The 115,343-nt window shown below is 37.7% G+C and carries 106 protein-coding genes, 9 tRNA genes and 3 rRNA genes (2 of these 118 running past the window's edge); 89 read left to right on the top strand and 29 right to left on the bottom strand.

Annotated features, from left to right (window positions below):
* From menC to AC6BKE_RS05545, 7 genes are all read left to right on the top strand, one after another.
* A protein-coding gene (gene menC / locus AC6BKE_RS05515) for an o-succinylbenzoate synthase (protein WP_089934442.1) crosses the window boundary here: on the top strand, positions 1 to 412 show its end. Its footprint begins 695 nt before the window's first position; only the last 412 of its 1,107 coding nucleotides appear in the window; its start codon lies off the left edge, out of view; its stop codon occupies positions 410 to 412.
* A gap of 42 nt (positions 413 to 454) precedes the next feature.
* Entirely contained in the window at positions 455 to 1,507 is a 1,053-nt protein-coding gene (locus tag AC6BKE_RS05520) for a YkvI family membrane protein (RefSeq protein ID WP_036128403.1), read from the top strand.
* 285 nt (positions 1,508 to 1,792) lie between these two features.
* Positions 1,793 to 2,743, top strand: coding sequence for an ABC transporter permease (locus tag AC6BKE_RS05525; RefSeq protein WP_036128401.1), 951 nt, complete (start codon positions 1,793 to 1,795; stop codon positions 2,741 to 2,743).
* Positions 2,736 to 3,689 (top strand): iron chelate uptake ABC transporter family permease subunit, encoded by a 954-nt coding sequence (locus tag AC6BKE_RS05530; protein ID WP_036128399.1) that lies wholly within the window; start codon positions 2,736 to 2,738, stop codon positions 3,687 to 3,689. Before AC6BKE_RS05525 ends, AC6BKE_RS05530 begins: the two co-directional genes overlap by 8 nt.
* Complete coding sequence (locus tag AC6BKE_RS05535) at positions 3,686 to 4,447, top strand: iron ABC transporter ATP-binding protein (protein WP_036128397.1); 762 nt, start codon at positions 3,686 to 3,688, stop codon at positions 4,445 to 4,447. The genes AC6BKE_RS05530 and AC6BKE_RS05535 overlap by 4 nt, the downstream gene beginning before the upstream one ends.
* A 66-nt stretch (positions 4,448 to 4,513) precedes the next feature.
* A complete protein-coding gene (locus AC6BKE_RS05540; RefSeq protein ID WP_036128395.1) occupies positions 4,514 to 5,539 on the top strand; it encodes a siderophore ABC transporter substrate-binding protein in 1,026 nt (341 codons plus the stop codon).
* Between the two features lies 1 nt (position 5,540).
* The gene (locus AC6BKE_RS05545) at positions 5,541 to 5,855 is read left to right on the top strand and encodes an antibiotic biosynthesis monooxygenase family protein (RefSeq protein WP_036128393.1); all 315 of its coding nucleotides are present in this window, start codon (positions 5,541 to 5,543) and stop codon (positions 5,853 to 5,855) included.
* Positions 5,856 to 5,946: 91 nt separating this feature from the next.
* Here AC6BKE_RS05545 and AC6BKE_RS05550 read toward each other — a convergent pair whose 3' ends face one another.
* Entirely contained in the window at positions 5,947 to 6,486 is a 540-nt protein-coding gene (locus AC6BKE_RS05550) for a hypothetical protein (protein WP_036128391.1), read from the bottom strand.
* Between the two features lie 587 nt (positions 6,487 to 7,073).
* Here AC6BKE_RS05550 and AC6BKE_RS05555 point away from each other — a divergent pair.
* The 8 genes from AC6BKE_RS05555 (at position 7,074) to zupT (ending at position 14,407) form a co-directional block, all read left to right on the top strand.
* On the top strand, positions 7,074 to 7,976 hold the full coding sequence (locus tag AC6BKE_RS05555; RefSeq protein WP_036128377.1) for a polyprenyl synthetase family protein: 903 nt from the start codon (positions 7,074 to 7,076) through the stop codon (positions 7,974 to 7,976).
* A gap of 12 nt (positions 7,977 to 7,988) precedes the next feature.
* Positions 7,989 to 8,147, top strand: coding sequence for a competence pheromone ComX (gene comX / locus AC6BKE_RS05560; RefSeq protein WP_036128375.1), 159 nt, complete (start codon positions 7,989 to 7,991; stop codon positions 8,145 to 8,147).
* Between the two features lie 47 nt (positions 8,148 to 8,194).
* Complete coding sequence (locus AC6BKE_RS05565) at positions 8,195 to 10,441, top strand: sensor histidine kinase (RefSeq protein ID WP_051891772.1); 2,247 nt, start codon at positions 8,195 to 8,197, stop codon at positions 10,439 to 10,441.
* Positions 10,425 to 11,036, top strand: coding sequence for a response regulator transcription factor (locus AC6BKE_RS05570; protein ID WP_244504882.1), 612 nt, complete (start codon positions 10,425 to 10,427; stop codon positions 11,034 to 11,036). The genes AC6BKE_RS05565 and AC6BKE_RS05570 overlap by 17 nt, the downstream gene beginning before the upstream one ends.
* Before the next feature lie 422 nt (positions 11,037 to 11,458).
* A complete protein-coding gene (locus tag AC6BKE_RS05575) occupies positions 11,459 to 12,358 on the top strand; it encodes a hypothetical protein (RefSeq protein WP_036128369.1) in 900 nt (299 codons plus the stop codon).
* A 37-nt stretch (positions 12,359 to 12,395) separates the two neighbouring features.
* Positions 12,396 to 12,527, top strand: coding sequence for a hypothetical protein (locus AC6BKE_RS05580; protein ID WP_255358824.1), 132 nt, complete (start codon positions 12,396 to 12,398; stop codon positions 12,525 to 12,527).
* Between the two features lie 84 nt (positions 12,528 to 12,611).
* Positions 12,612 to 13,220 carry a phosphatase PAP2 family protein gene (locus tag AC6BKE_RS05585; RefSeq protein ID WP_036128368.1) on the top strand — a complete coding sequence of 203 codons (609 nt, stop codon included), beginning with the start codon at positions 12,612 to 12,614 and terminating at the stop codon, positions 13,218 to 13,220.
* Between the two features lie 377 nt (positions 13,221 to 13,597).
* A complete protein-coding gene (zupT, locus tag AC6BKE_RS05590; protein WP_036128366.1) occupies positions 13,598 to 14,407 on the top strand; it encodes a zinc transporter ZupT in 810 nt (269 codons plus the stop codon).
* 48 nt (positions 14,408 to 14,455) lie between these two features.
* Here the strand turns inward: zupT and AC6BKE_RS05595 are convergent, their stop codons facing one another.
* From AC6BKE_RS05595 to thrC, 3 genes are all read right to left on the bottom strand, one after another.
* Positions 14,456 to 15,142: an MtnX-like HAD-IB family phosphatase gene (locus AC6BKE_RS05595; protein WP_499856132.1), complete on the bottom strand. Its 687-nt coding sequence runs from the start codon at positions 15,140 to 15,142 to the stop codon at positions 14,456 to 14,458.
* Between the two features lie 119 nt (positions 15,143 to 15,261).
* Complete coding sequence (gene thrB, locus AC6BKE_RS05600; RefSeq protein WP_499856133.1) at positions 15,262 to 16,161, bottom strand: homoserine kinase; 900 nt, start codon at positions 16,159 to 16,161, stop codon at positions 15,262 to 15,264.
* Positions 16,158 to 17,210 (bottom strand): threonine synthase, encoded by a 1,053-nt coding sequence (gene thrC, locus AC6BKE_RS05605; protein ID WP_036128358.1) that lies wholly within the window; start codon positions 17,208 to 17,210, stop codon positions 16,158 to 16,160. The genes thrB and thrC overlap by 4 nt, the downstream gene beginning before the upstream one ends.
* Positions 17,211 to 17,414: 204 nt before the next feature.
* Between thrC and AC6BKE_RS05610 the strand changes: the two genes are divergently transcribed.
* Complete coding sequence (locus AC6BKE_RS05610) at positions 17,415 to 18,644, top strand: MFS transporter (RefSeq protein WP_051891771.1); 1,230 nt, start codon at positions 17,415 to 17,417, stop codon at positions 18,642 to 18,644.
* A 305-nt stretch (positions 18,645 to 18,949) separates the two neighbouring features.
* The gene (locus tag AC6BKE_RS05615; protein ID WP_036128356.1) at positions 18,950 to 19,816 is read left to right on the top strand and encodes a MurR/RpiR family transcriptional regulator; all 867 of its coding nucleotides are present in this window, start codon (positions 18,950 to 18,952) and stop codon (positions 19,814 to 19,816) included.
* A gap of 112 nt (positions 19,817 to 19,928) precedes the next feature.
* On the opposite strand, the gene AC6BKE_RS05620 is transcribed toward AC6BKE_RS05615, so the two are convergent.
* Entirely contained in the window at positions 19,929 to 20,732 is an 804-nt protein-coding gene (locus tag AC6BKE_RS05620; protein WP_499856135.1) for a GNAT family N-acetyltransferase, read from the bottom strand.
* 454 nt (positions 20,733 to 21,186) lie between these two features.
* On the opposite strand from AC6BKE_RS05620, the gene AC6BKE_RS05625 reads away from it, so the two are divergent.
* Complete coding sequence (locus tag AC6BKE_RS05625; RefSeq protein ID WP_141904283.1) at positions 21,187 to 22,113, top strand: manganese-dependent inorganic pyrophosphatase; 927 nt, start codon at positions 21,187 to 21,189, stop codon at positions 22,111 to 22,113.
* 133 nt (positions 22,114 to 22,246) lie between these two features.
* On the opposite strand, the gene AC6BKE_RS05630 is transcribed toward AC6BKE_RS05625, so the two are convergent.
* Positions 22,247 to 23,626, bottom strand: coding sequence for an FAD-dependent oxidoreductase (locus AC6BKE_RS05630; protein WP_340835333.1), 1,380 nt, complete (start codon positions 23,624 to 23,626; stop codon positions 22,247 to 22,249).
* Positions 23,627 to 23,749: 123 nt separating this feature from the next.
* Between AC6BKE_RS05630 and AC6BKE_RS05635 the strand changes: the two genes are divergently transcribed.
* From AC6BKE_RS05635 to AC6BKE_RS05645, 3 genes are all read left to right on the top strand, one after another.
* Positions 23,750 to 24,457: a DsbA family oxidoreductase gene (locus AC6BKE_RS05635; RefSeq protein ID WP_036119248.1), complete on the top strand. Its 708-nt coding sequence runs from the start codon at positions 23,750 to 23,752 to the stop codon at positions 24,455 to 24,457.
* A gap of 184 nt (positions 24,458 to 24,641) precedes the next feature.
* Positions 24,642 to 25,268: an FMN-dependent NADH-azoreductase gene (locus AC6BKE_RS05640; RefSeq protein WP_036119245.1), complete on the top strand. Its 627-nt coding sequence runs from the start codon at positions 24,642 to 24,644 to the stop codon at positions 25,266 to 25,268.
* Between the two features lie 304 nt (positions 25,269 to 25,572).
* The gene (locus AC6BKE_RS05645) at positions 25,573 to 27,933 is read left to right on the top strand and encodes a bifunctional 2',3'-cyclic-nucleotide 2'-phosphodiesterase/3'-nucleotidase (protein ID WP_499856138.1); all 2,361 of its coding nucleotides are present in this window, start codon (positions 25,573 to 25,575) and stop codon (positions 27,931 to 27,933) included.
* A gap of 25 nt (positions 27,934 to 27,958) precedes the next feature.
* Here AC6BKE_RS05645 and AC6BKE_RS05650 read toward each other — a convergent pair whose 3' ends face one another.
* Positions 27,959 to 28,330 carry a DUF2500 domain-containing protein gene (locus tag AC6BKE_RS05650; protein ID WP_499856139.1) on the bottom strand — a complete coding sequence of 124 codons (372 nt, stop codon included), beginning with the start codon at positions 28,328 to 28,330 and terminating at the stop codon, positions 27,959 to 27,961.
* A gap of 36 nt (positions 28,331 to 28,366) precedes the next feature.
* The gene (locus tag AC6BKE_RS05655) at positions 28,367 to 28,894 is read right to left on the bottom strand and encodes a YceI family protein (RefSeq protein WP_036119238.1); all 528 of its coding nucleotides are present in this window, start codon (positions 28,892 to 28,894) and stop codon (positions 28,367 to 28,369) included.
* 326 nt (positions 28,895 to 29,220) lie between these two features.
* On the opposite strand from AC6BKE_RS05655, the gene AC6BKE_RS05660 reads away from it, so the two are divergent.
* The 12 genes from AC6BKE_RS05660 (at position 29,221) to AC6BKE_RS05715 (ending at position 41,078) form a co-directional block, all read left to right on the top strand.
* The gene (locus AC6BKE_RS05660; RefSeq protein ID WP_036119224.1) at positions 29,221 to 29,526 is read left to right on the top strand and encodes a winged helix-turn-helix transcriptional regulator; all 306 of its coding nucleotides are present in this window, start codon (positions 29,221 to 29,223) and stop codon (positions 29,524 to 29,526) included.
* A gap of 223 nt (positions 29,527 to 29,749) precedes the next feature.
* Entirely contained in the window at positions 29,750 to 30,664 is a 915-nt protein-coding gene (murB, locus tag AC6BKE_RS05665) for a UDP-N-acetylmuramate dehydrogenase (protein WP_058844735.1), read from the top strand.
* Positions 30,665 to 30,716: 52 nt separating this feature from the next.
* The gene (locus AC6BKE_RS05670) at positions 30,717 to 31,472 is read left to right on the top strand and encodes an exodeoxyribonuclease III (protein ID WP_036119219.1); all 756 of its coding nucleotides are present in this window, start codon (positions 30,717 to 30,719) and stop codon (positions 31,470 to 31,472) included.
* Between the two features lie 416 nt (positions 31,473 to 31,888).
* Complete coding sequence (locus AC6BKE_RS05675) at positions 31,889 to 34,258, top strand: penicillin acylase family protein (RefSeq protein WP_499856143.1); 2,370 nt, start codon at positions 31,889 to 31,891, stop codon at positions 34,256 to 34,258.
* A 152-nt stretch (positions 34,259 to 34,410) separates the two neighbouring features.
* The gene (locus tag AC6BKE_RS05680) at positions 34,411 to 34,782 is read left to right on the top strand and encodes an ArsR/SmtB family transcription factor (protein ID WP_036119214.1); all 372 of its coding nucleotides are present in this window, start codon (positions 34,411 to 34,413) and stop codon (positions 34,780 to 34,782) included.
* Positions 34,763 to 36,886, top strand: a complete 2,124-nt coding sequence (locus tag AC6BKE_RS05685; RefSeq protein WP_271911138.1) for a heavy metal translocating P-type ATPase — start codon at positions 34,763 to 34,765, stop codon at positions 36,884 to 36,886. Before AC6BKE_RS05680 ends, AC6BKE_RS05685 begins: the two co-directional genes overlap by 20 nt.
* Positions 36,887 to 37,056: 170 nt before the next feature.
* A complete protein-coding gene (locus tag AC6BKE_RS05690) occupies positions 37,057 to 37,353 on the top strand; it encodes a late competence development ComFB family protein (protein ID WP_369802788.1) in 297 nt (98 codons plus the stop codon).
* A 122-nt stretch (positions 37,354 to 37,475) separates the two neighbouring features.
* On the top strand, positions 37,476 to 37,895 hold the full coding sequence (mntR, locus tag AC6BKE_RS05695; RefSeq protein ID WP_036119205.1) for a transcriptional regulator MntR: 420 nt from the start codon (positions 37,476 to 37,478) through the stop codon (positions 37,893 to 37,895).
* 29 nt (positions 37,896 to 37,924) lie between these two features.
* Positions 37,925 to 38,782, top strand: coding sequence for a CvfB family protein (locus tag AC6BKE_RS05700; protein ID WP_036119203.1), 858 nt, complete (start codon positions 37,925 to 37,927; stop codon positions 38,780 to 38,782).
* Between the two features lie 148 nt (positions 38,783 to 38,930).
* A complete protein-coding gene (locus AC6BKE_RS05705) occupies positions 38,931 to 39,845 on the top strand; it encodes a DUF1002 domain-containing protein (protein WP_036119200.1) in 915 nt (304 codons plus the stop codon).
* 145 nt (positions 39,846 to 39,990) lie between these two features.
* The gene (locus AC6BKE_RS05710; protein ID WP_036119196.1) at positions 39,991 to 40,272 is read left to right on the top strand and encodes a GNAT family N-acetyltransferase; all 282 of its coding nucleotides are present in this window, start codon (positions 39,991 to 39,993) and stop codon (positions 40,270 to 40,272) included.
* Between the two features lie 497 nt (positions 40,273 to 40,769).
* Entirely contained in the window at positions 40,770 to 41,078 is a 309-nt protein-coding gene (locus AC6BKE_RS05715) for a YbyB family protein (RefSeq protein WP_036119194.1), read from the top strand.
* Between the two features lie 17 nt (positions 41,079 to 41,095).
* Here the strand turns inward: AC6BKE_RS05715 and AC6BKE_RS05720 are convergent, their stop codons facing one another.
* From AC6BKE_RS05720 to AC6BKE_RS05730, 3 genes are all read right to left on the bottom strand, one after another.
* Positions 41,096 to 42,238 (bottom strand): MFS transporter, encoded by a 1,143-nt coding sequence (locus tag AC6BKE_RS05720; protein ID WP_036119191.1) that lies wholly within the window; start codon positions 42,236 to 42,238, stop codon positions 41,096 to 41,098.
* Positions 42,239 to 42,357: 119 nt separating this feature from the next.
* Positions 42,358 to 43,878, bottom strand: coding sequence for a succinyl-CoA:acetate CoA-transferase ScpC (scpC, locus tag AC6BKE_RS05725; protein WP_036119187.1), 1,521 nt, complete (start codon positions 43,876 to 43,878; stop codon positions 42,358 to 42,360).
* 352 nt (positions 43,879 to 44,230) lie between these two features.
* Positions 44,231 to 44,881 carry a LytTR family DNA-binding domain-containing protein gene (locus AC6BKE_RS05730; protein WP_036119184.1) on the bottom strand — a complete coding sequence of 217 codons (651 nt, stop codon included), beginning with the start codon at positions 44,879 to 44,881 and terminating at the stop codon, positions 44,231 to 44,233.
* Between the two features lie 505 nt (positions 44,882 to 45,386).
* On the opposite strand from AC6BKE_RS05730, the gene AC6BKE_RS05735 reads away from it, so the two are divergent.
* From AC6BKE_RS05735 to AC6BKE_RS05750, 4 genes are all read left to right on the top strand, one after another.
* On the top strand, positions 45,387 to 46,181 hold the full coding sequence (locus AC6BKE_RS05735; protein WP_036119181.1) for a helix-turn-helix transcriptional regulator: 795 nt from the start codon (positions 45,387 to 45,389) through the stop codon (positions 46,179 to 46,181).
* A gap of 164 nt (positions 46,182 to 46,345) precedes the next feature.
* On the top strand, positions 46,346 to 47,107 hold the full coding sequence (gene yidC / locus AC6BKE_RS05740; protein ID WP_036119178.1) for a membrane protein insertase YidC: 762 nt from the start codon (positions 46,346 to 46,348) through the stop codon (positions 47,105 to 47,107).
* A 55-nt stretch (positions 47,108 to 47,162) separates the two neighbouring features.
* The gene (locus AC6BKE_RS05745) at positions 47,163 to 47,411 is read left to right on the top strand and encodes a hypothetical protein (RefSeq protein WP_058844729.1); all 249 of its coding nucleotides are present in this window, start codon (positions 47,163 to 47,165) and stop codon (positions 47,409 to 47,411) included.
* Between the two features lie 153 nt (positions 47,412 to 47,564).
* The gene (locus tag AC6BKE_RS05750; protein ID WP_036119172.1) at positions 47,565 to 48,347 is read left to right on the top strand and encodes a M15 family metallopeptidase; all 783 of its coding nucleotides are present in this window, start codon (positions 47,565 to 47,567) and stop codon (positions 48,345 to 48,347) included.
* A gap of 50 nt (positions 48,348 to 48,397) precedes the next feature.
* Here the strand turns inward: AC6BKE_RS05750 and cls are convergent, their stop codons facing one another.
* From cls to AC6BKE_RS05765, 3 genes are all read right to left on the bottom strand, one after another.
* Positions 48,398 to 49,855 (bottom strand): cardiolipin synthase, encoded by a 1,458-nt coding sequence (cls, locus tag AC6BKE_RS05755; RefSeq protein WP_036119229.1) that lies wholly within the window; start codon positions 49,853 to 49,855, stop codon positions 48,398 to 48,400.
* Positions 49,856 to 49,992: 137 nt separating this feature from the next.
* Positions 49,993 to 50,787 (bottom strand): YwqG family protein, encoded by a 795-nt coding sequence (locus tag AC6BKE_RS05760; protein WP_342504374.1) that lies wholly within the window; start codon positions 50,785 to 50,787, stop codon positions 49,993 to 49,995.
* 62 nt (positions 50,788 to 50,849) lie between these two features.
* Entirely contained in the window at positions 50,850 to 52,010 is a 1,161-nt protein-coding gene (locus tag AC6BKE_RS05765) for an MFS transporter (RefSeq protein WP_058844749.1), read from the bottom strand.
* A gap of 309 nt (positions 52,011 to 52,319) precedes the next feature.
* Between AC6BKE_RS05765 and AC6BKE_RS05770 the strand changes: the two genes are divergently transcribed.
* Positions 52,320 to 52,457: an Lmo0850 family protein gene (locus AC6BKE_RS05770; protein WP_164908744.1), complete on the top strand. Its 138-nt coding sequence runs from the start codon at positions 52,320 to 52,322 to the stop codon at positions 52,455 to 52,457.
* 57 nt (positions 52,458 to 52,514) lie between these two features.
* On the opposite strand, the gene AC6BKE_RS05775 is transcribed toward AC6BKE_RS05770, so the two are convergent.
* A complete protein-coding gene (locus AC6BKE_RS05775; protein WP_036119166.1) occupies positions 52,515 to 53,702 on the bottom strand; it encodes an FtsW/RodA/SpoVE family cell cycle protein in 1,188 nt (395 codons plus the stop codon).
* Between the two features lie 346 nt (positions 53,703 to 54,048).
* Between AC6BKE_RS05775 and AC6BKE_RS05780 the strand changes: the two genes are divergently transcribed.
* The 8 genes from AC6BKE_RS05780 (at position 54,049) to AC6BKE_RS05815 (ending at position 63,373) form a co-directional block, all read left to right on the top strand.
* A complete protein-coding gene (locus AC6BKE_RS05780; RefSeq protein WP_036119163.1) occupies positions 54,049 to 54,801 on the top strand; it encodes a hypothetical protein in 753 nt (250 codons plus the stop codon).
* 237 nt (positions 54,802 to 55,038) lie between these two features.
* A complete protein-coding gene (locus AC6BKE_RS05785) occupies positions 55,039 to 56,118 on the top strand; it encodes a D-alanine--D-alanine ligase (RefSeq protein ID WP_499856147.1) in 1,080 nt (359 codons plus the stop codon).
* 11 nt (positions 56,119 to 56,129) lie between these two features.
* Entirely contained in the window at positions 56,130 to 57,500 is a 1,371-nt protein-coding gene (locus tag AC6BKE_RS05790; RefSeq protein ID WP_036119153.1) for a UDP-N-acetylmuramoyl-tripeptide--D-alanyl-D-alanine ligase, read from the top strand.
* 59 nt (positions 57,501 to 57,559) lie between these two features.
* Complete coding sequence (locus tag AC6BKE_RS05795) at positions 57,560 to 58,252, top strand: alpha/beta hydrolase (RefSeq protein ID WP_499856150.1); 693 nt, start codon at positions 57,560 to 57,562, stop codon at positions 58,250 to 58,252.
* A 352-nt stretch (positions 58,253 to 58,604) separates the two neighbouring features.
* A complete protein-coding gene (gene cshA, locus AC6BKE_RS05800) occupies positions 58,605 to 60,137 on the top strand; it encodes a degradosome RNA helicase CshA (protein ID WP_249646076.1) in 1,533 nt (510 codons plus the stop codon).
* Positions 60,138 to 60,272: 135 nt separating this feature from the next.
* Positions 60,273 to 60,752, top strand: coding sequence for a PH domain-containing protein (locus AC6BKE_RS05805; protein ID WP_499856151.1), 480 nt, complete (start codon positions 60,273 to 60,275; stop codon positions 60,750 to 60,752).
* Positions 60,745 to 62,217, top strand: a complete 1,473-nt coding sequence (locus AC6BKE_RS05810; protein WP_499856438.1) for a PH domain-containing protein — start codon at positions 60,745 to 60,747, stop codon at positions 62,215 to 62,217. The genes AC6BKE_RS05805 and AC6BKE_RS05810 overlap by 8 nt, the downstream gene beginning before the upstream one ends.
* Positions 62,218 to 62,797: 580 nt before the next feature.
* Complete coding sequence (locus AC6BKE_RS05815) at positions 62,798 to 63,373, top strand: GNAT family N-acetyltransferase (RefSeq protein ID WP_036119132.1); 576 nt, start codon at positions 62,798 to 62,800, stop codon at positions 63,371 to 63,373.
* Positions 63,374 to 63,434: 61 nt separating this feature from the next.
* On the opposite strand, the gene AC6BKE_RS05820 is transcribed toward AC6BKE_RS05815, so the two are convergent.
* Positions 63,435 to 64,058, bottom strand: a complete 624-nt coding sequence (locus AC6BKE_RS05820; RefSeq protein ID WP_036119129.1) for a rhomboid family intramembrane serine protease — start codon at positions 64,056 to 64,058, stop codon at positions 63,435 to 63,437.
* 64 nt (positions 64,059 to 64,122) lie between these two features.
* Between AC6BKE_RS05820 and acpS the strand changes: the two genes are divergently transcribed.
* From acpS to rrf, 23 genes are all read left to right on the top strand, one after another.
* On the top strand, positions 64,123 to 64,476 hold the full coding sequence (gene acpS / locus AC6BKE_RS05825) for a holo-ACP synthase (RefSeq protein WP_036119125.1): 354 nt from the start codon (positions 64,123 to 64,125) through the stop codon (positions 64,474 to 64,476).
* A 124-nt stretch (positions 64,477 to 64,600) separates the two neighbouring features.
* A complete protein-coding gene (locus tag AC6BKE_RS05830) occupies positions 64,601 to 65,659 on the top strand; it encodes a LolA family protein (RefSeq protein WP_036119122.1) in 1,059 nt (352 codons plus the stop codon).
* 213 nt (positions 65,660 to 65,872) lie between these two features.
* Positions 65,873 to 66,994: an alanine racemase gene (gene alr / locus AC6BKE_RS05835; RefSeq protein WP_036119117.1), complete on the top strand. Its 1,122-nt coding sequence runs from the start codon at positions 65,873 to 65,875 to the stop codon at positions 66,992 to 66,994.
* A 337-nt stretch (positions 66,995 to 67,331) separates the two neighbouring features.
* Complete coding sequence (locus AC6BKE_RS05840) at positions 67,332 to 67,595, top strand: hypothetical protein (RefSeq protein WP_036119113.1); 264 nt, start codon at positions 67,332 to 67,334, stop codon at positions 67,593 to 67,595.
* A gap of 4 nt (positions 67,596 to 67,599) precedes the next feature.
* Positions 67,600 to 67,950, top strand: coding sequence for a type II toxin-antitoxin system PemK/MazF family toxin (locus tag AC6BKE_RS05845; protein ID WP_004232054.1), 351 nt, complete (start codon positions 67,600 to 67,602; stop codon positions 67,948 to 67,950).
* Positions 67,951 to 68,363: 413 nt separating this feature from the next.
* A complete protein-coding gene (locus AC6BKE_RS05850) occupies positions 68,364 to 68,765 on the top strand; it encodes an anti-sigma regulatory factor (RefSeq protein WP_036119108.1) in 402 nt (133 codons plus the stop codon).
* A gap of 57 nt (positions 68,766 to 68,822) precedes the next feature.
* Complete coding sequence (locus AC6BKE_RS05855; protein WP_371327986.1) at positions 68,823 to 69,773, top strand: PP2C family protein-serine/threonine phosphatase; 951 nt, start codon at positions 68,823 to 68,825, stop codon at positions 69,771 to 69,773.
* A gap of 63 nt (positions 69,774 to 69,836) precedes the next feature.
* Positions 69,837 to 70,169, top strand: a complete 333-nt coding sequence (locus AC6BKE_RS05860; RefSeq protein ID WP_036119101.1) for an STAS domain-containing protein — start codon at positions 69,837 to 69,839, stop codon at positions 70,167 to 70,169.
* A complete protein-coding gene (rsbW, locus tag AC6BKE_RS05865; protein ID WP_036119099.1) occupies positions 70,169 to 70,639 on the top strand; it encodes an anti-sigma B factor RsbW in 471 nt (156 codons plus the stop codon). The genes AC6BKE_RS05860 and rsbW overlap by 1 nt, the downstream gene beginning before the upstream one ends.
* Positions 70,617 to 71,402: an RNA polymerase sigma factor SigB gene (sigB, locus tag AC6BKE_RS05870; protein WP_036119097.1), complete on the top strand. Its 786-nt coding sequence runs from the start codon at positions 70,617 to 70,619 to the stop codon at positions 71,400 to 71,402. The genes rsbW and sigB overlap by 23 nt, the downstream gene beginning before the upstream one ends.
* 137 nt (positions 71,403 to 71,539) lie before the next feature.
* Positions 71,540 to 73,708: a Tex family protein gene (locus AC6BKE_RS05875; RefSeq protein WP_036119089.1), complete on the top strand. Its 2,169-nt coding sequence runs from the start codon at positions 71,540 to 71,542 to the stop codon at positions 73,706 to 73,708.
* 74 nt (positions 73,709 to 73,782) lie between these two features.
* Positions 73,783 to 74,241, top strand: a complete 459-nt coding sequence (locus AC6BKE_RS05880) for a SprT family protein (protein WP_499856155.1) — start codon at positions 73,783 to 73,785, stop codon at positions 74,239 to 74,241.
* Positions 74,242 to 74,329: 88 nt separating this feature from the next.
* Positions 74,330 to 74,406 (top strand) — tRNA-Asn (locus AC6BKE_RS05885).
* Between the two features lies 1 nt (position 74,407).
* Positions 74,408 to 74,479: transfer RNA gene (locus tag AC6BKE_RS05890), tRNA-Glu, on the top strand.
* Between the two features lie 31 nt (positions 74,480 to 74,510).
* Positions 74,511 to 74,586 (top strand) — tRNA-Asp (locus AC6BKE_RS05895).
* A 5-nt stretch (positions 74,587 to 74,591) separates the two neighbouring features.
* A tRNA-Gln gene (locus AC6BKE_RS05900) sits at positions 74,592 to 74,666 on the top strand.
* Between the two features lie 15 nt (positions 74,667 to 74,681).
* Positions 74,682 to 74,754, top strand: a tRNA-Lys gene (locus AC6BKE_RS05905).
* 66 nt (positions 74,755 to 74,820) lie between these two features.
* Positions 74,821 to 74,906: transfer RNA gene (locus AC6BKE_RS05910), tRNA-Leu, on the top strand.
* A gap of 26 nt (positions 74,907 to 74,932) precedes the next feature.
* Positions 74,933 to 75,009 (top strand) — tRNA-Arg (locus tag AC6BKE_RS05915).
* A gap of 18 nt (positions 75,010 to 75,027) precedes the next feature.
* Positions 75,028 to 75,101: transfer RNA gene (locus AC6BKE_RS05920), tRNA-Gly, on the top strand.
* Positions 75,102 to 75,298: 197 nt separating this feature from the next.
* Positions 75,299 to 76,850, top strand: a 16S ribosomal RNA gene (locus AC6BKE_RS05925).
* A 308-nt stretch (positions 76,851 to 77,158) separates the two neighbouring features.
* A 23S ribosomal RNA gene (locus AC6BKE_RS05930) occupies positions 77,159 to 80,086 on the top strand.
* A gap of 187 nt (positions 80,087 to 80,273) precedes the next feature.
* Positions 80,274 to 80,389 (top strand): 5S ribosomal RNA (gene rrf, locus AC6BKE_RS05935).
* Together the 16S, 23S and 5S rRNA genes with 8 tRNA genes alongside form the textbook arrangement of a ribosomal RNA operon.
* 34 nt (positions 80,390 to 80,423) lie before the next feature.
* Here rrf and AC6BKE_RS05940 read toward each other — a convergent pair.
* The 5 genes from AC6BKE_RS05940 to AC6BKE_RS05960 form a co-directional block, all read right to left on the bottom strand.
* Entirely contained in the window at positions 80,424 to 81,875 is a 1,452-nt protein-coding gene (locus AC6BKE_RS05940; RefSeq protein ID WP_499856158.1) for an alanine/glycine:cation symporter family protein, read from the bottom strand.
* Between the two features lie 262 nt (positions 81,876 to 82,137).
* Entirely contained in the window at positions 82,138 to 83,358 is a 1,221-nt protein-coding gene (locus AC6BKE_RS05945) for an NAD(P)/FAD-dependent oxidoreductase (protein ID WP_089934205.1), read from the bottom strand.
* Positions 83,351 to 83,689, bottom strand: a complete 339-nt coding sequence (locus AC6BKE_RS05950) for a (2Fe-2S)-binding protein (protein WP_036119074.1) — start codon at positions 83,687 to 83,689, stop codon at positions 83,351 to 83,353. The genes AC6BKE_RS05945 and AC6BKE_RS05950 overlap by 8 nt, the downstream gene beginning before the upstream one ends.
* Complete coding sequence (locus tag AC6BKE_RS05955) at positions 83,686 to 83,955, bottom strand: (2Fe-2S)-binding protein (protein WP_058843564.1); 270 nt, start codon at positions 83,953 to 83,955, stop codon at positions 83,686 to 83,688. The genes AC6BKE_RS05950 and AC6BKE_RS05955 overlap by 4 nt, the downstream gene beginning before the upstream one ends.
* Before the next feature lie 141 nt (positions 83,956 to 84,096).
* On the bottom strand, positions 84,097 to 85,803 hold the full coding sequence (locus tag AC6BKE_RS05960) for a sigma-54 interaction domain-containing protein (protein ID WP_499856162.1): 1,707 nt from the start codon (positions 85,801 to 85,803) through the stop codon (positions 84,097 to 84,099).
* A gap of 153 nt (positions 85,804 to 85,956) precedes the next feature.
* On the opposite strand from AC6BKE_RS05960, the gene AC6BKE_RS05965 reads away from it, so the two are divergent.
* From AC6BKE_RS05965 to AC6BKE_RS05985, 5 genes are read left to right on the top strand one after another with little or no spacing between them, the layout of a single operon-like run.
* The gene (locus tag AC6BKE_RS05965; protein WP_499856163.1) at positions 85,957 to 87,138 is read left to right on the top strand and encodes an NAD(P)/FAD-dependent oxidoreductase; all 1,182 of its coding nucleotides are present in this window, start codon (positions 85,957 to 85,959) and stop codon (positions 87,136 to 87,138) included.
* Positions 87,135 to 88,154, top strand: a complete 1,020-nt coding sequence (locus tag AC6BKE_RS05970; protein ID WP_058843565.1) for a proline racemase family protein — start codon at positions 87,135 to 87,137, stop codon at positions 88,152 to 88,154. Before AC6BKE_RS05965 ends, AC6BKE_RS05970 begins: the two co-directional genes overlap by 4 nt.
* A 12-nt stretch (positions 88,155 to 88,166) precedes the next feature.
* Positions 88,167 to 89,039: a proline racemase family protein gene (locus AC6BKE_RS05975; RefSeq protein ID WP_342504383.1), complete on the top strand. Its 873-nt coding sequence runs from the start codon at positions 88,167 to 88,169 to the stop codon at positions 89,037 to 89,039.
* Positions 89,040 to 89,066: 27 nt separating this feature from the next.
* Positions 89,067 to 89,969: a 4-hydroxy-tetrahydrodipicolinate synthase gene (gene dapA, locus AC6BKE_RS05980; protein WP_058843566.1), complete on the top strand. Its 903-nt coding sequence runs from the start codon at positions 89,067 to 89,069 to the stop codon at positions 89,967 to 89,969.
* A gap of 18 nt (positions 89,970 to 89,987) precedes the next feature.
* A complete protein-coding gene (locus AC6BKE_RS05985) occupies positions 89,988 to 91,469 on the top strand; it encodes an aldehyde dehydrogenase family protein (protein ID WP_089934210.1) in 1,482 nt (493 codons plus the stop codon).
* A 68-nt stretch (positions 91,470 to 91,537) separates the two neighbouring features.
* On the opposite strand, the gene rpoN is transcribed toward AC6BKE_RS05985, so the two are convergent.
* Positions 91,538 to 92,824, bottom strand: a complete 1,287-nt coding sequence (gene rpoN, locus AC6BKE_RS05990) for an RNA polymerase factor sigma-54 (protein WP_058843568.1) — start codon at positions 92,822 to 92,824, stop codon at positions 91,538 to 91,540.
* A 176-nt stretch (positions 92,825 to 93,000) separates the two neighbouring features.
* On the bottom strand, positions 93,001 to 94,065 hold the full coding sequence (locus tag AC6BKE_RS05995) for a M24 family metallopeptidase (protein ID WP_036119051.1): 1,065 nt from the start codon (positions 94,063 to 94,065) through the stop codon (positions 93,001 to 93,003).
* Positions 94,066 to 94,201: 136 nt separating this feature from the next.
* On the opposite strand from AC6BKE_RS05995, the gene AC6BKE_RS06000 reads away from it, so the two are divergent.
* Positions 94,202 to 95,884, top strand: coding sequence for a peptide ABC transporter substrate-binding protein (locus AC6BKE_RS06000; protein ID WP_271911090.1), 1,683 nt, complete (start codon positions 94,202 to 94,204; stop codon positions 95,882 to 95,884).
* A gap of 423 nt (positions 95,885 to 96,307) precedes the next feature.
* On the opposite strand, the gene AC6BKE_RS06005 is transcribed toward AC6BKE_RS06000, so the two are convergent.
* From AC6BKE_RS06005 to opp3b, 4 genes are read right to left on the bottom strand one after another with little or no spacing between them, the layout of a single operon-like run.
* On the bottom strand, positions 96,308 to 96,673 hold the full coding sequence (locus AC6BKE_RS06005; RefSeq protein ID WP_340812215.1) for a DUF3899 domain-containing protein: 366 nt from the start codon (positions 96,671 to 96,673) through the stop codon (positions 96,308 to 96,310).
* Positions 96,670 to 98,661, bottom strand: a complete 1,992-nt coding sequence (locus AC6BKE_RS06010; protein WP_089934215.1) for an ABC transporter ATP-binding protein — start codon at positions 98,659 to 98,661, stop codon at positions 96,670 to 96,672. The genes AC6BKE_RS06005 and AC6BKE_RS06010 overlap by 4 nt, the downstream gene beginning before the upstream one ends.
* Before the next feature lie 13 nt (positions 98,662 to 98,674).
* Complete coding sequence (gene opp3C, locus AC6BKE_RS06015) at positions 98,675 to 99,706, bottom strand: oligopeptide ABC transporter permease (RefSeq protein WP_036119022.1); 1,032 nt, start codon at positions 99,704 to 99,706, stop codon at positions 98,675 to 98,677.
* Positions 99,703 to 100,632, bottom strand: coding sequence for an oligopeptide ABC transporter permease (gene opp3b, locus AC6BKE_RS06020; RefSeq protein ID WP_499856164.1), 930 nt, complete (start codon positions 100,630 to 100,632; stop codon positions 99,703 to 99,705). The genes opp3C and opp3b overlap by 4 nt, the downstream gene beginning before the upstream one ends.
* Positions 100,633 to 100,782: 150 nt before the next feature.
* Here opp3b and AC6BKE_RS06025 point away from each other — a divergent pair.
* From AC6BKE_RS06025 to tsaD, 6 genes are all read left to right on the top strand, one after another.
* A tRNA-Asp gene (locus tag AC6BKE_RS06025) sits at positions 100,783 to 100,858 on the top strand.
* A 470-nt stretch (positions 100,859 to 101,328) separates the two neighbouring features.
* Positions 101,329 to 101,667: a hypothetical protein gene (locus tag AC6BKE_RS06030; protein ID WP_036119013.1), complete on the top strand. Its 339-nt coding sequence runs from the start codon at positions 101,329 to 101,331 to the stop codon at positions 101,665 to 101,667.
* Between the two features lie 185 nt (positions 101,668 to 101,852).
* Complete coding sequence (gene tsaE, locus AC6BKE_RS06035) at positions 101,853 to 102,302, top strand: tRNA (adenosine(37)-N6)-threonylcarbamoyltransferase complex ATPase subunit type 1 TsaE (RefSeq protein WP_036119017.1); 450 nt, start codon at positions 101,853 to 101,855, stop codon at positions 102,300 to 102,302.
* Positions 102,299 to 103,006: a tRNA (adenosine(37)-N6)-threonylcarbamoyltransferase complex dimerization subunit type 1 TsaB gene (gene tsaB / locus AC6BKE_RS06040; RefSeq protein WP_499856166.1), complete on the top strand. Its 708-nt coding sequence runs from the start codon at positions 102,299 to 102,301 to the stop codon at positions 103,004 to 103,006. Before tsaE ends, tsaB begins: the two co-directional genes overlap by 4 nt.
* Positions 102,999 to 103,451 (top strand): ribosomal protein S18-alanine N-acetyltransferase, encoded by a 453-nt coding sequence (gene rimI, locus AC6BKE_RS06045; protein ID WP_058843572.1) that lies wholly within the window; start codon positions 102,999 to 103,001, stop codon positions 103,449 to 103,451. The genes tsaB and rimI overlap by 8 nt, the downstream gene beginning before the upstream one ends.
* Positions 103,451 to 104,467: a tRNA (adenosine(37)-N6)-threonylcarbamoyltransferase complex transferase subunit TsaD gene (gene tsaD, locus AC6BKE_RS06050; protein WP_058843573.1), complete on the top strand. Its 1,017-nt coding sequence runs from the start codon at positions 103,451 to 103,453 to the stop codon at positions 104,465 to 104,467. Before rimI ends, tsaD begins: the two co-directional genes overlap by 1 nt.
* A 441-nt stretch (positions 104,468 to 104,908) precedes the next feature.
* Here the strand turns inward: tsaD and AC6BKE_RS06055 are convergent, their stop codons facing one another.
* Positions 104,909 to 106,852, bottom strand: coding sequence for an ABC transporter ATP-binding protein (locus AC6BKE_RS06055; RefSeq protein WP_499856169.1), 1,944 nt, complete (start codon positions 106,850 to 106,852; stop codon positions 104,909 to 104,911).
* Between the two features lie 253 nt (positions 106,853 to 107,105).
* On the opposite strand from AC6BKE_RS06055, the gene AC6BKE_RS06060 reads away from it, so the two are divergent.
* From AC6BKE_RS06060 to tatC, 3 genes are all read left to right on the top strand, one after another.
* The gene (locus tag AC6BKE_RS06060) at positions 107,106 to 107,741 is read left to right on the top strand and encodes a redox-sensing transcriptional repressor Rex (protein WP_036119002.1); all 636 of its coding nucleotides are present in this window, start codon (positions 107,106 to 107,108) and stop codon (positions 107,739 to 107,741) included.
* A 165-nt stretch (positions 107,742 to 107,906) separates the two neighbouring features.
* Entirely contained in the window at positions 107,907 to 108,092 is a 186-nt protein-coding gene (locus AC6BKE_RS06065; protein WP_010857065.1) for a twin-arginine translocase TatA/TatE family subunit, read from the top strand.
* A 17-nt stretch (positions 108,093 to 108,109) separates the two neighbouring features.
* Complete coding sequence (tatC, locus tag AC6BKE_RS06070) at positions 108,110 to 108,934, top strand: twin-arginine translocase subunit TatC (protein WP_036119000.1); 825 nt, start codon at positions 108,110 to 108,112, stop codon at positions 108,932 to 108,934.
* Between the two features lie 77 nt (positions 108,935 to 109,011).
* On the opposite strand, the gene AC6BKE_RS06075 is transcribed toward tatC, so the two are convergent.
* Entirely contained in the window at positions 109,012 to 109,776 is a 765-nt protein-coding gene (locus AC6BKE_RS06075) for a CPBP family intramembrane glutamic endopeptidase (protein WP_499856172.1), read from the bottom strand.
* A gap of 171 nt (positions 109,777 to 109,947) precedes the next feature.
* On the opposite strand from AC6BKE_RS06075, the gene groES reads away from it, so the two are divergent.
* The 5 genes from groES to AC6BKE_RS06100 all read left to right on the top strand — a co-directional run.
* Positions 109,948 to 110,232: a co-chaperone GroES gene (gene groES / locus AC6BKE_RS06080; protein WP_004224358.1), complete on the top strand. Its 285-nt coding sequence runs from the start codon at positions 109,948 to 109,950 to the stop codon at positions 110,230 to 110,232.
* 130 nt (positions 110,233 to 110,362) lie between these two features.
* A complete protein-coding gene (groL, locus tag AC6BKE_RS06085; RefSeq protein ID WP_058843576.1) occupies positions 110,363 to 111,994 on the top strand; it encodes a chaperonin GroEL in 1,632 nt (543 codons plus the stop codon).
* Positions 111,995 to 112,665: 671 nt separating this feature from the next.
* Complete coding sequence (locus tag AC6BKE_RS06090) at positions 112,666 to 113,745, top strand: FecCD family ABC transporter permease (protein WP_036118993.1); 1,080 nt, start codon at positions 112,666 to 112,668, stop codon at positions 113,743 to 113,745.
* 4 nt (positions 113,746 to 113,749) lie between these two features.
* Positions 113,750 to 114,511 carry an ABC transporter ATP-binding protein gene (locus AC6BKE_RS06095; RefSeq protein WP_036118991.1) on the top strand — a complete coding sequence of 254 codons (762 nt, stop codon included), beginning with the start codon at positions 113,750 to 113,752 and terminating at the stop codon, positions 114,509 to 114,511.
* A gap of 10 nt (positions 114,512 to 114,521) precedes the next feature.
* On the top strand, positions 114,522 to 115,343 hold the 5' portion of the coding sequence (locus AC6BKE_RS06100; RefSeq protein WP_036118989.1) for an ABC transporter substrate-binding protein. It continues 189 nt past the right edge of the window; 822 of the gene's 1,011 nt are visible here — the first part of the coding sequence; the start codon lies at positions 114,522 to 114,524; the stop codon falls past the right edge of the window.

Raw genomic sequence — 115,343 nt, forward strand, 5'->3', positions numbered from 1 at the left:
AAAAACGCCTATTTGTTTAGATGAAAGTATCACATCTTTTGAGGATGCCAGACGAGCGATTGAGCTTGGGAGCTGTGGTGTCATTAACATCAAGATTGGACGAGTAGGTGGTTTAACAGAAGCGAAACGAATCCATGATTTATGTAAAGCGAAACGAATTCCAGTTTGGTGTGGTGGTATGTTAGAAGCAGGGATCGGACGAGCACATAATATTGCCTTAACATCGCTTAGTCATTTTATTTTACCTGGTGATACTGCAGGTTCTAGTCATTATTGGTATGAAGATATAATTGATCCTGAAGTAGTAGTGAAAGATGGTTATATTGAGGTGTCGCAGTCAGTTGGTATTGGGTATGCGCCTAATATGACTATTATTGATAAGTTAACGATTAGTACAGAGGTCTATCAATAAAGCATTAGTAAGTCAATAAAGGAAAAACGAGGAGAGAACTGATTGAAAAAAAGCTTGCAAGTCGGTGGGGCCTATGTAGGAATCATCGTTGGAGCTGGATTTGCATCAGGACAGGAAATTGTCCTCTATTTTACAAGCTATGGCTTTCAAGGCGTATATGGTGCGCTGTTAGCCATGGTTGGCTTCTCTATTGTTGGCATGTGTATTGCTCAAGTGAGCTCAAGACTCCGCACAGCCTCACATAAGGATTTGATTTATCAAATTTCAGGGAATACGATTGGCTTTGTGTTGGATTTTGTATTATCTCTCTTTTTATTTGGTGTAGCCGTAATTATGTTTGCTGGTGCGGGTGCAACATTTCAGCAAATGTTTGGACTACCTATTTGGCTAGGGAGTATTTGTATGATCTTACTTACAGTAGCTACGGTCATGATGGATGTCAAAAGCATTATTAATATCATTGCCCTTGCCACACCCTATCTACTAACAATTGTCTCTATTATCGCAATCTATGCTATAGCAACGATGGACCTTACCTTTGTAGAGCAGGCAGTTATTGCCCAACAGGTTCAAGTAAGTGCAAACAGTTGGTGGGTGACGGCCTTACTGTATATGTCATTCAATGTAGGGGTTAGCTTTTCTTTACTAACGGTTATGTGTGGTTCTATACGCAATGCCAAAGTTGCTGGCATGGGTGGCATAATTGGTGGCATTTTGTTAGGTGCTTTAATTTTACTTGTTAATTTTTCCCTTCTAGCAAAAATGAATATCATTGTTGGATTAGATATTCCAATGCTAGCCTTAGCAAATGAAATTCATCCTATAGTGGGCCTTTTAATGGCAATTTCCCTTTTGGGGATGATTTATAATACGGCCGTAGGAATGCTCTATTCTTTCATGGTAAGGTTTTTCGAGCCTAGTAAAGCTAGCTTTAGAGTAGCAGTTATTTTTATAGGTGGTCTCGGATTTCTAGCGAGTCTTGTAGGATTCACGACACTAGTGGCAAAGCTGTATGCAGTAATGGGCTATGTAGGTTTGGTGTTAATTATATTTATTGTTTCTGCGTGGTTAAGGGGTACGAGGAAGATTATTTAATATAAAAATGGTAATTGAGAGATAGCTTTTGTTCTCAATTACCTTTTTGTTTGGATAAAAAATTTGTAGAAATAGTGAATTATTTCAGTTGTAGAGTTTAGCGAACTTACTGATATTTTGTTTATTAGACACGTTTTTTAGTTAATACTCAATAAAACGAGAATAATTCTCAATTGTTGGTTGACTGACAATAAAATCATGCTTATAATGGGAAACGTGAGTAATGATAATCATTTTCACTAGAAAGTGAATTACACACAAAAATGAAATCTACCGGGGATTACTATGAAAATAAGATATCTTTTAACAGCAACGATTGTGCTGTCTATTGTGTCGCTATTTATCGGAGTAATAGATATTAAGCCTAGCGACCTATTAGACTTTCAATCAGAAGAAGCTAGACTATTTTTAATTAGTCGTGTACCTAGACTTGTTGCTATTTTGCTAGCAGGTGCAGGTATGAGTATTGCTGGTTTAATTATGCAAAGCTTAAGTAGGAATAAGTTCGTATCGCCAACAACAGCTGGTACATTAGATGCCACGCGGTTGGGTGTATTGATTTCCATGATGTTCTTTACGAATGTCACGTATTTTCAAAAAATTTCCTTCGCTTTCATATTTGCTTTAGCCGGCACATTACTATTTATGCAAATATTAAACCGAATTAAGTTTAAAGATGCGATTTTTATACCGCTTATTGGCTTAATGTATGGAAATATTTTGTCCTCCGTTACAACATTCTTTGCGTACAAGGCGAATATTATCCAGAACATTTCTGCATGGTTACAAGGAGATTTCTCATTAATCATGAAAGGCCGTTATGAACTGTTATACATAAGTGTGCCAGTACTTATTTTAGCTTACATTTACGCAAATCGTTTTACTGTAGCTGGGATGGGAGAGGATTTTGCAAAAAACCTTGGTCTATCCTATAAATTTGTGGTGAATTTAGGCTTAGTGTTGGTAGCCCTTATCTCCACAACAGTGGTGTTAACAGTCGGTGTCATTCCTTTCCTTGGTTTGATTATTCCAAACATAATTTCACTGTTTAAAGGTGATAATTTGGCAAAAACCTTGCCACATACAGCATTACTTGGTATGTCATTTTTATTATTCTGCGATATCTTGGGACGTGTACTGATTTTCCCTTATGAAATACCAATTAGTATGACTGTTGGTGTAATTGGAAGTGCCATCTTCCTATTCATGTTGTTTAGGGGGAGAGCATATGCGTAATCGTACAAAAATGTTCATTTTACTAGGTCTTGCCGTAATAGCCATTTTATTGTATTTATTTTGGGCACTAAATGGTAACTATCATTATGCTTTTCCACGTCGTGTCATAAAGGTAGTAGCGATGTCGTTAACAGGTATAGCTATTGCCTATTCAACAGTAGTTTTCCAGACAATTACCCATAATCGTATTTTAACGCCAAGTGTCATGGGATTAGATGCTTTATATATGTTGATTCAAACATTCATCTACTTTTTCTTTGGCTCTACATCTATATTAGTCATTAATATTTACTATAATTTCACGCTTGCTATTGTAGTGATGATTATATTCGCTTTAATTTTTTACCGAGTATTATTTAAAGAAGGAAAGCGACCGATTTATTTTTTACTGCTTGTCGGAATGATTGTTGGTACGTTTTTAGGAAGTATTACGACGTTCTTCCAAGTATTAATCGATCCTAATGAGTTTTTAGGTTTACAAAGTAAAATGTTTGCAAGCTTTAATAATGTCAATTCAGATTTAGTTTGGCTAGCAGGTGTTATCATTTTAATAACGTTTGCATATGGTGCTCGCCACATGAATCAATTAGACGTGATGTCCTTGGGACGAGATACAGCGATTAATTTAGGTGTACCTTACGATAAGTTGGTACAACGTATGTTGATTTTAGCTTCGATCTTGATTGCCGTTTCGACGGCGCTCGTTGGGCCGATCACATTCTTTGGTTTAATTGTTGCAAATTTATCGTATCAGTATTTCAAAACATACAAGCATTCTATTTTGATTACTGGCTCCTGTGTCATGAGTATTATTGCTTTAATCGGTGGACAGTGGATGGTTGAACGTGTATTTGGTTTCAGTACTACACTTAGTGTCATTATTAATTTTGTGGGTGGGGTTTACTTCATCTACTTATTATTAAGAGAAAGTAGGTCAGCAGGATGATTCAAGTCAAAGAAATTACGAAGTTTTTTGGGAAAAAGCCTGTCGTTCAAGATGTAAGTGTTGACATTGTTTCAGGAAAAATCACATCTTTTATTGGACCGAATGGTGCAGGGAAGTCCACGCTACTTTCAATGGTAAGCCGTTTACTGAATGCAGATACTGGCGAAGTACTACTCGATAAAGCAGATGTACGTCGTTGGAAATCAGATGATTTTGCCAAGCGTGTCTCGATATTAAAGCAATCAAACTTTATGAATGTCCGTCTAACCATTCGTGAGCTTGTATCCTTTGGTCGTTTCCCTTATTCAAAAGGAAACCTAAAGCCTGAAGATGAAGAAAAAGTGGACGAAGCTATTCGCTACATGAATTTAGAAGATATGCAACAAAGTTATTTAGATGAACTATCAGGCGGTCAACGTCAGCGTGCTTTTATTGCAATGGTTATTGCGCAGGATACAGAGTATATCTTACTGGACGAGCCATTGAATAATTTAGATATGAAGCATTCTGTCCAGATTATGAAGATTTTACGTAAACTTGTTGATGAGTTAGGGAAAACAGTGGTCATCGTATTACATGATATTAATTTTGCCTCTGTTTATTCTGATAATATCGTGGCATTGAAAGATGGCCGTGTAGTTAAAAACGGTCCTACAAATGACATTATTAACTCAGATGCATTGAAGGAAATCTATGATATGGATATCCCTGTTCAAGAACAGGATGGCTGTCGAATTTGTGTTTATTTTAATTCGTAAAAATAGTTATCGATGGATCAACCATCAATTGACTATCAAATAAATTATTTAAAGGAGAATTTTACAATGAAAAAATGGAAATTACTTACGGTATTAATGGCAATGATGCTATTAGTATTAGCTGCTTGCGGTTCAAAAGACGAAGCAAAAGAAGAAGATAAAGGGACTTCAACTGACAAACCGGCTGAAGAACAAAATGAAGAATCATCAGTATACCCACTAACAATTCCTGGAAGCACAGTTGAAGGTCGTGATAGCACTACTACATTTGAAGAAGTAAAACTTGATAAAATGCCAGAAAAAGTTGTCGTTTTTGATAATGGTTTCCTAGATACATTAGATGCTTTAGGTGTTAATCCTACTGCTGTAGTACAAGATTCATTACCAGCTTACTTAAGCAAATATAAAGATAGCACTTATGTAAATGCAGGTACATTATTCGAGCCTGATTATGAAAAACTATCTGAAATCAACCCTGATATTATTTTCATCTCTGGTCGTGCATCAGCAGCTTATGCTGAATTATCTAAAATTGCACCTACTGTATATGTTGGTGTAGATAACAATAACTTCTTAGAGTCATTCAAAGCTAATACAGAATTAGCAGGTAAAATCTTTGGTAAAGAAAAAGAAGCAGCAGATGCAATTGCTGCCTATGAAGCAAAAGTAGAAGAAGTAAAAGCAAAAGCAACTGCAACAGAAGAAAAAGCATTAATCGTTTTAGGTAGTGAAGGTTCATTATCTGTATTTGGTCCTGGTTCACGTTTCGGTGTGATTCATGATGTATATGGTGTAAAAGCTGTAGCTGAAGCTGGCGGATTTAAAATTGAGTCTCATGGTGATAATGCAAGCTTTGAGTTCGTACGTGAGAAAAACCCAGATATTTTATTCGTTATTGACCGTGACGCTGTTGTAAATGAAAACGGTGAGTCAGGTACAAAAGCAGCAATTGAAAACGAAATCGTAAGTGCAACAAATGCTGTGAAAAACAGTAAAGTATTCTACTTGGATCCGGAAGTTTGGTACCTTTCAGGTGGCGGTTTACAATCAGAAACACAAAAAGCTGAAGATGTGTTAAAGGCGTTTAACTAATATGTTTGTACAAATTAAACGTATCGTTGTGACGGAAGGTAATTCGGATAAGGTTGTGGAACGCTTTGGTGCTAAGCCAAACAGTCCATCATTACTTGAACAACAACCTGGTTATATTGATAAACAGGTTCTTGTAAAGAAAGTTCGCCGCGGTGATGAGGAAGTGCTAGTGATGGTTCGCTGGGAATCAGAAGAAGCATGGAAAAATTGGGAGAAGAGCCCTGAGCATATTGCCGGCCACAAGGCAAGCGCAGGAAAGCCAAAGCCTGATCATATCATTGAAAGTGGACAAGAAGTTTATTATGTAAAAGGTTAATAGCCTTAAGGTGTCTCAAGAGATTGAGGCACCTTTTTTAATACATATAAAAGCAGGTCACGTTGATGATGGTGACCTGCTTAACTATATTTTAATGTTTGATTGATGTTTTTCGCCACCCACTAAATGTTGAATCCATATTAAAGGATATCGTGCTTTCATTGATGGACAATCCTGAAATGCTTGTATTTCCTTGCTCATCAAAATGATCTTGAGTCGTCGTCTCCATTTCTAGCCCTCTAGCATTGATGATGGTGTATTGTGGTGTCATATAGACAGAAGGTGAATCTAGGTTTAATCCAAAGGTAAAAGGATTGACAGATGCCATACTGGATAAACTTTCGGTCGAAACTCTTATAATGCCATGCTGCTCCATATAAAGATCCCTTTTTTGTTGGAATGTATCCTCAAATCCAGGAATATCACTAATAAGATTTGATACGGTTGAAATACCTTGATATGCTGCTAAAGTTTCTTGATAAGCTTTTAACTCGGATTGAATAATGACTTGCTCCATTCGATGTTGATCAATTGTAGGCTGTTTAATTGTAATTTCTTCAGCTGAGACAGAGATATTACATGAAAAAGTAGCCGTAAGTATGAAAATAGTTTCATTTAATGCATTTTTCAATATTAAATCACTCCCAGTACAAAAGAATTTATTGTTCACTAATGTTTAATTTATTGCTATAAAATCTTTTGTTCTAATAATACAGATATTGTAGTAATATCAAATTCCGTTAATTGGTATATTAGGTAATTAGGACAGAAATAAACATACAGAAAATAATATTTATTTCAAACCGTAAGTCCTGATCCCCTTATTTGTAAATTAAATATGTATAAGACAGTACAGATAGTCATTTACCAGTACTTTCATTTGTTTTACATAGCAGTAGTATATTGAGCAGGATAAAAATCTTGCTATAGCTAAAATTACTAATCCTCGAGTTACTATAAGCGTAACATCTGTTAGAACGCCATTTCAAGGGTAAGTTTACGCCACTTTAGTGGCGGTGCTTAGTTCTCTACCGCCATTTTTTTAGTAATTATTAGCAAAAATCTGGCGTGGTTTGCATGAATAACGCCATTTTTTGGCGGTCTCTATCTCTAAAAAAGAATTAATGCTTTTATATGGCTTACCTAATTATGTTACTAGTATTAATTCCCACTAATCTATATAATATCTAGTAATATGCTAGAGAGGAGAGAGGACTATTGAACGGTTTAGATGAACGTATTAATGAATCATTAGACATTCTTATAGAAAATGAGACATTACTGGGACATGAGCTACAATTACTGTTAAAAAGCTTTAAAGAAGAAAAAACAACCAGAGGTTTTTCCTTTGGTAAGTTATGCTTTTGGCATTACGAAGCATTTTCTGACGGAGTAAATGAAGATATCTATAAAGTAGCTGCGGCAATTGAACTTTTAATACTTTCCTTTGATATTATTGATGATATACAGGATAAGGATTCAGACTATATTTGGAGTAAAACACCTGAGTTATCATTAAACGTTGCCTTAGCAATGCTGATCATGGCTTCTAAAGCAATCGATGACACTTCCTTTGAGCATAAACAAGTTGCTATAAGACTACTTGAGAAATACGCGTTACAAAGTATAAATGGTCAACAACTAGATTTACTAAATAATTGCCGCGATGAAGAATCCTATGTACAAATGATAACTCAGAAATCTGGCTCTTTAACAGCAATGGGCTGTTTGATTGGCGAAGTACTTGCAAAAGGGGAAGTTTCTAAAGAAGTAGAGGAGTATGGGAAATACATAGGTATTATCCAGCAAATTAAAAATGATATACAAGGCTTGAAAGTGTGGGGCCCTAAAAATGACCTGCTAAACAAAAAATATTCATTGCCTATTATATACCTTTTAACCAAGAAAAATGATATTTCAAATTCTGTTGCCAGCTATTATAATGATGATATAGTTACAGTTTTAGATCAAAATGCAACAGAAAATGAGTTGACAAATAGTGGAGCAATACGCTATGCCATCACAATAAAAAATGTTTACAAGTTTAAAGCCTTGAATTACCTTGAAAATGTAGAGATAAACGAATTAGGTAAAATATATCTGCAAGAATTAATGAAATGAGGAGAGATTAGTATGATTAATGTAATCCAGTATTTAGAACAAAATCCTAGCCTAGTTGGACTATTAAAAGAACAAAAAGCCTCATTAATTGGAGTTTCACCTGTTGAACAAAAAGCAATTCTAGAAGCATTTAGCGGAGAGATGATTGCAGAAAGTGATGTTTGGAACTAAAAACATTGCGTAGTAAATTATTTTGGCCAGCTATAATTCTCTATTTAATGATTGGCTTTTATTTAAATTATGTGAATTATAGCGCGCCATATATTGATATTGAGGTAGAAAAAGAAAATGGTCAGTGGGTAGTAACTCAACTTGATTATAAAGACTGGGCGGACAGTCAAAATATAGCCATTGGTGATGTTATTGTAAAGGTAGATGAACGTCCAATTGACCATTTAAATCAGCTGAAGTATAAATCCAAAATATTATCAGCTAATGATTTAACAGTTATGAAGCCAAGTGGAAGTTTAATAAACATACATATTAGACACTTAGATATTCCTCAGCAATTTTTATATATATTTTTTGTTCCGGCGTGTTATTATTTTTTGACGTTATTCATTGCGTTTTATTTACATTCCAAGCAAAGGAATTCAAAGTTAGCAGACTTACTTATTCTTTTTATGTTAAATGTTTCATTAGCATATGTGAGCAGTGGTGTCTCTGGTAGGTTAGATGCGATCGGTATTATCGTCAATCGTAGTAGTATGGTGTTATGTTTAGTCCTATTATTACATTTTTTAAGAAATTACTTTTTATTTGTGAAAGCGAATTGGGTATTTATGGATAATATCAAACTCTTTTATGTTTTCCCCATAATCGCTTTTATACTAGGTTTTACAGGCACTATTTATCCTGCTGCTAACGATATTCTTTCCAATATTGTATTAGCCATGTTTCTTCTTCTCCTTGTGATTATCCTTAGTATTTTACTAATAAGCTATTTCAAATACAGCTCACCACAGTTGAAAATTTTATTAAATAGTATATTAATACCGTTTCTACCATTTCTTTTTTTGTATGCACTTCCACAAATTCTTTTTCATACGTACATTCTTTCAGCTGAAATTTGCTCATTATTTTTATTGCTTATACCTTTTAGCTTTATCTTTACACAACTAACGGAAAGGCTATTTGATATTGAGTATCATATTACAAGATTACGCTATTATGTCATATTCTCTTTAAGCTTTACGTTATGGATTACTATGGGACTGTATTTTATTGCAGGACAGTATTTAACTATGACTGTCATGTCAGGAGTAGCACTTTTTACATTTTCATCATTAGTAATTCTCTTTTACGTAAAAGAAAAGGTTGATTATCGAAAACGGAAAATACTATTTTCTACAAAAGGTGACTATATTCATCAACTATATACTGCTGTAGATAAAATTGGTAAAACCATTAAAATCGACGAGCTTTTAGAGAAATTTGCTTATGAAGTTTCTATGCATCTTGAGTTAGAGGATGTTTTTGTCATAACATATAACTATGTTACGAATGAATTCTTAACGATGGCTGGAGAAAGTTTTACGATTCATCCTGATACTGTGGAAGAGTTGAGATTAGGAGAAATAAGAAAGATAGACAAAGTGTATGTAGCCTTTCTCCATCAAGACGCACATTATAAAAGAGCATTAGTTTTGGGGCATAATAATACGATCCATTTAAAAGATGAGGAGCTTTTATGGCTTGAATTGCTCCTATTGTATGTAAATAATTTTATTGAAAATACAAAGATGGTGGAAGAACTGATAGAGGAACTAAAGCATATGAAACAGGCTGACGATGGTCAGTTACCATGGCTAAATAAGCTATTATGGTTAAGGTTTGAAGAAGAAAAATACCAGTTAGCTCAAGAGTTACATGACACCAATTTACAAGAGCAACTCCATATTGCACGAGAAGTGGATGTCCTTGTTAATGCAAAGAATACATCGGATATTCAAGAGCAACTTGCTAAAATTCATAAACAAATGCTTATCTCTTTATATGAATTGCGGAGCTATTGTGAAAATCTAAAGCCTCCTTTATTGGATACTTTAGGTTTAAATGCTGCATTAGAAAAGTTAATTCGAAAAGTTCAAGAAAGAGCTAACTTTGTGCTCATTTATACAATCGATCGTCTTTATTTAGAGGATGAGCGCATGAATTTAATGATTTATCGATTGTTTCAAGAACTACTGAATAATGCGTTAAAGCATTCCTATGCCGCATCCGTTGAAATCCATTTAAATGAGATGAATGATGGCTTTGAAATCATTTATAATGATGATGGTGTAGGCTGTAACGTGGAGGATATTATTGTAGCAGAGTCTATGGGTATTCGAGGTATGCAGGAGCGTGTAAAAGCATTTAATGGGCAATTTTATATTGACGCTCACATAAACAAAGGGATGTCTATTAGAATAATAGTGAAAGAAGGGAGTGAAACACTTGATTACGATGCTCATAGTGGATGATCACCCAATAGTATTAGAGGGAACTAAAAACTTATTTCAAGAGAATGATGATATTATCATTGATACGGAAAGCGATGCTACTTGTGTTATTCAAAGAATAAAAAATAAGCCATATGATATCTATTTGATTGATATCAATATGCCACTCGAAAATGGCATTAACTTAGCCCGTAATATTAAAGCTTTTCAGTCAAATGCTGCAGTTATCCTCTATACAGGTGATGATATCACGGATTATTACCCGCTTATTTTGGAAAGAAAAATAGAAGGCATTTTAGCTAAAACGGCCTCTAAAGAGCAGATTTTACGAACGGTGAGAGCCATTGCAAACGGAGAAATTGTTTTACCTAAAAATTTCTTGGATTTTTTGGATGATAAATTTAAACTGCAAGATGCAAAAGATATTCATTTAAATGAAAAGGAAAAGAAAATTTTAAGATTGATTGCGGAGGGCCATACAAATAAAGCCATCGCGATTGAATTAAACATTCCTCAGCGAACAACTGAGAGATATTTGACACAACTCTTTTCTCTGCTCAATGTAGATTCACGAACAGAGGCTGTAAATCTAGCTGAAAGAATGAATTTACTCTAAACTATTTCTATGCTATACTCTTGGTATATTTTTCAATAAAAAGGGAGCTTTCTGGGAGTTTACTATCCTAAATATTACCTTAGTAAAATAAAACCATATTTATATGAGAAATAACCTATAAAATACTAGGAACACCGCCAAAAAAGTGGCGGTGTTTTTTATGACCGCCAAATCACGCCAGATTTTCACTTGAATCACGCCAAAAAATTGGCGTAAACCCGAAGTTGAAAAGACGGTGTAAGTACTGGTACGCTTAAATTAACGGTGGTTAAGTAGATTTGCTTTAGTGAGTAATAGACAATAGATTTTATTAGAATAAGCAGCCTGACTATCTATGAATAAAGTAGCGTTAGTAGATTGTAGAATGTTACTAGCTAGTCAATATACTTCACCATAAAACTTTATAAAGGTAGGCGTGTATTGTGAAAGTAGAACTTGAAAATTTGTTTTCCGTAGATGAAACTAGTCAAGATCAAGTTATTAACGTTTATAATCGTCATGGTATTGCGATTGGTGCGCCTGAAATTAGAAAAAGAAATTTAAAAACAAAGTTTAATCCTATTTTTACATTAAATGAAGATGTAACATACGAACAGGTAACAGCTTTATATAAATCATTAGAACGCGAATTTGGTATTGTTTCAATAGGAGAACGTTTTTACTTTGAATTTTCAGATATGGAATATGAACGGGCACCATTATTTACTTTAAATTCAACAGGTAATTCACCAGAAATGTTCTTAGAGGACAAAGGGACATTATTTTCTTTAAGCACACACTGTAAATACTGTGGTCTAATGGATAAAGAGCAGTTATCACCTATAGTCATTGATACTACACAAATGAAGGATCGCCATTTAGTCCATGTAAATGGTTATTGGGTTGCTTCTGAGGCACTAGCATCACTCATGAAAAAGGAAAATTTAGAAGGCTTTGAACTTTTAGAGGTTATCCATCAAGGACCTGAAGAAGGAAAGCAACTAGCTTATCAAATTATTCCTGTGCAAGTGCTGCCTGAATGTAGCAAGGATAGAGTAAAATTATATTTTGCAACGGAACAACCTCCATGTAGCTGCGGCTTAAATGGCGTGATTAATGGTCCTGATACCTATGAGCATGAAGATTTAAAGCACTTAAAAGGCGATGTATTTTACTCAGCTGAATGTAGTCACGATGGAAGATATCTTTATAGAAAGACTTTGTTCAGTAAAAGATTTAGAGAAACGATTATAAAAAATGGTATTTCTCGTGAAGTTAGAGGAGAAAAGGATTCAAACTTTGGCCCAAAAGATTGGCTATTTGATCCTGTGTTAATCAAGTAAACGAAGTGGAACAAAAAAGGATAAGGGAGTGTTTAGGATGTTTAGAAAAATACTACCTATAGTAGCCATTTTGTTTATTATTGCATTGGCTATTTCCGATTATTTTAACAAACCTGAAGAAGCATCCATCCATGTTTATCAAGAATACGAACGTGCTTACCTTTCTTAAAACGAGAGTCTATATTTCGCTCAGAATAGACTTATTTATGTTATGATGTGAAGATCATAGCATGAATGTTTTTGAGGTGAAAGAATGAAAAAATGGGCATATCCATTAGCAATTTTAACGCTAATTGTATTTTTCGTAGTAAGAGCTACTTATCAAAGCGAGTTCATGAATACATTTGACGCAAAGATGGCGGAGATCTTTTTTGGTAATCGATTTATAGAGATCTTTCATTATATAGGAGAGCCTAAATTTGTTGTCGCTGTCGCAGTAGTCTTAATGGTGTATTTAGCTTGGAAGGTAAAAAATTATCGAGCCATGCTATTTGTAGTGTTAACTTTTGCAGCGGGCAATGTTTTGAATCAATTACTAAAAAAATGGATCCAAAGACCACGTCCTGAATTGGAGAACCAACTGACATCCTTTAGCTTTCCATCTGGACATGCTATGACGGGTATTCTGTACTTATTCACAATCGCTTATATTTTCGCCGAGAATAATAGTAAAGGTCGTAAAATTGTGCTGTGGCTAGGTGCAATAATTCTAATGGTACTCATTGGATTATCACGTATTGCAGGAGCTCGACACTTTGCTACGGATGTGCTTGCAGGTTGGAGTATGGGATATACTTGGTTTATCATCTGTGTCATCTGGTATGAACGTCGTAAAAAATCGTTTCAATCAAACCATAAATAAAAAAGTATAAGTAGTATCAGGATGAACTGGTACTGTCTACAAAAGGAATCGAGAAATTTAATCTCGATTCCTTTTTACATGTTTCGGTCCTTTTTATAAGCATTTCTTTAAATTCCCCACAACATCACAGTCGTGACAGCAAGATAAGCAAAATGTCTCTGTCTTTGCTATATTTGATTATCTTCTATGTAGAAGTAGATGAAACGGGAGGCAGTGACTCTCTCAGAAAGAATGTGCTCACGGTTTTTTATATACTAATGAATGAGCATGATTTCCCTATTGTAAAGAATGATATTTACCTTATAAAAAAGAATTGTGTATAGGAAACTTCTAAGTTAAGATGAGTACAATAATAAAAAGAGAAAAGGAAGAAGGGAATGGACGGAAATGTTTTACTGGCACTAGGGTTGACTCTTTTTGCCGGACTTGCAACGGGTGTAGGTAGTTTAATCGCCTTTTTTACATCAAGAACAAATACAAAATTTTTATCATTCGCATTGGGCTTTTCAGCAGGGGTCATGATATATGTATCCCTTGTAGAAATTTTTGTTAAAGCGAAAGATGCTTTAACCGACGCATTAGGCACAACAAATGGCTATTGGATGACAATTCTCGGATTTTTTGGCGGGATGTTATTTATTGCTTTAATAGATAAATTTATTCCTAAGGCTACTAATCCTCACGAAGTAAAGCTAGTTGAAGATGTGAATGCAGTGAAGCCTCAGGTCAATGAAGAGCATTTGATGAAGATGGGTATTTTTACAGCTCTCGCTATTGGCATTCATAATTTTCCTGAGGGCATTGCTACATTTATGTCAGCTATTAATGACCCAAATGTGGGGATTGCTATTGCTATTGCAGTAGCCATTCATAATATTCCAGAAGGCATTGCTGTATCAGTCCCTATTTTCTTTGCAACGGGCAATCGTCGAAAAGCTTTTAAGTTATCTTTTTTATCAGGATTAGCAGAGCCTGTCGGTGCACTAGTAGCATTTTTGCTCCTTATGCCCTTTTTAACAGATGTAATGTTTGGTATCGTGTTTGCTGGTGTTGCAGGCATTATGGTTTTTATTTCATTAGATGAATTATTACCTGCAGCGCAAAGATACGATGAAACACATTTATCCATGTATGGTCTAGTAGGGGGAATGGCTGTCATGGCCATTAGCTTAGTATTATTAGCATAATTAAAATAGGAAAAGGGAGTCATTTAAAGTGGCTCCCTTGTTATTTTTCTATATTGTAGGAACAGCCTTTTTTGATTCCACAAGCTCTTGTACACTATTTAGACAATCATGAAATGTAGTAAAAGGTTTATATGGAATATGAAGCTCCTCACAGCGCTGAACGAGATGATCTCTAGCAAGAACAATATTTGCTAGTTTAGCTGCCTCAAAATCAGAAAGAGAGTCACCAATCACAATTTTAAAATGATCCTCCTCTGCAACCTTCCGCATCACGCTAGGTTTACAGCAACCACAACCTTGTGTGCTATATTTAACACATTCCTCGTCGCAGTTATTTGGATAGATTAGTTCTATTTGTTCACCTGAAAAATCGGCTTTATTACAGTAGATGCCCGAAAAAGGACCATATTTTTCAACTAGAGGCTCAATGAAAAAATCAACGCCACCGCTTACAATATAAAATGGTATGTTATGGTCTTGAGCATAGTGAACAAAATCCCCAAAGCCCTCACGAATTACTGCTGAATCCATAAGATATTGAATTACTTCATCTTTTTGTTGAGTAGAAAGTAGATGAAACATAGCAGAAAGCCCATCTTTAAATGAAATGGTTTGTTCCATCATGGCTTTAGCAATTTTTTCAGAATCCTCTCGTACAAATTCAGTCATTAATGAAAAGATATTATCAGTTTCTGTTATCGTGCCATCGAAATCACAGAATATAATTGGTTTCAAGATAGTTCCTCCTTAGAAAAGCACGTATAAAATATCCTTTTCTATACTTCTATCATATTAGTTTTATAAGTACTTGTTTTCAAAAAAACGCCTACTAGGGTAGTAGACGTTTCAAACATTTATTGCTTATGGACTTGCACACCATGTTCATCCGCTTTTGTTAAAATTACTTGATGCTCTGGGAATTGCTTTGTCATTAACTGAACAAAGTCAGTAGCAATAGCAGAAGGAATAATGGAAATCAACGTTGGCCCAGCGCCACTTAGAGCGGTACCGTATGCACCGTTAGCTTTTGCAGCAGTACGAATTTCTGCATAGGCAGGAATTAGCTTTGCACGAAATGGTTCATGGAATAAATCAGCCTCCATATAATGACCAGCACGCTCGAAATCACGTGCCATTAAGGAAGCTGCTAACATATTCGCATTTGCAGAAGCACGAACAGCATAGGCGCGATTTAGTTGTTCTGGTAAAACAGAACGAGATTCGCTCGTTTTGAGCTCAACATCTGGTACGTATACCACAAATGATGCCTCGATATCATTGATATGAAATGTATCGACAATTCCGTTGTCATCCATTGAGGAAATGGTTAATCCCCCTAAAACAGAAGCGGTTGCATTGTCTGGATGTCCTTCAATCTGTGAGGAGAGATTGAGCTTATCTTGAACAGTTAAATCAAGTTCACATACTTGGTTAGCAAGTTCAATACCTGCCACAATCACAGCTGCACTGCTTCCAAGGCCACGTGCTAATGGAAGTTCACTAGTCATCTCGACACGACAAGCAGGTAGTTGCTGATCATATTGATCTGCAATTTTTTTAGCAATGACGTATAGTAAGTGTTCTTCAAGCTCAAACTCTTTAGGACCATTATCATCGAGATGGATAATATTCCATTGATCTTGTAAAGTAACGGTAAGCTTTAAGTAAAGGGACAAGCCGAGTCCTATCGAATCAAAGCCTGGCCCTAGGTTGGCCGTGCTTCCAGGAACTGAGATTTGCCACACTTTACTCATAGTACACCCTCGATATATGCACGAATTTCTTCTTCATCATTTTTAAGGGACACTACTTCTACAGTAGAAACGTTCATAGCTGTATCAGGATCTTTTAGTCCGTTCCCAGTGAAGATTGTGACAACTTTTGCACCCTGTGGTATTTTTCCGTTTTCAACTGACTTAATAACACCTGCTAAAGAAGCAGCAGAGCCAGGCTCAACGAAAATACCTTCTGTACTTGCGATTAATTTATAGGCAGCTACAATTTCTTCATCTGTAACAGAATCAATGATACCGCCAGATTCATCACGAGCTGCTTCTGCCAATTTCCAACTAGCAGGGTTACCAATTCGGATGGCTGTTGCCACTGTCTCAGGATTAGCAATAGGTTCTCCTTTGACGATAGCTGCGGCACCTTCAGCCTCAAAGCCATACATTTTTGGTAGACCGCAATTTTTCGCTGCATGGTATTCTTTAAAGCCTTTCCAGTATGCAGTAATATTTCCTGCGTTACCTACTGGAATACACAAATAATCAGGTGCTGTACCTAAGCCATCTACAATCTCAAAGGATGCCGTTTTTTGACCTTCAATACGGTATGGGTTCACAGAGTTTACAAGTGCGACAGGAGTCGTTTCACTTACTTGGCGAACAATATTAAGGGCATCATCAAAGTTACCGTCAATTTCGATGATTTTTGCACCATACATGGTAGCTTGAGCAAGTTTACCAAGAGCGACTTTTCCTTTCGGAATAACAACGATGGATTGAATACCAGCGCGTGTTGCATAAGCTGCCGCAGCTGCAGAAGTATTTCCTGTAGAGGCACAAATAACGCATTGACTTCCATCTTCAATAGCCTTTGCAACGGCAAATACCATCCCTCGGTCTTTAAATGAGCCTGTCGGGTTTGCACCTTCAATTTTTCCGTAAAGCTCAATGCCTAGTTTCTTAGATAAATTCACTAAATGTATAAGAGGCGTATTGCCTTCGTTTAAAGTTAAAGCAGGTGTGTTTTCAGTTACGGGTAAAAATTGTTTATATTCTTCAATAAGGCCTTTCCACATAACGATACGATCTCCTTTTGTTCTTATAGGAAGAACAGTTGTTTTTGTATAAAAGACATTTTAACGCAAATCGTACTATTATTTCAATAGCATTTCATTAATTGTCGAAACAATTCGGTAATTTGAATTTTACTTGTCACTTTCTTGAAACAACTGTATAGTAATCTTGTAATGTAAAGTCAAGTGTAAAGACAGGTGGTTGGTATGACAACAAATACAGTAGTAACAAATAAACCTCAGCAATCCATTTCTAGAAATAAACTTTTAGGTGTAGCGGGGGTAGGTTGGCTTTTCGATGCCATGGATGTTGGTATATTATCCTTCGTCATTGCGGCATTGGCAGCTGAATGGGGACTATCACCAAGTCAATCTGGCTGGATAGGTAGTGTTAATTCAATCGGGATGGCTGTAGGAGCACTTTTCTTTGGTGTTTTTGCTGATAAAGTAGGGCGAAAGCAAATTTTTATGTGGACTCTGGTCCTATTTTCTATTGCAAGTGGACTATCCGCTTTTACAACTACATTAACTGCATTTTTAATTTTACGCTTTTTAGTAGGTATGGGGCTAGGGGGAGAATTACCTGTAGCTTCAACATTAGTATCTGAAAGTGTAGCGGCCAAGGAAAGAGGGCGTGTAGTTGTCTTATTAGAAAGCTTTTGGGCGGCAGGATGGTTAATTGCTGCACTTATTTCATATTTCGTTATCCCTACTTGGGGATGGAGAGTGGCCCTTATATTAACAGCACTTCCAGCCTTTTATGCTATTTATCTTCGTTGGCATTTGCCAGACTCACCACAATTTACGGTGAAGGAAGAATCCAAAAAACGCAGTATTGGCCAAAATATGAAAGAAGTTTGGTCGAAGAAGTACGCACGTTCTACGTTTATGCTGTGGCTATTATGGTTTACAGTTGTATTCTCCTATTATGGCATGTTTTTATGGCTGCCAAGTGTAATGGTTGGAAAGGGCTTTGATATGATTACAAGCTTTAAATATGTTCTAATCATGACATTAGCTCAATTGCCAGGTTATTTTACAGCAGCTTGGTTTATAGAAAAGTTCGGCCGTAAATTTGTCCTTGTTTCCTATCTAATTGGTACTGCTGGAAGTGCTTTCGTTTTTGGGAATGCAGATACACTTGCCGTATTGTTAATTTCAGGGATGTTTTTATCCTTCTTTAACTTAGGGGCATGGGGTGCATTATATGCCTATACACCTGAGCAATATCCGGCTATTATTCGCGGCACAGGTGCTGGCATGGCGGCAGCTGTTGGGCGAATCGGAGGTATTTTTGGTCCATTGCTCGTTGGTTTTTTATTAACGGCAGGCTATGATATAGGCTTTATCTTTGCCATTTTCTGTGGTGCTATCATTATAGGCGTGGTGGGTGTCATCTTCCTTGGAAGGGAAACAAAGCAGCTTGAATTAGAATAAAAATAAAAAGTTCTGGATCAGAGTAATGAATCCAGGACTTTTTTGTTTATATTCGCTAGTGAAATACATAAAAATAAGTATTTATTAATTTTTATTCAATTTTACGAATTTATTTGTTAAAATGACAAATCAATATAAAAAGGTAAATCAAATTGTTCTATTAGCAGATTAATGTGTTAAAGATTTTTCAGAAAAGTCATTGTATTCAAATTGTAATCGTGATACTGTATTTTTAATCGAATTTTGAGTCAGTAGGAAACAATCTCCCGTTCGTGATAAGGTCATTGAAAGAAAGGTTGTTAGGAATGAGTATTCATGAGGATATAAAGAAAAGGTTTGTAAGGCTGTCAAAGGGGCAGCGTAAAGTAGCACAATTTGTGATGGATAATCCCACTACAGTTATTGCTAATGGAGCAGCAGAGGTTGGCAGGCTGGCGAATGTAAGTGAATCTACAGTAATTCGTTTTTGTTATGCCATGGATTTATCAGGATATGTAGAATTGCAAGAGGAAATTAGAGAATATATGATGTCTCAAAATGAAGGGGTAAATCTACAACCTACATATACAGTAAAAAAATTAACTAATTCTAGCTTTGGTAAGATCATGCAACAAGATAGCCAAAATATTCAAGAAACGATTCAATTGATTAACGATCAGCAAATTCAAAAAAGCTCGAAATGGATGCATGAGGCAGATCATATCTATATTCTTGGTACTCGCCACAATGCATATGTCGCCAATTGGTTAGCCAACACATTAAAAACATTACGTTCTAATATTAAGCAGCTTCGCTTAGACTCGGATGATCTCGTTAATCAAATGAATAGTATGGGCGAACATACGACATTCATTGTGCTATCCTTTGATAAACAGATGAAGGATATGAAGACGATTGTTGAAATTGCCAAGATGAAGAAAGTAAAGATTATTGCGATTACAGGGTCTGCATTTTCCCCTATCCGAGAATATGCCAGTGCATTATTTGCTCTTGGCACAAAAAAGCATTCTTCACTAAACATTGCACCAGTCTTATTTTCCTTTTTGCATGCCTTGTTAGAGGAAATGATGAGTCAAGATAAGGGACAATATGAAAAATATCAGCAATCCTATGAGCAAGTTGAAAGTAATGTGTTATTCTTAGATGCTGCTAGAGAGAAGCAGGTTTTTTAATGTAGGCAACGCATAGATGGTGTGTACTCACACACAGGTCTATGCGTGTTTTTATGAAATTCACTATAAAAAAAGATGTCCAAATATGATTTAGACATCTAGGAAAAATGAATTATAGAATTTTACTTAAGCTATATTCATTCACATACGTATCATTTAATTTAATGGCATTTTGTCGGATGCCTTCTTGTTGAAACCCTAGTTTTGTAAAAAGGTGTAACGCTACATTATTATGTTCCATCACCGTTAACTCTAGACGAGAAATGTCTCGCTGTTTAGACCAATTTTCAACAGCGTTCATCAGTGCAGAGCCAATGCCCTTTTGTTGATGTTCTTCCTTTACTGCTAAGCGAACAGAAGCAACATGTCTAGCTTTCGATTGTTTATACCCATGAATGACTGCATAGCCTGCAAAAATGCCATTTAATACACAGAGTAGTATTGTGCGGTTTTTTAGCTGTTTCCAATAGGCTAAATTTTTACGAAGTTGTTGGACCGTTAGATCTACTTCATTTTGAACATTATACATGAAGTCAGTTTGCTGAAAGATTTCCTCTTGTAAATGAATGAATGATCTAGCATCGGATGCTTCAATCCCTCGAATTATGTATGCAGATGGGTTTTCCTCATTGTTAGAAGTACTGCTTTCAGTTGGCTTCATTTGCGAACGTGAGAAAGTTACGCTTGTCCCTAATTTAACATCAATAACATAATAACCTGCATTGGTCCAAGATAAATAGTGTGAGAGAGGGGGCTTAGTTTTTTTCCACCAGCTCTTATTTAAGTAGGCGGCGTTTGGTAATACTTGTCCCATAATGTTTTCTAATTCACTAAAGGATAAAGTGATCTCTTGTTGTAAAGCTACTTCAAAATAGTTTGCTAAAGGAATGTACTTTTTTTCCATCTTCTTTGTCATCGTAATCCCCATTTCCTGAATATCCAAAAATATAGACTATCTGATGATAGCATAAAATTACGATGACTTAAATATGAAAACCCAACTAAATATCTATATAAACTAATTATTTTTTTAAAAAGATGCATTTTTACTATTAAATGTTAAAAATAGGTTGGTAAAAATAGAGAGTATTATAGGAGTGTGTAGACCCAATAAAAGTTATAGCAACATAAGGTAGTTATAATATATATCTTATTTGCAAAGTATGTATTTAAAGATTAATTATTCTTTTATATAATAAATGATAGGCAGTAAGATTTTATCTGGATTCAGCAAATGCTTTTAGAGCAAATTTTCGAGTGAGTTTGATGACGCTTCGTTGATTCAAAGTTACACTTTATCACTTATTAGGCTATAAGATATGATAAAATAAAATACAAATGTAAGTGCTATTTTAGGAGGAATTGATTGAATGAGTAAAGTATTAGTTTTTGGACATAAAAACCCAGACACAGACACAATCACGTCTGCTATTGTATATGCCTATTTAAAACAGCAAATTGGTGAAGAAGCTGAGGCAGTACGTCTTGGAGATATTAATAATGAAACTCAGTTTGCATTAGATAAATTTGGTTTTGAAGCACCTCGTTTAATTTCTTCTGTAGTAGGGGAAGCGGACAAGGTAATTCTTGTTGACCACAATGAATTCCAACAATCAGCGGATGGTATTGAGGAAGTACAAATTACAGAGGTAATCGACCACCATCGTATTGCAAACTTCCAAACAGCAGATCCACTATACTATCGTGCTGAGCCAGTAGGTTGTACAGCAACAATTCTAAACAAAATCTTTAAGGAAAATGGTGTAGCAATACCAGCTAATATTGCTGGCTTAATGTTATCAGCAATTGTTTCTGATACATTACTTTTTAAATCACCAACTTGTACAGAGCAAGACGTAAAAGCTGGTGAAGAGCTAGCAAAAATTGCAGGTGTGGACGTTGCAGACTATGGATTAGCTATGCTAAAAGCAGGGGCTGACCTATCTGATAAATCACTAGAAGATCTTTTATCATTAGATGCGAAAGAATTCCAATTTGGTGAGTACAAATCAGTTGTAGCCCAAGTTAATGCAGTTGATATTAATGATGTACTTAATCGTCAAGAAGAACTAGAAATCCTATTAAATAAAAACGTTGCAGAAAACGGCTTAGATTTATTCTTCTTCGTTGTGACAGACATTTTAAATAATGATTCAACTGCTGTTGCAATTGGACAAGTAGCAGAAGCGGCAGCAAAAGGATTCGGTGCGGAACTCATTAACAACCGTGTTGTACTACCAGGTGTTGTTTCTCGTAAAAAACAAATTGTACCAGTATTAACGGAAGCACTAAAATAATAGGCAGAGGCTGGGACAAAAGAATTTTAGCCAAAGAAAACCCCGAACTACGAAATGTTCATTAATATTTCGTAATAGTTCGGGGTTTCTGTTTAAATTGCTTAGTTCATTCGAAAATTATCCAGCTTTCATATTAATCGAGTTTTAATGGTTGTACTGCTGGGCCTTCAAGTACCTCACCCTTAGCGTTAAAGCGTGAACCGTGGCAAGGACAATCCCATGTCTCATCTGCTTCATTCCATTTCGTTTTACAGCCTAAATGGGTGCAAGTCGGTGCTTTGGCGTTCTTCATATAACCAGCTATATATTCCTTTGCAACAAAGCCCCCTACTTTAAGCATCTGCATGAATTGCGCGCCGAATTTTGTACGTGACGGTGAATAAAGGGCAATGGCACCATCCTCACTCTGTGCGCCTGTAATCAGGGTGGACAAGATGTCACCAGCGACAAAGGAATTGGAAATCCCCCATTTACGGTAGCCAGTAGCAATCAGTACATTAGGTAAGGAGTTTGTAATTCTTCCAACGTAAGGAACAATGTCAGGTGTTTCAATATCTTGAGCTGACCATCGATAAAGTGGCTGTTGTTCAAAGTGTTCCTTCATTTCATTGGAAATTGCTTCATAATACGGCTCCGTATGAACGGTTTCGCCAGCTATATGATTCGCTCCACCCATTACTAAATAATGTTCCTTGTCTACCGTGGCAGTCCGAATCGAACGGGAAGGGAAATCAACGGATAGATATTGCCCCTGCATCGTTTCGGAAATCTTACTAGCAATCATATAAGAGCGACTATTGGACAGTTTAAAAAGTTTGAGTCCTTTAAACGCCTCAATGGGATAATGCGAACACAAAATAAGCTTATTGTATTGAACCGACATATTTTTTTCGGTATGTAAGTTATTTTGTGATATGTTTAATTGCTGAACACGAGTATTGCTGTAAAGTCTTGCCCCCATTGCCTGTGCCTCTTTGACAAGGAAATTACTCACCTCTAAAGGATTTATTTGAGCTTGCTGTGACATACATAATGCTTTGGTGATAGGAAACGGTAGCTCTGTCTCAGAGGTAATTTTAGATTTAATATTTAAAACCTTATAGGCATTCCATTCTTTTAATAATTGTGCATAGCCTTCTTTTGTTTGACAGTACAACAGTGAGTCCACTGATCGAACACTGTGTGTCGGAAGTAATTGCCTAGCTTTCTCGATGGCTTGTTGGTTGAGCTGATAATAAAGCTGCGCCTCTTCTATAGATAGTTTTTCTAACAGATTCGCATAGACAATACTATGCTGTGCTGTTAATTTTCCTGTGGAATGCCCTGTCGTTCCGTGACCAAAATGGGTATTCGCCTCAAGTAGAACTACATCCACACCTGCTTTTGCTAAAGTATAGGCTGTATACAAACCTGTTAAGCCCCCACCGATAATACATACATCACAAGTTGTTGAGGAAGTAAGAGAAGCTAGCGAGACTGACTCGGTTGATGCGAGCCACAGAGATTGTGTCATATTGAAACCTCACATTGTTTTTATGTTCAGTATGTAGAAGGGCTTGAAAATTTATGCAGTGAAGCATAAATATTGCCTTGTGATTTGTTCTATCGCTACAATGAAGCAAAAGGAGTGAGTGTAATGAAAATTGAAATTTGGTCTGACTATGTATGTCCATTTTGTTATATTGGTAAAAAGCAATTAGAGAAAGCGATTGAAGATACTGGCTTTGGAGGGCAAGTGGAGTTTGTTTATAAAAGCTATCAATTAGATCCAACTACACCAGTAGAATCGACTAGTACTGTATATGAATCATTAGCCAAGAAATATGGAATGTCTTTAGAAAAGGCTAAGGAAATGACATTGGGCGTAACGGCACGTGCAAAAGAAGTGGGCTTAAACTACGACTTTAGCAATTTGATGGAAGAAAATACGCTAAAAGCACACCGACTTGTGAAATGGGCTGAACAACAGGGAGATGTTACAGCACTTGTGGAATTACTTTTACACAGCCATTTTATTGAAGGAAAGCGTATTGGCCAAGAAGACATTTTATTAGAGATAGCTGAGCAAGTAGGGCTACAGCGTGAAGCGGTTGCAAAGGTTCTTGCAAGTGACGATTATAAAAACGAAGTAGAAGTAGATATTCAAGAAGGTCTACAACTTGGTGTTCGTGGGGTACCATTTTTTGTCTTAAATCGTAAATATGGTATTTCAGGTGCTCAGCCACAGGAGGTATTTGAAGATACACTACGTAAAGTTGCTGAGGAAGAGGGTTTGCAACCAAAGTTAAAGATGGCTGGCTCTGATGATGAGGGTGTATGTACAGATGATAACTGTAAATTGTAGTTTACACAGAGGGGAGTAAAGCTTTATACCCCCTCTTGTTAGATGAATGAAAGAATCTTAACATAATATTTCAGTCAAAAGTCTGAGGAAAGTAACGTTGACATTTTAGGTGAAATTTTTTAAGATTGATATATATCTTGAATTCGAGATATTAGATTATGATGTTTAAGGGAGAATTTATATAATGAACGTTTTAGTAGTAAAAGCTAACAACCGTCCAGACGGTATTTCAACAAAAATGTATGATACATTCATGGAGAATGTACAAGGCCTCAACGTTACAACTTTTGACGTATTTGCTGAAGATATGCCTTATTTTGGACAAGACCTTTTCAATGCATTTGGTAAAGTTCAAAATGGCGGTGAGCTAACAGACATCGAATCACGTCTTTTAGCTGCAAAACAAAAAGCAATGGACGCATTAACTGCAGCTGATATCGTTGTATTTGCATTCCCACTTTGGAACCTAACAATTCCAGCACCTTTACAAACATTTATCGACTATGTATACCAAGCTGGATTTACATTCAAGTATGGTGAAAATGGTCAATTAATTAGCTTAATGACTGACAAAAAAGCAATCATTTTAAATGCTCGTGGTGGCTACTACTCATCACCAGAAGCACAACCAATGGAAATGTCAGTAAATTACATTAAAAATGTAGCAGGTGGCGTATTCGGTATGGAAATTATCGAAGAAGTTATTATTGAAGGTCACAATGCTTCACCTGATAAAGCACAAGAAATTATTGCAAATGGCCTAGAAGAAGTGAAAAAAGTAGCTCAATCACTTCAAACTGTGAATGCATAAAAAATATTTTTTAATAAAAGTCCTCTCAAATTCGGGAGGATTTTTTTTATTTTGTGAACAGATGTATGGTGTGGTATGGAGGTCGGATATATTGATATTAATTAATTATTTAGAATTTACATTTACTAACATCCTGTTTGCGACGCAAGAATTAAAATGATAGTAATCTATGATTTTGGAGAAAAGTAATTAACCATTCTTTTAAAAATACATATAATCAGGACTATTTATTCAGTAAAAAATAGAATTAGTTTAATATAATAGGATTTGTAGGAAAATACTAGATTATTAAGGAGGTTGTTGTATGAATAAGAAATTAATAACTAATTTCTTGGCAATGTTACTCGTTCTATTCGCGTTTATACCATTTGGATTTTCTGCAGATGCTGCTTCCAATGATGTAACACGTGCAGATTATGTAAAAGAACTAGTAAAGAGCTTAGATGTAGAGATAGGTGATGGTTCTTCTCTTGCCTTTACCGATGTCTCTAAGGATTTAGCACCTTATGTAGAAAAGGCTGTGGAATTAAAACTTATTAAAGGTAAAACAGCAACTACATTTGGACCAAACGATAAACTAACACGTCAACAAGCATTTGTTATATCTGCTCGTGGACTAGTTAGTGAAAACGCTTCCCTTTCTATTTTAGAGCAATTTAAAGATGCAGACCAAATTGCAGAGGCATATAAACAAGATTTAGCTAACGCAGTTGCTGCAAACATTTTGCAAGCATTTGAGGATAATACCATTCGCCCTCGTGATTATATGACGAAGGAGCAAATGGAAAGTATTGTGGAGCGCTTTGTAGCAGAATATAAAGCACCTTCAGCTGGAGCATCAGTAGACCTTCAGATTTTAGGGACAACAGATATCCATACAAATTTAGCTAATTATAATTACTATTTAGATGCTCCCTCAACGGAGGTTGGTTTAGCTAATACGGCTACATTAATTGAACAAGCGCGCGCTAAAAATCCAAATACATTGTTATTCGATAATGGGGATTTAATTCAAGGTACACCACTTGGCTCTTATAAAGCGTTAGAAAGTGTATTAAAGCCAGGGGAAGTGCATCCAGCTATCGCAGCACTTAATGCATTAAAATATGATGGTGGAACTTTAGGAAACCATGAATTCAACTATGGCCTAGACTTTTTAGATGAAGTATTAAACGATGCTAAATATCCAGTCGTAAATGCTAATACTTACGATGCAAAAACGAAAAAGCGTATGTATACACCGTATGTCATTCTTGATAAAGAAGTGGTCGATAGCTCAGGTAAAAAGCATACACTAAAAGTTGGTGTAACGGGAATCGTTCCAACAAAGATTGTTGAATGGGATGCCATTCATTTAGCAGGTAAAGTGGAAATGCAGGAGCCTGTTGAAGCAGTAAAAGAGGTAGTACCAGACATGCAGAAAGCTGGTGCAGATGTAATTGTTGTTCTTTCGCATTCAGGTATTGGTGGGGACACTTATGTGAAGGGTGCTGAAAATGTTGGTTACCAACTAGCAGAAATTGAAGGCATCGATGCTTTAATTACAGGGCATTCTCATTTAACATTCCCTGGTGACTATAAGGACTTGAAAGATGTAGATCAAGAAAAGGGTACGATTCACGGTGTACCGACTGTTATGGCGGGTAGCTATGGTAGTCACCTTGGTGTCATTGATTTAAAATTGGAACAACAAGGATCAGAGTGGGTAGTGGTAGACGGTAAAGGTTCATTGCAATCAATTAAGCAAGAAGGCTTAAAACCATCTGCAACAGTGCTAAAGGCTATTAAAGAAGCACATGAAGGTACATTAACATATATCCGTCAGCCTGTTGGAGAAACAACTGCACCAATCCATAGCTATTTCTCAATGGTACAAGATGATCCTTCTATTCAAATCGTAACACAAGCACAAAAATGGTTTATTGAACAGGAGTTAAAAGGTACTGCTGATGAAAAGACACCTCTTCTTTCTGCTGGAGCACCTTTCAAAGCAGGCTCTCGAAATAACCCACTAGATTACACAAACATTCCTGTGGGACCAATTGCCATTAAAAATATGGCGGACATCTATCATTATGATAATACTGTTGCTACTATTAAAGTGACAGGTGCTCAAGCAATTGAATGGTTAGAAATGGCTGCGGGTATTTTTGCAACAATTGATTCGAATAAAACAGAAGAGCAAAATATTATCGATTCAGAAGCACGTTCTTATAATTTTGACGTGTTGGATGGCTTAACGTATCAAATTGATGTATCATCACCAGCAAAATATGATCGCCGTGGTATCCTTGTTGATGAGAAGGCAAACCGTATTAAAAATGTACAATATAATGGTAAGCCAATCGATCTAAAACAAGAATTCATCATTATTACAAACAATTATCGTGTTGGTGGATCATATGGGGCAACATTTAAAAATGCTGATGGCTCTAATATTACTAACTATGCGTATGAAAATCGCCAAGCTGTAGTTGATTATATTATGGCGAATAAAACAATTAACCCTGCTGCGGATAATAACTGGTCATTTGTGCCGTTCCCAGCTAATACAAAGGTTATTTACCTATCTGCAAAAGATGCACAAAAGTTCATTCCTGCAGGTAGTAGCATCGAATATTTAGCAGAAACAGAAGCTGGATTCGCTAAATATTTAATTAAATAACGGTTTATGAAAAGGAGAGTACGATTTAATCGCTACTCTCCTTTTTATGTCTGTTAAATGAATGGTACCGTGTGCCCTGATAAGTTAAAATGCCGAAATCCCCGTCTACTAGCAGTCCATAGTCGTGCCCATTCATTTTTAGTTCATGACGCTCTCCGTTTAGTTCTTCAAACGTTACATAATAGGACGTAGATGCTCCAGTATTATTAGAGCCTCCACGTATATTTGTACGTTTTGTCACAACCTTAGCGGGTACCGTTAAAATGGGAGAACTGTTGTTTTTAGACCAGCTGATAATGCCTTTCACAACTATGAAGGCAATGCTGCCGAAAACAATGAGAAAGATAATTGTTATAAAAACGGAACCAAATAAAAATTGATCGTCAAACCAGGGCATCTAAATTACTCCTTTCCTTTGGTGTTGAGGTGATTCTTACAGAAGATTTAACTCTAGATCAACAACAATATCTATTTCATCACTGATTAAAACGCCGCCTGTTTCTAGAAACGTATTATAGACTAGATTAAAATCGCGACGATCAATTTGTGTCTTTGCTTGAAAGCCAAATACTTCTTGTGCCCATGGATTGACACCTTTTCCTGTATATACTGTTGTAAATACAATGGGCCTTGTTATGTTTTTGATAGTTAAATCCCCATGAATTGCAAATTTTCTTTCATGAAGTTGATCAATGTATGTAGAAGTAAATATGATTTTTGGATAGACGTCTGCATCAAAAAAATCGGGAGAAACGAGATGGACATCACGATCATGATTTTTGGTAGAGACACTAGCCACGGCAATAGTAAATGAAATGTTTGCCTTCTGCATTTGTTCAATATCTGCTGCAACTATCTCAGCATTGTACGCTTCGAATGTTCCGTGAATACGGGAAATCATCATATGTCGCACAGAAAAGCCAATTGTTGAATGACTGAAATCAATAGTGTATTTTTTCATTTGAAAACCCCCTAAAACAGCATTCTACAACGAATGATAAAGTAAATAATTTGCTTATTCAATGAGTTTTTCATAAATGTGGAAATGTAGACACTTTTATAAAAGTGTAATTTGTGAGCATCTTAGTCATATTCTTATAAAGATGGGCATTTTATTGTTAGCAGGTGATCTAAAAAATTCCCTCTATAAATTGAAAAAAATGAGATTAAAGTTACTTTTAGTAATTTAATATAAAAAAGTTAATTGATTATTTTATGTAAATAAGTTACTTCAAATTTACATTTACTACATTAATCGTTACAATAGTTACATAGAGGTGAAAAATTATGAATGAGACAACTTTATGTCCTCGTTTAGCAAAAGCAATGGATTTAATCGGAAAACGATGGACGGGGTTAATATTATATCAATTACTAGATGGACCACAGCGTTTTAATGAAATCGAGTCTGCCTTACCTGTCAGTGGGCGCTTATTATCAGAACGCTTAAAGGAACTTGAGAAAGAAGGGCTTGTTGAACGCAAAGTATATTCCGAAGTTCCTGTACGCGTAGAGTATTCTTTAACAGATAAAGGTCGAGCATTAGAAGGCGCTATCCGCAATATAGAAACATGGGCAAGTAGTTGGCTCTAACATGAACAGATTGTTCTACTAGTAAATAAACTGATTTTAATATTGTGCCAAAAACGACACTTGGAATGACTGTCAATTTTCTTTATAATATTCATCATCTCTGCACAGGTCTTACCTGTCATATAATATGAGATAAAAATACCCTTCATTTTACTTGTCAAATTGGGGTTCTAAATCCATACTGGTGTAGAGTAAGAAGGACGTTAGAAAGGAATTAGCTCTCATGACAAAAGAACAATGGGCGAAGGATTTAGCAAAAAATATTAATCCTGCCAATATTAAGTTAGATGAATCTTTACAGCAGTATACAATGACAAAATTAGGTGGCAAAGCAGATGTTTTTGTTCTTCCTGAAACAGAAGAAGAGGCAGCATCAGTTATTCGCTATGCATATATAAATAATATTCCTTTATTAATGTTAGGCAACGGCTCAAATATGGTTGTTCGTGATGGCGGTCATAGAGGAATCGTTGTAACATTCTCAAGTCTGGATGAGATTCGTATTAATGGTGAGCATGTTTACGCACAAAGTGGTGCACTAATCAAAGATGTATCGAAGCTATCAGCGCAAGCCTCTTTAACTGGTTTCGAATTTGCTTGTGGTATTCCTGGATCAATTGGCGGAGCAATGGCTATGAATGCAGGTGCTTATGGCGGTGAGATTAAGGATATTATTGTTTCATCTAAGGTGTTAACGAGAGAAGGAAACATTTTAATATTATCCAAAGAAGAGCTTGAGCTCGGCTATCGACAAAGCATAATTGCCAAAAAAGGCTATTATGTGTTATCCTCTGAATTTCAATTGGCGGTAGGGGTGCAAAAAGAAATTGATGCGAAGATTGCTGATTTAACGTTCCAACGCGAATCAAAGCAGCCTTTAGAATACCCATCTGCTGGAAGTGTCTTCAAACGCCCACCAGGTCATTTTGCAGGTAAACTTATTCAAGATAGTGGCTTGCAAGGCCAAGGTGTAGGAGATGCAGAAGTCTCTACCAAGCATGCAGGTTTTATTGTCAATAAAGGTAATGCCACTGCTACTGACTATATTGAAACAATCCGAATGGTCCAACGCGTCGTGAAGGAAAAATTTGGTGTTGAATTAGAGACAGAAGTTAAAATTGTTGGTGACGATCTATAATATCACGCCCTTCGTTTAAGTCGAAGGGCGTTTTTTTAGGAGTGAGGATGAAATGAAATTTATATCATGGAATGTTAATGGAATACGAGCATGCTTAGGTAAAGGCTTTTTAGAATTCTTTCATCAAATGGAAGCAGATTTCTTTTGTATCCAAGAAACAAAATGTCAGGCTGGACAAGTAGAGCTTGCTCTTGAAGGATATGAGCAGTATTGGAATTATGCACAGAAGAAAGGGTATTCAGGAACCGCTATATTCACTAAGCATACCCCGTTGTCTGTTAAGTATGGAGTGGGGGAGGAAGACACTCAGGATGAAGGTAGAATTATTACATTAGAATATGAAAACTTCTATTTAGTGAATGTCTATACTCCGAATGCACAGCGCGATTTAGCCAGATTACCTCTCCGCTTAGATTGGGAGGACCGTTTAGCAAGCTATCTACAAAAACTGAATAGTAAGAAGCCCGTAGTCTATTGTGGTGACCTAAATGTTGCACACACTGAAATTGATTTAAAAAATGCAAAGTCTAATATAGGAAATTCAGGATTTACATATGAAGAGCGAGCGAAATTCTCAGAGTTATTAGCAAGTGGTTTTGTAGATTCTTTTCGCTATAAGCATCCTGATGAAACTGACCATTACACATGGTGGTCTTATATGAATAAAGTACGTGAACGCAATATTGGTTGGCGTATTGATTACTTTGTTGTTTCTGATCTATTAAAGAATCAAATTGATATTGCAACAATCCACCCACACATTATGGGCAGCGATCACTGCCCAATTGAATTACAATTACATGTCTAGTGCTAAAAAATCGTATTTTCATGGAGAAAATACGATTTTTTTATGGTTGTTCTAGAAAATTAATAGGGGTTGCTTCGCTCAAAAGTGAAAGCAAAGCGTTGAGGGAACCACTAAAGGGTAGCATCGAAGCGCTCATAAAATAGGAGACTGTAAGCCGAAATCTATGAAACCAACACAAGATAACCTTCTCACATAAAGTCATATCTTCCTCTATAGGAAAATATGATTTTTCAAAACGGTTCAGTAGCCTTCAAAATTCTTATTGTTTATACTATTTTAATAGCGAATTGATATAAAATTTTGTATTTAAAGAAGATTTTTTATACATAACATACGGAAATTCGCTAAAAAATTTGCTCGTTAAAACGGGTTTGGGAAGGTAAAACGTGAATATAGTGCAAAGAGGGGGTTATGCAGTGGGAAAGAGAAAGTTTAGGTGGAAAAAGTGGCTCATTGTTTTTGCTGGGGTATTAGCTGCTTTGGCTGTTGTGACTTTTATTGGATTTACATGGTTTATGAATAAATCCAAGCCAGTAGTTGATGGTGAGCTAGTTGTTAGTATTCTGGATCAGGATGTGACGGTTACAAGGGATGATAAAGGGGTTCCGCATATTTTGGCTGAAACAGATGCCGATCTGTATCGTGCACAAGGTTATGTCCAAGCGCAAGATCGACTGTTTCAAATGGATTTAGCACGAAGACAGGCAAGTGGTCGATTATCTGAAATTATTGGGGAAGCAACCATTAATACGGACAAGCACTTCCGTACGTTCAGTTTACGGGATGCGGCGGAGAAATCATTAGCAGCTTATGATGAAGAAAGTAAGCAAGTACTAGAATGGTATGCTGAAGGGGTAAATGCTTTTATTGCACAGGCGAAGGAAAACAATACCTTAAGCTATGAATTTGCTTTGTTAGGCTATGAACCTGAGGAATGGACGGTTGTTGATTCCTTAACGATAGGTAAATATATGGCTTATGATTTGGGCGGAAATTGGAATACATTAGCCTTCCGTCACTGGGCATTACAAAACTTTGATGAAGCAAAGGCGAAGGAATTATTTATTAAATATCCTGAAAATGCTTCGTCCATTATCGAGGCCAATATCCAAACTCCTGTAGCAGTGGCAGGGCAGTTTAGTGCAGATTTATTACCAAATGAATTTAATGGTAGTAATAACTGGGTTGTTTCTGGGGATAAAACGAAATCTGGAAAACCGATTTTAGCAGATGACCCACATTTAGGATTAAGTACACCTTCTATTTGGTATCAAATGCACCTACAATCCCCACAACAAAATGTCAGTGGTGTTATTTTTGCAGGAATTCCAGGTATTATTTTAGGTCATAATGATGAAATTGCCTGGGGTGTTACGAATGTGGGGCCTGATGTACAGGATCTATATATTGAAATACCAAATCCGGATGACCCAACACAATTCCGCTATGATGGTCAGTGGGAGCAAGCGGAGGTACGTGATGAGCCAATCAAGGTGAAGGATGGTGAAACGGTAGATTTTGACGTCGTTGTCACGCGTCACGGCCCTATTATGACAGATTTAGCTTTTAAGGATACTGAGCCCACAGCACAATTTTCGATGCAATGGACAGCGCTTCAACCTACAGCGGAATTGAGAGCGGTGCTTGGGTTTAATAAGGCAAAATCTTGGGAGGACTTTGAAAAAGCATTAGAAGATTTTAAGGCACCAGCTCAAAACTTTGTTTTTGCCTCAAAGGATGGCACAATTGCCTATAAAGCTAATGGTCAAATACCTATTCGTAAGCAAGGTGATGGACAATTACCAGTGCCAGGTGATTCTAGTGACTATGGCTGGGAAGATTTTATTCCTTGGGATAAACTACCGACTGTAGTGAATCCAAAGGAAGGCTTTATTGCAACGGCGAATAACCAAGTCATTGGAGAGGACTATCCTTATCACATCACGGATTTCTGGGCGCAGCCTTATCGTTTCGAGAGAATTAAAGAAGTGCTAGAGGCAAATGATGAAATTACAGTAGAAGATATGATGGATTTGCAAATGGATCAGCATAATCTTTATGCAAGAGAGTTTCTACCCGATTTATTAACATCTATAAAAGCGAAAGAGCAGGATGGTCAGTACACAGAGATTATTGCTATGTTAGAGGATTGGGATATGGTAGATGCAAAGGAATCAGGTGCACCCCTTGTCTTCCATACACTTATGATTAAGTTACAGGAAGTGTTGTTTAAGGATCAAATGCCTGAAGATATGTATGACATCATGTATGGGAAGTTTAATATTACAGACCAACTCTTACGTACAGCGTATGCAGGAGAGAAAAGCATTTGGATTGAGGAGCAGGGGGGTGTGGATGAGACAGTTTATAAGGCATTTGAGCTGACAATTGCACAATTACAAGATCAATTCGGCAAAAATGCAGCGAAGTGGCAATGGGGTGATTACCATCAGCTTACGTTTGATCATACATTGGGTAGTGCCTCACCAATTCTTGCCGCTTACTTTAATGCTGAAAAGGTTCCAATCGGGGGATCGAAGGTTACTGTACAAGCAGCAGATAATGATTTAGCTGGTAATGTAAATCATGGTGCATCTTGGCGTTTTGTGGTAGATGTAGGAGATTTAAGCTCAGCCTATCATATTGTTGGTCCTGGTCAGAGCGGGCACGTAAAGTCTGATTGGTACCAGGATCAAGTGCTTGATTGGGCGAATGGTGATTATCATCAAACGTTTGTGAAACAAGAAGATATAAAAGGAAAAACATTACAATTAAAGGCACAGTAATAAAAAGGTTAGCGTACATAATAAGTGCGCTAACTTTTTTTATTAAAAATTACAATGATATAGATCATTAACATTCAAATATTCGTTTGAATATGATGGAATAATATGTTATATTGATTACAATCAAACGAATATTTGAATGAGGTGAGAAAATGCCAAAAGAAATATGTGAGGTGACGCATGTACATGAAGAAGCGGTCACGAAGGTACAACAACAAATGCCTGATTTGTCAGGTGTAGCAAAATTTTTAAAAGCATTATCTGATGAAACAAGACTTAAAATTGCCTATGCCTTAACAGTAGAAGATGAATTATGTGTTTGTGATGTTGCAACTATTATTGGGTCATCAGTAGCGACAGCATCCCATCATTTACGATATTTAAAAGAAAATAATTTAGCCAGATCACACCGTATAGGAAAGCAAATGTATTATTCTTTAGCAGATGAGCATATATACCAAATTGTAACAATTGCCTATGAACATGCGAAAGAGGGGATTGCCAATGGCAGCGACACCAACTAAACAAGAATACAGGCTACAAAATCTATCCTGCGCCAGCTGTGCGGCGAAATTTGAGAAGAATGTAAAGGCTATACCTGCTGTACAGGATGCACAAGTTAATTTTGGCGCTTCTAAAATTACTGTAATCGGCCCTATTAGTGTCGATCAAATTGAAGAAGCAGGTGCCTTTGATGGCATTAAGGTTACCCAATCAGCAGCAAGAACACTTGACAATGCTACCCCTTTTTACCGTAAAAAAGAGAATGTTCTAGCTGGTATATCTTTGCTTTTTGTTATTTTAGGCTATCTATTTGTTAGTATGCTAGAGGAATCACATCCGCTACCGATAGCGATGTTCATATTAGCGATCCTTGTGGGTGGAGTTGGCATTTTTAAAATAGGCTTCCGAAATCTAGCTCGCTTTGAATTTGATATGAAAACGCTTATGACGATTGCCATTATTGGCGCTGCTATTATTGGCGAATGGGAAGAAGCGGCTGTTGTCGTCTTTTTATTCGCTGTGAGTGAGGCGCTTGAAGCGTATTCAATGGATAAAGCTCGTCAGTCCATCCGTCAGTTAATGGATATAGCTCCACCAACAGCTATTATTAAAAGAGCTCACGGAGAACACTTCCATGAGATGGAACTACCAACAGAAGACATTGAGATAGGTGATATTTTAATTGTCAAGCCAGGGCAAAAGATTGCGATGGATGGGATTGTGATTAGCGGGTTGTCTGCAGTCAACCAAGCAGCCATTACAGGTGAATCGATTCCTGTTAATAAAACAGTAAATGATGAAGTATTTGCTGGGACTCTTAATGAAGAGGGTGCGCTCGAAGTACGTGTGACAAAGCGTGTGGAAGACACAACCATTGCCAAAATTATTCATCTGGTAGAAGAAGCACAGGCAGAAAAAGCACCTTCTCAGCAATTTGTTGATCGCTTTGCAAAATATTACACACCAGCCATCATGATTATTGCTTTTCTAGTAGCTGTTATTCCACCATTATTAGTAGGTGACTGGCAGCACTGGATTTACCAAGGTTTAGCTGTTTTAGTTGTAGGATGTCCTTGTGCACTTGTTGTCTCTACACCAGTTGCCATTGTAACTGCAATTGGGAATGCTGCAAGGCAAGGTGTACTTATTAAAGGCGGTGTTCATTTAGAACAATTAGGACATATTGAAGCTGTAGCCTTTGATAAAACAGGTACATTAACTGAGGGACAACCAGCAGTAACGGATATTGTGACAACAGATAATTGCTCAGAGGACTATGTATTACAACTAGTGGCAGCAGTAGAAAAGCAGTCTCAGCATCCTTTGGCTAAAGCTATTTTAAAAAAATCGCATGATAAAAATTTACCAGAGCTAGTACCAACAGATTTCCAATCAGTAACAGGCAAGGGTGCGTATGCTACAGTAGACAATCAGATTATTTATGTAGGCAGTATGAAATGGATAGTGACATTAACTACTGTAGATAAAAAAATTGAAAATCAAGTTAAAAAATTGCAAGAACAGGGTAAAACAGTAATAGCAGCTGTTTCGAATAGCCAATTTATTGGGCTTATTGGAATTGCTGATCAATTGCGCCATGAAAGTAAGGACGTATTACAAAAATTAAATGCCTTGAAAGTAAAGCATATGGTGATGTTAACAGGTGATGCAGAACCCACAGCACAAGCTATTGCTACTTCATTAAAGATGACAGATGTGCGCGCTGGTTTATTACCAGAGGAAAAATTAATGGCGATTAAGGATTTACGTGCACAATTTGGTGCTGTAGCGATGGTTGGGGACGGGGTAAACGATGCACCAGCATTAGCAACTGCAAATGTAGGAATTGCCATGGGTGGAGCAGGAACAGATGCAGCTCTTGAGACGGCGGATATTGCCTTAATGGGTGACGATCTAACCAAACTTCCGTATACCATTGGCTTGAGCAGAAAAACATTACGCATCATTAAAGAGAATATTATATTTGCCCTAGTTTTAAAATTAATTGCGTTGTTGCTTGTCATTCCAGGATGGCTGACATTATGGATAGCAATTTTTGCGGATATGGGTGCTACGCTATTAGTTGTATTTAATTCTTTAAGACTAATTAGAGCAAAAAAATAGTATGTAAGGTGTAGTTCTGTAAAATAAGGTAGGAAATTAATCTCACTCTAACGCTATGAATTTTATGCGAATAGATGCTACTAGGGATTCTTGAAAAAGCATTTTTAAAAGGCTATTATAGTTTCAGGAGTAATGTAACAATTAAATATAAATGAGGCGAAAGTTTGAATATGTCAGATCCTATTTTAGTAAATGTTACAGAAGAGATTGTGCGTGGTTTAGTAAGCTTTTTACTACGAGGACCAGAATATCAAACATTTTGTAAATGCGAAATCTGTGAATTCGACACGGTGGCACTTACACTAAATGCATTGCCAAGTAAGTATGTTACATCTATGGAAGCCAGAGATGAGGCATTTAAAGAAATGAATACTCCTGAAAGTATTGAGCGCATCAACAAAGAGATTATTCATGCGTTACATGTGGTAAATAAGTATCCTCGACACAAAGTAGAGCCTACTTCTTAATAGAAGAGGCTCTTTTTAAGTTGGAGAAGAAGTGTTTTTCTGACATATGTATTTTCAGTTAACTTTTAAGCCAAGCTTGTAGTAAACTAGAGAGTAAGAAAAGGAAAGAGAGGGAAAAGGATATGCCAACACCTAGTATGGAAGACCATATCGAACAAATATATTTATTAATCGCCAACAAAGGATATGCGCGTGTGTCTGACATTGCTGAAGCATTATCTGTACTTCCTTCTTCTGTTACAAAAATGGTTCAAAAATTAGATAAAGATGGTTATTTAGTTTATGAAAAATACCGTGGACTGACATTGACGCCTAAAGGAGAAAAGCTTGGCAAGCGTCTTGTGCAGCGCCATGAATTGCTCGAGCAGTTTTTACGAATGATTGGTGTGGATGAAGAGCGTATTTATGATGATGTTGAGGGAATTGAACATCATTTAAGTTGGAATTCAATCGATCGTATTGCAGATCTTGTGCAAGTAATGGAAGAGAATCCAGACATCGTGAAAAAATTAGAGGCATCTAAGACACAGCATAATCTTTAAAATGATGGTGTGAAGGAAAGGAAGACAATATGAACGCATTACAATCAGGTGAAGTTGTTACATTAACGGTATTAGAGCAACAAGCATCGAAATGGATTTTAACAAATGGAGTGGAAGAACTCCCTTTAAATGCTTCAGAGGTAACAGAGCCACTAGCAGTAGGTGATCGCCTTGAAGTATTTTTATTTGTAGATCGTCGTGGTGATTTGGCTGCTACAACGGCTATTCCAGCTTTTACTCAAGGAGAATATGGCTGGGCTCGTGTCTTGAAAGTGGTTGAACGTGAAGGTGCTTTTGTAGATATTGGTACATCTCGTGAGGTTTTAGTAAGAGCAGAGGATTTACCAGCAGTAAAAGAGTTGTGGCCAGAACCAGGTGACCATGTATTTATGACATTGCGCACGGATCGAAATGGTGATTTATTTGGACGTTTGGCAACGGAAGAAAAAGTGACAGAACTATATGAAGGTGCACTAGAAGATATGCACAATAAAAACATTCAGGCACGTCCATATCGTTTGTTACCAGTTGGCACATTTTTACTAGGGGTAGAAGCGCCTTACCGTATTTTTGTTCATGAATCAGAGCGCAATGCAGAGCCTCGATTAGGGCAAGATGTAGTTGTACGGATTATCGACGTAAAAGAGGATGGTTCGATGAATGGCTCCCTTTTACCAAGAAAGCATGAACGACTTTCAAATGATGCACAGCAAATATTGACTTATCTACAAGATGTGGGCGGCAAAATGCCATTTGGTGATAAATCATCCCCTGAAGAGGTTCAAGAAATGTTCAATATGAGTAAAGGGGCATTTAAACGTGCACTAGGAACACTCATGAAGGCTGGTAAAATAAAGCAACAAGACGGTTGGACTGAAGAAGTTTAGTGGAAAATTCACTTGCTAGAATTGCATTACCACAGAAAAAGTGACGAGAGACATCTGAAACCTTCTCGTCTTTTTTTCGTACTAATAATTGTATAGTGGCATACATTATACAGGCTAATAGATGTTTTAGCGAAAGGGGTCACACGATTTGAAAAAAACATGGATTAAAATACTAACAGCTACAATGTTGGTATTTGGAGTGATGGCACCAGCAACAGGGTTTGCATCTGATAATACGCCTCCAAAAGCAATTGATGAAAAATTGGGCGTACCTATCGTCGTATATGGAGCAAATTTATCTGAGGCTGAAAAAGAATCCGTCAAAAAATCATTAAAAGTAAGTGAAGAACCTGAAATCGAAGAAATTACTGTGTCTGGTGAGGATCTAGTAAAATACATTAAAGATAGTAATTCAAGCTCTCGTATGTATTCTTCTGCGAAAATTACACGTAGAGATACGGGGAAAGGTTTAGTTATAGAGATTGTAACGCCATCTAATATTACGCAGGTAACTTCTGAAATGTACGCGAATGCGATGCTTACGGCAGGAATTCAAGATGCAACGGTACAAGTAGCTGCGCCAAAAGCTGTTACGGGACATTCAGCGCTAGTAGGTATTTACAAGGCATATGAAGTTACAACAGGCGAAACGCTTGATATTGAGCGTACCGATGTTGCCAACGAAGAATTATCAGTGGCTACATCTATTGCAGAATCTGCAGGGGTAGATGATGCTAAGGTTGCAGAATTACTGACAGAAATTAAAAAGCAAATTGCGGAATTGAAGCCAGCAACACGTGAAGAAGTAGAAAAAATTGTACAAGAGCAATTAAACAAACTTGAAATTAATTTAAGTGAAAAGGACCGTCAATTGCTAGTAGATTTAATGAATAAAATCAGTAAGCTAGACATTGATTTTAGTAAATGGTCTGAACAGTTAAATGATATTAGTAACACAATCCAAGAAAAATTCGGCTCACTCATGGAAGATAAAGGTTTCTGGGAAAGTGTGAAAAGTTTCTTCGCAAATCTAAAAGATACCATTTCTTCATGGTTTAACTAAAGTTTTATAGTCGTTAAAAAAATCTGTAATACCTACTCAGTATGCTAGAGTGGGTGTTCAGATTTTTTTGCATAACACAAAGAGTACACAAATTTTGTGAAAATATAAAAAGCTATGGTACTATGAAAAAAAGGAGTGGTGAGAAATGGAATTCCAATTACAGCAACTAGCGGAAAATCAATATGCATTTTTGAATGAGCAAGAAGGGGAAAAACTCGCAGAAATTACTTGGCAGCAAAATGGCTCAGTAATGGTAATGGATCACACATATGTATCAGATAAGCTCCGTGGTCAAGGTGTGGCCAAACAATTACTCGATCAAGCAGCATCGTATGCACGTGAAAAGGGTTATAAAATGGAGGCCGTTTGTTCCTATGTTGTAGCCGCATTTGAAAAATCAGATGCATATAATGACGTGAAACAATAAAAATAAGGCAATCTGCTTTTGATTAAGCGGATTGCCTTTTAATTGTTAGAGCAAATCATGTAAGCAGCTCCTTACAGTAGAGTGACACTATAAATTAATACCGTTAAGAAGCTAGCTCCACCTAGTAATGCAGCCATATCTATCCAATCATAAGCTAAATCGAATTCTTTCATCCTAACCACTCTCCTATTTTTAGTATTAATTCATTAATTCCCTTTACTTGCCTTTTATAATCATAAATAGTTACAAAATTATGTTGAATGAAAAAATAGAAGGTTTTCAAGTTGAGTTTTGGTAGGAGATGGAGTGTGATTGTCCGCAATAAAAACGAGACGAATTGTATTGAATAGCAGTATCATTACTAGATAAAAAAGCAAGTATAAGTCTTACATTTATATATATGCTAGAAGTTATAAAAAAATAATGTTTATTCTTCTAAGATTAGGGAAAAACTATATTACAGAGCTAGTTTTTATATTTTTAGGAGGTCATAGATCATGGCAAAACGAAAAGGAACAGGTGTTGTCCTTGCAGGTTTAGCGGGATTAGCAGCATCTTACTTAAGTAAAAAAGAGAATCGTGATAAAGCACTAACGATGTTTAATAGTATGAAAGCTAAATTCGAAACGTATCTCACATCTGGACCTAATATGGATGACAGAATTACAGAACGAGTTTCAACAGAGGTAGCAACAGAGGCGGGCACATCTCCAACTAAAATTGCTTCGAATGAAATGGTAGCAGAGGGTGGAGGACATACAGGTGTCCATTTCTATAACGAAGAAATTCAAGAAAAAGAAAAATAAAAACAAAACCTTCTCATTTAAGCATGAGAAGGTCTTTTGTGTGAAATAAGGATCGCTCCTGCAAAGAGCAAAAGGACGATTCCAGTAAATATAAAGCCGCTAATTGTACCAAGTGACAGCCAGCCTAATAAAGAAGAGCCTAAAACGACGCCAAGAGAGAAAAATGCATAAAAATAACCATACGCTTTTCCTCGTACTTCAGCAGTTGTAGAGTCAATTAGTAAGGAATTGACTGAAGGGAATAGGAAACCGAAACCGACGCCATAACAAGCCATCGCTATATAAAGTAAAGTGTTAGAATCAGCTTGACTAATTAATAATTGACTTATGCCCATTAACCCTATACCAACAGACAATGTTTTCAGAGGATCAACCTTATCAAAAATGCGGTTCGTTGGTAAAAGAAAAACAAGAACAGCAATTATACCAAATGTGCTCATTAAAGTACCGCTTAAACGAGAGTCATAGCCTAAAGATTGGACTTTGAGCGGAAGTAGATAAGCAATGACACCTTGAGAAAACATTAAGAAGAAGGCTCCTAAAAAGGCTTTTAATGTTCCCGTGTTCTTAAAAAAGACCCTTATCGGAATATATGTATTCGGTTCTGCTTTCTCTTTTTTTACTTGGTTTGCTTTCAGTAGAAAGAACGCAAGAATGCCTAATAGCAGCATAAAGCTTGCCGTGATATTGAAAACAAATGGGACACTTGTTCGACTTGCTAAAATACCACTAAAAGCAGGGCCTATAATGGCAGCAATACCAACAAATGCACCAGAAATAGCACTGCCCTTACCTCTTTTTTCTTGCTCAGTAGCATTTGCTAAAAATGTGAAGGCAGCAGGAACAATGAAGCCTGCAACAAGTCCATGGATAAAACGTACAATTAATAGTGCGATTGGCTCCTCTATTAAATTATATAGTGTTAACGATAAACCTGTTGTGAAAAGACCAACAATTAGTATGATAAAAGGTCCTTTACGATCTGTTAAAAAGCCTGAAATGATATTACCAAATGTATTGGAAAGTGAATACATACCCACTGCTAGACCAGTTAGAAATGCTGATGCTCCTAAAGATTCAGCATATGTACTCATAACAGGAAGCTGGGTAAAAAGGTCGAAAAACGAAAAGAAAATAATTACATAGATAAATTTCTTCATAGCTCCTCCGATGAAATAGAACATTATAGTAAGTTAGATTCGTAGTTCTATTATAACATTTCCAATACAAAAGGACGCCCAATAAGTTTTGACTTATTAGACGTCCAAAAATTAAGAAATTAAGCTTTTACAACTTCTTTTTTCATTGTTTTGTTTTTAGCAAGATTTACATGCCAAGAAAGTGCTTCCTCTAAAAGATGAGGCGTTTGGTGGTTACCTGTTGCCTCAACTGCACGGTTGTAGTAATCCCATAATTGTTCTTTGTAATCTGGATGTGCACAGTTTTCAATAATTAAAGGTACACGCTCTTTTGGTGCAAGACCACGTAAGTCAGCAATACCTTGCTCTGTTACAATTACATCCACATCATGCTCAGTGTGGTCAACATGAGAAACCATTGGCACAATCGATGAAATAGCTCCACCTTTTGCATATGATTTTGTAACAAAAATACCAAGACGTGCGTTACGTGCAAAGTCTCCTGAACCACCGATACCGTTCATCATACGTGTTCCAGATACATGTGTAGAGTTAACGTTACCATAGATATCTAACTCTAAAGCCGTATTAATTGAGATTAGTCCCAAACGACGTATAAGTTCTGGGTGGTTAGAAATTTCTTGTGAACGTAAGCAAATTTTATCGGCATATTTTTCTAAATTGCCGTATACTTTCTTCTGTAATTCCTCAGTCAGTGTAATGGAAGTAGCAGCAGCAAATTTAACTTTGCCTGCATCAATCAGGTTAAATACTGCATCTTGCAGTACTTCTGATGCCACAATGAGATCTTCGAATTCAGAATCTGCAAAACCATCTAGTACAGCGTTTGCTACAGAACCGACACCAGATTGTAAAGGCATTAATTGTTTTGTTAGACGACCTGCTTTAATTTCATCACTGAAGAAGTTTAATAAAATGTTAGCCATTGTTTGTGTTTCTTCATCTGGTGGAACGATTAATGAAGGGGCATCTGGCTCTTCAGAAATAACAATTGCTTTAATTTTAGCTGGATCAACTTTGATACCGATTTCACCAATGCGTTGCATAGCATTGGTCATTGGAATTGCTTCACGATTACCTTGTTCACCTGGAACATAAATATCGTGGATACCAATTAAAGCTTCTGGGTGAGAAATGTTTAACTCGATAATAATATTTTCTGCATATTCTGCAAAAATTGGTGAGTTACCTACAGAGTTTGTTGGAATGATTAATCCATCTTCAGTAATTGCAACAGCTTCAAGAATTAGATATTTAATTGGCCCGATAATTCCTTGACGTACTAGCTCAGCGTTATGAGAAAGATGAGCATCTACATATAAGACATCTCCAGAATTAATTAAATTACGGATACCTGCGTCCCCTTGGAATGGTCCACGTTTACGAATTGCACCAGCTTCTGCTAAGTACTTATCTACTTCTGGTCCTAATGATGCACCTGTATATACATCAATCTTGAATTCTTCATTTTTCGCGCGCTCAACTAATGCCATTGGCACAACTTTTGCGTCCCCAGCACGAGTAAAACCGCTCATCCCAACTACATCACCGTTAGAAATAAGTGCTGCTGCTTCTTCAGCAGTAACAATTTTACTCTCAAGTTCTTTTAAACCTAGGCGTTTTTGAACATTTGCATCCATAAAAAAATCCTCCCCTAAATAATTTTGATGGAAACCGATTACAAAACTAGAAAAAACATTTGAGAATTTTCTGTTTATTCAGTTGTAGTATGACTCCAACCATTTGAATAATACTATCACCAAATTGTCACAAAAACTTTAGAATTAGCATTAAATTGAGTAAAAAAAGGAAAATCGAGCATTAAGATGATTTTTCGACAGAGAAAACGTTTTATTGTAGAGTTGTATAAAATTAGAAAATTTCTACATTAAAAACTGTGTCAAAATTGTTAATGGAGGGGAGAGAAGTGGTCTCTTTTAACGCAAAAAAGAACAGCGAACAATTCATAAAATTGCTCGCTGTCTGTCCATATTAAAAACCTAGAGAACGACGGAAGTAGCTTGCATAGCGTTGGCTAACCGGAATGCGCGTACCATCTTTCATAATTAATAAAAACGTTGAGTGTGAATCTGGTTGAATTTCATCGATGAAGTCAATGTTAACGATATAAGAGCGGTGACAACGAATAAATGAGTCAGGTGCTAAAAATAGCTCTAGATCACTTAGGTTCAAACGGTGATAACCTTCACGAGTCATTGTTTTAACAAATGTTTTACGGAGTTGAGTTTCTAAATAAATCACTTGATCATGTTTGATTGGGTACCAGCAATCATCAATTTTGATGGTAATATAATTTGTTAAGAATGCTGATGGTTTTTGCGGGAAGATAGCAGTAATAGCTCCTTTAGTTTCGCCTTCCTCCATTAAAGGAATACTCATTCCATAGTAAGCGACACCAAAAACATCAGGTTCGATGTATGAGCTGATTTTTTGACCATAGCTAAGTGCTTTGTGTGCGGCTGAACCTTCTTTAATCGGATCACCCGGCTTAATTTTTAAATCAACTTTTTTGCTTGGCTGGTAATACAAATATTCATTTGTATCAGAGATAGCAATGGATGTATTCTCAGGGAAGAACTCCTTAATTATCTCCATTATTTCTTCTATTTGTTTTGGATCCACTTTAAACACCTCGTCTAAACTTTTAAAAATAGTATTATCATCTATTTTACTACATATCCATATAAATTATATAGAGAAGATTTAGGAATAAAATAGAAAAATGTCGATTGACTCATTAAAATGGTGTAAGATGTCTTGTATAATTTGTAAATAAATTTATATAATGACTAATTTTTTTTAATAGGTATATGGTAAAATCTAATTGTTAGGAATAAGTTTACGAGGTTTCTACTATGCGTATGTGATAAATTAGAACTAGAGTAGCAAGTAAAATGTGGTTGAAAGGAAATCGCAGAATATGGTAAAATCCACTGTATAGTCTATTTTTTTTAGATTTGGTGTTTTAGTTGGGTTATTTTTGAGTTATTTTTAATAAAAAATTGTGAAATAGGACTCAGTTCTTATATTGAATAAGCAAATACTATTTTCTTATTTTTAATTCGTTGGGATTGGTGTCAGATTTTGTCATGCAATTCGTGCACTCTGAGGAAAGATGGGGAAGATTATGCAACTACATCAACATTCTATGTCAGAAACGATATCCAAAAGATACTTCCAAGAAATCGATAATATTAATCAATATATCGGTGTCGAAGAATTTTTTAATATTGAGTCGAAATTAATATTTGAAATTTACCATTTAGAATCTACCAAAGCGAAAAAGTCTTTGCATGAGTTAATTGATATTCTTTCAATCCGTTTTGGTAAGCAGGTCATTAAAATTGTTCGAAGTTATTTTTCCGTTTTATCATCAATTGTTGCCCGTAAACTGCTGGACAATCAAGTACCTTCGAAAAAAGCCTTTGCTTTTAATATTGCTTGTAACGATATGATAGAAAATCAGATGAAAGACGCAGAGTTTTTACAATTTGCGGATGATTTAATTGATTTCTTTGTTTACTTTATTGCAGATCGCAAACAACCGACTTTCCGACATCAGACGGTCAACAAAGTAATTATGTATATAAATGATGAACTTGAGAATGATTTAACTGTAGAAAGTATTGCTAATAACTTTCATATCAGTACTAGTCACTTATCACGTATTTTCAGAGAACATGTAGGTATTACATTAGTTGAGTATTTAAATGTTCGACGTGTAGAAGAATCACAATACTACTTGCGACATACAAATAAAAGTATTACATCTATCTCAGATCAGTTCCATTTCTGTAACCAAAGTTATTTCACTCGTATTTTTAAAAAATATACAGGTGTTACACCAAAGCATTTCAGAGATGAACTTCATCATGAATTTTATCGTTTTGAAATGGCAGAGACTGAATTACAGAATGTTTAAATTTTGAGCATAAGATGTGAAAAGGTGCGAACGTTTAGCATGGCTAAAGCTCGCACCTTTTTTACGAACAACTGCGGTCTAAATTAGTAGCACTTGCTATTTGATAAAGGTAGAGCCTATAAGGTATACTTCACAGTAGTTGATAAATTATAGTAGGTGGAAAAATGAAAAATTTGAAACTCTTTTCAATGCTTGGTCTAGCAGTTTTTGTGCTTAGTGGCTGTCAAGCAGTGCAAAACAAAGAAGGTTTTTTCTATAGTATCTTTGTAAAACCTATGGAATTTTTACTGGAGTTTTTCGGGAATGATATCTTTTCAGGAAGCTATGGTTTAGCAATCATTGCGATCACGGTTCTAATTCGTTTAGTTCTAATGCCGATTATGTTAAAAAACTATCGTCAGCAGCAATTGATGAAAACGAAAATGGATGCGTTCAAGCCTGAAATGGAAGCCGTTCAGAAAAAAATGAAGGAAGCTAAGACAAAAGAAGAGCAAACACAATATCAACAAGAAATGATGGCTCTCTATCAAAAGCATGGCATTAATCCACTTAACATGGGTTGCTTACCGATGTTAATTCAAATGCCAATTATTATGGGACTTTATTTCTCGATTTTGTATTCTGCGGATGTAAAATCACATGAGTTTTTATGGTTTAGTTTAGGGTCACCTGATATCGTTATGACCATTATTGCAGGGATTGTTTACTTAGTCCAAGCGCGTGTATCATTATGGACTGTACCTGAGCAACAAAAGGCTCAAATGAAAATGTTTATTTATATTTCACCAATTATGATTGTCTTTATCTCAATGTCTTCTATGGCAGCTCTACCTCTGTATTGGTCTGTCAGTGGTGCATTATTGATTATTCAAACATATATTGGGCGTAAATATTATTCGGAGCATCCCGAAAAAGCAAAAAAATAAATTAAACAATGTCGAGGCGCCTCTGTTGCCTCGACTTTTTTAGGAGGTCAGCAAGATGAACAGAAAGTGGCTAGCATCTATTCTTGTTGCAATTTTTAGTATTGCGGCACTCGTATTTATTATTATAGGGAAATTTAATTTTGCCGTACTTGCTATGACGATTATGTTCGCTTTATCAAATGGGTTTAGAGCTAAAAGTTTTGCAGAGCAGGGCTATGTAAAAGAAGCAAAGTGGATGAAGTATATGGCAATCTTTTTTGCTATTGCTTCAATAGCAGTATTTGTCATTGTTCTAACAGACTAAATGAATATTTACATGGGAAATTCACACCTGAAAATGTGAACAGTGCTAAAATAAGATTATAACGAGTAATACAAAAAAATGGGTATTTTCAGGATGGCATGTTTTCAGAGCAATATCCTTGTTGTACCTGATATTTTAAAAGGGGCATAAATAGTGAAAAACAATCGTCTTCCGCTCATCATAGGTGCTTTGATTTCTATCGCGTTAATCGCAGCTATTTTTGTAGTCTATAACTATAAAAATGATCAAGTAAATAGTGCGACTGATGAGCAACCAAAAACAACAGAAACAAACGACTCTACAGAGAAAGACTCTTCTGTAACAGAGGAGCCAGACAATACACCTGAAACACCTGCAGAATCAGAGCAGCAACCTGACGAAAACGGTTATCTACCAAATCAAACATTACCTACTGAACCAACCTACATAAATGGTATTTTGCTAGCAAATAAAATATATCCACTTCCTTCTACCTTTGCACCTGAAGAAAATCCAGAGGCACGACAAGCTCTAAATCAGATGTTAGCTGCCGCCAAGCAACAAGGATTTGATTTAGTTGCATTTAGTGGGTATCGTTCTTTTGAATATCAAACAAAACTTTATGATAACTATGTAAAACGTGATGGACAAGCAGCAGCAGATCGATACAGTGCTCGACCAGGCTATTCCGAACACCAAACAGGCTTAGCGTTTGATATAGGAGAGCGTGGAAAAGAGGATGTATGGCTGACAGCAGAATTTGGAGAAACGCCAGCAGGACAATGGCTATTTGCGCATGCTCAAGAGTATGGTTTTATTTTACGTTTCCCACAAAATAAAGAAGATATTACAGGTTATATGTATGAATCTTGGCATTATCGTTATGTAGGCAAAGATATTGCAAAAGAGATTACAAAGCAAAATATTACGTTGGAAGAATATTTAGGAGTGAAATAAAAAGGGAAGAGATGCGGTTCACTATGAACAGGCTCTCTTCCTTTTTATTTTTATAAAATAGGTGTTAATAAACGTGAAATGGATTCTTTAAATTTAATAAGTGCTGAGCGGTTTTTATACATTTCCCATGTTAATTCCGTACAATCAAAAATATCCTTTTCAAATAGCTCTGCAAGTTGGTGCGATATGTTTGCATCATAGATGAAGGCATTGACTTCAAAATTCAGACTGAAACTTCGGACATCGATATTAGCTGTTCCGACAGTCGATGCCTCGTCATCAATAATAATGGTTTTGGCATGGATAAAGCCTTTTTCATAAATGTAGACTTTCGCTCCTGCACGTAATAACTGACCGGCATAGGAATAAGTAGCCCAATAAACGAACATATGGTCAGGTTTGTTAGGAATCATAATGCGCACATCAATGCCCGACAATGTTGCGATTTTAATGGCGTCTAAGAAGCTTACATCTGGGATAAAATAAGGTGTTTGAATATAAATATATTTTTTCGCCATATTAATAAGTTTTAAATAACCAATCTTAATTTGTTCCCAGTCTGAGTCTGGTCCACTTGAAACAATCTGTAAGCCAACATCACCCTTTTGCGGGATAGCAGGGAAGTAGCGATCAGAGTAGCCCATTTTCTGCTGTGCACTTGCTTGATTCCAATCGAGTAAAAAGCGAGTTTGCAGTGGATGCACCGCACTTCCTTCAATTCGCAAGTGAGTGTCTCTCCAATAACCGAATTTTTTTTGTAGCCCAAGATATTCATCACCGACATTAAAGCCACCAATATAGCCAATTCGACCATCAATGACAACAATTTTACGGTGATTCCTAAAATTTAGACGGGGATTGAGAAGTGGCAAAATGGATGGGAAGAAAACTTCTACTTCACCTCCAGCATTCAGCAATTCTTTAAAATGACGCTTTTTTACATTACGTGAGCCCATCTCATCATAGAGTAGACGTACCTTGACACCTTGTTTTGCTTTTTTAATCAGTGCATTCACGATACGTGTACCTAAGTCATCTAGACGGAAAATATAATACTGAATGTGGATATGATCTTTAGCTGCTTCAATATCTTTTAGGAGTTGTTCAAATTTATTGGCACCATCATCGAAAATATCTAAATGGTTGTCTTGTGTTAATACCGCATTGTTTGTTCTAAGGTGCATATAAATCATTTCTTGATAATTTTCTGCGTTTGCAATGCGAAACTCAAATGTTTCACTGCGAATGGCTTCCATTTGATAGCTAATGAGGTTATCTATCCCGATATCCTTACGCCCTTCCCAACGAAATAAATGCTTTCTTCGTAACTGCCTTCCAAGTAATAAGTACAAAATAAATCCAACTAATGGCAAGAAAAATAATACAAGAATCCATGCCCATGTAGAGGTAGCATCTTTACGTTCTAAAAAAATGATGGTCATGGCTAATAAAATATTAAAAAACAAGGTTAAAGGGACTAAATATTCTATGTCTGTAAAAATGCTCATTCCTACACCTGCCTTTACTATTGTTAACAACATACATAAGTATAGCCTACTTCAAAAGAAGAAAGAAGATATGAAATCTAGCTAGGTAGGAAAAGGATTATCTCTTCGATTTGTAAGGGATAATCCGCATGTTTTCGTTAGTAATTTTCCCATTGAAATAAAATATCGGAAAAATCCTTTTGAAGAAGCTTTTCTCGGTTAATAAAAAACTTGCCGACACCGCAATCTGCCCACATAATTCCTAATTCATCATGAGAGTCAATTTGTAATAATAAGACATTATAGCGCTGAAGTAGCAAGGACTCTTGATGAATATCCTCATTTAAATAATAAGCATAGCCACCAATTTTAGCTCCCGCTCCTAGGAAGTGTTGCAAATAAATCTCTTGCACATCATCCATTTGGGAGGATAGGAGGAAGGGAAGGTGACGTTGTGCTCGATAATCTAGTGCAGAAATGGGTTCCTGTGTTAGCTGAAATTGTAAAGCTAATTCCTGACGAATAGGGAAGCCATCTAATGTAGTCGGTATAGAAAAGTGTGCCTGTTGAGAGTGGGCTGTACTGTCATTGACAGTTGGATAAAATCTTACTTTATAAAATTGCTGAAAAATGTCTTCGTAATAATTGACAGTAGTAGTTTTAAAAGTATTGGCTGAAATAAAAAACTGCAGTAATCCCCTTGAAGGAAAACCTAGTAGTGGTGGGATTTCGGCAAAATTAATTTGAGCTAATAATCTCATTGGCTCCCCTGTTAAATCTTTTGGATAGGTTTGAAAAGAGGGGAGATAGGGTTCGCCAGCAAATTTACTTTCAGTTAACGTAGTTGAACGTTGGTATGGCTGAATAATGATTGTTGAAAGTAGCGTGTCTTCGATTTCTGAGCGAAAAGCTTCTAGCTCTTTAGGAAGTAAAAAATTGGTTGCTTTGTTCATGCAAACCCTCCGAATATCTCTCTAGGTCTTTAAAGTATAACAAGTTACGGTATAGTGAGAATCTATTCAAAACGCAATGATTTACTGGAAGCCTTATAGATAAAAATCAAACTTATCGAAAGAATGGCTATTGCTGCCGATATATAGTACCCGAGACTTGCTTGCATCGTAAATAACCAAGTGAAAAATAGTGGACCAAGAATACGTCCTAAGTTATCCATTGAATAGGAAAGACCTGCGGCAGTTCCATATTGTCCTCCAGATTCTTTCGAGGAGAGCGATACCACACACGTTCTAGCAAGTGCATTACCAGCTGTAAAGACACATAGGGCTAGACCAGCGATAAAAAGATTAGCTGTGAGTGTGAATAATAGCATACCGATTGCTGTTACAATTTGAGCACCGATTAACCATGTTGTTTCGCTGCCATTTTTTATACGTCGAACAACGCCACCTTGAATGGCTGCATCAACGAAACCACTAAACATAAATAAATATCCAATTTGTAATGGTGTAATATGAATCTTTTCGATTTGGAATAGTTGGAAAGTAGCCTCAACACCCGCTAGCATAAAGGTTACTAAAAATGAAAACATAAATAAGTAACGCACACGGTACTGTAGCATCTTGCTAGCGCCTTTTGGTACAATAGCACGTTTAGTTGAATCTTTCCGTTTTTCAGGTTCTTTTAAGACGAAACTTGCATAAATAAATAATAGTGCAATTAATGATGCGGATGCGATAAATGGTAATTGCAAACTATAATGGCCTAGCACCCCACCGATTGCTGGACCAAAAATAAAGCCAAGACCAATGGACATGCCCATAAAGCCCATATATTTATTACGATCCTCTTCACTGGACATATCTGCGATAAATCCTGTTACTGCTGTATACAATGCTCCTGAGAATAAACCACCTACAATGCGTGAGACATACAAAATAGCTAGGTTATCTATAAATAATGAAAAAATAACAAAACTAAGGCTAAAACCAACCAGACCTGTTAAGATTAGTTGTTTACGACCTATCTTATCTGATAGCATGCCCCAAAATGGTGCTGTAAAGAAACTTGCAAGTGAATATACGGTTAGTAAACCACCGACGTGGAGATCATTCCAATTTTGCTGCACAATCACCTCAGGTAAGACAGGAATAATAATGCCAAATCCTAGGTAAACGAGAAATTGAACAGACATCAATAATAAAATTGCCTTTTTCATACAGTTCCCTGCTTTCATACAATATTTCACTATGTACATTCTACCCTTCTTGCTCTTACGATGACAAGAATACGGATGGAGAAACATGGTGGAGATAGTTATTAATTGAAGATGAATAAAATATAGTGATTGTGGTTATTTTATAAGTGTTTGGTGGTATAAATAATTTACAATGTAACAAAAATGAAAAATTTTATATGTAAGTTAAATGGTATGATAAATTTGTCAGACATCTTACTCGTAGAAAAATGAAACTTTTTTGTTCCCTAAAACGTTATATAAAATCGAGGAAAGATTGAGGTGGAATGTATGAGGAAAGAAGTAGATTTGAAAAAGATTGTTTCGAATTTATCTAAGTTGGGTGTAACAGCCACTGTAACAAAGTCTCGACTAGAACTTTTAAAAGTGCTAACACCACCAACGCAGACTCCGCAAGTTCAAGCTTAACTCGTTTACAATAGGAAAAGGGAAGTCTCAATGCGCGAGACTTCCCTTTTTCTATATTTATTCATCTTCATCATGTGTCGTAAACATGTACGTTCGATAATGGAACCGCATACTAAAGACTAGCCCAATGGCTAAAGCATTGCCCATTAAAGAACTTCCTCCGTAACTAATGAACGGAAGCGGAATACCTGTAATTGGTAATAACTGAATAGTCATGCCTATATTTTCGAAGACGTGGAAAGTAATCATGGCAATAATACCTGCACAAACATATGTTGAGAATGGATCTTTCAATAAGAGCGTTGTCTTTGTTAAGTGATAAATTAATAAGAAGAAAACACAAATAACAATACTAGCGCCAATAAAGCCCCATTCTTCACCGATAACAGTAAAAATGAAATCGGTATGGTTTTCTGCTACATATACCTCTCGATTTCGGAACCCCTTACCAAAGATCTCTCCTGACCCAATAGCATTTAACGATGTTATTAAATGATAGCCTTCGCTAGATGAATAGGAATAGGGGTCTAGCCAAGAATAAATTCGAGCAAATTGATAAGCCTTTAAGCCGAACGTTTTTTCTAGGAAATCCTGCATATAAAGTGCCATCCACAGTAGGGTGCCACCTGCTACCACTCCACCTAAAAAGGTCGGCAGAATGATTTTCCAAGAAATTCCGGCTACGATGATAAGAGCAGCAGTAATCGCAAAGAATACAAGAGCAGAACCAAGGTCAGGCTGCTTCATAATGATAGCCAATGGTATGATGAGTGTGATACCAATTTTCCCTAGTAGTAGGAAGTCCGTTTTTACTGATTTTAACGAATAAACTTCATGATGCTTACTGATTAGTCGTGCTAGTGCTAAAATGTAAAAAGTTTTCATAAACTCAGAAGGCTGAATATTTCCAATCGGCGTATGATACCAGCTTTTAGCACCATTAACGGGTGCACCGATTTGACCTTCTCCTTCAGGCATAAAAATAAGCAGTACCAATAAGGCAATCCCTGCTCCATACATATACCATGACATTTTTTTATATTGATCTGGCTCAAAAAACATGACGATGCCAATAATTACTGCACCAATAACATACCATTGCATTTGTTTAGGTACGTAGTTAATGCCATATTGACCCGATGTCTGGGCAGATGCAATAGCTAACAAACTGATGACTAGAAAAGTGAAAAGAATAAAAGCGAGGGTCCAGTCAAAACGGTTTGCGAAATTTCGTTTATTTTCCATAAAAGCCACCTAAATTAAAATAGTATCTCAATATGAGTAAATATGATGCGAATCTTCCAATTTCGTTTATAATTGTTCAAAGAAGAGAGCTATTGACCAGTAGAGTGTATGAGATAACTCATATCTATTGATAAGCTTGCAACTTGCTTTGAACATTGTCAATGGAATTTTCAGCAATACTTGTACTCATTGAGTAATCTTAAATTAATATGCAAATGCATGTTTAACATTCCTATTATAACGCAAAAAATACTTTTATGCCTGTGCATATAGTTGGGACGACAATTAACATAAAATGTTTCAAAAAAATCATGTTTAGACTTATAATGTAGTGAAGAATGGGGTGATGGTTGTGGCTAAAAAATTAAAGTCAGCTGATGATTTTATGTATCATATTTATGTTCATATGAATGATGTAGATAAATTTGTCATTTTTAGCGGGTTAAAATTCCCGCAATTTGTGGCTGCACTTGAACCACTGCATCACTTACTGTTATTAAAACATTCCTATGAAGACGGTTCTTTTAATATGCATACACAATTTGAATATGTCTTGGAAGATGAAGTTCCTCGTTTTGTGAAAAAATCAGCAGAGTCAAAGGAATTGTGTTGGGTTGATTTTATGGACGAAAAGAGGCTAGATCATTTGACACCAATGGAACAAGGAGAATTGCTTTACATAAGTCATAAAAAAGAACCGATTACGTCTGCATTTTTTAACAAATTACAAAATAGATTTGTCTATTATTCTTCAGATCAAGAGAAGATGACAAAAATTTATTTTCGTCATTTAAGTGATTCGGATTTATTGGTTGCCAATGTATTTAATAGCCTAATTCGTGAAAAGGAACGGAGTACTGGTTTTTGGCGTCGAAAAGTAAAGGCGAGTATTCCATCTATATCGCCCGATTTTTTACGATCTTACCGATCCTTTGCTAAGGACGGAGCGTTACTATCTTTGTACAGAATTGAAAAACCAAAGGTAGCCTATGGTATAGAAGTTCGCAACCTATCAGAGTATTCATTTCCTGATGAAGTTTGGGATGACTTAAATACGATCCTGAAAACGGAACATGATGAATTAATTTATATTATTTAATCTTCATATCAGTAACGATTTTTGCGATTAAGCGACTATCAAATGAAGATCAGTTGTTGGCAGATATGCTGAATTTTGAATTGAGCCTAGACAATTTAAAAATTAGATGCAACTAAGGCATAATCGATGAAATGTCAAAATCTCACCGTCAAAAATTACGGTGAGATTTTTATGTCATTTGTCAAGACGTTTCATGATAAACTAATAGTACTCAAGAAGTATGTGGAGGGCACAAAAATGAAAAAAAGAATCGGTTTATTATACGGCGGAAAGTCAGCGGAGCATGAGGTGTCATTATCGACAGCTCGTGCAGTTACTGGAGCTTTGAATTTCGAGGAGTATGAAGTATATCCGATTTTCATTACATCTGACGGGGAATGGCGACGCGGAGAACGTTTGGAAAAACCTGTAAGTGCAATAGAAGAATTACAATTTGGTGATAATGCCACAATTTTAGAAAATAATATTACTGATTTTTTAATCGATGAAAAAGGCAATGCGGTGCAGTTTGATGTTATTTTCCCATTGTTACATGGAACAAATGGTGAGGATGGAACTGTGCAAGGATTACTGGAAGTACTGAATTTACCATATGTAGGAAACGGTGTATTAGCATCTTCAGCTGGTATGGATAAAGTGGTGATGAAGCAATTATTTGAAATTGCAGGCTTACCACAAGTGCCCTATACGTACTTTATTCGTAGTGAGTGGAAAAACGAGCAACAGACCATCATTGAACGATGTGAACAGGGCTTGAGTTGGCCGATGTTTGTGAAGCCTGCAAACTTAGGTTCAAGCGTTGGGATTAGCAAAGCAACTAATCGTGAGGAATTAATAAAAGCAATTGAGATTGCTCTGCAATATGATCGTAAAATTGTTGTAGAACAAGGTATTATGGCTCGCGAAGTTGAACTAGCTGTGTTAGGTAATGATTATCCTGAAGTTTCGGTACCAGGCGAAATTAAACCAGTCACTGAATTTTATGATTATGACTCGAAGTATAAGGACGGTTCTACAGCCCTTATTATTCCAGCGGAGCTACCAGTGGAAACTGTGGCAAGCTTAAAGGAATTAGCAAAAAGTGCATTTAAAGCAATAGATGGTAGCGGTTTAGTTCGTGCCGACTTTTTTGTAACGGCTGAAAATAGCGTTTACATCAATGAAGTGAATACAATGCCTGGTTTCACGCCTGTAAGTATGTACCCATTATTATGGCAACATACAAATGTGAGCTATCCAGAGCTGATTGACCGTCTCATTAAGCTAGCAATCGAACGTTACGAAGAAAAACAACAGCTTCACTATAAAAAAGACTGAGTGGGATTATTGTGAAAAAAACATTAAAACAATTAGCTGCATGGTTAAATGAGGATATGGCGGCTTTTGGTGATACCGTTGTATCAGGAATTTCTATCGATACAAGAACAATTCAACAGGGAGATTTATTTGTGCCATTTCGTGGCGAGCAAACAAATGGGCATCAGTTTGTTGTTCAAGCATTTGAGAAAGGCGCGGGAGCTTCTCTCTGGCAAAAAGATGAACCAAATCCTCCAGAAGGTTATCCTTTACTATTTGTGGATGACTCAGAAGTGGCTTTACAGGAAATGGCAAGAGCCTACCGTAATGAACATAAGGCGAAATTTATCGGCATTACAGGTTCAAATGGTAAGACATCCACAAAGGATATTTTAGCGGGTACACTTGCGCCATTTTTTAAAGTACAAAAGACTATTGGGAACTTTAATAATCAATTAGGGTTACCTATTACAATTTTACAGCTTGATGAAAATACAGATGTTGCTGTTCTTGAAATGGGTATGAGTGGTTTTGGTGAAATTGAATTTTTAACGAAGCTTGCTCGTCCACATATGACGGTTATTACAAATATCGGCGAGGCTCATATGCAGGATTTAGGGTCACGAGCAGGTATAGCAAAAGCAAAATTTGAAATTATTCAAGGGATGCAGCCTGATGGTCTATTATTCTATGATGGTGATGAACCGCTGCTCCAAGAATTGGTAGCCAAGGAACAGCACTTACAAGCAGTGCCGTTCGGATTAGAGCCAGGTAATCTTTTATACGCCGAAAATATTCATGCTAATGCGGATGGCAGTCACTTTACTACGCACGGAATCATTGAAGGCGACTTCTTTATTTCAGTTCTTGGTAAGCATCAAGTAAAAAATACATTAGTGGCGATGTTAATTTCTCATAAGCTAGGTTTAAACAATGAACAAATTCGTACATCCTTAGAGCATGTAGTCTTAACAGATATGAGGATGCAACAAGTACAAGGAACAAATGGAGCGCTATTTATCAACGATGCCTATAATGCAGCACCAACCTCGGTGAAGGCTGCTATTCAATTTATGGCTTCCTCTACAATTCGACCTGAAAAATGGCTTGTGTTAGGAGATATGCTGGAGCTTGGACCGAATGAGCAAAGTTTTCACGAAGGGCTAGCAGCATATATAAATGAGCATGAAATTGATTATCTCTGCTTATTTGGCCCTCGGATGGCATATCTTTATCAAGTATTAAAAGAGCGCTTTGAGAAAGAACGTTTACTGTATGTAGCAGATGATTATACGGCTATTATTGAAAAGCTAAAACTAGCGAATGAATCATCTATTGTTTTACTTAAAGGCTCGCGTGGTATGAAATTAGAGACGATCTTAAATGCATTTACGTCACAGTAACCAATGAATCGGTGGGATTAGGCTCACCGATTTATTCATTGTTAAACGAGGTGAGGACGTTGTCAGTAGGTGTACTATGTATTCATGGATTTTCAGGTGGACCTTATGAAGTGGAGCCATTCACAACATACTTACGGGCACAGACAAATTGGCTAATTGTAGAGCCGACGTTGTCAGGGCATGGAGAAGAATTACAAATGAGTGGTTTTACAGCGAAGCATTGGTTAATGGATGCCGAGCTTGCCTATCGATCATTAGCTAAAAAAGTAGATGAGGTAATCGTCGTTGGTTTTTCAATGGGGGGAATCATAGCATTATATTTAGCTAAACGTTATAAAGTAAAAAAACTCGTATTATTAAGTGCTGCTGCAAAGTATGTCAGCCCTAAACAGTTAGTCAATGATTTCAAAGTGCTTGCTACAGAGGCTTACCACCGTAATTTGACGAATAACGAACTTTTTTTACGATACCATCATAAATTTAACAATGTGCCTTTAGCGTCCACAATAGAATTTATGAAGCTGGTTAGAATGGTGGAACCTTATTATCAACATATTCAAATTCCTGTTTATATCGTGCAAGGGAAATTGGACGGAATAGTGCCCTATCATACGGCGCAATTCCTTTTTGATAAATTAGCCTCAAAAGATAAAATTTTGTATTTTTCTGATAATAGCAGGCATCATATATGTTTTGAGGAAGATTGTTCTGAATGGTTTCTAAGGGTTTTAACGTTTTTAAGGGATAAATAAAGTAGTCAGATTATTACGACTCATGCGTTATCGTTGCATAGGATTTAAAGCCATGTTAGACTAGTGTAAGCAATGGATACATTTTGTGCGAAGACTCTTCATATTTGGTTGAAGGGTACTTTTTTTTGAACACAACGGTTTTATTCTAAAGTGAATAATTACGACAGAATCGAACCGCTCGGTAAAGACCGGGCTTTCCTTTTCATATAAGAGAGCTCTATATGGACTATCATGTAGAGAAAATTTTTAAGTAACGGAAACGTTCCACTACACAGGCTCGAATTTGCCGACAACTTCATCTGAAAATGTAACCATTTGTCAACTTAAAAGGAAAAAAAGGAGATTGAGAAGTTTGACAAATTTTTCAGAATTAAATATTAGCGAATCTACATTACGCTCAGTAAAGCGTATGGGATTTGAAGAAGCAACACCAATCCAAGAAGGTACTATTCGTTTTGCGATTGAAGGCCGTGATGTATTAGGTCAAGCACAAACAGGTACTGGTAAAACTGCCGCTTTCGGGATTCCACTAATTGAGAAAATTGATCCAAAAAACCCTAATATTCAGGCGTTAGTTATTGCTCCAACTCGTGAGTTAGCGATTCAAGTTTCAGAAGAGCTATATAAAATTGGCTATGACAAGCGCGTAAAATTATTATCAGTATACGGAGGTCAAGAAATTGGCCGTCAAATTCGTGCACTGAAAAATAGACCTCAAATCATTGTTGGTACACCAGGACGTATTATTGATCATATTAATCGTCGTACGTTAAAATTAGAAGATGTTCAAACATTAGTATTGGATGAAGCAGATGAAATGTTAAACATGGGCTTTATCGATGATATTAATTCAATCTTAGAAAACGTGCCTTCTGAACGTCAAACATTACTGTTCTCAGCAACAATGCCACCAGCAATCCGTAAAATTGCAGAAACATTTATGCGTGATCCAGAAATTGTGAAAATTAAAGCAAAAGAATTAACAGTTGATAATATCGATCAATATTTTGTTAAGTCTGCTGAACGTGAAAAATTTGATGTTTTATCTCGTTTATTAAACGTTCACCAACCAGAGCTTGCTATTATTTTTGGTCGTACAAAACGTCGTGTAGATGAGCTTGCACAGGCCCTATCTATTCGTGGCTATTTAGCTGAGGGTATTCATGGTGATTTAAGCCAGGCGAAGCGTATCTCCGTATTACGCCAGTTTAAAGAAAATAAAATCGATATCCTTGTTGCGACGGACGTTGCCGCTCGTGGACTTGATATTTCTGGTGTAACACACGTTTATAACTTTGATATTCCTCAAGATCCTGAATCTTATGTTCACCGTATTGGACGTACAGGTCGTGCGGGTAAATCAGGTCTTGCCATAACATTTGTAACACCTCGTGAAATGGGTTACTTACGTATTGTGGAAGAAACAACGAAAAAACGTATGACACCTCTTCGCCCACCAACAACTGATGAAGCATTAGAGGGTCAACAACGTTTAGCTGTGGAAACACTGGAAAATCTTATTGCTAATAACAATTTAGGTGATTACCGCACACTTGCAGCGGAAGTACTAGATAATCATGAAGCAATTGACGTTGTTGCAGCTGCTCTACGTTCATTAACGAGAGAGCCAGACGATACACCAGTAACAATCACAGAAGAGCGTCCATTACCAATGCGACGTGAGCGTTCTAGCAGTAACCGTAGTGGCGGTGATCGTGGCCGAGGTAACCGTAGCTTTGGTGGCGGACGTCGTGACGGCGCTCGCAGTGGAGATCGTCGCAATAGCAGTAGTAGCAGTAGCCGTCGAGAAGGCGGACGCCGTGAGGGAGGTCGTCGAGAAGGTGGACAAGGTCGTTCTCGCTCTCCACGACGTCACGAAGGTTAATTTTAACCGAATACACTAATTCTTTATGATAAACCTTACAGTCATAGTGGCTGTAAGGTTTTTTTTCAGATATAGTTGAAACAAAAAGGTGAGTAAATCCGTATACACCTAATGAAGAAAGAGGGGGGAACGATATTGAGAGCACAGCCGATTCATCAAATTTCCCGAAAAGGGTTAACTGTGTGGCGTTTATATGGAGTCATACAAACATTGGTGTTATTCATTGTAGCAGGGCTAGTAAGCTATGGTACATATTATTTTGAATGGCCGTCATTTATTTACTTCATAGCTGGGGTAGTTGTAGTTCTAAGTGCAATACTATCCATTTTTGTATTCCCGAAAATAAGATGGGAACGATGGCGTTATGAGGTTCGTGAACATGAAATCGAAGTACAACATGGTTTATTTGTTGTGAAACGTACATTGATACCGATGGTACGTGTTCAACATGTTGATACAACACAAGGACCGATATTGAAAAAATACGACTTGGGTAATATTTCAATTTCAACAGCAGCAACTGTACATACGATTCCTGCGCTTGTTATGGACGAAGCAGATATACTTCGTGCTCGCATCTCTGATTTAGCAAGGGTGGCGGAAGATGATGTCTAAAGAAATTAATCGTTTACATCCAGTATCTGCAGTTATTACGAGCGTTAAGGCATTAAAAAGTATGATATTACCAATTGCTATTATTATCATAGGAAACGGCTTTAATTTTTCTTTGAATTATCATAGTGATCATTTTTTTGATACCATTTTACTTTTTGGTGTATGGGGAGGCGCGGCACTTCTTGCACTTATTGGGGGCATCATAAAATGGCGGACATTTGTTTATTGGTTTGAAGACGGGGAGTTACGCATAAAGTATGGATTGTTTGTTAAAAAGAAGCGTTATATTCCTTTTGAACGTATACAAAGCTTAAATTATAACGAGGGGATTTTTCATCGCATTTTTGGTTTAGTGAAAGTTCAGGTTGAAACAGCAGGTAGTAAGGGAGGTAAACCTGAGGTCGAACTGACAGCAATCCGTAAAGCGGCAGCAGATGTTATTGAATTAGAAATGCGTCGGGCTAAAAATGGGGTAGATCAACAACAAGATCAGGAAGAAATCCAAGTGATAGAGGAAGCTGTCTCCATTCCAACGATTTACCATATGTCCATACGTGATTTACTCGTTTTAGCAACAACATCTGGTGGGATCGGTGTCGTACTATCAGGTCTTGCAGCAATTGCTTCACAGTTTTCCGATATTATTCCTTATGAAACAGTATTTCATGAACTAGCTGATTTTGTGAAAGTCGGTGCATTTTTAGTCGCTTTAACAGCGATGTTCGTTTTAATTGTAGCTTGGGTTGTATCAGTGGTCATCACACTGATTAATTACTATGATTATACAGTCCGAATTGAAGAAGAAAAATTGATTATCACCAAGGGACTTTTAGAGAAAAAGCGTATTACTTTACCGCTGAATCGAATTCAAGCCATTCGTATTGTTGAAAACCCTTTGCGTCAATTAACAGGCTTTGCAACGGTGGTCGTTGAAAGCGCTGGAGGTAACGGTGAAGATGGGAATGATAAAAAGATTACTTTGTTTCCACTCATTAAGAAGCAGGATTGTTTGCACACATTAGAGCAGCTTTTCCCAGATATGAATTGGCATCCTTCGTTTATTCGATCACCAAAAAGAGCAAGACCATTCTTCTATCGAATTGATTTTATTTGGCTAGTTCCAATTATGGGTGCATGTAGTTATTACTTTTATCCGTATGGACTGTTGTCATTACTGTTAATTCCGTTAACAATCCTAATCGGAATATGGCAGCATAAAACAGCAGGCTATCAAATTGATGGAAAGCAACTGGCTATGCAGTATCGAGTATTTAGTCGTATTACATTGATTGTGGAGAAAAAGCGAATTCAATCCATTCATAGTACACAATCTTACTTTCAAAAAAGAAAAAATGTTATGTCTATAAAAGCAACAGTCATGTCTGGAGCAACTGGTACAACGGGAAGTGTATCAAGCTTAGAGCAACAGGATGCAGAAACAATCTTAACTTGGTATGAACATTAATGAACTAAAAAGCTAATCCTTTCAATTTTATGGGAGGATTAGCTTCATAGTGTTGAAAAACAAAAACATTTATATAGAATTTTTTCGAAAGGTGAAAATGGATTACTGTTGCAGGCTACTTGCTTTCCTGTGGGCGAGTGCCGAGCCGCTTCCTCCGTGCAGGGGCTCGCCTGTCTCGCTATCCCACGGGAGTCAAGTAGCCTTCCACTCCAATCCATGAAAATGGTACCTTTTTAGAAAGGTTTTCTAATAAAGTGAAGTATTCACTACTCTTTATGGAGGGGTGTTGCCACTCATCACTTCTCCACATCGAACATAAGAGGCCATCCTTTCTCCAATCATACAAATAATGAGCTATTTTATTTACTACGGCTCATCGGACGCTCCCTGGAAAGAACGCTAACGGAAGGGAAATTAACTCCTAGCCTTTCGAAATGGCTGTTTCTGCCATTGACATCACCTTTTTTCAACAACATGAAGCTAACCCTTTCAATTTTATGGAAGGATTAGCTTTTTTAACTATAAATATATGTGAATGCTGTTTATAATAAAATAAATAGAACAAAAGGGGTGGGGGACTTTGTTTAAATATGATATTAATGAAAGCGCTTATTTAAAGCTATTAGACTTGAGTGATGTAGATGAATTATTTGCTTTAACTGACCGTTCAAGGGATACATTACGTGAATGGCTGCCATTTGTAGATAGTGTTAAAACTGTAGAAGATACAGAGCAATTCGTCAAAAAGGCTATGCAACAATATGCTGATCATAATGGTATACAAGCAGGGATTTACTATGATGGAGAGCTTGCAGGCGTAATTGGCTATCATCAAATCAACTGGCAGCATAAATGGACAAGCATTGGCTACTGGCTAGGAAATGAGTTTGTGGGGAAGGGGCTCGTAACAAATTCAATGAAAGCATTGATTGATTATGCTTTTAATTATTTAATGTTAAATCGTATTGAAGTACGTGTAGCGGTAGGGAATATTCGCAGTCGTACAATTCCCAAAGTATTGGGCTTCCATGAAGAAGGGCGTTTAAGGGATGCAGAGTGGCTTTATGATCATCATGTTGACCAAGTTGTTTATGGCTTAACCGCCGCTGAATGGAAAAAGGTTAAGATGGCAAATGAGGCCACTGTGATTTTATAGTATGTATTCGTTCTAATGAAAAAGGAGCAACTCCATGATTGAGCTGCTCCTCTTTTAAGTTTTATGGTCTACCCGACATCTTTTGTTTACGCCAGCTTAAAATTCTTTTTGGGTGTAAATAGACAAGTCCAAGAATGAAACCTGTTACTAAACCGCCTAAATGTGCATAAACATTCACATTTGGTTGAAGAAATGTCATGATGACACTTATGATGATGATTGGTAAGATGAGCTTACGAAGCATTGGCATTGTACGACGTGTATAGTAAACTAATGCCCCAAAAGCACCAAAAATTCCAAAAATAGCCCCACTTGCACCAAGACTCGCATAACTACTATCATAGAAGATATAGGTTGCCATGTTGCCTACAATACCTGAAACCAAATAAATTGTGATGAAGCGTGCTTTACCTGCGATTTTTTCAAGCTCTGGACCAAAGAGATATAAGGAAAACATATTAAAAAACATATGCATAAATCCTGCATGTAAAAACATTGCAGAAAAGACACGCCACCATTCACCATTTTGAATCAGGAAATTTGCTTGGATTCCGTAATTCCACAAGAGTGTTCCGACGCCGGGTATAAGAGACAATACATAAAGCGTTAAGTTAATTGCTATTAAAGTTGAAACAATAGGGTAATACTTTGTATATTGCTTAAAATTTTCTGTTCTACTAAACATGGCTCCACCTCAATTTACAATTATTATACATGCCTTGTTGGAAATAGGTAAAGGAGAAGGTCACATGATTAAGGGAATTGGTCTCGATATTGTAGAAATAGATCGTATTGAAAAAGCCATGAAACGTACAGATAAATTTAAAGATCGCATTTTAACAGTTAAGGAAAAAAAATTATTTGACGGTCATTCAGAAACTCGTAAAATAGAATTTTTGGCAGGGCGATTTGCTGCTAAAGAAGCATTTTCGAAAGCGCTAGGAACAGGCCTTGGGGAACAATGTAAGCTTCATGATATGGAGATATTAAGAGGAGAGGCTGGCAATCCCGTCTTATATTTTAAGGAAGAGCTTGTCAATGGATTTGTTAGTATTACGCATTCTAAACAATATGCGGCTGCTCAAGTAATCTTATTAGAATAGTACTTAACTTGTCTAAAAGGTTGGCTTATAAATTTAAATATATTGCCCTTTCTTCAAATGACATAACTGACAAATACGGTTCATATATTGTCGTAGTGGATTTGAAAGAAGAAAGGGTGAAAGCGTGGGCAACCGTATAGTTAAATGGCTCGTCTTACTTTGTACGATATTACTTCTGTCGGCATGTGGTGCAGCCTCACAGGAAAAAGTGTTGAAGAAAGTGAATGGTAAATGGGCAGAAACAAATGGTTATGAGTTAAATGCATCGATGGAGATTAAATCTGGTGGTGAGCCAAGAAATTATGATGTGACAGTATGGCATACAAAACCTGATTTCTATCGAGTAGAAGTAGTCGAAAGTGGGAAAGATGTTTCTCAAATGATTGTGCGTAATGCTGATGGCGTTTTTGTAGTAACACCGACATTAAACAAAATGTATAAATTCCAAAGTGACTGGCCAAAGAAAAATAGTCAGGCTTACTTAATTGGAGCGCTAGCAGAAGATTTAGCAGAAGATAAAAATCTTGTCATGAAAGAAGAAGAAAAAGCATATATATTTGAAGCGGCTACTAGAAATAGCTATAAAAATAGTATGCCTCATCAAGTCATTACGGTAGATAAGAAAACTTTATTGCCAACCTCTGTAGCGATTATGAATGATGTGAAGGAAGAGCAAATTCGTATCACCTTTAAGAAAATAAAATTAGGTGTGCAACATGCTGCAAAAGAGTATGCTGTTGAACAATTCACTGATAAAGATAGCACGAAAGGTGAACAAGCTACACCTGCTGACAAAGAGGGGCAAGAAGGAAAAGATGAAAAAGAAGCAGTTGGTGCAGAAGTTGAATATCAAGAATTCCAAACACATTATCCTGTTCTAAATTGGGCACAATTAGCGAATGAAAAAGTTGTGCAAGAAAATGGTATGGAACGTGTTATCCTAACTTTCGATGGTGAAAAGGCATTTACAGTTATGCAGCAACCAGTAACAAAGGAAAATTCAATGTTACCAGTATCGTCACCTGGTGACCCAGTTGACTTAGGCTATACAATAGGAGCTATTACAGATACATCGATTAGTTGGGAAAAAGATGGTGTTGAATTCTTTGTAGCTTCAAGCAAGTTGACGCGAGAAGAGATGATTGAAGTTGCTACATCTATGACGATAAGTAGTATGAAGTAACTTTGCTAGCTACAGCTTTCAGAAATATGAAAGCTGTAGCTTATTGACAATATGAAATAAGATCTCACTGTTTAGAAAATGTTAAGTTATTTCCTTTAAAGTGAGAGTTCTGGAGAATGGAACAATAACATTGTGTGGACAAGCTAAATAGACGTACTAGAACAAATGTATGTCATACATAGTGTTTTAATTAAAAATAAAGAGGGTATTCTTATGAAGACACAGCAGTATTTTCGACCAACCAAAGCAATGATAGACTTGCAAGCAATCCAACAGAACGTTAAAAATTTAAAAGAATTTTTACAACCTAATGTTCAAATTATTGCTGTAGTAAAGGCAAATGCGTACGGCCATGGAGATGTAGCCGTTGCACGGGCGGCACTTGAGGCTGGTGCCACAATACTTGCAGTGGCAACGCCCGACGAAGCATTACATATACGAGCACATTTTGAAGAACCAGACATACTAATATTAGGTGCATCTCCTGTTTCCTTTGCTCCTTATGCAGCACAACAGCGTATTATTCTTACAGCATTTGCTAGTGATTGGATTCAACAAGCAGCTCCTCTTTTAGTGAATGAAGAACTTCCTTTGCGTCTACATATAAAAGTAGATAGTGGAATGGGGAGACTAGGCATTCGCTCAGAGCAAGAGCTAGTAGAACTATACGAAACCATACAGTCTACAGCTAATGTGGAGCTAGATGGCATATTCACTCACTTTGCGACAGCGGATGAAGAAAATTCGACACATTTTAATCAGCAAGTACAGTTTTTTGAGAAGTGTTTATCAGTCATGCCTTTAAAGCCGCGACTTGTTCATGCATCTAATACGGCAGCTTCATTAGTGAAAAATTCACACCTACAGTATGATGCTGTTCGATATGGGATATCGCTGTATGGATTATCTCCTTCTCCCTATGTGGAAAGCATTTTACCATTCCCACTAAAACCTGCCTTCTCGCTTGAGAGTGAACTTGTTCATGTGAAGCAAATCAAAGCAGGTGAATCAGTTGGCTATGGCGCTACGTTTACTGCTCAGACGGAGACGTGGATAGGAACTATTCCGATTGGCTATGCAGATGGCGTAATTCGTAAGTTAGGTGGACAAGAAGTATTGGTTGATGGACAGAAAGTGCCGATTGTTGGACGAATTTGTATGGACCAATGTATGGTTGCGCTACCAAAAGCATATGCTATAGGTGAGAAGGTAACACTCATTGGTCAACAAGGACAGCATGTGATTTCCATCGATGAGTGGGCTACAAAGCTTGAAACAATTAATTATGAAATACCATGCATTATAACAGCAAGAGTTCCTAGAATATACTTTTAATGAACCTTCATTAGAATTAGTTACTGATACACAGTACACATTCTCTCAATAGCATTCACTGTAATGTGTAATGAACAACATTCCAATGTAAAAGTTGAATTTGGTAAATAAATTAGCACTGGAGAACTTATTTCTTTTCCAAACATAAAGTAACTCATATTTGGAAGAACATTGCAATAATAATTATTCAGCATATACCTTCGACAACCAACATATTTTTACAATTTGTACTTCAAATTGTCAGATATTTTGTCATTTCATGTCTTTTCAACAATATCTTTCAATGATAGAATGAGAAGTAATGAAAAAGTGTATGGTTCCGTTGGAGGTGCTTGCTGTGTACGAGAAAAAGTTAAGAGAAGCTACAATTGCTGTTCAAGACAGACTATTTCTACAAACAAAGGAAGTAATTGAAGGTGAATCTTTTGTGCGTACTTTGGCGCGCAAAAATTTAATGCAGGAGCAACCAAATCAAATACGGGAAGCTATGATTAAAGGATATGTTGAAATGTCTCATATTAATTTAATGATTGCAAGTGAATGCTTGCATGCAGAATATGAAGCACAGCATATGGTGGAGCGTCTCGTTAGCGGGGGATGACACTTTGAATGTAAAACGTGGTGACGTTTTTTTTGCAGACTTATCACCGGTAATAGGTTCTGAACAAGGAGGCACTAGACCGGTGCTGATTATTCAAAATGATATTGGCAATCGATTTAGTCCGACTGTCATCATCGCAGCTATCACTGCACAGATTCAAAAGGCAAAGTTACCGACACACGTTGAAATCAATGCTGAAAAGTATGGTTTTGAACGTGATTCGGTTATTTTGCTAGAACAGGTGCGGACAATTGATAAGTCAAGATTGACGGATCGTATTACGCAACTTGATCATGCTGTGATGGAAAAAGTTGATGGAGCGTTGATGATTAGTTTAGGTCTAGTTAAATTTTGATATACATATGTGTATAGAAGCATCGAGATAATAAAATCTCGGTGCTTTTTTTGTTCTCTATCGATAGTTTGAATTTACTATTTATCTTGATTCAGCTGGCCAACTCTCCATAAAAGTTCAATTTTGTTAGATAAAACCTCTGGCAGAAGTCACAAATTTTGAAGAAAAGTTTTTCGAGCAGCTTCAATAAATCGGAGCTAAATTCCGTTGAGGCGTAATTGATAAATAGTACAAAAAGCTTTAAGATATATTCAAGATTTTTAATAAAAATAGATTTTTGAAAAAATTCTTAAAAGGTATATGAAAATTTACATAGAATATTCCATTAATAGAGGTTATGAAGTTTAATTTAAGTCCAGCAGGTCGAACTATAGTGTAAGAGTATAACACTGTAAGGAAATGGAGGGACAGCAGTGACATGTAAGTCTTCGGTTGAAATTATTACAGAGTGGGATATTGTGGCAGCAAGACAACTGGGGCGTAATGAAGCAAGAGCACTTGGATTTGGCACTGTTGATCAAGCTCGTATAACCACAGCAATTAGTGAATTAGCACGAAATATATATTTATATGCGAATATAGGGACGATTGAAATTGAAAGGGTTGAGATAGATCATGAAAAGAAAATAGTCGTTATTGCAACAGATAAAGGACCTGGGATTCAAAATGTTCGCAAAGTAATGGAGGATGGTTATTCTACTTCAGGAGGGCTAGGAGCTGGTTTACCAGGTGTTAAACGATTGATGGACAGTTTAGATATTCAATCTGTCATGGGAGTGGGTACAACAATAAGGGCGGAAAAATGGTTGCGTTAGGACGTGAAGAAATTGAAACAATTAGAAGCTCAGTATAAAAAAATATTATCAGATTATATGGTCAGCCAAACTGAAAGAAATTTATATATTGCTCAAAATTTCACGCGTCAGTTAATTCAAAAAAATATATCTCCAGAGGATGTTGTTAGTATTCATAAAAATGCTGTTGAACAAATATTTCCTGATCAAATGAGTGAATCACAGCCAGCCTATGATTTTCTTATTGAAGTGATGGTTCATTATGGGATGGCACATAGAGAGCATCAAAGCTTACTTCAAAAGCAAGCTGAATACGAGATGGAAATGAAAATTGCGACAAACATTCAAAAAACGCTATTGAAAACATATGTGCCGCAGCTAGAAAGTATTGATATAGGAATGATTTCAGTTCCTATTCGTAGAATGAATGGTGATTATGTACATTTTTTTCATGATGGTGAAGAATATTTAAGTGTGGCAGTGACAGATGTTGTCGGCAAGGGAGTTCCTGCTGCGTTATGTATGTCGATGGTGAAATATGGGCTTGAAACATTAGGATATGCATATAAAGATCCTTCCTATGTTTTAGAAGTCATTAACAGGGTAATTGAAAAAGGTGTGGACGACAGTATGTTTGTTTCTATGTTTTATGGATGCTTAGATGTACAACACAATATCTTTTCTTATGCCTCGGCAGGTCATGAGCCAGCGTTACACTATATTGCCAAGGACGATCGATTCTATTCTTTGGAGGCTAAAGGCTTATTACTCGGTGTTTTACCTGAAACAAAATATTCGTTTCATGACATTGTTTTAGAGGACAATGATTTGATTATTATGATGACCGATGGTGTGACTGAATTTAGAGCACAGGAAGACTTGAATTCTAGAGAGGTTATTACAACTTTAATAAAACAAAATAGACATTTAACAGCCCAGCAGTTGTGCCAACTTCTTTATAAGGAAATAGAGAAAGCTCAGAATTTTAAACTATCGGATGATTTTACTGTCGTTATTTTAAAAAAATAGGTTTAATTATTAATAAAATAGGGAATAGACAATAGTCTAACAAATATGGTGGAGGTGTGCTATATGGACGTAACGATATATTTTAAAGAGATTGATCATAAATTATTTGGTTTTGTTGAAGGGGAAATCGATACATTTACCGCGTCTGGTTTAAGAGAGGAATTAGAAGCGGTAAAGATTACAGACGGATTAGAAATTGAACTTGATTTATCAAAAGTAAATTACATGGACAGTACAGGTCTTGGGATATTTGTTGCCTTTTATAAAAGAGCATTACGTGAAAATGGCAAAGTGAAGCTAGTTGGTTTATCGAATAGATTGCAAAGATTGTTTGAAATTACGGGTCTAAGTGATTTGATGGATATTGAAACTGATAAAAAGGTGGAATTAAAATAATGAAGGAATTTGACTATATTGAAATTAGAGTTCCTGCTAAACCGCAATTTGTCAGTGTCATTCGATTAACTGTCTCGGGCTTAGCTAGTAGGATTGGCTTTAGTTATGATGATATCGAAGATTTAAAAATTGCTGCAAGTGAGGCTGTGACAAATGTTGTTCACCATGCTTATAAGGATGAAGAAGAAGGTGAAATTGTCATCGGGTGTGCTTTGTATGACAATAAAATGGAAATGATGATTGCGGATTATGGCAACAGCTTTAATTTCGAAGAGATCAAGTCTAAGATTGGACCGTATCATCCTGAGGAAAGTATTGCAGGGCTAAGAGAAGGTGGCTTAGGACTTTATTTAATGGAAACTTTGATGGATGAGGTGATGATCAATAACGATGGTGGCGTAACTGTCTTCATGACAAAGTATGTCGCTAGGGAGCAGGTGGAAAAAAATGTCGAAAGAATCACTACATAAATCTTCATCCAAGGAAGATATACTAAAGTGGATTGAATTGTACCAGTCAACGGAGGATGATGAAGCGCAAACAAAATTAGTGATTCATTATCGATATCTAGTTGAGTCAATAGCTCGTAAATATTCGAATGGTAAATCTTATTATGATGATATTGTTCAAGTAGGGATGCTGGGATTGTTAGGTGCAATCAGACGTTTTGATCCGAATGTTGGTCGTAGTTTTGAAGCATTTGCTGTGCCAACGATTGTTGGAGAAATCAAGCGTTTTTTACGTGATAAAACATGGGATGTTCATGTGCCTAGACGAATAAAAGAATTAGGACCGAGAATCAAATCAACAGTGGAGGCGCTGACGATTGAATTGCAGCGTTCTCCTTCTATTCAAGATATTGCTGAGCGATTAGAAGTAGCCGAAGAAGAGGTATTGGAAGCGATGGAAATGAGCCGTAGCTATCAGGCTCTTTCTATGGATCATTCGATAGAGTCAGATTCAGATGGCAGTACAGTCACCTTATTTGATATTTTGGGTAGGGAAGACGATGGTTATGAAATGACTAATAAACGCATGATTGTTTCAGAGGCGCTTGTTGTGTTAAATGAAAGGGAAAAACAAATTATTCAGCTTACATATTTAGAGCAACTTAGTCAAAAAGAAGCTGGAGAACGATTAGGAATTTCTCAAATGCATGTATCTCGAATACAAAGGAAAGCAATAAAGAAATTACAAGAGGCTATTCTAGCAAGTGGCGGTGTTTCGCTCTAATCTTTCTTTGGGTGTTTTATGTGTTAAACACTTATAAATGGATGAAGATAGTCTACTCATATTCGTCTGAGTAGACTATCTTTTTGCATTTTTAGTAAAGTGTAATGGTAAAATGAAAAGAAAAAGGTAGTGATGATGTGGAACAAAAGCAAATGTTACAGCTCATTGCAAAGGATGTTGTAGTCAAACCAGGGCAAGTAGATGCTGTTATTAAGTTATTAGAAGAGGGAAATACGGTACCATTTATTGCACGTTATCGAAAGGAAGCAACGGGCTCTCTCGACGAGGTGCAAATTAAAGCTGTGGAGGATCGTTATCACTACATACAGCAACTTGAACAACGGAAAGAAGAGGTTATTCGATTAATCCGAGAGCAAGAAAAACTTACACCAGAATTAGAAAAAGCCATACTTGCTGCAACCGTCTTACAGCGGGTAGAGGATTTATATAGACCTTACAAGCAAAAAAGACGTACAAAGGCGACGATTGCCAAAGAAAAAGGATTAGAACCTCTTGCAGAACTTCTCTTGGCGTTTAGTAATGACGCATTAGAGCAGCTAGCAGTTGGTTTTGTGGATAATGAACAGGTTGCCAATACAGAAGAAGCACTAATGGGCGCACGTGATATTTTAGCAGAACGTTTTGCAGATGATGCTGCGATTCGTGAAAAAATCCGCGCCTATTCATGGAAAGATGGAGTCCTTGTAACGACTGTAAAAAATGCTGAGATCGATGAAAAAAATGTTTTTGAAATGTATTACGAGTATGAAGAACCTGTTAATCGCATCGTTCCGCATCGCATCTTAGCGATCAACCGTGGAGAAAAAGAGGAAGTTTTAAAGGTTTCAATCCAAGTGCCAGTAGACAGAGTTTTGATGATTATGTGGAAGGAATGGATACCTGCAATTGGCTCATCTCCTGCAATTGCAGAAGTAAAACTGGCAATTGAAGATTCGTACAAACGTTTAATTCAGCCTTCGATTGAAAGAGAATTACGAAACGAATTGACAGAGAAAGCTGAAACACAAGCAATTCATATTTTCTCTGAGAATTTACGTAATTTATTACTGCAGCCACCTATGAAAGGGAAATATGTATTGGGGGTTGACCCAGCTTACCGCACAGGTTGTAAGTTAGCAGTTGTAGATGAAACGGGGAAAATGTTAGAGGTTACAGCTATTTATCCACATCCTCCTAAACCAGATGTAGCAAAAGCGAAAGCTACTGTGAAAGGAATTTTAGAAAAATATCCAATAAGCATAATTGCAATTGGTAATGGTACAGCATCGCGTGAAACAGAACAATTTATTGCAGATGTACTAAATGAACTTACTACTGATGTTGCGTATGTTATTGTCAACGAAGCGGGAGCATCTGTTTATTCAGCGTCAGATATTGCACGGGCTGAATTTCCCGATTTACAGGTTGAGCAGCGTAGTGCTGTGTCCATTGCACGCCGCTTACAAGATCCTTTATCAGAGTTAGTGAAAATTGAACCTAAAGCGGTTGGTGTAGGTCAGTATCAGCATGATGTTTCTCAAAAAAAATTAAATGAATCACTAACTTTTATAGTAGAAACTGCTGTTAACAAAGTAGGGGTTGATGTAAACACGGCTTCTTCTTCACTCTTACAATACGTTTCTGGTTTATCCAAAACAGTTGCAGAGAATATCGTGAAGATGCGAGAAGAAAATGGTCAATTTTCTACACGTGCACAATTAAAGAAGATTCCAAGGCTAGGTGCTAAAACGTATGAACAAGCTATCGGCTTCTTACGTGTCCCTGAAGCAAAAAATCCGTTCGATGCTACAGGTATTCACCCAGAGAGCTATGATTTAGCTGAACAAATATTAGCAGAAGCTCAAATTGATAAAAAAGAGCTAGGGACGCCGAAAGCCGAAGAAGCTATTGCAGCTTTAGATATTCAAAATTTAAGTAGCGTGCTTGGCATAGGTGTTGTGACTATTCAAGATATTGTGGATACTTTAATGAAACCAAGTCGTGACCCACGTGATGCCTTCCCACAGCCTTTGCTTAAAACAGATGTATTAAAAATGGAAGATTTAAAAGTAGGTATGGAACTGCAAGGCACAGTGAGAAATGTGGTGGACTTTGGAGCGTTTGTTGATATTGGCGTAAAGCAAGACGGGTTGGTGCATATATCTAAATTACAAAACAAACGCATTAAACATCCGTTAGAAGTTGTTGCATTAGGTGATATTGTCACAGTATGGGTAGAACAAATAGATGTCAATAAAGGGCGTATTTCTTTAACAATGCTTCCGCCTAAAAATCAAACATTATAATTTAAGTAATAAATATTTACCACACTGTCTATACTACACAGTGTGGTATTCTTGTTGTTAGAGGTGATTAATATATGAACAATGAGGAGTTACAACAACTTGTTCACGGCTTATCCTTGGAAAGCTTTCAAAAACCTTTTCAGCATCAGGCTTACTTTAATGCTAGATTACGTTCAACTGGTGGACGATATCTTTTACAATCTCATAATATTGAGATAAACCCGAAAGCCTATGAGTTATATGGCTATAGAGAGATTGAAGGTATTGTACTCCATGAATTATGTCATTATCATTTACATATTGAAGGTAAAGGGTATCAACATCGAGATAAAGATTTTCGAGAGCTATTAAGAAAAGTAAATGCACCTCGATTTTGCTCAGTTTTACAACCCCCTAAAGCTACAACTAAAAGACATCATCGTCATACTTATACTTGTGTCAATTGCCAACAACTATATGTACGGAAAATAAAAATGAATGTTGAGAAGTATTGCTGTAGTAAGTGTTTGGGTAGGCTAATACTAGTGGAATAAAAAATTATAAAAAATAGTTGACGTTTTGTTGAGTTGTCCCTATAATAGTAAAAGTCGACAAGATAACGACGACAGCAAAACATAGTATTCCGAAGTAGCTCAGTTGGTAGTAGCACCTGACTGTTAATCAGGTTGTCGCAGGTTCGAGTCCTGCCTTCGGAGCCATGGCCCCTTGGTCAAGTGGTTAAGACACCGCCCTTTCACGGCGGTAACACGGGTTCGAATCCCGTAGGGGTCATTTCTTCATAATTTAATTAATACTATTTATTGGTCCCGTGGTGTAGCGGTTAACATGCCTGCCTGTCACGCAGGAGATCGCCGGTTCGATCCCGGTCGGGACCGCCACTTTTTGGGGTATAGCCAAGCGGTAAGGCAACGGATTTTGATTCCGTCATGCCTAGGTTCGAATCCTAGTACCCCAGCCATTCATTTCTTAATTTGAGCCATTAGCTCAGTTGGTAGAGCATCTGACTTTTAATCAGAGGGTCGAAGGTTCGAGTCCTTCATGGCTCATCTTTTTAGGAAAAAACATTGACTTCTCAGATCCTTGTAGTATAATGAGAAAGTTACTGATTGAATGCGGTCGTGGCGGAACGGCAGACGCGCTAGGTTGAGGGCCTAGTGGGGGCAACCCCGTGGAGGTTCAAGTCCTCTCGGCCGCACCAAGTCAATTAATTTTATATTCTTATATGCGCCCGTAGCTCAATTGGATAGAGCGTCTGACTACGGATCAGAAGGTTGTGGGTTCGACTCCTGCCGGGCGCGCCAATTTATAAATCATATTATGCGGGTGTAGTTTAATGGTAAAACCTCAGCCTTCCAAGCTGATGTCGTGAGTTCGATTCTCATCACCCGCTCCAAAAAAGTGTTGACAACTTTCCGGTTGTCTGATAGACTAAAGAAGTTGTCCGAAGAGACAATGATATGAACCTTGAAAACTGAACAAGCAAAACGTAATCAATAAAGTTTTCAGTAACTAGCTTTGGTTAGTGAACGAAACAAAATTTTGGACATCAAAATTGATGCCAGCAAAACAATTTGAGCTATTCAAATTTCTTTTATGGAGAGTTTGATCCTGGCTCAGGACGAACGCTGGCGGCGTGCCTAATACATGCAAGTCGAGCGAACAGAGAAGGAGCTTGCTCCTTCGACGTTAGCGGCGGACGGGTGAGTAACACGTGGGCAACCTACCTTATAGTTTGGGATAACTCCGGGAAACCGGGGCTAATACCGAATAATCTGTTTCACCTCATGGTGAAACACTAAAAGACGGTTTCGGCTGTCGCTATAGGATGGGCCCGCGGCGCATTAGCTAGTTGGTGAGGTAACGGCTCACCAAGGCGACGATGCGTAGCCGACCTGAGAGGGTGATCGGCCACACTGGGACTGAGACACGGCCCAGACTCCTACGGGAGGCAGCAGTAGGGAATCTTCCACAATGGGCGAAAGCCTGATGGAGCAACGCCGCGTGAGTGAAGAAGGATTTCGGTTCGTAAAACTCTGTTGTAAGGGAAGAACAAGTACAGTAGTAACTGGCTGTACCTTGACGGTACCTTATTAGAAAGCCACGGCTAACTACGTGCCAGCAGCCGCGGTAATACGTAGGTGGCAAGCGTTGTCCGGAATTATTGGGCGTAAAGCGCGCGCAGGTGGTTTCTTAAGTCTGATGTGAAAGCCCACGGCTCAACCGTGGAGGGTCATTGGAAACTGGGAGACTTGAGTGCAGAAGAGGATAGTGGAATTCCAAGTGTAGCGGTGAAATGCGTAGAGATTTGGAGGAACACCAGTGGCGAAGGCGACTATCTGGTCTGTAACTGACACTGAGGCGCGAAAGCGTGGGGAGCAAACAGGATTAGATACCCTGGTAGTCCACGCCGTAAACGATGAGTGCTAAGTGTTAGGGGGTTTCCGCCCCTTAGTGCTGCAGCTAACGCATTAAGCACTCCGCCTGGGGAGTACGGTCGCAAGACTGAAACTCAAAGGAATTGACGGGGGCCCGCACAAGCGGTGGAGCATGTGGTTTAATTCGAAGCAACGCGAAGAACCTTACCAGGTCTTGACATCCCGTTGACCACTGTAGAGATATAGTTTCCCCTTCGGGGGCAACGGTGACAGGTGGTGCATGGTTGTCGTCAGCTCGTGTCGTGAGATGTTGGGTTAAGTCCCGCAACGAGCGCAACCCTTGATCTTAGTTGCCATCATTTAGTTGGGCACTCTAAGGTGACTGCCGGTGACAAACCGGAGGAAGGTGGGGATGACGTCAAATCATCATGCCCCTTATGACCTGGGCTACACACGTGCTACAATGGACGATACAAACGGTTGCCAACTCGCGAGAGGGAGCTAATCCGATAAAGTCGTTCTCAGTTCGGATTGTAGGCTGCAACTCGCCTACATGAAGCCGGAATCGCTAGTAATCGCGGATCAGCATGCCGCGGTGAATACGTTCCCGGGCCTTGTACACACCGCCCGTCACACCACGAGAGTTTGTAACACCCGAAGTCGGTGAGGTAACCTTTTGGAGCCAGCCGCCGAAGGTGGGATAGATGATTGGGGTGAAGTCGTAACAAGGTAGCCGTATCGGAAGGTGCGGCTGGATCACCTCCTTTCTAAGGATTATTTCGGAATACAAACCTAGGGTTTGTAAGATTACGTTTTGCGTTCAGTTTTGAAGGTTTATTCTTTCTTGAATGAAAATCTTCAAAACTTGTTCTTTGAAAACTGGATAAAACGACATTGAAATTGTAACAAACACATTTATTTTTTAAGTTTTTTTATAGGCTTAATAACATTAAAAGGTTTCAAGACACGAGCAGTTCTAGGAAGCAACCGAGTGAATGAAGGAGCGTACTTGAGTACGTGACTGATTGAACGAGTGAAGCTGACAACGAAATGTGATGTGTATTGAAAGCCGTTAGGTTAAGTTATTAAGGGCGCACGGCGAATGCCTTGGCACTAGGAGCCGAAGAAGGACGGCACTAACACCGATATGCTTCGGGGAGCTGTAAGTGAGCTTTGATCCGGAGATTTCCGAATGGGGGAACCCACTACGTTTAATCGCGTAGTATCTTGACGTGAATACATAGCGTCTTGAAGGCAGACCCAGGGAACTGAAACATCTAAGTACCTGGAGGAAGAGAAAGAAAAATCGATTCCCTGAGTAGCGGCGAGCGAAACGGGAAGAGCCCAAACCAAGAGGCTTGCCTCTTGGGGTTGTAGGACACTCAATACGGAGTTACAAAAGAGCGAGTTAGATGAAGCGACTTGGAAAGGTCCGCCAGAGCAGGTAAAAGCCCTGTAGTCGAAAGTTCGTTCTCTCCTGAGTGGATCCTGAGTACGGCGGAACACGTGAAATTCCGTCGGAATCCGGGAGGACCATCTCCCAAGGCTAAATACTACCTAGTGACCGATAGTGAACCAGTACCGTGAGGGAAAGGTGAAAAGCACCCCGGAAGGGGAGTGAAAGAGATCCTGAAACCGTGTGCCTACAAGTAGTTAGAGCCCGTTAATGGGTGATAGCGTGCCTTTTGTAGAATGAACCGGCGAGTTACGATTACGTGCGAGGTTAAGCTTTAGAAGGCGGAGCCGCAGCGAAAGCGAGTCTGAATAGGGCGAAATAGTACGTGGTCGTAGACCCGAAACCAGGTGATCTACCCATGTCCAGGGTGAAGGTAAGGTAACACTTACTGGAGGCCCGAACCCACGCACGTTGAAAAGTGCGGGGATGAGGTGTGGGTAGCGGAGAAATTCCAATCGAACTTGGAGATAGCTGGTTCTCTCCGAAATAGCTTTAGGGCTAGCCTCGTGATGAGAATACTGGAGGTAGAGCACTGTTTGGACTAGGGGGCCATCCCGGTTTACCGAATTCAGACAAACTCCGAATGCCAGATATTTATACACGGGAGTCAGACTGCGAGTGATAAGATCCGTAGTCAAAAGGGAAACAGCCCAGACCACCAGCTAAGGTCCCAAAGTAATCGTTAAGTGGAAAAGGATGTGGCGTTGCACAGACAACCAGGATGTTGGCTTAGAAGCAGCCATCATTTAAAGAGTGCGTAATAGCTCACTGGTCGAGTGACGCTGCGCCGAAAATGTATCGGGGCTAAACGATTCACCGAAGCTGTGGATTGACATCTACGATGTCAGTGGTAGGAGAGCGTTCTAAGTGCGTTGAAGTCAGACCGGAAGGACTGGTGGAGCGCTTAGAAGTGAGAATGCCGGTATGAGTAGCGAAAGACGGGTGAGAATCCCGTCCACCGTATGACTAAGGTTTCCTGAGGAAGGCTCGTCCGCTCAGGGTTAGTCGGGACCTAAGCCGAGGCCGATAGGCGTAGGCGATGGACAACAGGTTGATATTCCTGTACCACCTCCTCACCGTTTGAGAAATGGGGGGACGCAGTAGGATAGGGTAAGCGCGCTGTTGGTTATGCGCGTCCAAGCAGTAAGGCGTGTGTGTAGGCAAATCCGCACACTGTAACGTTGAGCTGTGATGGCGAGTCCGTATGGACGAAGTTCCTGATTTCACACTGCCAAGAAAAGCCTCTATCGAGGTGAGAGGTGCCCGTACCGCAAACCGACACAGGTAGTCGAGGAGAGAATCCTAAGGTGTGCGAGAGAACTCTCGTTAAGGAACTCGGCAAAATGACCCCGTAACTTCGGGAGAAGGGGTGCTCTTGAGCGTGCAAGCGCATGAGAGCCGCAGTGAATAGGCCCAGGCGACTGTTTAGCAAAAACACAGGTCTCTGCAAAACCGTAAGGTGACGTATAGGGGCTGACGCCTGCCCGGTGCTGGAAGGTTAAGAGGAGTGGTTAGCGCAAGCGAAGCTGCGAATTGAAGCCCCAGTAAACGGCGGCCGTAACTATAACGGTCCTAAGGTAGCGAAATTCCTTGTCGGGTAAGTTCCGACCCGCACGAAAGGCGTAACGATCTGGGCACTGTCTCAACGAGAGACTCGGTGAAATTATAGTACCTGTGAAGATGCAGGTTACCCGCGACAGGACGGAAAGACCCCGTGGAGCTTTACTGTAGCCTGATATTGAATTTTGGTACAACTTGTACAGGATAGGTAGGAGCCAGAGATCTCGGAGCGCCAGCTTCGAAGGAGGCGTCGGTGGGATACTACCCTGGTTGTATTGAAATTCTAACCCATGCCCCTTAGCGGGGCAGGAGACAGTGTCAGGCGGACAGTTTGACTGGGGCGGTCGCCTCCTAAAAGGTAACGGAGGCGCCCAAAGGTTCCCTCAGAATGGTTGGAAATCATTCGTAGAGTGTAAAGGCACAAGGGAGCTTGACTGCGAGACCTACAAGTCGAGCAGGGTCGAAAGACGGGCTTAGTGATCCGGTGGTTCCGCATGGAAGGGCCATCGCTCAACGGATAAAAGCTACCCCGGGGATAACAGGCTTATCTCCCCCAAGAGTCCACATCGACGGGGAGGTTTGGCACCTCGATGTCGGCTCATCGCATCCTGGGGCTGTAGTCGGTCCCAAGGGTTGGGCTGTTCGCCCATTAAAGCGGTACGCGAGCTGGGTTCAGAACGTCGTGAGACAGTTCGGTCCCTATCCGTCGTGGGCGTAGGAAATTTGAGAGGAGCTGTCCTTAGTACGAGAGGACCGGGATGGACACACCGCTGGTGTACCAGTTGTCTTGCCAAAGGCATCGCTGGGTAGCTATGTGTGGACGGGATAAGTGCTGAAAGCATCTAAGCATGAAGCCCCCCTCAAGATGAGATTTCCCATTACGCAAGTAAGTAAGATCCCTCAAAGACGATGAGGTAGATAGGTTCGAGGTGGAAGTGTGGTGACACATGGAGCTGACGAATACTAATCGATCGAGGACTTAACCAAAAATGTTTGAACCATTCAATGAACCGTTTATCCAGTTTTGAAAGAATAATTTCTTTTATGAAGGGTTTCAAGATACGAGTAGTTCGAGGAAGCAATGGAGAGAGGGAAGGAGCGTACTCAAGTACGTGACTGACTGAACGACAGAAGCTGACGAAGAAATACGATGTATCTTGAAAGCCGACCATAGTCTAGTGATGATGGCAAAGAGGTCACACCCGTTCCCATACCGAACACGGAAGTTAAGCTCTTTAGCGCCGATGGTAGTTGGGGGCTTCCCCCTGTGAGAGTAGGACGTCGCTAGGCAATAGAAACAGTCAGCTGTATGCTGACTGTTTTTTTATTTCCGTTTATGATTGTTGCTATATTCTATCCAGAATTCAGCATTTTTAATTCCAACTTCTCTTGGATCAAAAATAGGATCGAGACCAGCCTTTTTTTGTCGATCATAATCTCGCAAAACTTGAATGGCTGGTTTGGTTAATAATACAATCGCAATAAAGTTTAAATAACTCATACTTCCGAATCCAATATCTCCAAGCCCCCACATAAGACTGACCGATTGTACACTTCCGACATAAACAACGAGTAAGAAGATTATTTTTAATACTAATTTCAAAATGGGGAAGCGTAGCTTATTATCTAAATAAACAATTGTTGTCTCTGCAATATAGTAGTATGCCATTAGAGTGGTGAATGCGAAGAGGAAGATGGCAATAGCCACGAATCCACTTCCAAAATCATGGAATACTGTAGATACTGCTGCTTGTGTATAAGCAGTACCTGCCACGACGCCTGGGATATTTTCAACTAACGGTGCCGTTGTTCCAGGAGGAGTAACATTATACATACCTGTAATGAGAATCATTAATGCTGTAGCAGTACATACAATGATTGTATCAATATAGATTGAGAAACCCTGAACTAAGCCTTGTTTAGCAGGATGAGATACTTCAGCAGCAGCAGAACTAAATGTTGCTTCTCCAGCTCCAGCTACATTTGAAAATACGGAGCGTCTTACACCCCAGGCGATTGCAGTACCAACTATACCCCCAAAGATTTCATTAGTACCAAAAGCACTTGTAATAATAAGTTTAAACATACCTGGAATTTCACTCACATTAGCCCCTAATATGATAAGTGTTAAAATGACGTAGGCAAGTGCCATGATAGGAACAATTTTGTCAGCAACACGAGCTATACGTTTAACACCACCAAATATGATTAATCCCAAAAGAACAACAATCACCGCGCCTGTTATAAATGGTGGAATATGAAAAGCAGTATTAAATGAAGTGGCAATTGTGTTTGCCTGGATCCCTGGCACTAGAACACCATATGAAAGACAGATAACAAACGCAACAAATATAGCAAAGCCTTTTAGTTTTAAACCCTTTTCAATATAGTATGGTGAACCACCACGATACTGACCATCAGCCTTTTCTTTATATAATTGGGCAAGGGTAGATTCTATAAATGCACTTGCACCCCCTAGAAATGCCATAACACCCATCCAAAATACTGCGCCTGGTCCACCAGCAGCAATGGCCGTAGCCACACCTGCGATATTACCAACACCAACTCGTCCAGACAATGCCATACAAAAAGCTTGGAACGACGAGATTCCTTCTTTTGATTCTTTACGTTCACGTAATAAACGAATCATCTCAGGAATATAACGAAATTGAACAGCTTTTGTCAGGATGGTAAAGTAAAGACCCACACCTAATGCTAAGTATACGAGTGCATTCCCCCAAATATAATCGACCAATGTATTAACGATTGTCTCCATAGATTTTCCCCCTTGTTTTCTTCAATCAAAACCCGAAATTCCCACCCAAGAAATTGTGTACTATACAGCAGCATCCATTTTGTCACACAAATCAGTAATTCAATATTATGGAAGGTACATATATGGCATATTGTTTAAGAATCAAAACCTCCTTTCACGATTTTTAATCACATCATATGTATTGCATGTTTTATGCCATAAAGCAAAAAAGCCTTTTACTCATGAAGATGAGAAAAAGACTTTTATTCTTTAATAGGCATTTTTAATGAATCGTAAGCGGTCCAACAGATTCATCCCAAATTTGTTTCATCTGTTGACGACCGGCTGAAATTTCAGGATGAAATTGAATATGTGCAGTAGCTCTTGTTTTTTCAACATCTTGGATAGCAAGCTTAATATCATACTTTGAGGCTCCTGCATTGAGACGTTGAGCAATTGTAAGGCCAGCAACTTTTCCTTGTGCTAATGCTACCTTGGCTCCTTCAATGCCCGTAATATTTCCAGCGACATACAACCCCTCTAAATTAGTTTCCATTTGTTCATTATGTAAAGGAATGAACCCACCTAATTCTTCGATATAATGGAATGGACAACCAGCTAAAGAGGCAAGTTCTGCTAAAGGGTATAGGCCGCCAGCGATACAAATAAAATCTGCTTTGATTCGTTGTTCGCTACCTTTAACAAGAGAGCCATCTGTATTCACTGTTGCTAAAACGACCCCTTCAACTTGATCTTTACCGACGATTTCAATAACAGCTTTACGCAACATAATAGGTATATCCCACATTTTCACACCATTTTTGGGATAAAAGGAAATACCGAGCTTTTTCATAAAGTCATTTTTCATCAATTTGCTGCCCATTTTAACAAGAGGGGAGGGAGCCATATGAGCTACATGTAATAAGGAGTTCATAACCTCTAAAGGATTACTATTCTTCTTCGCTAACAAGTTAGAGGGAGGTAATGTGATAGCTGCTACTTGAACCCCTGCTAATTGTAATTCCATCGCAATAGCAGAAGATAGTACATTGACCCCGACAATGACTCCCCGTTTACCAGGCTTCACACGATGCACATTTGTCATTACTTGTGCTGCTCCAACAGACATTACACCTGGTAGAGTCCAGCCTGGAATTGGGAAAGGTGATTCGGCAGCTCCAGTAGCTAATAGCAGATGTTGGGTACGAAATATACCTTTGGTTGTGTGGATGATCCACGTTTGATCCACTTTTTCTAAATCGGATACACTTGTTTGTAGTAAAAATTCAACATTGACTGCTTTAGCTCGTTTTAATAAACGTTCAGATTCCACAATACCATTCCACCATGTTCCTGGCTTCTCTTCATATAATTGTCCAAGTAATCGCCCGCCAGCATATAAATATTCATCGATAACAAGGACAGCAATATTTTTTTCCGCCAATGTAATGGCCGCCGCAAGCCCGGCAGGACCAGCTCCAATTATAATTACTTTATTATTCATGGTTCTTCCTCCAGTCCCTTACTGTCGTAGGAAGCGGCTGCCCACTTTTTACAACCATCCCATCTGAAATAGGGGTTAAGCATGCTCGCTCGCCGTCCAAGCCGTTTATATTGACACGGCATTCAAAGCAGTGACCAATATTACAATAAATGCCTCGAGGCTGCCCTGTTTCTTCGTGCAAACGTAAAGTGCGGATTCCTTGTACTAGCAATGCAGCAGCTAGGGATTCACCTTTGTAACCTTCAATTACCTGATCGTCAAAAGTAAAAGTTATTTTTTCTTTTTGGATTAAATTCCCTAAAACGGGGTGGGTAATTATACGTTCTGTCATGATTTAACCTCCCCTAAATCGGAGAATCGCACTGGTCGAATGGGTGCCTGATGTTTTAATGAAATTTCATCATTTGTACGTGGATGATGAAGATGAGCAATATTATCTACCATAGTACGGCATGTACGGCCACCGCAATAGCCCATTCCTGCACGTGTTCGTAACTTCAGTTCTCGTGCAGAGCACTTATATTTTGATGCGCTTTCTATTAATTCATCGTAACTAATTTCTTCACAACGACATACAATCATCGATTTATTTTGCATAGTTCCACCTCTACTATATGAAATACTTTCCATACTAGATAATGCAAAAACTATGCCAGAAAAAAGAAAGTCGCTAAGAAAATGATTTTATAGACATATGTGAAAGTAGTGTATAGAAACATTGACATTTATTTTAAAAAGTTAGACATCTATGTTTAATTTTTTTAATCGATTGTATAAAGTGGCACGAGTAATGCCTAAGTTTTTAGCGCATGTTTTTTTATTACCATTTACTTTGGCAAGCTGTTCTAAAATAATTTCCCGTTCATAATGTTCAAGTTGATTGTTAAGCTCTGTCCCTAGAGGAAAATCCCTCTTAACTTCCAACTTTTCATCTTTTGGCATAGCTGCTAAAATATCCGTAGGTAAGTCTTCCATATGAATGGCTCCCTCATCAGAAAATACAACAAGTCGCTCAATAACGTTAGATAATTCCCGTACATTGCCTGGCCATTGGTATTTTAAAAGAACATTGGCTATTTCAGTTGGGATTCCTTGAATAGGTCGATTATATTTAATCGATTTTTCATATAAGAAATAATTGCTAATTTCTAAAATATCTGATGCTCGCTCTCGAAGCGGGGGAACTGTGAAATTCACCACATTCAGTCGATAATATAAATCCTCTCTGAATTTTCCTTCTGCCACTAATTGCTTTAAATCTCTATTAGTAGCAGCTACTAAATTAAATTCAACGTCCATTTCCTTTGTACCGCCAACTGTATAAAACGTTTTTTCCTGTAGCAATCGCAAAATCTTTACTTGCATTTCTAGCGGCATTTCACCAATTTCATCTAAAAATAAAGTACCTCCACGTGCAAGCTCTACTTTACCTTTTTTTCCTTTTTGATGGGCTCCAGAAAAAGCTCCTTTTTCATAACCAAATATCTCACTTTCAAATAAGCCACTAGGAATGGCTCCACAATTGATAGCGACAAATGGTGCTTCAGGCTTTTCTCGAATGGCATGAACTGCACGTGCAAACAGTTCTTTACCAACTCCACTCTCTCCGTAAATTAAAATATTTGCCTCGGTTTCTGCTACCTTTTTTACTTTTTCTAATACTTCTTTAAGCTTTGGACTATTGCCACGAATAAGTGTAAATGGATCATAGGCTAAGCCATTAGTATTCATCTGTTTCTCTAAATTCAATAATTTTTCAGATGTAAGATGAAGCTCTTCGTTTAATTTTTTGACATGGGTAATATCAGTTTCAGCAACGACTGCCCCAATTGTCTTATCATGCAGCATAACAGGGTTTGAATTGATCATGACGACGAGATCTTCCCGAGGAAAATGCTGCTGTTGATAAACAGATTTTCTATGCTGTAAAGTATGTAAAATTTCTAGTTGATCTTCTTTGAAAAATTGAGTGATGGGCTTTCCAATAATATTTTCTCCAGACACAGAAAAAATGCTTTCTGCTCCCTTCGTCCAATAAACAACATTTTGTTCAGCATCAATGACAGTACATGATTCATTTATTGTGTCTAAAATGGTTTGTAAATAAGCATTGCCACATTCTAATTCATAAGCAAGGTCGTATGCTAAGGACTCTCTCCATAAATATCCTAAATATTGTTTTTCCTCATTATAGACTAATAAAAATTCGTAGTCCTTCATGTATTCAATGGCGGTTTTGAGCGGGCAATTCGACTGGATGGTATGACAGGCAACATAGTGAACATCATTTTTTCTTTTACCGCGAACTGCTCCATAGGGTTTATTATTTTCAATAACAAAAAATTGTTTGCTAGCATCGTTTATTTTGGACACAATGTCTTCAGTAGTTGTAATAGCAAAGTTACGTTTTAAAATTTTATTCATTATGAAATGATATGGATGCAAGATAAGTCCTCCCTCATTGTTCATTTGTCCAATAATTTTGAATAATATAAATAATTTTGACACATAGTGCCTAGTTTATCAAACAAATTCCAGTTTGATAGATTGGCATGTTTTTTGCATCATACAGTCATGAATAGAGAGGAGGAGGGAGATATGAAGAAATCCCATCATGATATCGTAATTATTGGTGGTGGCATTATTGGTGGAGCAATAGCTTATTATTGCTCAAAGGCCGGCCTAGATATCACAATACTTGAAAAAAATGAACTTGCGAGTGGGACTTCTTCTCGTTGTGATGGCAATATTTTAGCTATTGATAAAGATCCTGGCTTTGACAGTCAAATGTCTTTAGTCAGTCAAAGATTGGTTCATGAGCTAAATAGAGAGTTAGATATGAGCTTTGAATATCGGAATCCGGGTAGCATCCTTGTTTGTGAAAGTGAACTAGAGATGGAGGCTGCACAGCAATGGGTTAATCGCCAACAAGAGGCGGGGCTCGATTTTACTATGTTAGATCGTGAGGACTTGCGGAACGAGTCAAAATACTTTGCAGATGACCTATACGGTGGTTTGGAATGTAAAACTGATTCAACAGTGAACCCATATATGCTGACATTTTCTATGTTTCACTCAGCTGAGAAGTTAGGGGCAAAGGTAAAAAAACAAACAGAGGTCAAACATATTAAGAAACAGCCAGATCATACATTTTTGCTTGAAACGAATGAGGGATGGATAACTGCCAATAGAGTCATTAATGCTTGCGGGATTTGGGCACCGTTTATTGGTCAAATGCTTGGTGTTGATATTCCCATTAAACCTCGCAAAGGTCATATACTGGTCGCATCACGTCAGCAACCAGTAGGGCTAAGAAAAGTTATGGAATTTGGTTATTTAATTTCAAAGTTTGGTGGAGAGCGTAAAGTGGATGAGGATATTGAAAAGTATGGAGTAGCCTTAGTGTTTGAACCGACAGAGGCACAGAATTTTTTAATAGGAAGTAGTCGTGAATTTGTAGGATTTGACACAAAGGTGAATCATGATGTGGCAAAAATGATTGCTAGACGTGCTGTACGTTTTTATCCAAAAATCGCTGATATGTCGATTATTCGTACATATGCAGGGTTAAGACCATGGACGGAAGATCATTTACCTATTATTTGTGAAGTAGAAGAAGTGCCTGGTTTCTATATTGCGGCAGGTCATGAAGGAGATGGAATTAGCTTGGCTGCAGTTACTGGGAAGCTTATCCAAGAATTACTACAGTACAAAGATACATGCATTCCTACTGAACCAGTTCATCTTAGTCGTTTCCAGAAAGGAGTACTTCACAAATGAAATTTCAAAAGCTCTTTACAACAATTGATACCCATACAGGTGGGAATCCAACACGTTCATTAATAAGCGGTATGCCTAAGCTTGAAGGCAAAACAATGTCTGAAAAAATGTTATTTATGCAAGAGAATTTTGACTGGATTCGAAAATTTCTTATGAATGAACCCCGAGGACATAGTGTGATGTCAGGTGTTATCATTACAGATCCTTGCCATCCCGAAGCAGATTTTGGAGTGATTTATATAGAAACAGGTGGTTACTTGCCGATGTGTGGACATGACACAATAGGCGTTTGTACAGCACTTATTGAAGCAAATTTAATAGAGGTTAATACACCTTATACAAACATAAAATTGGACACACCTGCAGGTTTAATTGATGTAAAGATTAAAGTAGTGGATGGCGTAGCGAAGGAAGTGACATTTAAAAATGTACCATCCTTTCTATTAAAAACGATTGAAATAAATGATTCTGAATTAGGTGTAGTGGAATGTGAAATAGCTTATGGAGGGAACTTTTACGGCATTATAGATGCTAGAAAAATCAATCTAAACTTAGCTGTAGACAATTCAACGAAAATTATTAACACAGCTATTCGTCTCCGCAATGCTGTGAATGCTAAGGAAGATATTGTCCATCCAGAATTCCCATTTATCCATGGACTTACACATATTGAGTTTTATACAGACCCAGTCAATCCATTAGCAGATTTAAAAAATACAGTTGTTGTTCCACCAGGAGGGATTGACCGTTCCCCTTGTGGCACTGGTACATCCGCAAAAATTGCTACACTCTATTCAAAAAATGAGCTTGCTCTCAATGAGTCCTTCGTCTATGAAAGTATTGTGGGGACAATGTTTAAAGCACGTGTACTAGAAGAAGTAGCTATTAGTGGCCTAACCGCTGTTATTCCAGAGGTAACAGGATCTGCCTGGGTTATGGGTATGCATCGATTCTTTTACAATAATCAGGATCCACTGAAAGAGGGCTATTTGATGATTCCGCCAATGGATCACTAAGGGAGGATAAGCATGAATTTTCATAAGTCTTTTCAAACGATCGATACACAAGTAGTGGGAGAAGCCTTTCGTATTATTGTGCAATCACCAATCATGCTTGCGCATGAAAATATTATGGAAGCGGCTCATGCTTTAAATACGCAATTCGAAGATACAAAACAATTGCTTCTGAATGAACCTAGAGGACACCGTGGAATGAATGGCTGTCTTGTTTTACCATCAGCTATTGCATCCTATCGACTATTATTTTTCCAACATTCGGCTTCTACAAATTTTAAGTATGAAGCACTTGTAGCCACAATGACAGCGTTGATTGAGCAAGGAATAATAGAGCTTTCAAGAGATAATATTTACTCTATTGAAACAGTAAAAGGTGTTTATGAAGCCTATGTAAAACTTTCTGAACCGAAAGATACTGTTTTATCAGTTCATTTGACATTGAAGCCAGCGCATATAGAAGGTGACCAAGTAATTATCGATAATGAGCGCCGCTACTTTGTTGTAGAAAAACCACAGCAATTAAAGGCAATTGTTCTAGATGAATTAGCAGAAATCAGTACGTGGGGATTACTAGAAAGTGAGAAATATAGTACAGCAGATGGTGTCATTATGTATGAACAGCTAGACAGTTCAGTACGGTCAGTTACCTTTGAGCGAGATGGCTATATATTACGTTCACCTGGTGTAGACAGTACATTGGCGTTACTAGCAGTTTTAGGGGAAGAAGCTGTCAAAAAAAATGACAGTATTTTTGGTAGCAGCATTGAAATTAGTCAAAAGCATGAAGCTGGCTATGAAATTGCATTAACAGGATATATCACAGGAATCCATCAATTTGTAGTGGACCGTGAAGATCCTTTGCAGCATGGATTTATCATAGTGTAATAAAAGAGGATAGAGGAGGAAAAAAAGATGAAAAAATTAGAAGGTGTATTTCCGGTATTAGTAACACCGATGAAAAACCAAACGGACATTGATTGGGATGGTTTCCGTCAAAATATTGAACATTTTATTGAAGCAGGGGTAACAGGTATTGCTATTAACGGTAGTACAGGCGAATTTGTAAGTTTAACGAAAGAAGAACGGTTTAAAGCAGTAGAAGTAGCTGTAGATCAAATTAAAGGGCGAATTACATTGATTGTTGGTACAGCTGCTGAGACAACTGCAGAGGCTATCACCTATACACAGCAGGCTGAACTGGCCGGCGCAGACGCAGCATTATTGATTAATTCCTATTATGCACACCCAAAAGATGAGGAAATATATGTTCATTTTAAATCAGTAGCCGAATCTGTAAGCTTCCCTATTATGATCTATAATAATCCGTTTACTTCGGGGGTAGATATTGGTTTAGAAACGATTTTAAAAGTAGGTAGAGATGTTCCAAATATTACACACATTAAGGAATCGAGCGGCAGTATTGGAAAAGCGCGTGATATCGTACGTCAAGGCCAAGATAATATTAAAGTATTTTGTGGTTCAGAGGACTTAGCCATAGAATCATTTTTAGTTGGGGCTGTTGGGTGGATTTCTGTATCTGGAAATATTGTGCCAGAGCTTGTCACAAAGTTATATAGTCAAGTAAAAGAAGGAAATTTAGAGGCAGCTTGGGCAATTTATGATCGTTTATTACCTTTATGTGCATTTTTAGAGGGATCAGGTAAATATGTACAAATCACTAAACGTGCAATGGAACTAAAAGGATGGGCAGGGGGACCATGTCGTCTACCACGACTCCCACTAACAGAGGAAGAAGATGCCCAACTTAAAGCAATTATGACTAATTTAGACGTACTGGCAATTGAACATTATTAATGCAAAGGGGGATGAATGATGGAGGCAGTGTTGACATTAAAACCACAAGTAAAGGAATTTCTACAGTCCACAATCGGCTTGTATATCGACGGTGAATACATGCAAGCTCAATCAGGTAAAACATTGAATGTTCTAAATCCTGCTAATGAAGAGGTCATTGCTGTAGTAAGCGAAGCACAGGCAGAAGATATTGATCTTGCAGTAGAAGCTGCTCAAAAAGCATTTGATGGTGCATGGTCAACGATGGAGGCAGCTGAACGCTCACGAATTATTTATAAATTGGCAGATTTACTAGAAGAACATCGTGAAGAGCTAGCACAGCTTGAATCAATAGACAATGGTAAACCATATCAAACTGCTCTCGCAGATGATGTGGATGGCACTGTTCAGCATTTCCGTTATTATGCAGGGTGGGCGACAAAAATTACAGGACAGACTGTACAAGTATCCAAGGATTACTTAAATTATATTGTACATGAGCCTGTTGGTGTTGTAGGTCAAATTATTCCTTGGAATTTCCCTCTTGCAATGGCGGCATGGAAGCTAGGTGCAGCGTTAGCTGTAGGGTGTACGATTGTCATCAAACCAGCGGCTGAAACGCCATTATCATTATTATATGTAGGGCAATTAATGAAACAAGCTGGTTTTCCAAATGGTGTAGTAAATATTGTACCGGGTACGGGAGAAGCTGGAGAAGCTATTGTTACACATAAAGGTGTAGCTAAAGTAGCCTTCACTGGATCAACAAAAACTGGAATCCACGTGATGAAAAAGGCAGCTGATGAAGTGAAAAGTGTAACATTAGAGCTTGGAGGGAAATCTCCTGCTATTGTGTTACCAGATGCAGATGTACAGGAAGCAATAGAGGGAACTTTTGCTGGAACGATGTACAATCACGGCCAAAACTGTAGCGCATGTACACGAGTATTTGTGCATAGTAGTCTATACAATCAATTTGTTGAACGACTTGCAGAAAAGGCTAAGGCATTGAAGGTAGGACCAGGACTAGATCCGGAAACAGAAATGGGCCCGTTAGTGTCACAAAAGCAATTAAATACAGTCCTTGGTTTTATTGAAAAAGGAAAAGAAGAGGGTGCTCGCTTAGTAGCTGGTGGTAATCGAGCACTCCAAAAGGGATTTTTTGTACAACCAACTATCTTTGCTGATGTACAGGACACGATGACGATTGCTCAGGAGGAGATTTTCGGACCTGTTATGTCTATTCTATCGTTTGAAACAATAGAAGAAGTGATCGTGCGTGCTAATAATAGTAAGTATGGACTTGCTGCAAGCATTTGGACAGAAAATGTAAAAAAAGCACATTATATTGCTAGTAAACTACAGGCAGGAACAGTATGGATTAATGATTTTGGCTTAGAATGGGAAACGATGCCATTTGGTGGCTATAAACAGTCAGGTATTGGTCGTGAAATGGGCGGCGAATATGGTTTGTCCAATTATACTGAGGTGAAAAGTGTATTTGTCAATATGAAGCAATAATAAGTGAGTCTGCTTTAAATTTGTTTAGATGGAAAAGGAGCTACCCCAATAGATAGCTCCTTTTCTCATTATTTAAACTGGTTTATTTTACGTCTAGCAGAGGAAGGTATGTTCATGTCCTCGCGATATTTGGCTATGGTACGACGAGATATTTCAATTCCCAACGCAGAGTTAAAATACTCAGCTATTTTTTGATCAGAGAAGGGCTTTGCTTTATTTTCAGATTTTATATAGTCTGACAGCAATGACTTCACCTTTATTTGCGACACACTATGACCATTTGCTGTTGACAATTTAGAGGTGAATAATTCTTTTAATTCAAATGTGCCAAAAGCAGTTTGTACATATTTATTCGTTGTAATGCGGCTAACCGTTGATTCATGAACATCTATTTGGTCAGCAATTTCACGCAACGTAAGTGGTTGCATGGCATCAAAGCCATATAGAAAAAACTTCTTTTGTTTTTCAATAAGTGCCTTCATGATATTGATCATTGTATTTCGACGTTGTTCAATGCTGTTAACTAACCAGTGGTAGTCAGTTAAGTGTTTTTTAAAATAACTCTTCTCTGAGGAATGCGTTTTTATATAAGGAAAGTAGTCAGCGTGAATATTAATTTTTGGTAAATAATAATCATTTAACGAAAAGGTAATCCCACCATCAACGATATCAACAATGATATCTGGTATCGTCGTATGTACCAACTCTTGATAAAATAATGAGCTCAGCTTTGGCTGTAGTGATTGTATAAAAAGATAGATCATTTGTAAGTCACTTAGCGATATATCCAGCTCTTTTGAGATTTGTTTCCACTTCTTATTGGCAAGCTCTTCTAGATAATTAGAAATAACGGTTTCAGCATGAGCAGGGCTGTTATGACAATAAATGGTTTGCAATAGTAAACATTCCTTCAAATTGCGTGCACCAATTCCTAAGGGACCAATTGTTTGTAATAAATGAATGCCCTTTTCAATTTCTAGGTCATTATAAGACGTTTGTGTTGAATGCTCATAATAACCATTGTCATCTAAATGATAAATAATATGTTTTAAGAGTTGAATGTCCTTTTCGTTAGAAAATGTTAGCCTGACCTGTTGGAATAGTTCATCACGAACATTTTTTTCACATTTTGTGGCAAGATGCATAATATCAAGATGTCTGCTACTCATTTTTGGAATCTGTAGATGGTCTTTAAGTGTTGGTTCACTTAATTCAATTAAAGGATTAACGAGTTCTTGTTCACGTATATATTGTTCTAATTCCTGAGTTGAATATTGGAGTAGCTCGATTGCCTGACGAAGTTGGGCAGACATAACGATTTGTAATTCTTGTGTTTGCTTAATAGAAAGTTGCATAATAAAACCTCGATTCTCTATCAATCTATCTAACCTTAGAAAATATAGTGACAAGAAATTTTGACATGTGCAACGAAATATATTATAAGCTTCCAATAAAAAGCTCAAAATGTTGAAATGAAAGGTTTTTAAAAAGTGTAAAAAAAGTAAACATCTATAGGATAAGTGTAAAGAAATTATAAAATAATGAGTTCTTTTGGTGAGTGTGTGATCACTTCTACACCGTCTTTTGTAATGATGACATCATCTTCTATGCGAACACCGCCAACTTGTGGAACGTAAATGCCTGGCTCAACTGTAAGTACCATATTCTCTTCTAAGATGTCTTCACAAACTGACGACATGAATATATTTTCATGGATATCTAAGCCGATGCCATGTCCTGCTCCATGTCCGTAATTGTCCCCATAGCCTTTAGCTGTAATGTAGTCACGTGTATAGCTATCTGCATTTTGCCCTGTCATACCAGCTTTCATATTAGAAAGAGCATGTTGCAAGGAATCATAAACAATTTGATATATTTCTTTTAATTGTTCAGGTGGCTCACCAACAGCAATAGTTCTTGTCATGTCAGAACGATAGCCTTGATAATAAGCACCAAAATCAAGTGTTAGCATGTCACCTTGCTCAATTATTTTTGAAGATGCTACACCATGTGGTAGAGCAGAGCGATGACCTGAAGCGATAATCATATCAAATGCAGCACTAGTTGCACCGTTTTTTCGCATATGGGATTCCAATTCATTGGCAATTTCGATTTCTGAAACACCCGGTTTAATGAATGTTAAAATATGCTTAAATGCCTCATCTGAAATCCAAGCTGCCTTCTTAATTATTTCAATTTCTTCTGGTGTCTTAATCATACGTAAATTTTCCACAATATTAGATAAAGGCTTTAATGTTGCTGTCAATTTATTAGCCATTAATTGATAGGCGTAATAAGTTACGTGATGTTGTTCAAAGCCAACTGATTGGATTGAATCTTGATCTAAAATCTCTTGAATCGTTTCATATATACGGTTGCGATCAATCTCATGAACCTCGAAAGTTTTACTTTGCTCCGTTGCTTGTTGTGTGTAGCGGAAGTCCACTAATAAAAGTGCGCGCCTATTAGTTACTACAACCGTTCCTGCACTTCCAGTAAATCCTGTTAGATAACGTCGGTTTTGTGCATTTGTGATAATCATTGCGCTTGTATCTTGTGCTTGTAAAGCATTTCGTAATTGTTCTAATTTTGACATGTTGTCATTCCCCCTTTAGTGAAATTATAATGCAAAATCTGTGCCAATTTTAAAAATATTTGGCGTCGGCATGAAAATTGCATAGATTTTTATAGTGCGATTTCATTCGTGCAATAAAATCAAAGGGGTTTTGAGGATGGCTAAAAAAACAAAATGGCTTGTCGTATTGTTAGGATTAATGCTCATTGTATTGGTCGGTTGTTACGGGAAAGAAAACAATACTTCTGGAAATACTACAAATAGTAATGAATCAGACAATGCATCTACTGATGAAGGCGACAATACTGCTGCACAAGAGCTTCATTTAGTTGCAACAGGTGATTTAACGACAATGAGCTCATTGGGGAGTGTAGATGCACTTGCTGTGACGGCAATGAACTCTGTGTTCGAGGGGTTATATCGTATAGGGCCTGAAAATACACCAGTTCCGGGTATGGCAGAGTCACATGAAGTTTCTGAGGATGGTACAGTTTATACATTTAAAATACGCAAGGATGCAGTGTGGAGTAATGGGTCTCCAGTTACAGCACATGATTTTGAATATGCTTGGAAAAGAGCTATAAACCCAGAAACACAAGCAATTTATTCTTACTTAATGTTGGATATAAAAAATGCGGCCAATGTTCAAACAGAAGAGGACCCACTTTATGGAAAGGTAGAGGAAATTGGTATTAAGGCGTTAAACGATGAAACATTAGAAGTGCAACTAAATGCGCCTATTCCGTATTTTATTAGCTTAACGACTTATGCACCGTTTTTCCCATTAAATGAAGAATTTACAGAATCCCAAGGCGATCAATATGCGCTAGAAGCGGCTAATATGATCTATAATGGTCCTTTCCAGATGGAATCTTGGCAACATGGGCAAGGATGGACGTTCGTCAAAAATGAAAGTTATTGGGATAAAGACACTGTCAAGCTTACTAAAATCACACAAAAAATTGTCAAAGATACAGCAACGGCTGTCAATCTCTATGAGGCTGGTGAAATAGACACTGCCGAGTTATCGAGTGAGTATGTCGCTCAATATAAAGACAGTCCAGAGTATTCAACGTTTTTAAAGCCAAATACGTATTTTATTCGTATAAATCACGAAAATCAATATTTAGCTAATCAAAACATTCGTAAAGCCATTGATTTGGCATGGGATAAACAAGGCTTTGCTGATGTGATATTACAGGATGGTTCTATTCCTGCTTATTATTTAGTACCACAGGGATTATCAACAGATGACAAGGGGAATGACTTCCGCGATGGAAACGGTGATATGAATAAAACAGATATCGAATTAGCGAAGGAACTATGGGCTACTGGCAAAAAGGAACTTGGTGTAGACCAAGTAAAACTGGAGTTTTTAACATATGACCGTGCAGAATCTAAGAAAGCTGCTGAATTTATTAAAAATCAATTAGAGACGAATTTAGAAGGCTTAGAGCTAACAATTAATATGCAGCCTAATAAGCAAAAACTTGCATTAGAGGGGGCTGTTGATTTTGACTTAGACTATGGCGGTTGGGGTCCTGACTATCAAGATCCTATGACTTACATTGAATTATTTGAATCAACAGCTTATTATAATCAATCCAACTATAAAAATGAAAAAGTGGATGCATTAATAAAACAAGCGAAAACTACCTCTGATGTTATGGAGCGCTGGGAACTTATGCAGCAAGCTGAAAAATTAATGATGGAAGACGTAGCATTCGCTCCAACATTTCAAAAAGGGTTAAGTCGTTTGACAAAACCATACGTGAAAAATTTATATGAGCATCCATTCTCAGCTGACATAAGCTATAAATGGGTAGAAATTGTAAACTAAAAAATGCTGTCCTCTACTTTCGGAGGACAGCATTTTTTCATGTTGTTGAAAAAGGGCGATGTCAACGGCAGAAAAAGCTATTTTGAAAGGCGAGGGGGTGATTTCCGTTCCGCCAGCGTCCGATGAGCTGCTTCACTCACTGCGTTTGCTCCAGAGTCTCGCCATATGCAAAAGCGTCTTTCCTTATCTTTCATACGAGCCGTAGCGAGCAAAATAGCCCATTATTTGTAGATAGCCTCTTATTTTCAATGTGGAGAAGTGATGAGTGACAACACCCCTCTACCAGACTTTATTTAAAAAACTTTGCTAAAAAGAAACATTTGAGCGAAGCGGCTCGGCGCTCAACCACAGGAAAGCAATTAACCTGCAACGGAAATCCTTTTTCACCTTTCACAAAATTCTATTGATGGTTTTGTTTTTCATTTATAGATAGAAAACTATCGATAAAATGGCTGTTGCGGAACAGCCAAGTATACCCGCTAGTAATAGTGGATAAGTGAAGGTGTAGGAAGGTGCATGAACAAATTCTAAATCTCCATCTAATTCAAAGGCATAGGCACCATTTTTAGTGACACGTGCAAAAAAACGTTTAAAACTATAGGCGATACCATTAAAAAGCCCACCTTGCACAACAAATAATGATGCACCTACAATAGTGAATGAAAGTGAAATAAGGAAAATATTGTTGATCAATGTTAAAAAAGTTATTGGTTGATGGAGGAGCCAAGTATAGCTAAGGGAACTTATGACAATACAGCTAGCAAGTAGGGCTGTGACCTTTATATTCAAAGTGATATACCTCCTTCTTGTGCTAGACGGTATTGGACAAGCTCTTCTTCTGTCAGCATAACAAAGTGACCAGGCCGTATCTCTACAAAGCTTTCACTCTCATAATTTCTGCTAGCTTGATAGGTAGCTTCATTAAAAATAATGCGTTTGCGTTCTCGCTCTAACTTAGGATCTGGCAATGGAATGGCTGATAATAATGACTTCGTATAAGGGTGTACTGGGTGATCATAGAGCTCTTGACTGTCTGCTAGCTCAACGATTTTTCCTCGATACATCACACCAATACGATCACTAATATATTTCACCATCGACAAGTCATGTGCAATAAAAAGATAGGTCAATCCACGTTCCTTTTGTAACTTTTTCAGTAGATTCACTATTTGTGCCTGGATGGACACGTCCAACGCAGAAATAGGTTCATCTGCAATGATGAGCTCAGGTTCTACAGCAAGAGCACGTGCAATACCAATCCTCTGACGTTGTCCACCACTAAGCTCGTGAGGATAACGGTTTGCATACTCCTTTGTTAATCCTACTATTTTTAATAGCTCATATATTTTGGGCTTCCATTCACTTTTTGGTACTTCATGGATGGCCAATCCTTCTGCAATAATATCCGCTATTTTCATACGCGGATTAAGGGAAGAATAGGGATCTTGGAAAATCATTTGCACCTTGCTATTGAAAGTTAGTTTGTCTTTTTTTGTTTGATTGTCATTGATATTACGACCATCAACGTGAATTTCTCCGCTAGTAATCGAATTGAGTCCAATTATGGAACGTCCAGTTGTAGATTTACCACATCCTGATTCTCCCACTAGACCAAAAATTTCTCCTTTATAAATATCGAACGTAATGCCATCAACAGCTTTATTAACAGTGTTTTTTCCTAAAGAAAAGTGCTGCTTGACCTCCTTTAATGATAAATATGGATGTTCTTTATCGAATACAGTGGGTGCTTTACTTTTCTCTTGCTGTACCTGTGTAGGCTGTTGATGAATCGGTACTATTTTAGGTGCGTGTTTATGCAATAACCAAGTTGCTGCGAAATGAGTGTCGCTTATTTGAAACATCGGTGGCTCCTCTATAAAGTCAATTTTCAATGCATGTTTATTACGAGCTGCAAAGGCATCTCCAGTAGGTGGCTGAAGCAGGTTTGGTGGTGTTCCTGGAATGGCATACAATGAATTGGTATCAATATCTGGATTAGGCATGGCTGCAAGTAGGCCTTGTGTATAAGGATGTTGACAATGATAAAAAATTTCATCAACTAAGCCAATTTCAATTATTTTTCCAGCATACATAACAGCAACACGATCAGCCATTTTGGCGACAACACCTAAATCATGGGTAATAAAGATAATCGATAAATTCATTTTTTGTTGTATGTTTTTTAGTAATTCTAAAATTTGTGCTTGGATCGAAACATCTAGTGCTGTAGTAGGCTCATCGGCAATAATGATGCGCGGCTCACAAGCTAGCGCCATGGCAATCACTATTCGTTGGCGCATCCCTCCAGAAAATTGGTGTGGGTACTGTTTATATCGTTTATCAGCTTCTTTAATACCGACTAGTTGCAATAGTTCTATAACACGGTTAGTAATTTGTTGGCCACGTAAAGTTGTATGTTTCTTTATACTTTCTGCTATTTGGCGACCAATCGTCATCGTAGGGTTTAAAGCAGTCATTGGATCTTGAAATATCATGGCTATTTCAGCTCCACGAATTGCTCGGATTTTTTGCTCACTGCAAGTAAAAATATTATGTCCGTTATATAAAATGTGTCCACTTTTTAATATCGTTGTCTCAGTTGGATTGAGGCGAAGAAGGCTTTTAGAAGTAACTGATTTTCCTGAGCCAGACTCGCCTACAATGGCTAAGGTTTCACCTTCAAATAAATCAAATGATATGTTGCGTACTGCTTGTACCTCACCGTTGTATGTGTTGAATGAGACACTTAAATTTTTCACTTCTAATATTTTTTTCATTTAGAGCATCTCCTTATTTACGAGTTTTTGGATCGAATGCATCACGCAGTCCATCCCCGAGTAAATTAAAGCTAATCATAATCAAACTAATGACAATAGATGAAACAATCATGCCATGTGGATAAATTCGTAGTAATTTATACGAATCATTGACAATTGTTCCTAAAGAAGCTGTTGGAGGCTGTAGCCCTAATCCGATGAAGCTTAATAATGCTTCCGTGAAAATGGCTCCTGGAATAGTAAACGTAGTTGCAACAATAATTGGCCCAAGTGTGTTGGGAATTAAATGCTTCCAAATGAGACGTTGGTTACTAGCACCAAGTGTTCGTGAAGCAAGCACATATTCATATGATTTTAACTTCAATATTTGTGCTCGAACAATTCGAGCCATACTGATCCAGCCTACAATCACCATTGCAATCGTAATCGAAATAATCCCTGGCTTTAAAATAAGAATCAGAAGTATGTTCACAATTAGGCCAGGGATACCAACTAACACTTCAATAATACGTTGCATGATATTATCTGTCCGACCACCATAAAATGCTGAGACAGCCCCATAGGCAACCCCTATAATGAGATCGATGGTTGCTGCTAAAAAAGCAATATAAAGAGAAATTCGTGTTCCTTCCCATATACGCGTCCAAAGATCTCGACCTAATTCATCTGTACCAAACCAAAAATATTCTGCAATCCCTTTTGCTTCATATTGGTCTACGCCTCGGCTATCAACACCATTCAAGCCTAAGAAAGAAATATTCTCAAGGACAGGAATTTTTGGAGGTAAATTAGTGCGCGCAATATTTTGTTCATCATAACCGTGGCTATTCATAAAAGGGCCGAAAATGGCAAGTAATAGAACGACGATAATAGTACATAACCCAACAATAGCTGCTTTATTTTTCCGCAAACCACGCCATGCATCTTGCCAAAATGATTGCTCAGGACGATAGGTGATATCATCCGTAATATCAGTTTGCGATGCATATTCAAATAACTCCTTTGAATAGCTCTTAGTTATACCTTCTGTTAATTTTATAGTCATGCCCTATCGCCTCCTGTCACACGGATTCGGGGATCAATCAACCCGTATAAAATATCGATGATTAAAATAACGGTTACAAATAGCACCGCATAAAAAATAGTTGTTCCCATAATTAGCTGATAATCGTTGGTAATAATAGAATTAACAAACTGCTCACCTAAACCTGGAATACTGAATATCTTTTCAATAACAAGTGAACCAGTAATAGTGTTAACAGTTAACGGACCAATAATAGTCACGATTGGAATCATGGCATTTCGAATACCATGTTTTGTAATGATAAAAGGATTTGATAATCCTTTGGCTTTTGCGGTTAAGATGTATTCTTGACTAAGTACTTCTAGCATTTCAATACGCGTGAAACGAGCAATTGTAGCAACTACTCCAACTGCTAAAGCAATCGTTGGTAAAATAGAATATTCAAAGCCATTCCAAAAGGCAATGGGTAGCCAGCCTAGTTTAACGCCAACCCAATATTGTAGAAAGCCTGCAAAGACAAACGATGGAATCGATATACCTAGTACGGCTAGTATTGTGGCTCCATAGTCAATAATAGTGTTGTGTTTTAGAGCCGCTATAATTCCTAATAAAAGCCCAATAATTGTTCCCACGATAATGGCTTGAAAGCCCAAAATTGCCGATGCACCGATACGTTCCTGAATAATTTTAGTCACTGGTCGATTATCAAAGACAAAAGAAACTCCTAAATCTCCTTGTACAAGATTCGTTAAATAAATGCCAAATTGCACAGGAACAGGCTTGTCTAACCCATATTTTTTGTAAAGTAGCTCTTTTTGAGACTCTGGAAGACGCTCATCATTAAATGGTGAACCTGGCAAAGCTTTCATTAATAAAAATGACAGTAGAATAATAATAAAAAGGGTAATGATCATATAACCAATTCGTGTAAATATGTACCGAACCATGGCACCAACCTCCTACTAAATAGTGTTGTTAAAACTATTAATTTATTTGCAAGATCGATGCCAATTGCAAGAAATTATGTGAAGAAAAAATATGAAAATATATATTGCATAGCTTTTTACTATATGATATATTTATAAATGTCTTAAAGAGGTCCCGTGGTGTAGCGGTTAACATGCCTGCCTGTCACGCAGGAGATCGCCGGTTCGATCCCGGTCGGGACCGCCATTTAAAATTGATATGATCGCTCTTATGTACTGCTACAGTCATAAGAGCTTTTTTTATTTAATAATGATTTTCTTTCAACTTAGCATTTGAGCATGAAATGCATTCAAGCTTATGTTGAAATTGTGAAAGCATCATTTTATAAAGACCCAGTTCATAGGGTAGAAACATAGAGGCTAAAAGCTTTACAATTTCTGAAGCCTTTATGACCAACCTCCCATTGGTTTTAATAAAATAACATCTATTGCCCTAAATAACGCCTCTACTGCTACTAAAAAATCACCCAATCCCAGTGAAGTTAATTGAATTATTGACATGAGCCTAACTTATTGCATATTTTTAACATTATCTAAAAATAGTAAAAATTACCGATAAATGAGGGCGTTTTTATAAGGTAAAATGAGATATGTTTCTAAAATAAAAATTAGGGGTAAAAATTTAGAAGTAATCGGATTGGCTACGGAGGTGTTTATATGAGCAAAGACCATTTCTTAAAACGTCTTTATTTACCTTTGCTTATTGGTTCCATGATTATGATGGTAGGCTGTGGAGATCCTATTATAGAGATTGAAGAAGCAAATACGTATCACTGGCAAAAAAATATGAACGAAGTAGAATTTGAGAAATTAAAAAATGATATGTCATATATTGAGGTAGTAGAGACAGCAGGCGGCGCAGGTAAAAAGGTTAAAAATAATGAATATCGTTGGAATGATGAAACCCTGTTGACTCAGGCTTATATAGTGAAATTTAAGGATGATAAATTAATTGCTAAAGAGATCATAGCTGTAAAAGGTCATTCCAATAGATAGTTGACACGTCTTCATAAGAGAAGACGTGTTTTTGTTTGCATTTAGGTTACCTAACTATTGTCATCACAGAACAGGGCTTTTTAACAAGCACAATCAAAGCAGGTATAATTGATATTGGATGCTTTGAACATTTTCGTTAGTTTAGGTAAACTAGAGGTAATGTAGTGATGAGAGGAAAAAAGAATATGTATGAAATAATCATGAATTCAGTTGATGATACAGAACGTTTCGCCATTAAACTTGCCAATATACTAGAAGCTCAAGATACGATTACATTAGAAGGGGATCTAGGTGCTGGCAAGACAACATTTACGAAAGCCTTGGCAAAGGGACTTGGGGTCAAACGAACAGTCAACAGTCCAACATTTACGATTGTTAAGCAGTATGAGGGGAGATTACCGTTTAATCATTTAGATGTGTATAGGTTAGCAGAAAGTGATGAAGACCTAGGCTGGGATGAGCTGTTTTATGGAGATGCAGTTTCAGTGGTCGAATGGGCGCATTTAATTGAACAGGATTTGCCACAGGATCGCTTAGCGATAGAGATTTACCGAATCGGAGAAAATGAACGACGCTTTGTGTTAATACCTCGTGGAGAACGCTATGAGGCACTATGTGAGGAGCTAATGAAATGATTTGGTTAGGAATAGAAACAGCAAATACACCACTCTCCATTGCAGTTGTGAAGGATGGCAAAGTGGTGGCCGAGATGGTACAAAACATAAAATTAACGCATTCTGCAGGTGCAATGCCGGCGATTGAAGAAATCTTGGCACGAATAGGTTTAAAACCGAATGACTTGGATGTGATTGCAGTGTCTGAAGGGCCAGGTTCTTATACAGGTGTTCGTATAGGCGTGACATTAGCAAAAACCCTAGCATGGACATTACAGAAGCCTTTAGTTGGTGTATCTAGCTTAAAGACATTGGCTGCTAATGCTGCTCTTTACAACGGATTGATTTGTCCAATTATTGATGCTAGAAGAGGCAATGTCTACACAGCTGTTTATCAGGGCGAGACATTAGAGGCCCTTGTGGAGGATCATCATGTACATATTGATGATTTATTAGTGCGTTTAAAGGCATTAGAGGCGCCTATTCTATTTGTAGGAACAGATGTTGATATATTTTGGGAGAATATTGAGCAGGTGCTTGGTGATACAGCAGTACGTGCACCATTTAGTTTTGACTTGCCACGCGCAACGGAAGTCATTCGTGTAGCAACGAAATTAGAGTTACCTAGAGTCGAAGCTATCCATCACTTTGTTCCACAATATAAACGGATTGCAGAAGCTGAGGCGAACTGGCTGAAAGAACAGAAGGAGAAGGAACATGAGTAGGAATGTAACTTATCGTAAAATGGTTTCTGACGATGTGCCAACGGTTTATGAAATTGAAGTGACTTCATTTCCAGTGCCATGGACGTTAGATTCCTTTTACTACGAAGTGCATGAAAATCAGTATGCGCATTATGTGCTGGCTATAGATGAAAATGACAGTATTATTGGTTTTTGTGGGATGTGGATGGTCATAGATGCAGCTCAAATTACAAATGTAGCTGTTATTGAGGAGGCACGTGGCCGAGGGATAGGCGAGGGGTTAATGCGTGAGGCGATGCAAATAGCTCGTTTACATGGAATGGAGGTCATGACGTTAGAGGTACGTGTAACAAATATGGTTGCACAAAATCTCTATCGCAAGCTTCAATTCCAAGATGGTGGCATACGGAAAGGCTATTATACTGATAACGGGGAGGATGCCCTTGTCATGTGGGTGAATTTATAATGAATAATGGATTGATATTAGCAATAGAATCAAGTTGTGATGAAACAGCTGCAGCGATTATTCGAAATGGTCATGAAATTGTGTCGAATGTTGTGGCTTCTCAAATAGAAAGTCATAAGCGATTTGGTGGGGTTGTACCTGAAATTGCATCACGTCATCATGTTGAACAAATTACAGTAGTAATAGAAGAAGCACTGGCACAAGCTAATTTAAAGCCAGCCGATTTAGATGCAGTTGCTGTTACAGAGGGCCCAGGTCTTGTAGGGGCATTATTGATTGGCATTAACGCAGCTAAGGCTTTTGCTTTTGCTAACAGCTTGCCGATTGTTGGCGTCCACCATATTGCAGGACATATTTATGCCAATGCACTTGTTCAGCCAATGGAATTTCCTTTGTTGGCACTTGTCGTATCAGGTGGTCATACAGAGCTTGTTTATATGAAGGAACATGGCTCCTTTGAGGTCATTGGTGAAACACGAGATGATGCAGCTGGTGAAGCCTATGATAAAGTGGCACGCGTTTTAAACTTACCTTATCCAGGTGGACCACGTATTGATCAGCTTGCTCATGAGGGTGAAGAGGCTGTTCCTTTTCCAAGAGTTTGGTTAGAGGAGGGTTCTTATGATTTTAGCTTTAGTGGCTTAAAATCAGCAGTCATCAATTATAAACACAATATGGATCAACGAGGCGAAGCTATTTCGCCAGCAGCCGTTGCTAAAGGTTTTCAGGAAAGTGTTGTCGAAGTACTGACAGCGAAAACATTGCGTGCTGCTCGCGAATATCAGGTGAAGCAGGTCATAGCAGCTGGTGGTGTAGCAGCGAATAAAGGTCTGCGAAGCGCTTTAGAGGCTGTATTTGCCGAGGAAGGCATCCCATTTTTTGTACCACCACTCAAATTGTGTACAGATAATGCGGCAATGATTGGAGCAGCAGCCATGCCAATGTTTGAGGCGGGGGTTCGAGGAAACTTAATGATGAATGGACGTCCAGGGATGGAGTTAAAATCTTGGGTGTAGCAGTAAATGAAGGAGGTATCTTATTGAAGATATCTCTTTTTTTGATTGTCGAAAATTTGTTGATAAAAAATGAACGTTGCGAAGAGAATAATAATATTCAACACGTTAATTGACAAATTTTTCAGAAAATTATCCACAGGTAATGGAGCGAAATAAGTACCGAACACGCGTACTTATGCACAATATGTTGATAACTTGTGCATAACTTGTGATTATTCAATATATAGTAGCATGTTTTACAAGGGATGATGTGGATAAAATAATTTTTGATTGTGGACAATGTGGAAAACTCTGTTGATATGTTGGTATTACTAGATTTATAGTGTGTATAAAACTGTGGGCACTTTTTGTCGAAAAATAGCACTTGACCAATATATATGAAAAACAAAGGTGTGTAAAGAAAAAAGCCATGCGGCGAGGCACATGGCTTAAAATCAGTAACTACATATTCATATTTTCAAGTTCCTCATTTAGCTCTAACCATTCTAATTCCAATCGCTCATGCTGTTCTTTAGCAGTAGCTAATTCGTCTTGAAGCTGTGAAATTTTTTCGTGATCCGTGAAAATTGCAGGGTCACAGAGAGCTTCCTCGAGCCTATCAATGCTAGCTGTCGTTTCTTGCATCTTCACTTCTAGTTCTTCAATAGTACGTCTAATTTGACGTTCGCGTTTTTTTGCCTCTTTATCAATTTTAGAGGTAGAAGTCTTATCAGGTAGGTCTTGCTGTACTTGTAGTTGGGAGGCAGCCTTCATTTGCGCTAGCTCCAACAGTTCCTGTTTTTTCTCTACATAATAATCATAGTCACCTAAATATTCAAATGACCCAGTTCCAGACAACTCCACCACTTTCGTTGTGATACGATTAATGAAGTAGCGGTCATGGGAGACAAATAGAAGCGTTCCAGGATAATCAATCAGTGCATTTTCCAGAACCTCTTTACTATCTAAGTCTAGATGGTTTGTAGGCTCGTCGAGAATTAAAAAATTGGCCTTTTGCATCATTAATTTTGACAGTGCAAGGCGTGCTTTTTCACCACCTGATAAAGAGGATACGGTTTTATCCACATCTTCTCCACTAAATAGGAAGCGTCCTAAGACAGTGCGAATATCTTTTTCATTCATGAGCGGCCATTCATCCCATAGCTCTTTCAAGACACTTTTATTGCTTGAAAGCTTTGCTTGCTCTTGATCATAATAGCCAATTTGTACATTAGTACCATAACGAATAGCACCTGCAAGAGGTGTTAAATCTTTCACAATTGTTTTTAATAATGTTGATTTACCAACCCCATTTGGTCCAACAAGGGCTATCCGATCCTCGCGAAAGGTGCGCAGGTTAATACCACTAGATATTAGCTGATCATCATAGCCGATTGTTAAATCATCAACGGATAAAACATCATTACCACTTTGACGTTCGATAGTAAAACCAAAACTAGCGGATTTCTCATCACCATCTGGCGATTCCATCCACTCAGTTCGTTCAAGCATTTTACGTCGACTTTGTGCCATTTTTGTTGTAGAGGCACGTGCAATATTCTTTTGGATAAAATCCTCTAGCTTGGCCTTTTCATCTTGCTGACGCTCAAAAAGTTTGACATCGCGTTCATAGGTTTTAGCCTTTTCATCTAAATAAGCACTGTAATTGCCTGTATATTTTGTAACACGATGACGTGACACCTCGTAGACAATGGAAACGACTTGGTCTAAGAAGTAGCGGTCATGGGAAACAATTAAAATAGCTCCTTCATAGCTCTTTAAATAAGATTCCAACCAAGATAATGTTTCGATATCTAAATGGTTCGTAGGCTCATCGAGAATTAAAAGGTCTGGTTTACTAAGTAAAAGCTTAGCCAGTGCTAAACGTGTGCGTTGTCCACCAGATAGTGAGCTAATGGGTTTATCATAGTCTTCGAGATAGAACTGCATTCCATGAAGCACTGAACGTATGTCCGATTCATATTGATAGCCGCCAGCATCCTTAAAAGTATGCTGTAGTTGATCGTATTCCGACATAACTTTCGCATACAGAGTGGAATTTTCGTAAACGGTAGGATCAGCCATCTGCTGTTCGAGCGAGCGGAGCGTTTGTTCTTGAGCTAAAAGCGGTTCGAAAATGGTCATCATTTCATCCCAAATAGTTAACGTAGAATTTAATCCAGCATGTTGCTCTAAATAGCCAACCTGAACGCCCTTTGGGATAATGATATCCCCAGAGTCATAGGACATTTGACCAGCGATTATTTTTAATAAAGTCGATTTACCTGCACCGTTTCGCCCTACTAAGGCAACGCGATCACGGTGTTGAACTTCTAATTTAACACCACTTAAAATTTCATCTGCAAGAAAGGATTTAGTTAGTTGATTGACCTGTAAAACAATCATTCTTGACACCTCAATTCTACCTTAGTGTAATGGATGAACGATTTGCATGCAATGTAGGTGCTTTACTTATTCCTAGCAGTCATGTAAGATTGAAACGATTTCTTTTTAGTTAGTTGCGTACAAAGCGCCATTAACTAAAGAGAAATACGCTAGTGGATTGCAAAAATGTTGTATATAGTTAAGGATAAATGTATTAAAATTAGTAGTTAAATACAGTAAAATTGATTGAGGTTCATCATAAGGAGGAGAAAGTTTGAAACAAGAATTAAAAATCCCACAAGCCACTACAAAAAGACTTCCTCTTTACTATCGATTTATTCAAAACTTTGCACAAGAAGGTATGGAACGTATTTCGTCGAAGGAACTGAGTGAAGCGATGAAAATAGATTCTGCAACGATTCGCCGTGATTTTTCTTATTTTGGCGCTCTTGGTAAAAAGGGCTATGGCTATGATGTGCAGCATTTATTACAATTTTTTAGCCAGACGCTTGATCAACATGAAGCGACAAAAGTAGCGTTAATTGGCGTGGGGAATTTGGGCAGTGCATTATTAAAATATAATTTTCAAAAAAACCATAATACACATATTGTCGTAGCATTCGATTCTAAAGCACCGAAGGATGGCAAAATGATTAGTAATATTCCTGTTTTTCATCCAGATTTGCTGGAGGAGAAGTATGCTGAATACGGTGCAGAGCTTGCGATTTTAACCGTTTCACCACGCTCCGCACAAAAAATGGCGGATCGTTTAGCAGCAATGAATGCAAAAGGTATTTTAAACTTTACACCAGAACGGTTAACAGTACCAGATAGAATGCAGCTCTTAACCATTGATTTATCGGTAGAATTGCAAGCGCTTATCTATTTAATTCGTAATCAGGAAGTGTGAAAATAATACATATTTTTAAGTGTAATTCACCATTTCTGTCAAATAATATTTTTTAATAAAATGCGGGTAAACCTATGAGAGAGACGAAAAACTTTCACATATAATTAGTTAGCAAAATGGCGAAATATGCGTTAAAATGATGGATATAAAGAGGAGGTGGCTGTAATGGGTGGAATTGGTCCTATGAGCCTCATTATTATCGGAATTGTCGCGTTATTAATTTTTGGCCCTAAGAAGTTACCAGAGCTTGGTAAGGCATTTGGTTCAACACTACGTGAATTCAAAAATGCTACTAAAGGTTTAGCCGACGAAGATGATGATGACAAGAAAAAGAAAGAACTAGATAAGTAAGTTAGGATGTTTGAGGAATGAATCCAAAAGATCTAACTGTCATTGAGCATATAGAAGAATTAAGAAAACGGCTGTTCATTGTTGCCGTTTTCTTTGTTCTCGCTATGGCTGGCGGCTTTTTCGTCGCAAAGCCGCTTGTTAAATACCTTCAAATGACTGGAGCAAAATATAATATTGAGCTTCATGCATTTGACGTAGTCACACCACTTGCAATTTATATCCAAGTTGTTTTTATAATTGCCTTTATTCTTTCATCGCCAGTGTTGATGTATCAATTGTGGTCGTTTATTAGCCCTGGATTAAGAGAAGTAGAACGTAAAGCCACTCTAAGCTATATACCATATTCATTTCTATTGTTTATTGCAGGGTTATCTTTTTCGTACTTTTTACTCTTCCCGTATGTCATAAAATTCATGATGAATTTATCGAATGATTTGGAGATACAGCAAACCATTGGTATACATGAGTATTTTACATTTTTGTTTAAGCTTACAATACCTTTTGGTTTTCTATTCCAGTTACCGATTGTTGTTTTATTCTTTTCGCGAATTGGTATATTAAGTCCAGATTTACTAATTCGAATTCGTAAATATTCATACTTTGGTTTATTTGTATGTGCAGCGATTATTGCACCGCCTGAGTTGGCGTCACATTTAATGGTTTCTGTGCCATTGTTTATCTTGTATGAAATTAGTATTATGATTTCTCGGATTGGTTATAAGAAATATCTTAAATCAGAGGAAATTCGTTTAAAAGAAGAACAGGAAGCGGAGCAAAAGCGTCAGATTGAAGAGGCGCTTGAGCAGCAACGACGACAAATAGAAGAATTGAATCAACAGTAATAGATAAAGCTCGGTGCCCTCAATGGGACACCGAGCTTTTGTGTTCTAATTCCGCTTTACGATGACTTTACAAAAAATTATTGCATTTTTTCTAGTTCTTGAAGAAACTTTTGCAATGGCTCTGCATAGAATTGTACAAGTGTCACAAATCCATTAAGCATAACGTGTGCGATAATAGAAGTCCAAATGCGTTTTGTTTTGTGATATAAAAAGGCAAATATTAAGCCACAAATGGTATAAAGCAAGATATGCGAGAAGTCGAAGTGGATAATCGCAAAGAATATGGCACTTACTATAGCCGCCACCCAGAAATTTGTTGTTTGGACAAGCGAGCCAAATATGACTCTGCGGAAGACGAATTCTTCTAAAATAGGCCCAAATACAACAATCGCTAATATAGCAACGGGAGCACCTTGAGCTATAGCGACGATATCTGCGGTATTTTGGGAACCTCCTTCGATACCGAAAACAGCCATCTCAATAGCGGCACCAATCATTTGACCAAAGAACACGAGGAAGAAACCGAAGATTCCCCAAACAATTGTAAGAGGGATCGTTTCCTTTTTTCCTTGATAAATGTTCCAAAAGGATTTATCACGAGATGTTAGGATTAAGCTTAAAATGAGCGCAATAGCAAAACTAAGGGCAATATACCAGCCTTGAGTAATGGGAGCCGCTTGTTCAGAAGCTAGACCAGTTATCTTCATAACGAGCTTATGAAACGGTAAGAGCAGCCATCTGCTTGAAATCTGCATCAAGATATAAATTAATAAGACATACAGGGCTGTTTTTTTATGTTTCGTTATTTTTTGAGAATTAGTCACAGTCAAAATCCTTTCCATTCATATGCTTCCTTTCTATTGTAGAGGAATATGGAAAGAAAACAAAATTTTTCGAAGTTCTGGCTTGCAAAAAAAAGTGTGATTGATTATCATAATAATTGTGTTAGCACTCATTGATATAGAGTGCTAATAAATTTTAACAATTATTTAATTATTAGGAGGTTGTTTCACTTGTTAAGACCACTAGGAGATCGTATTGTAATTGAACTAATCGAGGTAGAAGAGAAATCTGCATTCGGTATTGTACTACCTGACTCTGCAAAAGAAAAACCACAAGAGGGTAAAGTAGTAGCAGTTGGGACAGGTCGTGTATTAGAGAACGGGCAACGTGTAGAGCTTGACGTTAAAGTTGACGACCGCATTATTTTCTCTAAATACGCTGGAACAGAAGTTAAATTTGAAGGTAATGAATACCTAATTTTACGCGAAAGCGATATTCTTGCAATTATTGAATAAGTACATTATTCACACCTTAAATAAAGGTGAAGGCTTATTGTTTGTTTAACGAAAATGACAATAAGATGAAATTGATATAAATATATTGAAGAAGCTTAACGAATATTCCATTTCAGGAGGGTAAATTCTCATGGCAAAAGATATTAAATTCTCAGAAGACGCTCGTTCATTAATGTTACAAGGTGTAGATAAATTAGCGAATACAGTAAAAGTAACATTAGGACCAAAAGGACGTAATGTTGTTTTAGAAAAAAAATTCGGTTCACCACTTATTACAAATGATGGTGTAACAATCGCTAAAGAAATCGAGCTAGAAAACCCATATGAAAACATGGGGGCAAAATTAGTAGCAGAGGTTGCTTCTAAGACAAATGAAATCGCTGGTGACGGTACAACAACAGCAACAGTATTAGCACAAGCAATTATTCGTGAAGGCTTGAAAAACGTTACGGCTGGTGCAAATCCTGTAGGTATCCGCAAAGGTATTGATAAAGCAGTTGCTGCTGCACTTACAGAATTACACGCTATTTCTCGTCCAGTAAGCAATAAAGAAGAAATTGCACAAGTTGCTGCTATTTCTGCTGCAGATGATGAAGTTGGACAACTGATCGCTGAAGCAATGGAGCGTGTTGGTAACGACGGCGTTATTACAATCGAAGAATCTAAAGGCTTCACAACAGAACTTGATGTAGTAGAAGGTATGCAGTTTGACCGTGGCTATGCTTCACACTACATGGTAACTGACACAGATAAAATGGAAGCGGTTCTTGATAACCCATACATTTTAATTACTGATAAAAAAATTACAAACATTCAAGAAGTATTACCATTATTAGAACAAGTGGTACAACAAGGTCGTCCATTAGTAATCATTGCTGAAGACGTGGAAGGTGAAGCACTTGCAACGCTTGTTGTGAACAAGCTTCGTGGTACATTCAATGCTGTAGCAGTAAAAGCACCAGGCTTCGGTGATCGTCGTAAAGCAATGCTTGAAGATATCGCTATCCTAACTGGTGGTCAAGTAATTACTGAAGAATTAGGCTTAGACCTAAAATCAGCGGATATTTCTTCACTTGGACGTGCAGCAAAAGTTGTTGTAACAAAAGACAACACAACAATCGTTGAAGGTGTTGGCGGTGCAGACGCAATCGAAGGACGCATTGGTCAAATCCGTGCACAACTTGCTGAAACAACATCAGAATTCGATAAAGAAAAATTACAAGAACGTCTTGCAAAATTAGCAGGTGGCGTAGCAGTTATCAAAGTTGGTGCTGCAACAGAAACTGAGCTTAAAGAACGTAAACTTCGTATTGAAGATGCCCTAAACTCTACTCGTGCCGCTGTTGAAGAAGGTATCGTATCAGGTGGTGGTACAGCCCTTCTTAACGTCTATGCAGCAGTGGAAAAAGCAGCTGAATCAGTAGACGGCGACGTAGCTACAGGTGTGAAAATCGTTTTACGTGCTTTAGAAGAACCAGTTCGCCAAATCGCTAATAACGCTGGTCTTGAAGGTTCAATCATCGTGGATCGCCTAAAACGTGAAGAAGTTGGCATTGGTTTCAATGCAGCTACTGGCGAATGGGTAAACATGATGGAAGCAGGCGTAGTGGACCCAGCAAAAGTAACTCGTTCAGCTTTACAAAACGCAGCATCAGTTGCAGCGCTATTCTTAACAACAGAAGCAGTTGTAGCAGATATTCCAGAAGCAGCACCAGCAATGCCAGATATGAGCGGCATGGGCGGTATGCCAGGCATGATGTAAGTTTTAGTTTCAGCTAAAATTTTTGACTAAACATAACCACTTTCCATAACTTTATGGGAAGTGGTTTTTATAATGAATACCTTAAATGTACAGCGCTTGTAACAAGTATATCGCTCTATATTTGTCCCATTCAGTCCCCTTTTTCCAATGAGCTCTATTTATAGTCGATGATCCATTTAACAGCAGGGTGATTTCATCATAGCTTCAATAAATTGTGTAAATTCACCTCCATCATCGATTGCTGATTTTCCTGTTGCCTACCCTTTAGTCAAGGTAGTTAGGCGAGGGGGATTCCAATAGCAATTCTCCTATAGCTAATTCCTCTAGTTCCCAATGAGATAATCATAAACCAAATAAAACAGACCCATAGTCAAAAATAAAAGCGAGCATTTTCGCATTTAATTGTTGATTATATTTAGTTAATTAGAAATTCCTAAATTTTCTCTTCTATATAATAAATGGGATTTATAAACTTATTGTTGTGATGCTCAACGAAAAAAATAATTTTAGTGAATGAAAGCGCCATTAGTGGATTATTCATCTACTAAATGTATGAATAATCTATAATTAAAAATTTTCCTGTTGTTTTTCAAAAGATTATCACTTACAATACAAAATGAAAATGATAATCGTTATCATTAATTGATAGTTTGTTAGATAGAGGTGAAATCTTGGATAATCAGGAAGCTAACAGAATAGGAATGGGCAATATTTATTATGTTATTATCTTGCTTTTAATAGGCGCCATTTTAATATCTGCCGTTTTTTCTGTATCAATAGGACAAGTCAGCATACCTTTTAAGCAATCAATGGATATTTTGCTACATACTATATCCAACGGGAAGCTTGGCTCGCTTGATAGTGTGGATAGTGAATCCTACTTGAATATTATTTTACAGGTCAGAATGCCTCGTGTGGTTTTTGCATTATTGATTGGCGTTGGACTTGCACTATGCGGGACTGTCATGCAGGCGGTTGTACAAAACCCCCTTGCTGATCCATACATACTTGGTATTTCTTCAGGGGCGTCATTGGGTGCAACCTTTGCCATTCTAGTTGGTTTTGGAAGTAGTGCATTGTTGGCACAGTTTGGGGTAGCCTTTGGAGCATTTGCAGGGGCAATGATTACCTCTATGGCAGTGCTGATCTTATCCAGCATTGGTGGTAAAGCGACATCAGTCAAACTTGTTTTATCAGGTGTTGTCATTGGAGCATTATGTAGTTCTTTTTCAAGTCTTATTATCTTTTTTGCGAATAATGCTGAGGGCATTAAAACCGTTACGTTTTGGTCTATGGGAAGCTTGGCCTCTGCTAGCTGGGATAAAACACCGATTTTAACAATTGTGATTGTGCTAGGGGCTGCGTTATTCCTTTTCCAACATCGTGTGCTAAATACAATGCTACTTGGAGATGAATCAGCTATCACATTAGGTATCAATCTAAGTGCTTATCGCAAATTGTACATGATCCTTACTTCGCTCATTACAGGAACAATGGTTGCTTATGCGGGTATGATCGGTTTTGTTGGTTTAATTATTCCACATATCACGAGAGGCATTTTTGGAGCAGACCATAAACGATTAATGTTAGGAACATTGCTCTTAGGTGGTCTTTTCATGATTTGGGCGGATATTCTGTCTCGAACATTAATCCAAAATGTTGAATTACCAATTGGTATCATTACTTCTGTCATTGGATCGCCATTATTTATCTATATGATTGTAAAAAAAGGTTACAACTTCGGAGGGTAGAACAATGGAATTAGTAGCAAAGGAAATAGAGGTAAAGATCGGCAAAAAGGAAATAGTAAAAAACATATCCATTCATGTGAATAAGCAACAATTTGTGGGCTTAATCGGACCAAACGGATGCGGAAAGTCAACTTTGTTGAAAAGTATTTATAAAAGCCTTGTGCCTCAAAAAGGGATGGTTTTTTTAGATGATTTAGATGTTTTGAAGAGTCCTGAAAAAAAGATTTCTCAGCACTTAGGTGTAGTAGGGCAATTCAATGAAATGCATTTTGATTTAACGGTACAGCAAATGGTGATGTTAGGCAGAACACCTCATAAAAAAATGCTAGAGTCAGATAACCAAAAGGATTTTGACATAGTGGAAGAGGCGTTAACGCGTACGAACTTACAATCCTATAGAGGGCGTAGTTTTCTTTCACTATCTGGTGGCGAAAAGCAACGAGTTATTTTAGCAAGAACGATTGCTCAGCAGCCTAAATTTATGATTTTGGATGAGCCAACAAACCATTTAGATATTCGTTATCAAATCGAAATACTATCCTGTGTTAGAAGTTTAAACATCGGTGTTTTAGCAGCGCTTCACGATTTAGAAATGGCAGCCCATTACTGTGATTATCTCTATGCGGTCAAAGATGGTGAAATCTATGCGCATGGCACACCAGCAGAGGTTTTAACACCGGAAACAATAGAAGCTTTATATCATATTAAATGTCAAACGTTTACTAATCCCGTGACAAACGGATTAGGCTTTGCATATGGACTATAGGAGGAACACCATGAAGAAAAAACTATTATTAGGAATTGGTTTAGCAGCTTTATTAACATTAACAGCTTGTGGTAACACATCAAAAAATACAGCTGAGGAAACACAAACAAAAGATTATTATCCACTGACAGTTGCTAACTTTGCAAAGGCTGAGGGAGGCTCAACGTGGGAAAAGAAAGATCAAGTATTCGATAAAGCACCTGAAAGAATTATGGCTAATACACGCCCAGCAGCAGAATTATTATTACATTTAGGATTAGGTGATAAAATCGTTGGTGTCGGTGCAAACTTTGGTGCAGTCGATAAATCTGTAGAAGAAGAATACGCTAAGTTAAATATTTTAAGTGATGAGTATGTAGGGAAAGAGGTTACATTAGGAACTGATCCTGATCTTGTATTTGGTCGCGGTGGCTTATTTGATAATGCTGAATGGGGCGTAGGGACAGTAGACTCACTTAATGAAATGGGCGTTAAAACATATGTTTTAGAATCATCTGTAACAGGTGGCACATATGATTCTATTTACAAAGATATCGAAAATATCGGTAAAATTTTCAAAGTGCAAGACAAAGCGGATAGCTTTATTAAAGAATTAAAAGGGCGACAACAAAACATTTCTTCAAAATTAGAAAGTATTAAAGAAGAAAAAACTTTTGCTTATTTGCATACAAATGATCCAAAAGAGCTTTTTGTATACCCAGCTCACGATGAAACATTCTTCAATGACGCATTCAAAATGGTTAAATTAGATAACATTTTCAAAGATGAAACAGGCGATGTAAGTGTTGAAACATTAATTGCAGCAGATCCAGATGTATTAATTCTTCCTAAC

The organism is Lysinibacillus sp. COL-1, assembly GCF_059814265.1.

What these genes read in the sequence shown, in the direction of transcription:
- AC6BKE_RS05525 (WP_036128401.1), top strand. Translation starts at nt 1,793, where the DNA reads ATGAAAATAAGATATCTTTTAACAGCAACGATTGTGCTGTCTATTGTG.
- AC6BKE_RS05530 (WP_036128399.1), top strand. Translation starts at nt 2,736, where the DNA reads ATGCGTAATCGTACAAAAATGTTCATTTTACTAGGTCTTGCCGTAATA.
- AC6BKE_RS05535 (WP_036128397.1), top strand. Translation starts at nt 3,686, where the DNA reads ATGATTCAAGTCAAAGAAATTACGAAGTTTTTTGGGAAAAAGCCTGTC.
- AC6BKE_RS05540 (WP_036128395.1), top strand. Translation starts at nt 4,514, where the DNA reads ATGAAAAAATGGAAATTACTTACGGTATTAATGGCAATGATGCTATTA.
- AC6BKE_RS05545 (WP_036128393.1), top strand. Translation starts at nt 5,541, where the DNA reads ATGTTTGTACAAATTAAACGTATCGTTGTGACGGAAGGTAATTCGGAT.
- comX (WP_036128375.1), top strand. Translation starts at nt 7,989, where the DNA reads ATGATTAATGTAATCCAGTATTTAGAACAAAATCCTAGCCTAGTTGGA.
- AC6BKE_RS05565 (WP_051891772.1), top strand. Translation starts at nt 8,195, where the DNA reads ATGATTGGCTTTTATTTAAATTATGTGAATTATAGCGCGCCATATATT.
- AC6BKE_RS05570 (WP_244504882.1), top strand. Translation starts at nt 10,425, where the DNA reads ATGCTCATAGTGGATGATCACCCAATAGTATTAGAGGGAACTAAAAAC.
- AC6BKE_RS05580 (WP_255358824.1), top strand. Translation starts at nt 12,396, where the DNA reads ATGTTTAGAAAAATACTACCTATAGTAGCCATTTTGTTTATTATTGCA.
- AC6BKE_RS05585 (WP_036128368.1), top strand. Translation starts at nt 12,612, where the DNA reads ATGAAAAAATGGGCATATCCATTAGCAATTTTAACGCTAATTGTATTT.
- zupT (WP_036128366.1), top strand. Translation starts at nt 13,598, where the DNA reads ATGGACGGAAATGTTTTACTGGCACTAGGGTTGACTCTTTTTGCCGGA.
- thrB (WP_499856133.1), bottom strand. Translation starts at nt 16,161, where the DNA reads ATGAGTAAAGTGTGGCAAATCTCAGTTCCTGGAAGCACGGCCAACCTA.
- thrC (WP_036128358.1), bottom strand. Translation starts at nt 17,210, where the DNA reads ATGTGGAAAGGCCTTATTGAAGAATATAAACAATTTTTACCCGTAACT.
- AC6BKE_RS05610 (WP_051891771.1), top strand. Translation starts at nt 17,415, where the DNA reads ATGACAACAAATACAGTAGTAACAAATAAACCTCAGCAATCCATTTCT.
- AC6BKE_RS05615 (WP_036128356.1), top strand. Translation starts at nt 18,950, where the DNA reads ATGAGTATTCATGAGGATATAAAGAAAAGGTTTGTAAGGCTGTCAAAG.
- AC6BKE_RS05620 (WP_499856135.1), bottom strand. Translation starts at nt 20,732, where the DNA reads ATGACAAAGAAGATGGAAAAAAAGTACATTCCTTTAGCAAACTATTTT.
- AC6BKE_RS05625 (WP_141904283.1), top strand. Translation starts at nt 21,187, where the DNA reads ATGAGTAAAGTATTAGTTTTTGGACATAAAAACCCAGACACAGACACA.
- AC6BKE_RS05630 (WP_340835333.1), bottom strand. Translation starts at nt 23,626, where the DNA reads ATGACACAATCTCTGTGGCTCGCATCAACCGAGTCAGTCTCGCTAGCT.
- AC6BKE_RS05635 (WP_036119248.1), top strand. Translation starts at nt 23,750, where the DNA reads ATGAAAATTGAAATTTGGTCTGACTATGTATGTCCATTTTGTTATATT.
- AC6BKE_RS05640 (WP_036119245.1), top strand. Translation starts at nt 24,642, where the DNA reads ATGAACGTTTTAGTAGTAAAAGCTAACAACCGTCCAGACGGTATTTCA.
- AC6BKE_RS05645 (WP_499856138.1), top strand. Translation starts at nt 25,573, where the DNA reads ATGAATAAGAAATTAATAACTAATTTCTTGGCAATGTTACTCGTTCTA.
- AC6BKE_RS05650 (WP_499856139.1), bottom strand. Translation starts at nt 28,330, where the DNA reads ATGCCCTGGTTTGACGATCAATTTTTATTTGGTTCCGTTTTTATAACA.
- AC6BKE_RS05655 (WP_036119238.1), bottom strand. Translation starts at nt 28,894, where the DNA reads ATGAAAAAATACACTATTGATTTCAGTCATTCAACAATTGGCTTTTCT.
- AC6BKE_RS05660 (WP_036119224.1), top strand. Translation starts at nt 29,221, where the DNA reads ATGAATGAGACAACTTTATGTCCTCGTTTAGCAAAAGCAATGGATTTA.
- murB (WP_058844735.1), top strand. Translation starts at nt 29,750, where the DNA reads ATGACAAAAGAACAATGGGCGAAGGATTTAGCAAAAAATATTAATCCT.
- AC6BKE_RS05670 (WP_036119219.1), top strand. Translation starts at nt 30,717, where the DNA reads ATGAAATTTATATCATGGAATGTTAATGGAATACGAGCATGCTTAGGT.
- AC6BKE_RS05680 (WP_036119214.1), top strand. Translation starts at nt 34,411, where the DNA reads ATGCCAAAAGAAATATGTGAGGTGACGCATGTACATGAAGAAGCGGTC.
- AC6BKE_RS05685 (WP_271911138.1), top strand. Translation starts at nt 34,763, where the DNA reads ATGGCAGCGACACCAACTAAACAAGAATACAGGCTACAAAATCTATCC.
- AC6BKE_RS05690 (WP_369802788.1), top strand. Translation starts at nt 37,057, where the DNA reads ATGTCAGATCCTATTTTAGTAAATGTTACAGAAGAGATTGTGCGTGGT.
- mntR (WP_036119205.1), top strand. Translation starts at nt 37,476, where the DNA reads ATGCCAACACCTAGTATGGAAGACCATATCGAACAAATATATTTATTA.
- AC6BKE_RS05700 (WP_036119203.1), top strand. Translation starts at nt 37,925, where the DNA reads ATGAACGCATTACAATCAGGTGAAGTTGTTACATTAACGGTATTAGAG.
- AC6BKE_RS05710 (WP_036119196.1), top strand. Translation starts at nt 39,991, where the DNA reads ATGGAATTCCAATTACAGCAACTAGCGGAAAATCAATATGCATTTTTG.
- AC6BKE_RS05715 (WP_036119194.1), top strand. Translation starts at nt 40,770, where the DNA reads ATGGCAAAACGAAAAGGAACAGGTGTTGTCCTTGCAGGTTTAGCGGGA.
- AC6BKE_RS05720 (WP_036119191.1), bottom strand. Translation starts at nt 42,238, where the DNA reads ATGAAGAAATTTATCTATGTAATTATTTTCTTTTCGTTTTTCGACCTT.
- scpC (WP_036119187.1), bottom strand. Translation starts at nt 43,878, where the DNA reads ATGGATGCAAATGTTCAAAAACGCCTAGGTTTAAAAGAACTTGAGAGT.
- AC6BKE_RS05735 (WP_036119181.1), top strand. Translation starts at nt 45,387, where the DNA reads ATGCAACTACATCAACATTCTATGTCAGAAACGATATCCAAAAGATAC.
- yidC (WP_036119178.1), top strand. Translation starts at nt 46,346, where the DNA reads ATGAAAAATTTGAAACTCTTTTCAATGCTTGGTCTAGCAGTTTTTGTG.
- AC6BKE_RS05745 (WP_058844729.1), top strand. Translation starts at nt 47,163, where the DNA reads ATGAACAGAAAGTGGCTAGCATCTATTCTTGTTGCAATTTTTAGTATT.
- cls (WP_036119229.1), bottom strand. Translation starts at nt 49,855, where the DNA reads ATGAGCATTTTTACAGACATAGAATATTTAGTCCCTTTAACCTTGTTT.
- AC6BKE_RS05760 (WP_342504374.1), bottom strand. Translation starts at nt 50,787, where the DNA reads ATGAACAAAGCAACCAATTTTTTACTTCCTAAAGAGCTAGAAGCTTTT.
- AC6BKE_RS05765 (WP_058844749.1), bottom strand. Translation starts at nt 52,010, where the DNA reads ATGAAAAAGGCAATTTTATTATTGATGTCTGTTCAATTTCTCGTTTAC.
- AC6BKE_RS05770 (WP_164908744.1), top strand. Translation starts at nt 52,320, where the DNA reads ATGAGGAAAGAAGTAGATTTGAAAAAGATTGTTTCGAATTTATCTAAG.
- AC6BKE_RS05775 (WP_036119166.1), bottom strand. Translation starts at nt 53,702, where the DNA reads ATGGAAAATAAACGAAATTTCGCAAACCGTTTTGACTGGACCCTCGCT.
- AC6BKE_RS05780 (WP_036119163.1), top strand. Translation starts at nt 54,049, where the DNA reads ATGGTTGTGGCTAAAAAATTAAAGTCAGCTGATGATTTTATGTATCAT.
- AC6BKE_RS05785 (WP_499856147.1), top strand. Translation starts at nt 55,039, where the DNA reads ATGAAAAAAAGAATCGGTTTATTATACGGCGGAAAGTCAGCGGAGCAT.
- AC6BKE_RS05810 (WP_499856438.1), top strand. Translation starts at nt 60,745, where the DNA reads ATGTCTAAAGAAATTAATCGTTTACATCCAGTATCTGCAGTTATTACG.
- AC6BKE_RS05820 (WP_036119129.1), bottom strand. Translation starts at nt 64,058, where the DNA reads ATGTTTAGTAGAACAGAAAATTTTAAGCAATATACAAAGTATTACCCT.
- acpS (WP_036119125.1), top strand. Translation starts at nt 64,123, where the DNA reads ATGATTAAGGGAATTGGTCTCGATATTGTAGAAATAGATCGTATTGAA.
- alr (WP_036119117.1), top strand. Translation starts at nt 65,873, where the DNA reads ATGAAGACACAGCAGTATTTTCGACCAACCAAAGCAATGATAGACTTG.
- AC6BKE_RS05855 (WP_371327986.1), top strand. Translation starts at nt 68,823, where the DNA reads ATGGTCAGCCAAACTGAAAGAAATTTATATATTGCTCAAAATTTCACG.
- AC6BKE_RS05860 (WP_036119101.1), top strand. Translation starts at nt 69,837, where the DNA reads ATGGACGTAACGATATATTTTAAAGAGATTGATCATAAATTATTTGGT.
- rsbW (WP_036119099.1), top strand. Translation starts at nt 70,169, where the DNA reads ATGAAGGAATTTGACTATATTGAAATTAGAGTTCCTGCTAAACCGCAA.
- sigB (WP_036119097.1), top strand. Translation starts at nt 70,617, where the DNA reads ATGTCGAAAGAATCACTACATAAATCTTCATCCAAGGAAGATATACTA.
- AC6BKE_RS05880 (WP_499856155.1), top strand. Translation starts at nt 73,783, where the DNA reads ATGAACAATGAGGAGTTACAACAACTTGTTCACGGCTTATCCTTGGAA.
- AC6BKE_RS05940 (WP_499856158.1), bottom strand. Translation starts at nt 81,875, where the DNA reads ATGGAGACAATCGTTAATACATTGGTCGATTATATTTGGGGGAATGCA.
- AC6BKE_RS05945 (WP_089934205.1), bottom strand. Translation starts at nt 83,358, where the DNA reads ATGAATAATAAAGTAATTATAATTGGAGCTGGTCCTGCCGGGCTTGCG.
- AC6BKE_RS05950 (WP_036119074.1), bottom strand. Translation starts at nt 83,689, where the DNA reads ATGACAGAACGTATAATTACCCACCCCGTTTTAGGGAATTTAATCCAA.
- AC6BKE_RS05955 (WP_058843564.1), bottom strand. Translation starts at nt 83,955, where the DNA reads ATGCAAAATAAATCGATGATTGTATGTCGTTGTGAAGAAATTAGTTAC.
- AC6BKE_RS05965 (WP_499856163.1), top strand. Translation starts at nt 85,957, where the DNA reads ATGAAGAAATCCCATCATGATATCGTAATTATTGGTGGTGGCATTATT.
- AC6BKE_RS05970 (WP_058843565.1), top strand. Translation starts at nt 87,135, where the DNA reads ATGAAATTTCAAAAGCTCTTTACAACAATTGATACCCATACAGGTGGG.
- AC6BKE_RS05975 (WP_342504383.1), top strand. Translation starts at nt 88,167, where the DNA reads ATGAATTTTCATAAGTCTTTTCAAACGATCGATACACAAGTAGTGGGA.
- dapA (WP_058843566.1), top strand. Translation starts at nt 89,067, where the DNA reads ATGAAAAAATTAGAAGGTGTATTTCCGGTATTAGTAACACCGATGAAA.
- AC6BKE_RS05985 (WP_089934210.1), top strand. Translation starts at nt 89,988, where the DNA reads ATGGAGGCAGTGTTGACATTAAAACCACAAGTAAAGGAATTTCTACAG.
- rpoN (WP_058843568.1), bottom strand. Translation starts at nt 92,824, where the DNA reads ATGCAACTTTCTATTAAGCAAACACAAGAATTACAAATCGTTATGTCT.
- AC6BKE_RS05995 (WP_036119051.1), bottom strand. Translation starts at nt 94,065, where the DNA reads ATGTCAAAATTAGAACAATTACGAAATGCTTTACAAGCACAAGATACA.
- AC6BKE_RS06000 (WP_271911090.1), top strand. Translation starts at nt 94,202, where the DNA reads ATGGCTAAAAAAACAAAATGGCTTGTCGTATTGTTAGGATTAATGCTC.
- AC6BKE_RS06010 (WP_089934215.1), bottom strand. Translation starts at nt 98,661, where the DNA reads ATGAAAAAAATATTAGAAGTGAAAAATTTAAGTGTCTCATTCAACACA.
- opp3C (WP_036119022.1), bottom strand. Translation starts at nt 99,706, where the DNA reads ATGACTATAAAATTAACAGAAGGTATAACTAAGAGCTATTCAAAGGAG.
- opp3b (WP_499856164.1), bottom strand. Translation starts at nt 100,632, where the DNA reads ATGGTTCGGTACATATTTACACGAATTGGTTATATGATCATTACCCTT.
- AC6BKE_RS06030 (WP_036119013.1), top strand. Translation starts at nt 101,329, where the DNA reads ATGAGCAAAGACCATTTCTTAAAACGTCTTTATTTACCTTTGCTTATT.
- tsaE (WP_036119017.1), top strand. Translation starts at nt 101,853, where the DNA reads ATGTATGAAATAATCATGAATTCAGTTGATGATACAGAACGTTTCGCC.
- tsaB (WP_499856166.1), top strand. Translation starts at nt 102,299, where the DNA reads ATGATTTGGTTAGGAATAGAAACAGCAAATACACCACTCTCCATTGCA.
- rimI (WP_058843572.1), top strand. Translation starts at nt 102,999, where the DNA reads ATGAGTAGGAATGTAACTTATCGTAAAATGGTTTCTGACGATGTGCCA.
- tsaD (WP_058843573.1), top strand. Translation starts at nt 103,451, where the DNA reads ATGAATAATGGATTGATATTAGCAATAGAATCAAGTTGTGATGAAACA.
- AC6BKE_RS06055 (WP_499856169.1), bottom strand. Translation starts at nt 106,852, where the DNA reads ATGATTGTTTTACAGGTCAATCAACTAACTAAATCCTTTCTTGCAGAT.
- AC6BKE_RS06065 (WP_010857065.1), top strand. Translation starts at nt 107,907, where the DNA reads ATGGGTGGAATTGGTCCTATGAGCCTCATTATTATCGGAATTGTCGCG.
- tatC (WP_036119000.1), top strand. Translation starts at nt 108,110, where the DNA reads ATGAATCCAAAAGATCTAACTGTCATTGAGCATATAGAAGAATTAAGA.
- AC6BKE_RS06075 (WP_499856172.1), bottom strand. Translation starts at nt 109,776, where the DNA reads ATGGAAAGGATTTTGACTGTGACTAATTCTCAAAAAATAACGAAACAT.
- groL (WP_058843576.1), top strand. Translation starts at nt 110,363, where the DNA reads ATGGCAAAAGATATTAAATTCTCAGAAGACGCTCGTTCATTAATGTTA.
- AC6BKE_RS06095 (WP_036118991.1), top strand. Translation starts at nt 113,750, where the DNA reads ATGGAATTAGTAGCAAAGGAAATAGAGGTAAAGATCGGCAAAAAGGAA.